General features: G+C 41.0%; 82 protein-coding genes, 3 pseudogenes, 1 riboswitch and 1 other annotated feature (1 of these 87 only partly in view). Of the genes and pseudogenes, 12 read left to right on the top strand and 73 right to left on the bottom strand.

The genetic code is table 11. The features are described from left to right. Positions 1-101: 101 nt before the first annotated feature. From HMPREF2637_RS07295 to parE, 6 genes and pseudogenes are all read right to left on the bottom strand, one after another. On the bottom strand, positions 102-332 hold the full coding sequence (locus tag HMPREF2637_RS07295; protein ID WP_002886057.1) for a DUF2969 domain-containing protein: 231 nt from the start codon (positions 330-332) through the stop codon (positions 102-104). Positions 333-450: 118 nt separating this feature from the next. Next, positions 451-1,482: pseudogene (locus HMPREF2637_RS07290) on the bottom strand (branched-chain amino acid aminotransferase); the annotation flags it as partial. 156 nt (positions 1,483-1,638) lie between these two features. Then, positions 1,639-4,095 (bottom strand): DNA topoisomerase IV subunit A, encoded by a 2,457-nt coding sequence (gene parC / locus HMPREF2637_RS07285; RefSeq protein ID WP_070839792.1) that lies wholly within the window; start codon positions 4,093-4,095, stop codon positions 1,639-1,641. Positions 4,096-4,181: 86 nt separating this feature from the next. After that, a complete protein-coding gene (locus HMPREF2637_RS07280; RefSeq protein ID WP_070839789.1) occupies positions 4,182-4,709 on the bottom strand; it encodes a hypothetical protein in 528 nt (175 codons plus the stop codon). A gap of 4 nt (positions 4,710-4,713) precedes the next feature. Beyond that, entirely contained in the window at positions 4,714-5,262 is a 549-nt protein-coding gene (locus HMPREF2637_RS07275) for a hypothetical protein (RefSeq protein ID WP_070839786.1), read from the bottom strand. Between the two features lie 155 nt (positions 5,263-5,417). Next, complete coding sequence (parE, locus tag HMPREF2637_RS07270) at positions 5,418-7,367, bottom strand: DNA topoisomerase IV subunit B (protein WP_064523192.1); 1,950 nt, start codon at positions 7,365-7,367, stop codon at positions 5,418-5,420. A 137-nt stretch (positions 7,368-7,504) separates the two neighbouring features. Between parE and plsY the strand changes: the two genes are divergently transcribed. After that, positions 7,505-8,146, top strand: a complete 642-nt coding sequence (gene plsY / locus HMPREF2637_RS07265) for a glycerol-3-phosphate 1-O-acyltransferase PlsY (protein WP_070839783.1) — start codon at positions 7,505-7,507, stop codon at positions 8,144-8,146. Positions 8,147-8,263: 117 nt separating this feature from the next. On the opposite strand, the gene HMPREF2637_RS07260 is transcribed toward plsY, so the two are convergent. From HMPREF2637_RS07260 to HMPREF2637_RS07230, 8 genes are all read right to left on the bottom strand, one after another. Further along, a complete protein-coding gene (locus tag HMPREF2637_RS07260; RefSeq protein ID WP_002885939.1) occupies positions 8,264-8,641 on the bottom strand; it encodes a helix-hairpin-helix domain-containing protein in 378 nt (125 codons plus the stop codon). Between the two features lie 74 nt (positions 8,642-8,715). Next, positions 8,716-8,970, bottom strand: a complete 255-nt coding sequence (locus HMPREF2637_RS07255; protein WP_002886199.1) for a DUF1912 family protein — start codon at positions 8,968-8,970, stop codon at positions 8,716-8,718. A 112-nt stretch (positions 8,971-9,082) separates the two neighbouring features. Beyond that, on the bottom strand, positions 9,083-10,033 hold the full coding sequence (mmuM, locus tag HMPREF2637_RS07250) for a homocysteine S-methyltransferase (RefSeq protein ID WP_070839780.1): 951 nt from the start codon (positions 10,031-10,033) through the stop codon (positions 9,083-9,085). A gap of 87 nt (positions 10,034-10,120) precedes the next feature. Continuing rightward, the gene (gene yihA, locus HMPREF2637_RS07245) at positions 10,121-10,720 is read right to left on the bottom strand and encodes a ribosome biogenesis GTP-binding protein YihA/YsxC (protein ID WP_002885996.1); all 600 of its coding nucleotides are present in this window, start codon (positions 10,718-10,720) and stop codon (positions 10,121-10,123) included. 9 nt (positions 10,721-10,729) lie between these two features. Beyond that, entirely contained in the window at positions 10,730-11,956 is a 1,227-nt protein-coding gene (gene clpX, locus HMPREF2637_RS07240; protein ID WP_002890340.1) for an ATP-dependent Clp protease ATP-binding subunit ClpX, read from the bottom strand. 17 nt (positions 11,957-11,973) lie between these two features. Next, entirely contained in the window at positions 11,974-12,144 is a 171-nt protein-coding gene (locus tag HMPREF2637_RS11170) for a hypothetical protein (RefSeq protein ID WP_002886174.1), read from the bottom strand. Positions 12,145-12,148: 4 nt separating this feature from the next. Continuing rightward, on the bottom strand, positions 12,149-12,652 hold the full coding sequence (locus HMPREF2637_RS07235; RefSeq protein ID WP_038675550.1) for a dihydrofolate reductase: 504 nt from the start codon (positions 12,650-12,652) through the stop codon (positions 12,149-12,151). A 107-nt stretch (positions 12,653-12,759) separates the two neighbouring features. Beyond that, the gene (locus HMPREF2637_RS07230; RefSeq protein ID WP_049546158.1) at positions 12,760-13,620 is read right to left on the bottom strand and encodes a thymidylate synthase; all 861 of its coding nucleotides are present in this window, start codon (positions 13,618-13,620) and stop codon (positions 12,760-12,762) included. A gap of 473 nt (positions 13,621-14,093) precedes the next feature. Here HMPREF2637_RS07230 and HMPREF2637_RS07225 point away from each other — a divergent pair, with 473 nt between their 5' ends. From HMPREF2637_RS07225 to HMPREF2637_RS07205, 5 genes are all read left to right on the top strand, one after another. After that, positions 14,094-15,260: a hydroxymethylglutaryl-CoA synthase gene (locus HMPREF2637_RS07225; protein ID WP_070839777.1), complete on the top strand. Its 1,167-nt coding sequence runs from the start codon at positions 14,094-14,096 to the stop codon at positions 15,258-15,260. A gap of 1 nt (position 15,261) precedes the next feature. Further along, entirely contained in the window at positions 15,262-16,533 is a 1,272-nt protein-coding gene (locus HMPREF2637_RS07220) for a hydroxymethylglutaryl-CoA reductase, degradative (protein ID WP_070839775.1), read from the top strand. Between the two features lie 172 nt (positions 16,534-16,705). After that, complete coding sequence (locus HMPREF2637_RS07215; RefSeq protein WP_002885964.1) at positions 16,706-17,155, top strand: DUF1836 domain-containing protein; 450 nt, start codon at positions 16,706-16,708, stop codon at positions 17,153-17,155. Next, the gene (locus tag HMPREF2637_RS07210) at positions 17,148-17,825 is read left to right on the top strand and encodes a PAQR family membrane homeostasis protein TrhA (RefSeq protein ID WP_060972438.1); all 678 of its coding nucleotides are present in this window, start codon (positions 17,148-17,150) and stop codon (positions 17,823-17,825) included. Before HMPREF2637_RS07215 ends, HMPREF2637_RS07210 begins: the two co-directional genes overlap by 8 nt. 54 nt (positions 17,826-17,879) lie before the next feature. Next, positions 17,880-18,071, top strand: a complete 192-nt coding sequence (locus HMPREF2637_RS07205) for a PspC domain-containing protein (protein ID WP_002886147.1) — start codon at positions 17,880-17,882, stop codon at positions 18,069-18,071. Positions 18,072-18,242: 171 nt separating this feature from the next. Here HMPREF2637_RS07205 and HMPREF2637_RS07200 read toward each other — a convergent pair whose 3' ends face one another. Then, positions 18,243-18,560: a winged helix-turn-helix transcriptional regulator gene (locus tag HMPREF2637_RS07200; RefSeq protein ID WP_060972439.1), complete on the bottom strand. Its 318-nt coding sequence runs from the start codon at positions 18,558-18,560 to the stop codon at positions 18,243-18,245. Positions 18,561-18,635: 75 nt separating this feature from the next. On the opposite strand from HMPREF2637_RS07200, the gene HMPREF2637_RS07195 reads away from it, so the two are divergent. Continuing rightward, positions 18,636-19,802: a dipeptidyl aminopeptidase gene (locus HMPREF2637_RS07195; protein ID WP_070839772.1), complete on the top strand. Its 1,167-nt coding sequence runs from the start codon at positions 18,636-18,638 to the stop codon at positions 19,800-19,802. Between the two features lie 75 nt (positions 19,803-19,877). On the opposite strand, the gene HMPREF2637_RS07190 is transcribed toward HMPREF2637_RS07195, so the two are convergent. From HMPREF2637_RS07190 to HMPREF2637_RS07050, 28 genes are all read right to left on the bottom strand, one after another. Beyond that, a complete protein-coding gene (locus HMPREF2637_RS07190; protein WP_070839769.1) occupies positions 19,878-20,936 on the bottom strand; it encodes a DUF3114 domain-containing protein in 1,059 nt (352 codons plus the stop codon). Between the two features lie 29 nt (positions 20,937-20,965). Beyond that, positions 20,966-21,904 carry an alpha/beta fold hydrolase gene (locus HMPREF2637_RS07185; protein ID WP_064524894.1) on the bottom strand — a complete coding sequence of 313 codons (939 nt, stop codon included), beginning with the start codon at positions 21,902-21,904 and terminating at the stop codon, positions 20,966-20,968. Between the two features lie 49 nt (positions 21,905-21,953). Beyond that, positions 21,954-23,900 (bottom strand): threonine--tRNA ligase, encoded by a 1,947-nt coding sequence (gene thrS / locus HMPREF2637_RS07180; RefSeq protein WP_064524892.1) that lies wholly within the window; start codon positions 23,898-23,900, stop codon positions 21,954-21,956. A gap of 813 nt (positions 23,901-24,713) precedes the next feature. Further along, the gene (locus HMPREF2637_RS07170; RefSeq protein ID WP_064524890.1) at positions 24,714-26,036 is read right to left on the bottom strand and encodes a glycosyltransferase family 4 protein; all 1,323 of its coding nucleotides are present in this window, start codon (positions 26,034-26,036) and stop codon (positions 24,714-24,716) included. Next, positions 26,037-27,035, bottom strand: coding sequence for an LTA glycolipid anchor biosynthesis glycosyltransferase, IagA/BgsA family (locus HMPREF2637_RS07165; RefSeq protein WP_004182965.1), 999 nt, complete (start codon positions 27,033-27,035; stop codon positions 26,037-26,039). Positions 27,036-27,165: 130 nt separating this feature from the next. Continuing rightward, complete coding sequence (locus HMPREF2637_RS07160; protein WP_064524888.1) at positions 27,166-30,177, bottom strand: Spy0128 family protein; 3,012 nt, start codon at positions 30,175-30,177, stop codon at positions 27,166-27,168. Between the two features lie 392 nt (positions 30,178-30,569). Next, positions 30,570-31,262: a 5'-methylthioadenosine/adenosylhomocysteine nucleosidase gene (locus HMPREF2637_RS07155; protein ID WP_064524886.1), complete on the bottom strand. Its 693-nt coding sequence runs from the start codon at positions 31,260-31,262 to the stop codon at positions 30,570-30,572. Between the two features lie 66 nt (positions 31,263-31,328). Next, complete coding sequence (gene macP, locus HMPREF2637_RS07150; protein ID WP_037601533.1) at positions 31,329-31,589, bottom strand: cell wall synthase accessory phosphoprotein MacP; 261 nt, start codon at positions 31,587-31,589, stop codon at positions 31,329-31,331. 3 nt (positions 31,590-31,592) lie between these two features. Further along, the gene (locus tag HMPREF2637_RS07145; protein WP_064524884.1) at positions 31,593-32,141 is read right to left on the bottom strand and encodes an NUDIX domain-containing protein; all 549 of its coding nucleotides are present in this window, start codon (positions 32,139-32,141) and stop codon (positions 31,593-31,595) included. 75 nt (positions 32,142-32,216) lie between these two features. Continuing rightward, positions 32,217-33,599 (bottom strand): bifunctional UDP-N-acetylglucosamine diphosphorylase/glucosamine-1-phosphate N-acetyltransferase GlmU, encoded by a 1,383-nt coding sequence (gene glmU / locus HMPREF2637_RS07140; protein ID WP_064524882.1) that lies wholly within the window; start codon positions 33,597-33,599, stop codon positions 32,217-32,219. A gap of 283 nt (positions 33,600-33,882) precedes the next feature. Next, positions 33,883-36,543, bottom strand: a complete 2,661-nt coding sequence (gene mgtA, locus HMPREF2637_RS07135; RefSeq protein WP_037602064.1) for a magnesium-translocating P-type ATPase — start codon at positions 36,541-36,543, stop codon at positions 33,883-33,885. A 224-nt stretch (positions 36,544-36,767) separates the two neighbouring features. Continuing rightward, positions 36,768-36,923, bottom strand: a riboswitch (M-box (ykoK) riboswitch). A gap of 466 nt (positions 36,924-37,389) precedes the next feature. Further along, positions 37,390-38,394, bottom strand: coding sequence for a type 2 isopentenyl-diphosphate Delta-isomerase (fni, locus tag HMPREF2637_RS07130; RefSeq protein ID WP_064524880.1), 1,005 nt, complete (start codon positions 38,392-38,394; stop codon positions 37,390-37,392). A gap of 49 nt (positions 38,395-38,443) precedes the next feature. Next, entirely contained in the window at positions 38,444-39,439 is a 996-nt protein-coding gene (locus HMPREF2637_RS07125) for a phosphomevalonate kinase (RefSeq protein ID WP_064524878.1), read from the bottom strand. Further along, on the bottom strand, positions 39,432-40,376 hold the full coding sequence (gene mvaD, locus HMPREF2637_RS07120) for a diphosphomevalonate decarboxylase (RefSeq protein ID WP_049554106.1): 945 nt from the start codon (positions 40,374-40,376) through the stop codon (positions 39,432-39,434). The genes HMPREF2637_RS07125 and mvaD overlap by 8 nt, the downstream gene beginning before the upstream one ends. Beyond that, positions 40,358-41,236: a mevalonate kinase gene (gene mvk, locus HMPREF2637_RS07115; RefSeq protein ID WP_049554105.1), complete on the bottom strand. Its 879-nt coding sequence runs from the start codon at positions 41,234-41,236 to the stop codon at positions 40,358-40,360. Before mvk ends, mvaD begins: the two co-directional genes overlap by 19 nt. Positions 41,237-41,478: 242 nt before the next feature. Then, positions 41,479-42,795, bottom strand: a complete 1,317-nt coding sequence (locus HMPREF2637_RS07110; protein WP_002886137.1) for an FAD-containing oxidoreductase — start codon at positions 42,793-42,795, stop codon at positions 41,479-41,481. Positions 42,796-42,924: 129 nt separating this feature from the next. Then, positions 42,925-43,737: an alpha/beta fold hydrolase gene (locus HMPREF2637_RS07105; protein WP_064524876.1), complete on the bottom strand. Its 813-nt coding sequence runs from the start codon at positions 43,735-43,737 to the stop codon at positions 42,925-42,927. Between the two features lie 35 nt (positions 43,738-43,772). Continuing rightward, entirely contained in the window at positions 43,773-44,135 is a 363-nt protein-coding gene (locus HMPREF2637_RS07100) for a hypothetical protein (protein ID WP_064524875.1), read from the bottom strand. A 234-nt stretch (positions 44,136-44,369) separates the two neighbouring features. After that, entirely contained in the window at positions 44,370-45,482 is a 1,113-nt protein-coding gene (ald, locus tag HMPREF2637_RS07095) for an alanine dehydrogenase (protein ID WP_064521258.1), read from the bottom strand. 466 nt (positions 45,483-45,948) lie between these two features. After that, positions 45,949-47,088, bottom strand: coding sequence for an amidohydrolase (locus HMPREF2637_RS07090; RefSeq protein ID WP_064524873.1), 1,140 nt, complete (start codon positions 47,086-47,088; stop codon positions 45,949-45,951). A gap of 246 nt (positions 47,089-47,334) precedes the next feature. Then, positions 47,335-48,054 (bottom strand): 16S rRNA pseudouridine(516) synthase, encoded by a 720-nt coding sequence (locus HMPREF2637_RS07085; RefSeq protein WP_064524871.1) that lies wholly within the window; start codon positions 48,052-48,054, stop codon positions 47,335-47,337. Between the two features lie 129 nt (positions 48,055-48,183). Beyond that, positions 48,184-48,867, bottom strand: a complete 684-nt coding sequence (locus HMPREF2637_RS07080; RefSeq protein ID WP_002890291.1) for a VIT1/CCC1 transporter family protein — start codon at positions 48,865-48,867, stop codon at positions 48,184-48,186. A 90-nt stretch (positions 48,868-48,957) separates the two neighbouring features. Beyond that, positions 48,958-49,728: a nucleoside phosphorylase gene (locus HMPREF2637_RS07075; RefSeq protein WP_070839766.1), complete on the bottom strand. Its 771-nt coding sequence runs from the start codon at positions 49,726-49,728 to the stop codon at positions 48,958-48,960. A 77-nt stretch (positions 49,729-49,805) separates the two neighbouring features. Then, a complete protein-coding gene (locus tag HMPREF2637_RS07070) occupies positions 49,806-50,300 on the bottom strand; it encodes a DUF6773 family protein (RefSeq protein ID WP_064524869.1) in 495 nt (164 codons plus the stop codon). A 13-nt stretch (positions 50,301-50,313) separates the two neighbouring features. Further along, the gene (locus HMPREF2637_RS07065; protein WP_045772022.1) at positions 50,314-50,511 is read right to left on the bottom strand and encodes a helix-turn-helix transcriptional regulator; all 198 of its coding nucleotides are present in this window, start codon (positions 50,509-50,511) and stop codon (positions 50,314-50,316) included. A gap of 177 nt (positions 50,512-50,688) precedes the next feature. Next, positions 50,689-51,672 carry an oxygen-dependent tRNA uridine(34) hydroxylase TrhO gene (locus HMPREF2637_RS07060; RefSeq protein WP_064524867.1) on the bottom strand — a complete coding sequence of 328 codons (984 nt, stop codon included), beginning with the start codon at positions 51,670-51,672 and terminating at the stop codon, positions 50,689-50,691. Between the two features lie 190 nt (positions 51,673-51,862). Next, positions 51,863-52,585 carry an ABC transporter permease gene (locus HMPREF2637_RS07055; protein WP_064524865.1) on the bottom strand — a complete coding sequence of 241 codons (723 nt, stop codon included), beginning with the start codon at positions 52,583-52,585 and terminating at the stop codon, positions 51,863-51,865. Position 52,586: 1 nt separating this feature from the next. Beyond that, positions 52,587-53,498: an ABC transporter ATP-binding protein gene (locus HMPREF2637_RS07050; RefSeq protein ID WP_064524864.1), complete on the bottom strand. Its 912-nt coding sequence runs from the start codon at positions 53,496-53,498 to the stop codon at positions 52,587-52,589. A gap of 154 nt (positions 53,499-53,652) precedes the next feature. Between HMPREF2637_RS07050 and HMPREF2637_RS07045 the strand changes: the two genes are divergently transcribed. Further along, complete coding sequence (locus HMPREF2637_RS07045) at positions 53,653-54,363, top strand: LytR/AlgR family response regulator transcription factor (protein ID WP_064524863.1); 711 nt, start codon at positions 53,653-53,655, stop codon at positions 54,361-54,363. Beyond that, positions 54,363-55,658, top strand: coding sequence for a sensor histidine kinase (locus tag HMPREF2637_RS07040; RefSeq protein ID WP_064524861.1), 1,296 nt, complete (start codon positions 54,363-54,365; stop codon positions 55,656-55,658). The genes HMPREF2637_RS07045 and HMPREF2637_RS07040 overlap by 1 nt, the downstream gene beginning before the upstream one ends. A gap of 148 nt (positions 55,659-55,806) precedes the next feature. On the opposite strand, the gene HMPREF2637_RS07035 is transcribed toward HMPREF2637_RS07040, so the two are convergent. Then, the gene (locus tag HMPREF2637_RS07035; protein ID WP_070839762.1) at positions 55,807-56,508 is read right to left on the bottom strand and encodes a glucosamine-6-phosphate deaminase; all 702 of its coding nucleotides are present in this window, start codon (positions 56,506-56,508) and stop codon (positions 55,807-55,809) included. Positions 56,509-56,659: 151 nt separating this feature from the next. Here HMPREF2637_RS07035 and queA point away from each other — a divergent pair, with 151 nt between their 5' ends. Beyond that, the gene (queA, locus tag HMPREF2637_RS07030) at positions 56,660-57,703 is read left to right on the top strand and encodes a tRNA preQ1(34) S-adenosylmethionine ribosyltransferase-isomerase QueA (protein WP_070839759.1); all 1,044 of its coding nucleotides are present in this window, start codon (positions 56,660-56,662) and stop codon (positions 57,701-57,703) included. A gap of 96 nt (positions 57,704-57,799) precedes the next feature. On the opposite strand, the gene HMPREF2637_RS07025 is transcribed toward queA, so the two are convergent. The 27 genes and pseudogenes from HMPREF2637_RS07025 to HMPREF2637_RS06895 form a co-directional block, all read right to left on the bottom strand. Next, complete coding sequence (locus tag HMPREF2637_RS07025) at positions 57,800-59,587, bottom strand: ABC transporter ATP-binding protein (protein WP_070839756.1); 1,788 nt, start codon at positions 59,585-59,587, stop codon at positions 57,800-57,802. A gap of 12 nt (positions 59,588-59,599) precedes the next feature. Continuing rightward, positions 59,600-61,336 (bottom strand): ABC transporter ATP-binding protein, encoded by a 1,737-nt coding sequence (locus HMPREF2637_RS07020; RefSeq protein WP_070839753.1) that lies wholly within the window; start codon positions 61,334-61,336, stop codon positions 59,600-59,602. A gap of 197 nt (positions 61,337-61,533) precedes the next feature. Continuing rightward, positions 61,534-61,689, bottom strand: a pseudogene (locus HMPREF2637_RS11570) (LysR family transcriptional regulator); the annotation flags it as partial. 9 nt (positions 61,690-61,698) lie between these two features. Then, positions 61,699-63,252 carry a BCCT family transporter gene (locus tag HMPREF2637_RS07015; RefSeq protein WP_070839751.1) on the bottom strand — a complete coding sequence of 518 codons (1,554 nt, stop codon included), beginning with the start codon at positions 63,250-63,252 and terminating at the stop codon, positions 61,699-61,701. A gap of 227 nt (positions 63,253-63,479) precedes the next feature. Then, positions 63,480-64,073, bottom strand: a complete 594-nt coding sequence (locus tag HMPREF2637_RS07010; protein WP_070839748.1) for a type IV toxin-antitoxin system AbiEi family antitoxin domain-containing protein — start codon at positions 64,071-64,073, stop codon at positions 63,480-63,482. A 57-nt stretch (positions 64,074-64,130) separates the two neighbouring features. Further along, positions 64,131-65,207 (bottom strand): annotated as a pseudogene (locus HMPREF2637_RS11565) (type IV secretory system conjugative DNA transfer family protein). Positions 65,208-65,263: 56 nt separating this feature from the next. Continuing rightward, the gene (locus tag HMPREF2637_RS11560) at positions 65,264-65,386 is read right to left on the bottom strand and encodes a hypothetical protein (RefSeq protein WP_002269975.1); all 123 of its coding nucleotides are present in this window, start codon (positions 65,384-65,386) and stop codon (positions 65,264-65,266) included. 196 nt (positions 65,387-65,582) lie between these two features. After that, entirely contained in the window at positions 65,583-65,951 is a 369-nt protein-coding gene (gene rplL, locus HMPREF2637_RS06995; RefSeq protein ID WP_002886110.1) for a 50S ribosomal protein L7/L12, read from the bottom strand. Positions 65,952-66,024: 73 nt separating this feature from the next. Further along, on the bottom strand, positions 66,025-66,528 hold the full coding sequence (gene rplJ / locus HMPREF2637_RS06990; protein ID WP_021145848.1) for a 50S ribosomal protein L10: 504 nt from the start codon (positions 66,526-66,528) through the stop codon (positions 66,025-66,027). A gap of 31 nt (positions 66,529-66,559) precedes the next feature. Continuing rightward, positions 66,560-66,696 (bottom strand) — a sequence feature (ribosomal protein L10 leader region). 122 nt (positions 66,697-66,818) lie between these two features. Further along, positions 66,819-68,027 (bottom strand): ABC transporter permease, encoded by a 1,209-nt coding sequence (locus HMPREF2637_RS06985; RefSeq protein ID WP_064524846.1) that lies wholly within the window; start codon positions 68,025-68,027, stop codon positions 66,819-66,821. Positions 68,028-68,036: 9 nt separating this feature from the next. Next, positions 68,037-68,723 (bottom strand): ABC transporter ATP-binding protein, encoded by a 687-nt coding sequence (locus HMPREF2637_RS06980; RefSeq protein WP_230315750.1) that lies wholly within the window; start codon positions 68,721-68,723, stop codon positions 68,037-68,039. 10 nt (positions 68,724-68,733) lie between these two features. Beyond that, positions 68,734-69,987, bottom strand: a complete 1,254-nt coding sequence (locus HMPREF2637_RS06975) for an efflux RND transporter periplasmic adaptor subunit (protein ID WP_070839742.1) — start codon at positions 69,985-69,987, stop codon at positions 68,734-68,736. Positions 69,988-70,051: 64 nt separating this feature from the next. Continuing rightward, positions 70,052-70,807: a class I SAM-dependent methyltransferase gene (locus tag HMPREF2637_RS06970; protein ID WP_070839739.1), complete on the bottom strand. Its 756-nt coding sequence runs from the start codon at positions 70,805-70,807 to the stop codon at positions 70,052-70,054. 399 nt (positions 70,808-71,206) lie between these two features. After that, positions 71,207-74,386, bottom strand: coding sequence for a carbamoyl-phosphate synthase large subunit (gene carB / locus HMPREF2637_RS06960; RefSeq protein WP_070839734.1), 3,180 nt, complete (start codon positions 74,384-74,386; stop codon positions 71,207-71,209). Between the two features lie 230 nt (positions 74,387-74,616). Continuing rightward, positions 74,617-75,705, bottom strand: coding sequence for a carbamoyl phosphate synthase small subunit (locus HMPREF2637_RS06955; protein ID WP_064524837.1), 1,089 nt, complete (start codon positions 75,703-75,705; stop codon positions 74,617-74,619). A 163-nt stretch (positions 75,706-75,868) separates the two neighbouring features. Then, a complete protein-coding gene (locus HMPREF2637_RS06950; protein ID WP_002885976.1) occupies positions 75,869-76,795 on the bottom strand; it encodes an aspartate carbamoyltransferase catalytic subunit in 927 nt (308 codons plus the stop codon). Between the two features lie 24 nt (positions 76,796-76,819). Next, on the bottom strand, positions 76,820-78,097 hold the full coding sequence (locus tag HMPREF2637_RS06945; RefSeq protein ID WP_064524835.1) for a uracil-xanthine permease family protein: 1,278 nt from the start codon (positions 78,095-78,097) through the stop codon (positions 76,820-76,822). Positions 78,098-78,402: 305 nt separating this feature from the next. Continuing rightward, on the bottom strand, positions 78,403-78,924 hold the full coding sequence (pyrR, locus tag HMPREF2637_RS06940; protein WP_002890254.1) for a bifunctional pyr operon transcriptional regulator/uracil phosphoribosyltransferase PyrR: 522 nt from the start codon (positions 78,922-78,924) through the stop codon (positions 78,403-78,405). A gap of 220 nt (positions 78,925-79,144) precedes the next feature. Continuing rightward, the gene (locus HMPREF2637_RS06935; RefSeq protein WP_002886027.1) at positions 79,145-80,035 is read right to left on the bottom strand and encodes an RluA family pseudouridine synthase; all 891 of its coding nucleotides are present in this window, start codon (positions 80,033-80,035) and stop codon (positions 79,145-79,147) included. Further along, a complete protein-coding gene (gene lspA / locus HMPREF2637_RS06930) occupies positions 80,019-80,480 on the bottom strand; it encodes a signal peptidase II (protein ID WP_037602007.1) in 462 nt (153 codons plus the stop codon). Before lspA ends, HMPREF2637_RS06935 begins: the two co-directional genes overlap by 17 nt. Positions 80,481-80,488: 8 nt before the next feature. Further along, on the bottom strand, positions 80,489-81,394 hold the full coding sequence (locus HMPREF2637_RS06925) for a LysR family transcriptional regulator (RefSeq protein ID WP_022496606.1): 906 nt from the start codon (positions 81,392-81,394) through the stop codon (positions 80,489-80,491). A 115-nt stretch (positions 81,395-81,509) separates the two neighbouring features. Further along, complete coding sequence (locus tag HMPREF2637_RS06920) at positions 81,510-82,748, bottom strand: CD20-like domain-containing protein (RefSeq protein WP_064524833.1); 1,239 nt, start codon at positions 82,746-82,748, stop codon at positions 81,510-81,512. Between the two features lie 223 nt (positions 82,749-82,971). Then, entirely contained in the window at positions 82,972-83,301 is a 330-nt protein-coding gene (locus tag HMPREF2637_RS06915; protein ID WP_064524831.1) for a hypothetical protein, read from the bottom strand. 86 nt (positions 83,302-83,387) lie between these two features. Continuing rightward, positions 83,388-83,855: a helix-turn-helix transcriptional regulator gene (locus HMPREF2637_RS06910; RefSeq protein WP_060972501.1), complete on the bottom strand. Its 468-nt coding sequence runs from the start codon at positions 83,853-83,855 to the stop codon at positions 83,388-83,390. Positions 83,856-83,876: 21 nt separating this feature from the next. Beyond that, positions 83,877-84,113 carry a hypothetical protein gene (locus tag HMPREF2637_RS06905; RefSeq protein WP_064524829.1) on the bottom strand — a complete coding sequence of 79 codons (237 nt, stop codon included), beginning with the start codon at positions 84,111-84,113 and terminating at the stop codon, positions 83,877-83,879. A 397-nt stretch (positions 84,114-84,510) separates the two neighbouring features. After that, positions 84,511-85,017: a hypothetical protein gene (locus HMPREF2637_RS11555; RefSeq protein WP_225791444.1), complete on the bottom strand. Its 507-nt coding sequence runs from the start codon at positions 85,015-85,017 to the stop codon at positions 84,511-84,513. A gap of 334 nt (positions 85,018-85,351) precedes the next feature. Further along, on the bottom strand, positions 85,352-86,737 hold the full coding sequence (locus tag HMPREF2637_RS06895) for a hypothetical protein (protein ID WP_064524827.1): 1,386 nt from the start codon (positions 86,735-86,737) through the stop codon (positions 85,352-85,354). A gap of 287 nt (positions 86,738-87,024) precedes the next feature. On the opposite strand from HMPREF2637_RS06895, the gene HMPREF2637_RS06890 reads away from it, so the two are divergent. After that, positions 87,025-87,783 (top strand): peptidylprolyl isomerase, encoded by a 759-nt coding sequence (locus tag HMPREF2637_RS06890; RefSeq protein ID WP_002886160.1) that lies wholly within the window; start codon positions 87,025-87,027, stop codon positions 87,781-87,783. Positions 87,784-87,819: 36 nt separating this feature from the next. Here HMPREF2637_RS06890 and HMPREF2637_RS06885 read toward each other — a convergent pair whose 3' ends face one another. Continuing rightward, positions 87,820-89,721, bottom strand: coding sequence for a beta-glucoside-specific PTS transporter subunit IIABC (locus HMPREF2637_RS06885; RefSeq protein ID WP_064524825.1), 1,902 nt, complete (start codon positions 89,719-89,721; stop codon positions 87,820-87,822). Between the two features lie 306 nt (positions 89,722-90,027). Here HMPREF2637_RS06885 and HMPREF2637_RS06880 point away from each other — a divergent pair, with 306 nt between their 5' ends. After that, positions 90,028-90,663 carry a hypothetical protein gene (locus HMPREF2637_RS06880; protein ID WP_064524823.1) on the top strand — a complete coding sequence of 212 codons (636 nt, stop codon included), beginning with the start codon at positions 90,028-90,030 and terminating at the stop codon, positions 90,661-90,663. A gap of 70 nt (positions 90,664-90,733) precedes the next feature. Here the strand turns inward: HMPREF2637_RS06880 and HMPREF2637_RS06875 are convergent, their stop codons facing one another. Beyond that, a protein-coding gene (locus HMPREF2637_RS06875; RefSeq protein ID WP_064524821.1) for an amino acid permease crosses the window boundary here: on the bottom strand, positions 90,734-91,185 show its 3' end. Its footprint extends 940 nt past the window's final position; 452 of the gene's 1,392 nt are visible here — the last part of the coding sequence; the start codon falls outside the window, past its right edge; its stop codon occupies positions 90,734-90,736.

Here is a 91,185-nt window from a genome sequence, read left to right as displayed (position 1 = left end):
GATTTACAGTCCGCCGCGTTTAGCCTCTTCGCTATCTCTCCTTAAGAACAAGAAATAGTATATCACAGTTTCTTGACCAAAGCAAGCCTTTACTTTGGATTTTAATGATTAAGATTGTACGATTCAATAATGGCAGCTACTGCATCATCCATTTTTTTGTGGAAACCTACAACATTTTCCTTGTCAACAACGGCAAACTTACCATCAATTTCTACAATTTGTCCAATCACTTTCTTGCCAACAAGAAGTTCAAAACCTTCGATGGTTGCCTTGTTGACGACTACTTTAGCATCATTAATTTGGATTTCAATTTTTTTATCTTTTTTACTCATAGATTTATACCCGATACTTGGCTCGAGCCATCCTTTCTTAATGTATCTCCTTAATTCTACCGAAAAAGAAAAAAGCTTGCAAGAGCAAGCCTTAAAATAATCATTTATCTATTAAGAATTAGTCAACTTTGACAATCCATCCTTCTGGTGCTTCAACATCACCAAATTGAATACCTGTCAACTCATCATAAAGTTTACGTGTTACAGGACCTACTTCTGTTTCTGAGTAGAAGACATGGAAGTCATCACCATGTTGTACCCCACCAATTGGTGAGATAACGGCAGCTGTACCGCAGGCACCTGCTTCAACAAATTTATCCAATTCAGAAATCTTAACATCACCTTGGATAGCTTTCATACCGAAGCGATTTTCAGCCAAGTGAAGCAATGAGAACTTGGTGATAGATGGCAAGATAGATGGGCTGAGTGGTGTAATGAATTCGTTATCAGCTGTGATACCAAAGAAGTTTGCAGAACCCACTTCTTCAATCTTAGTGTGAGTTGCTGGATCAAGGTAGATAACATCAGAGAAGTTACGGTCATGTGCAATCTTACCTGGCAACATACTTGCTGCGTAGTTACCACCAACCTTAGCAGCACCTGTACCATGTGGCGCAGCACGGTCATAATCATCTTGAATAAGGAAGTTTGTTGGAGCCAAACCACCCTTGAAGTAGTTTCCTACTGGCATTGCAAAAATAGTAAAGATATACTCATCTGCTGGATGCACACCAATAATATCACCAACCCCAATCAAAAGTGGACGGAGATAAAGTGTAGCACCTGTACCATATGGTGGAACGTATTCTTCATTGGCACGCACAACTTGTTTACATGCATCTACAAATTTGTCGACAGAAACTTGTGGCATCAAAAGACGATCAGCAGTACGTTGCAAACGTTTGGCATTTTCATCTGGACGGAACAATTGAATAGAGCCATCTTTAGTACGGTAAGCCTTGAGTCCTTCAAAAGCTTCTTGACCATAGTGAAGGGCTGGAGATGCTTCTGAAATATGCAAAGTTGCATCCTCAGTCAATTGCCCCTCGTCCCATTTGCCATCTTTGAAATATGAGATATAACGGAATGGAAGTTTACGGTAATTAAATCCTAGATTTTCCCAGTCTAAATCAACTGTCATGTGTATGTCCTCTTTTCTGTTACTATGTGCTTTCTAGTATAGTCCTTTTCATTGAAAATTTCAAGGTTGTGTTGCAAAATTCTGACAATTCTTTTTAAAATAGTTCTTTAGTCTCTTAAAGAAAAAAACTCTGCTCTCTAGTAAGAGAACAAAGCTTTCTTATCATTATTTTTCAATAATCTTAGCAGAAAAGACTTCTTTGTCTGCTAACCCTTCAATAAAACTTCCATTGCTAGTACGATCTGAAAGATTTAGAAGGGACAAATCAACCTCTGCAGTTTCACCTGTCGTGGCTGTCACAAGCAAGGTCTGAGGAGTCTCCTCTGCTGGTGTTGCTAGAAGATCTATCTCACCACCAGAATTTTCTGTAAAGACTGGACCAGCCGTAAAGACGCGATGTGGTTTCGTCTTAAGCTCACGAAGAACCTGGAGACCTCGACCAGCTCGCTTAGCCTGTGGGATATCAGCTGTAGCCACACGTTTGAGACTGGCTCTTTGTGTTAGAAGGTAGAAACTTTGAGTATTTGCCACAAAAACAGCCTGAACGCTATCATCATCCTTAAGATTGATTGCCTTAACACCTGCTGCCTTGGCCCCAACTACTGGCACTTCGTCCGCGCTAAAGCAAAGGGCATAACCTCTTTGAGTGATAATCATGATATCATCCAATTGAATTGGAGTGACTGTGACAATAAAATCACTATCATCCTTGAGTTTAGCGTATTTAACCGACTTAGACTTGTAGGTACGCCATGGCGTAAATTCCTTGCGTTCGAAACGTTTAATCTGACCCAGCTTGGTAGCTGCTAGGTAAGTACCAGCTTCAAAATCATCCAGGATTTCGGCGTAAAGCACTTCTTCATCCTTAGATAAATTAGTGATGGTTTGTGATAAATGCTCTCCCAAATCCTTCCAACGAATGTCTGGTAACTCATGGATTGGACGATAAATCACATTGGCCTGATTAGTGAAAATCAAGAGGTGTTGTGTCGTCTTAGCTTGCTGAACCAAAATCAAATCATCATCATCACGTTTTCCGACTTCGTCAATCGTTGAAGCATTGAAAGAACGTGGGCTTGTACGTTTGACATAACCACCACGAGTGATGCTGACATAGGTTTCTTCTTCAACAATCAAACTTGCAGTATCAATTTCAATGGTCTTGGTTTCTGCTTGCAACTCTGAACGACGGTCATTACCAAATTTCTTCTTAATGTCACGGAGTTCACGTTTCATGACATTAAACATGGTACGCTCATCACCAATGATAGCAGCCAAGGTCGCGATTTGTTCGCGTAAATCGGCTTCCTCATTTTGGAGAGTGACGATATCCGTATTGGTCAAACGATAAAGTTGCAAGGTCACAATAGCTTCGGCTTGTTCTTCTGAAAAATCATAGCTGACCTTAAGATTTTCCTTAGCATCAGCCTTATTTTCAGAAGCTCGGATAAGAGCGATAACCTCATCCAAAATAGAAATAACACGAATCAATCCTTCAACAATATGAAGACGTTTTTCAGCTTTTTCCTTGTCAAATTTTGAACGAGCAACGATAATATCACGACGGTGGGCAATGTAGCTAGATAAAATCTTTTGCAAGCCAACTTGACGTGGGGTGAAATTATCAATAGCCACCATGTTGAAATTGTAGTTGACCTGAAGATCCGTATATTTCAAAAGGTAGTTAAGAATAGTTTGGCTGTCAGCATCCTTCTTAAGTTCAATAGCAATACGCAACCCTGTACGGTCAGACTCATCACGAACTTCTGCAATACCTGGAACCTTGTTATTAACACGAACATCATCGATTTTTTTAACAAGAACTGCCTTATTGACATCGTAAGGAATTTCAGTAACGATGATTTGTTCCTTACCACCTTTGAGTTGTTCAATTTCAGTACGTGAACGCACAACGACGCGGCCCTTACCAGTTTCGTAGGCCTTACGAATCTCATCCTTGCCCTGAATGATAGCCCCTGTTGGGAAATCTGGACCAGGCAAGAATTCCATCAATTTATCCAGTTTAGCAGATGGGTGATCAATCATGTAGACAACGGCATCGATGACCTCTGACAGATTATGCGGTGGAATATCTGTGGCATAACCAGCAGAAATCCCTGTAGCACCATTAACCAAGAGGTTTGGAAAGGCGGCAGGTAATACGGTTGGTTCCTTCTCTGTATCATCAAAGTTCCAAGCCCAAGGAACGGTGTTTTTATCAATATCTTGAAGAAGGTAGCCAGCAATCTCTGACAAGCGCGCCTCTGTATAACGCATAGCCGCTGGTGGATCACCATCCATAGAACCGTTGTTACCGTGCATTTCAACTAAGATTTCACGATTCTTCCAGTCCTGGGACATACGCACCATGGCGTCATAAATGGAACTATCGCCATGTGGGTGAAAATTACCCATAATGTTACCCACCGACTTGGCAGATTTACGATAGCCCTTGTCATGGGTATTGCCATCCTTATTCATGGAATAAAGAATACGACGTTGAACGGGTTTCAAACCGTCACGAATGTCAGGAAGCGCACGCTCCTGAATAATGTATTTGGAGTAGCGTCCAAAACGCTCCCCCATGATGTCCTCAAGGGACATATTTTGAATATTAGACATAAGATTTCTCTTTATTTTTTAGTTTAAGTAATGATTTAAAATAATGTGAAAGACAAATAGTAACTTTCCTACCTCACTGCCACGCCTTACAATGTCTTTCCTTGATTTTGCAACTGTAGAAGAATGGTTTTAACCTTTCTAATTTCTATTTCACCAACCACAAATTGAACGACTGTACTTATCGCAATTAAAATGAAAAATACACAAGATAATGTCAATGAAGTAGAAAGTTCCCCAAAGAATAAAATAAGGTTTAAGATTGTTAGACCGGTCATTATGGAGCCATTAATCACGAGAACAGTAGCTAGCGGGATACGAAACAATCTATAATGATAGATACTTTTTAAAAGTGATGTGATACTACACGCAACACTTAAAGGAGTAAAAACATACACATTATAGAAAACAAATAACAAACCCGAGTAGGTTCTATCTGAGAATGGATTATCAATCAAAGATAGAAGGAAGGTTATCACTACTAGTATAGGAAGGAGCAAAAAGCGTGTTTTTATTGGTCGCTTTTTATAAACACTTAAATAAGCTATTGCCACTCCACAAACAGGAAGGACTACTTGAGGATAGTAAAGTAAAAAACTTAATACCTTAGATAACATAGGTCTACCTCACATTGTCTTTTCCTGACTTAGCAATATAGTCTTTATTTTTTTCATTTTCCTTTCCTCCTATTATAGTTTGAACAATACCAATTATCGCTAGGAGAAGAAAAATAAGGTACATAGATGAAGCAGGGAGAAATCCCAAAGACCCTTGTAAAAAGAGCAGATTGAGGAAAGCCAGTAATGTGGCAAAGAAACTATTAATAACTAGTAAGATTGAATATTTGGTTTGAAAGCGTATTAAATGTAGAAGACTTTTTATAAAAGCTATTAGCGAGAATGGCACATAAAACACTGAAAAGATCAACATATAGTAAAACACAAATAATAAACCTGAGTATGGACTTCCAAAATAAGAATAGAGAGGATTATCCACCACGAAGATTATGAGGGAAACTATAGATAGAAGAAAAAGGATAAAAAAGCGTGTTTTTATAGGTCGTATGCCATAAAAAATTAAGTATATGGTAGAAACAATAACCATAAGAATAATAGCAGGAAAAGCTACATCTGCATGGTAAGCTAGGTAATCGATAACATTAAAATCCATTTTTCTACCTCCATTGATTTCTAGTCAATGACACTGCAAATAGTTAATAAACGATGTAGAAAATAATCAACTTGTTTCTTTATAATCCCAAGTATCTATTGATAGTAAGCGCTCTCCCTAACTCTATCTTATTACATTCCCTTCTGGCCTGCAACTTAAAATGCGCCGCTTTCTTCCAAGGTAAATTTAACGTTATCTTCAATCCATTGACGGCGTGGTGCCGCCTTATCTCCCATAAGAACTGAGACACGACGTTCGGCACGCGCTAGGTCGTCAATAGTTACTCGGATAAGCGTTCTGGTCTCTGGATCCATAGTTGTTTCCCAAAGCTGGTCAGCATTCATCTCACCAAGCCCCTTGTAACGTTGAAGAAGAGCGCCACGACCAAATTTTTGACGAAGTTCTTCAAGTTCCCCATCCGTCCAAGCATATTCGACAACTTCCTTCTTACCTTTCCCTTTGGACATCTTGTAAAGAGGAGGCAGAGCGATATAAACGTGTCCTGCTTCCACTAGTGGACGCATATAACGATAGAAGAAAGTAAGAAGCAAGGTCTGGATGTGAGCTCCATCGGTATCGGCATCGGTCATGATGATAATCTTGTCGTAGTTAATATCGTCAAGGTTAAAGTCAGCTCCAACTCCAGCACCGATAGTATAAATCATGGTATTGATTTCTTCGTTTTTGAGAATGTCTGCCATTTTGGCTTTCTCAGTGTTGAGGACCTTCCCTCGAAGAGGAAGAATGGCCTGGAATTTACGATCACGGCCTTGTTTGGCTGAACCGCCGGCAGAATCCCCTTCGACCAGATAAAGCTCATTTTTCTTAGCATTTTTAGACTGGGCTGGCGTCAATTTTCCTGACAAGAGCCCCTTGTCTTTTTTATTTTTCTTGCCATTTCGACTGGCATCACGAGCTTTTCTGGCAGCTTCACGGGCATCACGGGCCTTGATAGCCTTACGCACCAAGTTAGAAGCCAAATCTCCATTTTCCATAAGGAAGTAGGTCAAATGCTCTGAAACGATGCTATCCACAATGGGACGAGCTAAAGGAGATCCAAGTTTGTCCTTGGTTTGGCCCTCAAACTGAAGGTGTTCCTCAGGAACTAAGAGCGAGATAACTGCTGATAAGCCTTCTCGATAATCTGACCCCTCAAGGTTCTTATCCTTCTCTTTGAGAAGACCTGTTTTACGTGCATAGTCATTAAGAGCCTTGGTAATGGCAGATTTGAAGCCCGTTTCGTGGGTACCTCCGTCCTTAGTACGGACATTATTGACAAAGGAAAGGATATTATCAGAATAACCGTCATTATACTGAAGGGCTAATTCCAAGTGGAAATCCTGCTGGTCTCCATCAATATATATGACTGGTGTCAGCGTTTCCTTGTCCTCATTCAAGTAAGATACAAAGTCTTGAACCCCATTTTCATAGTGGAATTCTTCACGAACTTCTTCTTCGTCACGCAAGTCTGTCAATGTCATAGTGACATTCTTAAGAAGGAAGGCTGACTCTTTGAGACGTTCTGAAATGGTGTTAAATTTGAAGTCAGTCGTTGAAAAGATACTAGCATCAGGCATAAAGGTAACTTTTGTACCTGTCTTAGATTTAGGTGCCTTGCCGATTTTTTCAAGTCCTGTTACAGGGTGACCCCCATTTTCAAAACGCTGACGATAAACACTACCGTCACGGGTAATTTCTACCTCAAGCCAGCTAGATAGCGCATTAACAACTGAAGAACCCACACCGTGAAGACCACCAGAAGTCTTATAACCACCCTGTCCAAATTTACCACCCGCGTGGAGAACAGTGAAAATAACTTCAACTGTTGGTTTACCCATGGCATGCATACCTGTCGGCATCCCACGTCCAGAGTCAGAAACAGAAACGGAACCATCTTTATTTAGGGTGACAGCGATGACATCACCAAAACCAGAAAGAGCTTCATCGACCGCATTGTCGACAATCTCCCAAACTAGGTGGTGAAGTCCTGTTCCATCCGTTGAGCCAATGTACATTCCTGGGCGCTTGCGAACCGCATCCAACCCTTCTAGTACCTGAATGGCATCATCATTATAATTATTTACATTTATTTCTTTTTTAGCCAAGAGTGACCTCCAAAATTTTCATCCTTATTATTTTATAAGTTTTCAGAAGAATTTGCAAAGGAAATCAAGAAAGCTCAAAGGATATCTTTATGCTGACTGACTTTGTCAATTACTAGGCTGTATGCTATAATTATCTCATGAAAATCTTATTGTTAATCCTAATCGCCTACTTGTTAGGTTCCATTCAGACCGGCCTCTGGATTGGGAAACTTTTCTTCCATACCAATCTTCGTGAGCATGGCTCTGGAAATACTGGAACAACCAATACCTTTCGTGTTCTAGGTAAGACTGCTGGTACCATCACCTTCTTAGTTGATATGTTCAAGGGGACCTTGGCTGTTCTTCTCCCTATCTGGCTTGGTGTTACAGAGGTTTCACCTCTTATCATTGGTTTCTTTGCCATTATCGGACATGTTTTTCCAATCTTTGCTGGATTTAAAGGTGGGAAGGCCGTTGCAACAAGTGCTGGAGTGCTTCTTGGTTTTGCCCCACTCTACTGTGTATTCCTACTCTTGGTCTTTGCCCTAACACTCTATCTAACCAGCTTGATTTCATTTTCAAGTGTCACTGCAGCAATTGTTGGACTTATTACCTTGGCTGTGTTTCCAGCCATCCATTTCTTGCTAGATGGCTATGACCTTATTTTCACTGGGGTACTTACCATCATGGCTTTGCTTATTATCTTCCGCCACACTGAAAATATGGGGCGCATCCGCAGACATCAAGAAAACTTGGTACCTTTTGGACTTAATTTAACCAAACAAAATCCAAATAAATAATACAGATCTATCAACCACTAGCAAAAAGCTAGTGGTTTTCTTGTTCTCCTAATCAAACAATGCTTTCCAAGTCAAAGAATAAAGATCCGAAGTCTACACCTCGGATCTTTTTTAGGCTTAAGCTTTAAAGCTAACTCCATTTTCTTTCAATTTTTTAACTGTCGCAGGTCCGACACCCTTGAGGGCAAGAACTTCTTCTTCAGTCACAGTAGCAAAAGCCTCTGCTGAAGTCAAACCTTCATTGTAAAGAGTCTCTACAAGGTTTGAACGAAGGCCTTCAACTTCTGGAAGTTCTGCAAAAGCTTCAAGACTAAGGTCTTTAGCTGCTACTTCTTCCTTAGCAACTGTCTTAGTTTCAGCAACAGGTTGTGGTGCTACTGGTGGGACTGGTGGAACAGGCGCAACTGGTGGGACAGGGGCTTTAACATTATTGAAAAGTCCTTGTTTTTTCAAACGGTGTTTAAAAGCTTTCTTTTTATTTTTTACTTTAGCCATGTTTAGTATTCTCCTATTTTAATCGACGACATCTTTCCATAAAGTACTGTCGCCATTTTCTTTTTCATCCTCTATTAATAGTGACGTTCCCCGAACAAGCCATCTGGCATATCATGGAAACCTTTGCCAGCACGATAGTTGGCAAACTTGCCAATTAGGAAATTGTAAGCATCCAATTTGGCTTCATAACGGTAACTTGCATCACGTGCACGCTCATCGCCATCTTCTTCCCAGATTTTCTTGCTAGCGGCCAAGGCCGTTTCGTTTACTTTAACTTGGGTAACAACCCAGGCTTCGAAGTCTTTTAGAAATTCTTGTTCGTAGGTCATATTTTCCTCTTCATTTTAAAAACCAGCTTAACGCTGGCTTCATTTTCTACTAATAGTGTGTAGAGCTCATAGCCTTACAGTCTCCTATTATAACAAATAATTAGAAATTTGACTAGGTTCTAAACTCTGCATATAAGGCTTTAATGTCATTTGGACGTGTGCGGCAGCAACCACCTAAAATCTTAACCCCAAACTGATCATGCCAATCCTTGCTGTGTTCCACTAAGGTCAGAGCATCCTTATCCTTAGGTTTCCAAGTCTGCGTACTACCATCATAAACCTCACCTGAGTTGGGGTAAGTAATGAGGGCTTTTCCAGTATTTTTAAGAATAGCAAGAGCCTGATTATAGAGCAGAGGCGAACTACAGTTGATTCCTAGAGCCAAGATTTGGTCTGACTGGGAAACAAGCTGGGCAATCTCATCTAGAGAAGTCCCATCACTGATAGTGCCTGGTTCTTGGACTGTAAAACTGATATAAGCTTCTGCTTCTGGAAATTCTTCAGCCAGAAGTTCAATCAAAGCTTGTGCTTCCAGACGATTAGGAATGGTTTCCAAAGCCAACAAATCGACACCCTGATTTAGGAGAATTTGAATGCGAGGGCGATGAAACTCCTTAAGTTCCTTGATAGTTATCCGACCATAATCACCAGTGTACTCAGAACCATTGGCCAAATAGGCTGCGTAAGGACCGACATCACCAGAAATCAATGGATAAGGACGCTTAGCTTTCTCACTGTCATCCAAAGTTGCCCAGACCTTATCGCGTGCATTCTTTGCCAACTGAACTGTCAAGGCAATAATCTGCTCCGCTTCTTTCTCAGTAAGTCCAGCGTCTATCAAGCCTGGTAAGGTTGCCTGATAAGACGATGTGGTAATCAAATCAGACCCAGCAGCTACATAGGTTTCATGGATTTTTTGAATAACTTCTGGCTTGTCAAGCAGGTACTTGGCTGACCAGAGTTTCCCAGAAATATCATAACCCAAGCTCTCCATCTCTGTTCCCAGAGCCCCATGAAGAATGAGGGGAGATTTATTCTCTAAATAGTCTTTAAATATTGCCATGCAAGGCCTCCTTACCATTTCTTAAAACGAAGGTAGTGATAGATCATTTACACTAAAGACAAAAACTCGGATTTCTCCGAGCTCTTCTTACAATTCTGCCAAAATCGTATCCCATGCTTCATCATAACCGTCACGTGTGACAGATGAAAAGACGATGAAATGGTCATTTTTATCAAAATTGAGTTTTTTCTTAATGATAGATTCGTGCTTGTTCCATTTTCCGCGAGGAATCTTGTCAGCCTTAGTCGCCACAACGATAACTGGAATTTCATAATACTTAAGAAATTCATACATTTGAATATCGTCTTGAGTTGGTTCATGTCGGAGGTCAACCAAGCTAACAACCACACGAAGATTGTCTCGAGTCACGAGATACTCCTCAATCATTTTCCCCCATTTGGCACGTTCTTTTTTGGACACACGGGCATAACCGTAACCCGGCACATCCACAAAGCGTAGCTTGTCGTCAATATTGTAGAAATTAAGCAACTGAGTTTTTCCTGGTTTCCCAGAAGTACGTGCGAGGTTTTTACGACCAAGAAGTGTATTGATAAAGCTTGATTTACCAACATTCGAGCGTCCTGCTAAGGCAACCTCAGGGAGGTCATCTTGGGGATAGTGACTCTTATTTGCTGCACTGAGCAAAATCTCAGCATTGTGCGTATTTAGGACTTGTTCTTCAGCCATAGGTCCTCCTTACGCTGTTTCCAAAACTGGAGCAGCTGTACCGTCAACGGCTTCTTTGGTAATACGAACCTTAGTCACATCTTCCTGGCTAGGAATTTCAAACATGACATCCATCATGACTTCTTCAATGATAGAGCGAAGCCCACGCGCACCAGTCTTACGTTCAATCGCCTTACTTGCAATAGCTTCAAGAGCATCTTGGTCAAACTCAAGTTCAACCCCATCATAAGACAAAAGGGTTTGGTACTGTTTAACCAAGGCATTTCTAGGCTCTGTCAAGATACGAACCAAGTCGTCAACCGTTAACTGTTCAAGGGCCGCAAGGACTGGCAAACGTCCGATAAACTCAGGGATAAGACCGAATTTTTGGATATCTTCAGCCACAATTTCCTGCATGTATGATGAGTCATCATCAATCGCCTTATTATTTTGACCAAAACCAATGATTTTCTCACCAAGACGTTGCTTAACGATATCTTCGATACCATCAAAAGCACCACCCACGATAAAGAGAATATTCTTCGTATCAATTTGAATCATCTCTTGGTTAGGGTGTTTACGACCACCTTGAGGTGGAACGCTGGCTACTGTTCCTTCAATAATCTTCAAGAGGGCTTGTTGAACCCCTTCACCAGAAACGTCACGAGTGATTGATACGTTTTCACCTTTTTTAGCAATCTTATCAATCTCGTCGACATAGATGATGCCACGTTCCGCACGTTCAATATTGAAGTCTGCCGCTTGGATCAGTTTGAGGAGGATATTTTCCACGTCCTCACCCACATAACCTGCCTCAGTCAATGATGTCGCATCCGCAATCGCGAAAGGAACATTCAAGCTACGAGCCAAGGTCTGAGCCAAGAAAGTCTTCCCTGAACCAGTCGGTCCAATCATGAGAATATTTGATTTTTGCAAATCAACATCATTGTCTTCACGACTTTCTGTGAAGTTGATACGTTTATAGTGGTTGTAAACAGCTACCGCCAAGGCACGTTTAGCACGGTCTTGCCCCACGACATAGTTGTTCAAAATATCCAAAAGTTCTTTTGGCTTTGGTGTTTCAGCCAAGTCAGCCAAAACTTCTTCTGCCATTTCCTCACGAATGATTTCTTGTGACAAGGCCACACATTCGTTACAGATAAAGACGCCATTCCCAGCGATAATTTTCTTTACTTCTTCTTGGTTTTTGCCACAAAATGAACAATAAACCATTTCTTCATTACGATTTCCAGCCATTTATTCCTCACTCTTTTCTAAAATAGGGTGCCATAGAAGGCGTGAATAGTATTGACAAGGTTGGTAAAAGCATTTAAAAAGAGAAAAACTGCTAACCCATAACGTTTCTTGCGAAAGGCAGGAATGGCAGAGAGCACACAAAGTACTCCCAATAATGCAGTAAATAACCCAAAAACACTACGTTGCATGAACCTAGTCTCCTTCTTTTTCATAGCGACTTATGCTAAAGTCGTAGGCATTTTTATCATCCTTGGCCACACGTTCGTGCGATACCTCTTTAAATGCCGTCATATCTAGTTGTGGAAAATACGTGTCTCCCTCTAAATCAGCCTCAATAGTTGTCTTGATGAGTGCATCATAATGCCCATCAAAAGCCTTGTAGACACCAGCACCACCAGCAATATAGAGATCCTTATCTTGCTGTTCAAACCAAGCTAGGGCTTCCTCAACACTCGTAACGGTCGTTACACCCTCACAGTCGAAGTCCTTGTCTCGTGTCAAAATCAAGGTTTCACGTCCTGGCAGACAACGACGGTTCATGCCATCAAAGGTCACACGCCCCATGAGAATTGCTGAGCCCATGGTCGTTTTCTTGAAATGTGCCAGTTCAGCAGGCAAATGCCAAGGCATGGTGTGATTCTTCCCAATAACATGGTTATGAGCTTCCGCCCAAATAGCAATGAGTTGTTTAGACACAGTATTTCCTTTTCTTTTTAAGTTTACAATCCATTCTAACAAAAAAAGAGAAAAAGAGCTTGGAAAAACTTTGCCAGCTCTTTATGGGCTTAATTCATAAGCATTTATTAAATTGCTAAGTCAAATTTGAGTTGAGGTTTAACAGGATCATAGTCAACCAATTCGAAATCTTCTGGTTTGATATCGAAGAAATTAGTCCCATCAGGAACATTGAGGACCAAACGTGGTTGGCAATCAGATGGCTGACGTTTGAGAAGTTCTTCAGCTTGCTCAAATTGATTGTCATAGATATGGAGATTGTTGATGAAATAAAAGAATTTACCAACTTTCCAACCAAAGTGCTTGGCAATCATCATCTGAAGAGCCACATACTGCATGGCATTAATATGATGAGCCACCAGCATATCGTTAGAACGTTGCGTCAAAGTGGCGTCCAAATAAATGTCCTCACCCACACGACGAACGTCAAACATGGTTTGGAAGGCACAAGGCTGAAGTCCTGCTGTCTCCTCGAAGGCCTCGTAATCCCAAAGGGAGATGACATTACGGCGATTCCACGGATTAGCCTCCAACTGAGCCAACAAACGGTTAATAATATCGTGCTTCTTAACGACCGCCCCATAACGCTGACCAATCGAACGCTTGTCCCCATTATTGGCAGGTACGCCTTCAACTTCCCAGTCATTCCAATAATGCACATTATACTTGTCTTCAAGGACATCTAGGCTATTTGACTGGTCTTGGTAAATCCAAAGCACTTCTTTGATAGCAGATTTGATAGCAATAGGACGAAGAGTGGTAATAGGAAACTCTCCCTTGCTCAAATCATATTCTGCAAAAGACCCTGTGATGTATTTGGAATTGGCTGTAGTGCCATCCTTGTATTTAGGACGTGCTTGCTCCGACCAAACACCCTCTTCCATGATTTTAGTGATATTTTCTTTAAATATAGTGTCTGCTTTTGTCATGATTTTCCTCTTTATTCAATTGAAAACAAAGTATTTTTTGAGACTTTCCTTAAATGATTACGGACGTCTGCGAACTTCTTCGAAGTTCCAAGACTAATTTTTGAGCCTATGGTCTCAAAAATTCCGAGTGTCTGTAAACAAAACACTTTATTTACAGACACTTATCTCACAGCGGAAAGTCTCACTTAACGCTCGTAATGATTTCAATATATAACAACAATTTTACTTTTCTAACATAGCTAAAAAACTAGTAGAGTGCCATTTCAATTTTACCCTATTCTGCTTGAAATGAGAAACAAAAGGGTCATGTTCCCCAAAGGAAAGTCTTGTGAAATCCTCTAGTTCCTATCGAAACAGAAGATATAACTAACTATCAAAGTTTTTTCAAGGCGAAAGCGCTCTTTTATGGTAAAATCACTATAGATTAGTATCTTCTGGATACTCTACAATGAAGAAAAAAAAGGAAACATCATATGTCTATTGGAATTGATAAGATTGGTTTTGCGACCAGTCAATATGTTCTAAACATGGCTGATCTCGCTCTTGCCCGTGGGGCGGAGCCTGAAAAATTCAGCAAGGGGCTGATGCTTGATGCAACCAGTATTACGCCGATTACAGAAGATATTGTGACGCTTGCCTCTGATGCGGCGACTGATATTTTAAATGACGATGACAAAAAAGCTATCGATATGGTCATCGTGGCTACTGAGTCTTCCATTGACCAGTCAAAGGCTGCTGCTGTCTATGTTCACAGTCTTTTGGGGATTCAACCTTTTGCCCGTTCTTTTGAAATGAAGGAAGCTTGTTATGCTGCAACTGCTGGACTTAACTATGCTAAATTGCACGTGGCAGCCCACCCAGAGAGCAAAGTTTTAGTTATCGCTAGTGACATCGCTCGCTATGGTGTCGGATCTTCAGGTGAATCTACTCAGGGAGCTGGTGCTGTAGCTATGCTAGTCAGTCAGAATCCACGTATTTTGGAGCTTACTGATGACAACGTGGCACAAACTCGTGATGTCATGGACTTCTGGCGTCCAAACTATAGTTCAACGCCTTATGTTCAAGGCATCTATTCAACCAAGCAGTACCTTGACAGCTTGAAGACAACTTGGGCAGCTTACCAAGAGCGTCATCAGGCTGACTTTGCTGATTTTGCAGCTTTTTGTCTCCACCTTCCTTATCCTAAGCTAGCTCTTAAGGGACTTAATAAGATTATTCCCAAAGATTTAAATCCCGAGAATAAAGAGCGTTTAACAAACAACTTTGATGCTTCAATTACCTATAGTCGTCAAATTGGAAATATCTATACAGGGTCACTTTATCTTGGACTTCTTTCATTGCTTGAACAGTCGCAAGACCTTAAAGCAGGAGATAAGATTGGCTTCTTCTCTTACGGTTCTGGAGCTGTCTCTGAAATTTTCTCAGGACGTCTGGTTGAGGGCTACAAAGACCTGCTTCGTTCAGACCGTCTAGATACCTTTGCCAAACGTCAACCCTTGAGCGTTGCTGATTATGAAAAACTTTTCTATGAAAAGGCGCAGTTGGATGACACTGGCTCTACTCAATTCGCTGATTACCAAACCGGAGCTTTCCGTTTAACTGAAATCTCTGAACACCAACGTATCTATAAAGGAAATTAATATGACTAAACTCTCTTGGACTGGTTTTTCCAAGAAGACACCGCAAGAACGTAAAGAGCATTTGAAAAAGAATGCTCTTTTGTCTCAGGAAAATCAAGATCTTCTGGATAAGGACCAACAACTTACCCTTGAAACAGCCAACCAAATGGCTGAAAATGTTATTGGTCGATTTACACTTCCCTTTGCCGTTTGCCCAGATGTATTGGTAGACGGTGTAACCTACCAGGTTCCTATGGTTACCGAGGAGCCTTCTGTTGTCGCCGCTGCTTCCTATGCTAGCAAGCTCATTAAGCGCTCTGGCGGTTTCACGACTACGATTCATAATCGTCAAATGATTGGCCAAGTTGCCCTTTTTGACGTTCCTGATAAAGCCACTGCTTCAAGTAAAATTCAAGCAGCTAATCAGGACCTCATAGAGATTGCCAAAGAGGCTCATCCTTCTATTGTTAAGCGTGGGGGTGGCCCTCGCAGGCTCTGGACTGAGGCTAAGGGAGACTTCCTCATTGTCTATCTAGCCGTTGATACCCAAGAAGCCATGGGAGCCAATATGGTCAACACCATGATGGAAGCACTGGTGCCAGAACTGGAAAATCTCTCAGAAGGTCAAAGTCTCATGGCCATTCTCTCAAATCTTGCCACCGAGAGTCTAGTGACAGCAACTTGTCGTCTTAGCACACGCTTCCTCAGTCGTAACAAGGAAGACGCTCATGATTTTGCTAAGAAAATGGAGATGGCTAGCCAGTTGGCTCAAGTGGACCCTTACCGAGCAGCTACCCATAACAAGGGAATTTTCAATGGTATCGATGCCCTAGTTATTGCGACTGGCAATGATTGGCGAGCAGTTGAGGCTGGTAGCCATGCCTATGCTAGCAAGGATGGTAGCTACCGTGGCCTGTCCATATGGACTTATGACCAGGAGGCTAAAGAATTGGTGGGAGAATTAACCCTCCCCATGCCAATTGCAACCCGTGGCGGTTCAATCGGACTTAACCCTAGTGTTTCTATCGCCCACGACTTACTTAACCATCCAGATGCCAAAACCCTAGCTAGTATCATCGTTTCTCTTGGTTTGGCACAAAATCTGGCTGCTCTCAAAGCTCTGACTTCAACAGGTATCCAAGCAGGACATATGAAACTTCAGGCCAAATCTCTAGCCCTACTAGCCGGTGCTAGTCCTGAAGAAATGCCTCACGTTTTGGCTGAACTTCTCAAGGCCAAACATATGAATCAAGAAACTGCACAAGCAATTTTGGAGAAACTTAGAACCCCATAAAAAAAGATACTAACGCAGTTTTAAAAAATAACTCTGCCATATCACATAAGAAATAAAGATGTTGAACATATTATCTCAACATCTTTTTCATTTCCCGTAAGTTCTGACTTGACTTAAATTTCTATAATGTTATAATCTGGTTATGAAAACTAGATAAAGAGGTTTTTATAATTTGACAACACAACAATACCCTCTCTGGGAAGAATTACCAGAGATTGAACTCTATTTGGATCAGGTTTTGCTCTATGTCAATCAGGTCACCCAAAGTACTTTGGGGCCAAACGACAAGGGGCTAACCGCCTCTATGGTCAATAATTATGTCAAACATGGCCATGTCGCAAAACCCATCAAGAAAAAATATAATGCTGCTCAGGTAGCTAGACTTATTGTCATCACAAGTCTGAAGACCGTCTTTGAGATTTCTGAGATTGCTAAAACCTTGGAAATCCTGCGTACAGATGCTGAAAGTCAAAAGAGCTACTACAATGACTTTGTAGCCTGTATGAATGGTCAGTTTCCCCAAGAGGCTCCACAAGTCATCCTTTCAGCCTGTCAGACGCTTCAATGCTACCGAGCTACCCATCAACTTTTGAACGACCTTGAAGGAGGAAACAATGTCTAATACTGCTACTTTTAATACTTCTCCCAACCTCAAACTCAGTAAAAAACTTAGCTTTGGTGAGGAAGTGGCTAACAGCGTGACTCACGCCGTCGGAGCTATGGCCATGCTAGTCTTATTGCCAATTACTGCCGTTCATGCCAACAACGGCTACGGCATGACTGCTGCCATCGGGATGTCCGTTTTTGTCATCAGTCTCTTCCTCATGTTTTTGAGTTCAGCCATCTATCATGCTATGGATTATAACTCACCCCACAAGATGGTTCTAAGAATTATTGATCACAGCATGATTTATATCGCCATTGCTGGAAGCTACACCCCTGTTGCCCTCTCACTAGTTGGCGGATGGCTAGGCTACAGCATCATCGTCCTCCAATGGGGAACAACAATTTTTGGTATTCTCTACAAAATCTTTGCTAAAAAAATCAATGAAAAATTCTCCCTCTTCCTCTATCTGATGATGGGATGGTTGGTTATCTTCATTATTCCAGCTATCGTCACTAAGACAGGACCTGCCTTTTGGGGACTCATGCTTGCTGGAGGATTGTCATACACGGTTGGTGCAGCTTTCTATGCTAAGAAAAAACCATACTTCCACATGATCTGGCACCTCTTCATCATGTTGGCTTCGGCTCTTCAATATATGGGGATTGTCTACTTTATGCTTCCTTAAAGTCAAAGACATCAAGGTGTTATGGTATAATAAGGAAGTACGGAGGTAAATCATATGAAAAAAGAACTCAGAAGAGATCCAAACAACAAAATTATTGCCGGTGTTTGTTCTGGTATCGCTAAATATCTTGACATTGACCCTGTCATTATTCGCCTTATTTGGGCTGCAGCGATCTTCTTATTTGGAACAGGTTTTCTTTTCTACATCATTTGCTGGATTATTATCCCAGAAGAAAGCAAGTGGTAAGCTATAATTGAATATACAAAAAAGGTTTGCCAATTGGTAAACCTTTTTAGATTGAAGATAAAATTTTTGAAATTTCCTTAAATAATACCGGACCTTAGATGAAATTGTTCAGTGGATGATTTCAGGAATCTAGGAAGCTCCACTATATGTTTAATATTAGCAAAAATGACCTTATTCTCGTGAAAGCAAGTCATCATGGTCTCTAATCCACTTTTTTATTTGATATAAAAGTGGTAAGAAATCTTTTCCCAAATCGGTTAACCCGTAATAAACTGGAGAACCCGTACTAGCTACACCTTCACGACTGATTATGTTAATTGACTCTAACTCACGAAGATTTTGAGCAAGAACCTTTCTAGATATTGTTTTCAACCTTCTTTCAAGTTCCGCAAAATGGAGTGTCTCATTTTCTAAAGTTAAAATAATAAATACAGCCCATTTCCCTAACAAGGGTTGAGCAAGCTTGCGTAAACAGATTTCGTTTTCCATGTTACTTTTAGGTACCTTCTTTTTCTCATTATTAAAGTCTGTTACTATTGTACTACATTTCGAAAGGAGTAAAGCATGGTATTTTTTAAAACAAAAGAATTCGAATTTGAAGCACGACGTGTCATGTGGTACTGCCCTAAAGGTGGAAGTGACTTTGCCGAGGTTGAAAATATCTGTCAACAAATTAAAGACGGCAACTACGAATCTTGGTATCATGGCTGGAAAAACGGTGCTGAAAAACTATTAAAACGTACTCAACGATATTCTTCTAAAATTAGTCAAGGACATGCTTTTTTGCGAGCCAGTCGTTATTTTCAAGCCTCTGAATTTTTTCTTTCCCCTTTGGATAAAAGAAAAATAGACGTCTACCAATTATCAGTTCAATATTTTTATGAGGGGCTCAAGATGTTAGAAATCCCTTATCGTTTGGAAATGATTCCATATGAGAATATCTCATTACGTTCTCTTTATTTCACTCATAAGACAAAAACGTGCAAAGGAACACTCTTTATCTGTGGTGGTTTCGATGCCTTGTTAGAAGAACTTTACTTTACAAATGTTGTTGCAGGAATCGAAGAAGGTTATAATGTCATCATTTTTGAGGGACCAGGTCAATCCTCTGTCCTTAGAGAACATCATCTTCCATTTATCCCTAATTGGGAAAAGGTTTGCCAAGCCATAATTAATTACTACGAAAATCAAGTTTCTAAACCTTTTATCGGAATCGGTCTATCCTTGGGCGGTTTGCTAATGGCTCGCGCACAAGGAAATAAAAATGACTTATTTGATAGTATTGTTTTATATAATTATTTTCCAAGTGTCCTAGAATCCTTTAAAAATAGTATCCCTCAAATATTCCATCGTTTCATTGATGATGAGATACCAAGTTTTTTTGAAAAGTTAGCTATGTTTTACATACAAAGAAATAAGTTTTTAAATTGGCAAGTTGAACAGGCAAAGTGGAATTTTGGAGAACCCTCACTATCTTCTTTAATAAAACGATGTAAAGAATTTAAGGAGATAACTATTTCAGGGCCTGTTCTTGTACTTTTATCCACTAATGATATGTATTACGATAAACAACTAGGATTTAAGTATTTTGAAGCCATACCGTCAAAAGAGAAAAAATTAATCATTTTTGATAAAGAAAACTACTCAAGCGACCTCCACTGTCAGAATGGTTCTGCTTTTGATAGTAATGATGAAATCTTTGAATGGTTAAGTGAAATAGAGTTGCCTTAATTTATAAACATATGTAAACAAAAAAGTGATACAAATCTAAATTCTTACCATTTAGGTCCATATCACTTTCTTTTTTTATTTTCTCAAGCGGAGAATTAAATAGCTGACGTTAACTAGGAGTAAAACACTCCAAAGAATAAGGAAAGGAATATTTCCTCGGACAGCATTGTGCCAAATACCTAGGGCGTATAAGGCCATAAATACTAGTGATCCTAGAACTGCTGTTCCTTTATTGTTTTGTGGTTGTTTAGACATATGAACCTCCTTTGTTTGCTTTTTCTGAACTGGTTTAAAGCCATAAACCATGGCGAGAAAAAGTCTGGCTTGACGTTTGACATCATTAGCCAAAGATCTATGTGACTGGGCATAGATACCATTTGGATTGTAAAAAGACTTGTCAAAATGCTCAGGCTCTTTTCGGCCCCACTTCTTTCTCAATTTGTTGGGTGATCGAAAACCCTTGGTCATCCGATTACGAAAGGCAGGATCATGTGGTTGAACCGGCTCCACATCCAGTTGCCAGTGGCGTTTGAAATTGCCATAGTTGAAACTAGCACCATTAACCACTCCACTCTCGGTCACCTGCTCCGCATCGACCTCATTGAGAAAGTTTCCCTGACTATCCAGAATAAACTCAATCCGATTATAGAGAAGAATTTTTAGATTAACACTTGGAATCCCATCAGGATAAACCGCCTTGCCATCACAGATAGAAACCTTCTGGTGCAAACGTCCCTGATCAAACATGGTGAAAGGCTTCCATCTCAGATAGACAGCCAAAGCTTCTTTATCTGTCATCCCTGGCTTTTTATAATGCGTCCGCACATACTGTGCCTGTTGACTAGAAATCAGGTATCGTAGCTGATGGATTTGTCGCTCTATAGAAACATTCTTAGACAAACTATCATCAGGAAAAGCCAGATCTACCAATTTCACGACATCCTTCCAGAAGGAATCATGCGGTGCTAAGTCAGAATCGAAATAAGATAAAAGGTGTTGGGTTTCTTCAAGCTCTCCCGATAAGTCCTCTGGCATCTCTATATAAGCTAGCAATAGCTTTAGCACTTGCAATGGTTGGTAGTCCCTTTGCCAGTTCTTCCATAAGTGTCGAAAGGCTTTTGAACCAATGAGCATCACATCTCTCCTCAATAACATACGTAAATTTAATCAGTCGTCTCTTTGATGAACTCCTCTATCTTCTCGGACACCTCTTTGGTCTGATAGTGATAAAGATAATGCGGAGAATCATAAAAAGTCACTTCGATATTTTTCTGGTCCTTTGCAAAGGTAGTCGCATAATGCCGCCAGTCCTCCTGGCTAAAACCTGTACCCTCACCATTCGAGACCATCAGTAAGGTTGGAATATGTGAATCAATGCTAGAAGTAACCTTTTTCGCATTTTCCTTAACAGACAGGCTCTCATTTAACATAGCCTTTGACAATATTTGACGATAGGCTATCCGTTGGTAGAGGCGGCGGTCACTACTACTGAGATTGGCATTAGGCACATATAAGCGACTCGGTAAATACCTTAATAAGCCCAATTGACTTCCCCAACGAGCCATACGTAATATCTGGGGATGCATTTTTAAATGAGCGTAACTTTCTGGTAGGGCCCAATCTAAACCAATGATAGCTTTCACTTCACTAGGATATTTTTCCTGCCACAGAAGTGTCTCTAAGGAGGCCATCGAATGAGAAAGGATAATATAAGGACCTGAGACATGAGCCCTGGCTAGGGCTTGACGTGTCTCTGAAAGAACCTCAGAAACATCTCGGGACTTGGATGTATCCTCACTGTAACCATAGCCAGCCCTTTCAACAACGACTATCTTATACTGCTTCGAAAGCCCATCATACAAGTCTTTAAAATCTAGAATGGGAGAGGCTGTTCCAGCACCAGAAAGAAAAACTAGAGTTTGTGGCCCCTCCCCCTTTACAAAGACACTCATGTCATGACCATTCACAGACACCATTTGCCCCATAGGATTGAGAGAAGCCTTCTCTCTTTGCAAGGCTAATCTATGGTAAGTAAAGATCGCCAGCAACAAGAACAGAACTAATCCCAGCAGAAATAAAAGTCTTTTCATAAAAACGTGCATGGTTTATCCTACTAAAAAGTCAGCTAGCTTAGCTAACCGACTTTCTGATTTATTCGGCATCTGGGCGTGATTTGCGAGCAATATCAGCAAGGATATTTTCTACAAATTCTGACACAGCTTCAGTGTGTGTTTGTTTTTGTCCATAGCGACGAACGTTAACAGTTCCGTCTTCCATTTCCTTATCACCAACAATCAATTGGTAAGGAATTTTTTGTGTTTGAGACGCACGAATCTTGTATTGCATTTTCTCGTTACGTTCATCCACTTCAACACGGATACCGCGGTCACGAAGTTGTTTAGCAACTTCCCAAGCGTAATCTGTGTGGGCTTCATTTGAAACTGGGATAACAGTCACTTGTTGAGGTGCCAACCAAGTTGGGAAGGCTCCTTTATAGTTTTCAATAAGGATAGCTGTAAAGCGTTCCATTGTTGAGATAACCCCACGGTGAATCATAACTGGACGGTGTTCTTCCCCATCAGCACCGATGTATTTAAGGTCAAAGCGTTCTGGAAGCAAGAAGTCCAATTGGATAGTAGAAAGTGTTTCTTCATTACCAAGGGCAGTCTTCACTTGGATATCAAGTTTTGGACCGTAGAAGGCAGCTTCACCTTCTGCTTCAAAGTAGTCGAGTTCCATGTCATCCATGGCTGATTTCAACATGCTTTGAGCATTTTCCCACATTTCATCATTGTCAAAGTATTTGTGAGTATCTTTAGGGTCACGGTATGACAAACGGAAACGATAGTCAGTCAAGTTGAAATCTTCGTAAACGTCGATAATCAATTGAAGCGTACGTTGGAACTCATCTTTGATTTGTTCAGGTGTTACGAAAGTATGACCGTCATTAAGTGACATTTCACGCACACGTTGAAGTCCTGTAAGGGCACCTGATTTTTCATAACGGTGCATCATACCAATTTCAGCGATACGGATAGGCAATTCGCGGTAAGAGTGCACATGGTGTTTGTAAACTTCGATGTGGTGAGGACAGTTCATTGGACGAAGGACAAAGGCTTCACCATCTCCCATATCCATTGTTGGGAACATATCTTCACGGTAGTGATCCCAGTGACCTGAAGTTTTGTATAGCTCAACTGAGGCAATTGGTGGAGTGTAGACGTGTTGGTAGCCTGCTGCTACTTCCTTGTCTACGATGTAGCGTTCCAAGACACGACGGATTGTCGCACCGTTTGGCAACCAGAATGGAAGACCTTGACCAACCTCTTGAGAAATCATGAACAAATCAAGTTCTTTACCAAGTTTACGGTGGTCACGTTCTTTAGCTTCTTCAAGACGTTTAAGGTAAGCCTTGAGATCTTTTTTATCGAACCAAGCTGTACCATAGATACGTTGCATCATAGCATTATCGCTATTTCCACGCCAGTAAGCACCTGCAACATTCAAAAGGTGGAAGACTTGGATACGACCAGTTGATGGCACGTGTGGGCCACGGCAAAGGTCAACGTACTCACCTTGACGGTAGATAGTCAAACCACCTTCGTCTTCTGAGTGTTCTTCAATCAATTCCAATTTATATGGGTCATTTTTGAAGATTTCACGCGCTTCGTCTTTAGTCACTTCTTCACGGATTGATGGGAAGTTTTCTTTAACGATTTTCTTCATTTCTTCTTCGATACGAGGAAGGTCTTCGTTAGAAATTTGACCAGCTTCATTGTCAGTATCGTAGTAGAAACCATCTTCGATAGCTGGACCAACACCCAAATGAATATCTGGGAAAAGGCGACGAGCTGCTTGGGCAAACAAGTGAGCCGCTGAGTGACGCAAGATTGGAAGAGCGTCTTCGTGATCAGGTGTCACGATTTCGATGCTTCCATCTTCAGTAATCGCACGAGTTGTGTCAATCAATTTACCGTTAAATTTACCAGCAAGTGCCTTTTTAGCCAAAGAGTTGCTGATAGATTGTGCAATTTCAAAAGTTGTAACGCCAGATTCAAATTCACAAACAGCGCCATCTGGGAAAGTAATGTTAATCATCATATTCTCCTTAAAATTAATCTAAATTAATATCAATAATTGATGTTCTAAACTCTTTCATTCTTATACGCAATAGAAGAGTTGAGGAAGTTAAAAACCCTATAAGAGATAGGACTATAAAAACATGTTTCCATAAGGGGAGTGTAGTTCCATCTACAATCGGATATAGACGTATTGGATAGGTTGTCAATGCACTATAAAGATAAACCGCTGCAGTCGAACTACACAAGTATCCTATCTGAACTTTTAGTTTTGTCTTAGTAAGCATTAGGATGCTATAAAAGGGAATGCCAAAAACTAGAAGCGGTATCCCTAAGGCATAAAGGCTAATAAGAATGGTAACCGGTCCATCCCAAAACATTAGAGAGATAAATAACAACATATATGTTACCAAATAAAATAATATGGCACCTGTCTTAGAAAATAGGATTGTATTTCGACTCAATTAGCCTCCTCCCCTCAATTTTGGTTTAGCCCTTTAAATATGCTTAAGCCAAATAAAAAGCGACATCCTCAAAAGGACGTCGCAACGTGGTTCCACCTTAGTTCGTGTACGACAAAAAATGCGTCTGTCCTACACCTCTGATTGGCTCTAACGTGGCCACCGTTTTATGTTTGCATAAAAAATTTATCGAGTAGTCCCAATCATGTCCTCTGCGTGATTCCCAGCGACACACGCTCTCTGAAAGATTTCCCATGACTGATATGTCTCTATGCGTTATTATAGCATGAAACTGTAATTTTTCAAGCTAATTATCTCTTTTATTAATCAATTCTAAGATTTTATCTGACTAGGAAAATCTGATAGCTTTCCTAATCCAATAGTTTCGTGATATTTTTGATTTTCTTGACCTGTTTAGCAGAGCCTTTGATGATACGAACAGAGCCGTTAACAGGCAAGGCAATGGCCTTGGTTGGCAAGTAAGTCACCATACGCGTCAAGCGTTTCATGGTACTATCTTCACCATTCAAATCATTGTGGAAATCCTTAGAAATCGTGAGATCCAAGTAATACTCATAGACACGTTTTCCAAAGTTTTCCGCAGAAATTTCATAAAGCTTGTCAGCCCACTTAGTCACGTCTTTTTCTGGCGTTGCAATGGCTGCTTCCAAAATGGCCCCAGCTAAATCATTATCATGATAATAAAGCGTTCCAAACATCTGGTCCGTAATCACATTATCCAAATAAGGATTTCCATGAGCAATAATCGGAGTACCGCTAGCCAAGGCTTCCAGATAGGTCAATCCCTGAGTCTCACTGGTTGATGCCGAGATGAAGAAATCAGCAGCCTTATAGTAAAGAGCTGTTTCGCCAGGTGCAATCATACCTGTGAAAACCACCTTATCCAGAATACCAAGTTTCTTGGCTTGGGACTTCAGGTCTGGTAGGTAAGGGCCATCGCCAGCAACAACTAACCGAACCTTATCGTCTTCCTCTAAAACCGAAGGTAGAGCCGCCAGAACTGCTTGGATATTTTTCTCATAAGAGACACGAGACAAGCTCAACAACATGGTTTCATCCGAAGCAATACCAAGCTTGGCTCTCAAGTCCGCTACATCTTCTTCGGTAATCTCTGGACGCTGGAATTTCTCAAGTTCAATGCCTGTTGGAATGACCCGTTTTTCAGCAGCAATCTTGTACTTGAGTAAAAGGTCATAAACAATCTCGCTCGGACAGATAACCCCATCCAGATCGCTCATAAAGCCACGAACAATGTACTTAACCATACTTGGACGGATGACCATACCTTTGGCAATATAGCGGACATAGTCTTCATACTGAGTATGATAGGTATGCACAACAGGAATCCTAAGTTCACGCGCAATGGCAATCCCTAGAAGCCCCAAGGAGAACTCTGTCTGCGTGTGAATAATATCAAGCTTGTATTGTTTTGCAATCTCTAGAGCCTTAGAAAAGCCACGATAAGCCACTCGGCGATCCTTAAAAGCAAAGAAAGGCACACTGGGAATACGGACAATCTGCCAGTCTTCATAGCGGTCAACATCTCTATCAGTCGTGGTAAAGATAAAGACTGTGTGCCCCATTTTTTCCAACTGCGTCTTCAGCGTGCGAATACTGGTCGCAACACCTGATACCTGTGGAAAATAGGTATCTGTAAACAATCCGATACGCATTTAAATCTCCAATACTTCTTTGTAGGCTTCAACAAGTTTCTGAGCCACATCATCAATCGAGCGACTTTCTGCAACCTTGTAACCTTCTTCACGTTTGTCCACTTTACCATCGATAATATCTTGTAAGGCTACTACAAATTCATCCACGTTATGCCCGAATGAAGCAGATTTGTCATCAACCCAGCCCTCATAAACAGGAATATCACGCAAAACCACATGTTGGTGACTGGCAAAGGCCTCTAGCACTACGATTCCTTCGGTTTCCTCATAGGACGGGAAAAAAAAGGCATTAGCACCACTCATAGCTCCCTGGAAGACAGCTCCCTTGAAGTAACCTGGGAAGCTGACATTATCAGGATGCTTACCATTGACAATGTCTCGAATCTTCTTAGGAATCAGCCATTTGCTGATACTACCTAACCAAATGAAACGAACATGAGGCATCTTTTCAGCAACCTTGACGAAATCTTCAATTCCCTTGCGTTGGAAATAAAGACCCGCACAAATAACCACTGGCTGTCCTTCCTCGATACCAAAGTAGTCTCGGAAAACTTCTTCCTTACGTGGATCCTTACCGTATTTTTTCAGATCAATCCCATTTGAAACAGCAATGATTGGTGTGGTAACTCCGTAAGACTGAATCAATTTTTTGGAATACTCAGATGGTGTAATCACGTAATCGGCCTTTTGATACATGTGGGCCAAATATTTCCCAAAAAGTGGGGCCAAAAGGTTAGAACCGATGAATGAATTCTCAAAGTCTTCACGTGTCGAATGACCATGCATGATGACCTTCTTGCCACGGCGTTTTGCAGCATGCAACAACATCAAGCTACGTGGACCATAAGTATTAATATGAACGACATCGTAATCACCCAAGATGTCCGTCGTATAGGGAATCCCCGCCAAGTCCAAGGCATGCATCTGATGGTGGAGAGCCCGTCCGATTCCTGATTTTTCAAGAACCGATTTTCCTTCAAGATAAAGTAGAACTTTCATACTCCTCATTATAGCTTAATTTAGTAGAAATTTCATCCTGCAGTTGGCTTTATCTTGATTTCTCATTTAATGAGATAGGCATTCCAACACTAAAAAAGATCGAGCATTCTCGATCTTTTAGGTCATCATCTTAAACGTCTTTACGGCGACGATGGCTATATGCTACACCCATGACTGCTGCCATTTCTGCTGCCACACCGAGGGCAAGCAAGGCAGTATCGTTAGCTTGACCAGTCTCTGGAAGTTGAGGTCCTGATTTCTCAGAGGATTGAACTGGCTTAGCTGGTTTTGGCGTCACTGGTGGAGTAGGCGGTGTTGGTGGTGTCGGCGGAACCACTGGTGGTTTAGGTGGGACACTTGGTGGTGTCGGTGGTGTTGGCGGTGTAGGAGGAATGTAACTATTGTTAAATTCTGTATCCAAAGGAAGGAGAACTGCTGCTACAAGCAGATTTTCCTTTTCACCCACAGTCTTGGTAACAGTCACCTGGAATTTAGCTACCATGTTATCATAAACCACATCGGCTTCATTGCCCTTGACTTCTTCAACAGTGTAGTAGTAAACACCTGGTTTGTCATAGACAATGTTTTCAAAACTAATGTTTCCTTGTGCATTATTGGTCACTGTTTGGATAACATTACCCTTGTCGTCCTTAAGAACGAAGCTAAATTCACCATCTTTGAGGTTACGGCCCGTAAGAACCTTGGTCAATTCGAATTTGGCCTTGGCTGGTTGCACTTCTTTAACAAAGTTATTAAAGACAGTGTCTTTTGGATTAGCGACCGTTGATACCAAAGCATCGCCATCTCGGGTCACTGTAATCCAGACAGTCGCTTTCATACCATCATAGACGATATCTTCGTTAGTTCCCTTAACTTCTTCAACAGTATAAGTGTAAGTTCCTGCCTTATCAAAGTGAAGTTCACTAAATGCAACACGACCATCAGCTGTATTTCCAACAGTTTCGACAATATGGCCTGCACTATCTTTGAGGACAAATTGGAACTCATTAGCAGTCAAAGTTTGGTTAACACCTGCCTTAGTCAATTCCTTACTGAACTGAATAGCAGCTTTAGCTGGAGTCACAAACTTGTTGTTAAAGATGGTGTCTTTTGGATTAACTACGGTTGAAACAAGAGCATCACCATCACGTGTTACCGTGATAGAAACAGCAGCTTTCATCGTATCATAGACAATTGCATCATCCTTACCTGCAAGTTCTTCAACAGTGTAGTTGTAGGTACCTACCTTGTTAAAGGTCAACTCACTAAAGGCAACCTGACCGTCAGCTGTATTTCCAACAGTCTCAAGGACTTTTCCAAAACGGTCTTTAAGGACAAATTGGAATTGATCTGCTTTTAGATCTTGCTTAACACCTACCTTGGTCAATTCCTTACCAAATGTAATTTTGGCCTTGGCTGGTGTTACCAATTTATTGTTAAAGATAACGTCATCTGGATAAACCACTTTGGCCACTAATTTTTCTCGGCCATCTGTGGTTTCTCTAGCTACTTGGACAGTCACATCAGCTTGGAGCTTATCATAAACGACGTCACTATCATTACCAGGAACTTCTGTCACACGATAGTGGTAAGTACCTGGTTGGTTAAGTACAAGATTTGAGAAGACAATTTTACCAGAGGCATCATTGGTTGTTTCACCAAGATCAACCATCTTATTATCTGTCATATCAACCAATTTGAAGGTAAATTCCTTATCTTTCAAGGCTCTACCTGCCAACTCTTTGGCTAATTCAAGATTGAAATGTACCTCTTGTTCACCACCTGCATTTCCACGACCTCCAACTAAACGTACTTCAGAAGTATATGTTTTTGACTCAACATCTGCATGAAGGTCAACTTTATTCGTAGGATTATTAGAATCTGATGCTGGGTTGGTCAATCGTGTCTGATACCAAACATAAACCATACGGTCCAAACGACCAAGATTTAACTCAAATTTAGTATCGTCATGAGAGAAACTCTTAATCAATTCCATAGCTGAACCCTTATCAACCCATGGCTCAGCAGAATCAATGTAACGTAACTCTAAAGAATTATCAACAAATCTTTGATTATCAGACCAAGTATCGATCAATTGAAGATTATTCAAGACACGTCTTGCGTAATTAAGACGCATTCCCCAGTTAATTAGGGTTGGATCATTCTTGTCCTGACTACCCCATTTAGCAACGACTTCGTCACCAGGAATAGGATTTGCAGAACCAACTGTCACATTAACGACATGACCATTGAAATTGAGGTGCAATTTTTCGCCACCTTTGAGAGCTTCAGAATAAAGCGTATCTAACTCTAAATTCATATATTTCCCAATAGGGTGATCTTCGAAATAATGATTAAATGTGGTTACAACACTGTTATTCTTAGGATCTACCTGAGCAATACCAACAACTTCGTTATTAGGGTTGTAAACATTAACACTATAGCTTGTCTTAAATTGCAATTCACTTGGAAGAGTGAAGATAACTTTGTCACCTGAATTAATAGCTATATCGTTAGGGAATGAAATATCATGATAAACAACCTTACTTCTTGAGTAAATACTATTTCCGTCTGGAAATTGAAGCTCAACGTTAGGATTTTGAACATTAATTTCAGTTCCTGTCTTTGTCACCTTGACATCCGCTGGAATCGGGCGACTTAGGTTGGTAACCTTAAGTCCGAAATTATCTGACGAAGCGGAACTCGTATTGTTTGCTGCAGCGAGGTCGCTAGCGCTAGCTTCTCGTGTTTCATTGACTGTAACTGGCTTCTCACTGAGCCCCTCACTAGTCTTATCTTGTGATGTACTCTTTTGTTCAGAGCTTGCAACCGTTTGCTCTTGAAGCGCAACTTCACTAGAAACAGCAGTCACTGAGATAGCACTGGTACTTTCTGCTTGAACGGTAGGTTCAGCTGTCACTTCTTGACTTGAGGCACTAGTGCTTGTCCTTTGGCCCCCACCATCAGACTCACTGGCTTCCTCAAGCACACTCGTCGCTGGTTGGCCTTTAGGCTCTTCAGCTTGATCTGCTTTGGCGGTACTTACACCAAAAACTGCAGACGAAAGTAAGACCGAAGCAACGCCCACCGTAAACTTACGGATGGAGAAACGCTGCCTCGAATCACCGAATCGGTTATTCATGATTCTATCCTCCCATTTTTACAAATCTTAACATTTTTGTAACCCTTTTCATTCTGAATTATACACTATTTTCAGAACTTTGCAAGATAATTATTTACCCCTTTAGAGGTTTTGTAAAGCTTTCTAAGATATCAATAGATAGTGAAATTTTCAAACCCTTATATTATAAGCTTTCTATCGGAGTCTCTCTTTTAATATTGTTTTTCTTTCTCATTTTATTGACATAATTTTAATTAAATTTCCGTCTGAAAAATGCTAAAATTCAGATTTTTTCTTTAAAAAATGAGAAGGTTTTCTTATCTAAAAGCAGAAAAAAACTGCCATTCTTAAATGAATAGCAGTCGTCTTTAAATTAATTAAGAAAATGAGCATAAGCACTCATTTAATGTATTTTAGGCAAGTTCTTTGAGAAACTCAACCAAGATAGCAGCTGATTGTTTTCCCGCCTGAATAATGAATTCATCAAAGGTAATGTTAGCATCATGAGCAGCTGTATCACTCATGGCACGTACAACGATGAAAGGCTTTTTGACACTGTGTGCGGCTTGAGCAATAGCTGCTCCCTCCATCTCTACAGCCAAGACTTCTGGAAAATGCCCCTTAATAGCATCAATCTTGTCTTGACCCGCAATGAAGCTATCACCCGTAGCGATAAGCCCAATCTTAGAATCAATGGAAGCCTGAGCCAAGACCTTTTCGAAAGTCTCTACGAAGGTAGAGTCACTTTCAAAGTAAAGTGGCTGCATAGACATTTGCCCATAATCATAGCCAAAGGCTGTCAAATCAACATCGTGATAGGCTAATTTTGACGCCACAACCACATCTCCAATTTTAAGTCCAGGTGCTACTGCTCCAGCAGAACCAGTGTTAATGAGGGCATCAACGCCAAAATGGTCTGCCAAGACAGCCACAGACATGGCTGACATAACCTTACCAACACCTGATTGCACCAAAACAACATCATGTTTTCCTAAGCGTCCTGTGTAGTAGGTATCGCCAAGAACAGTTTCTTCAACCTTATTTTCCAATTGCTCCACTAGAAGCACTAACTCCTGCTCCATGGCAGCGATAATTCCGATTTTCATATAGTTCCTTTTCAGCTTGTAATCTTTCCTGAATCAGTAGCTAGGGCTATCTGACTCATAGAGTTCTTAGAAATAAAAGACAGCAATGAAGAGAATAATCAAGAGGACCACAACCCAAAAGAGGATGCGATTAAGCTTGTGTTGAAATTGATTGCGTTTAGCATTCTCAATTCGACGGCTCTTGTAGGCCGAAGGCTGGTAATCAGCCTCATAATCCTCATCGTAGAACTCTTGATCATAGTCCTCATAATAAGGTTGTTCCTCTAAATCGATTTCCCCACGCTTAGCCTGCTCAATGACATCGTCAGTCAAAAGTGGCTTACTCATAACTTATTTTCCTCCAAAATGAAGTGCATAGTATTGGAGTGCGATGATAGTTTTGGCGTCCTGGATAGCCCCTGAAGCTACGAGTTCCATACACTCCTCATAAGTCAACTCATAGATTTCAAGAAACTCATCTTCGTCAAGTGGGCGTGGATTTTCAACAGGCTTGAGGTTTGTAGCCACATAGAGCTTGATTTTTTCATTACAGAAACCAATGGCTGTGTAAAACTCATGAATCAATTTAAGTTCACCCTTATACTGAGTCTCCTCTTCAAGTTCACGCGCTGCTGCAGCCATCTCTTCACCAACCTCACCAACTTCCAGTTTACCCGCAGGAATCTCGTAGGAAACCGCCTCAATAGCCTTGCGGTATTGTTTGACGATAATGATTTTTCCTTCTGGGGTAACCGCTAAAACAGCTACTGCTCCCTTGTGGAAGATGAGCTCACGACCAGCCGTCTTACCGTCTGGCAAGAGGACCTCGTCTACTGCAACTTCAAAAATATGTCCCTTAAATTTTGACTCACGTTTGAGTGTTTTTTCTTCAAACTCCATGAATTGACTCCTTTAATCTATGACCCCAATCTAAATCATCTCTCAAATAGAAGTAAGACTTAGATAGGCTTAAGCCTACTTATGTTGGCTTGGGTGATGAGGCTTTTTAGTAGCGTAGCCTTCTTTATTGACCTGACGGCCACGTCCAATGGCTACGCTGTCCGCTGGAACATTCTCTGTAATGGTTGAACCAGCTGCTGTAAGTGCATTGTCCCCGATTTCAAGCGGTGCAATCAAGGTTGAATTGCTTCCGATAAAGACGTTGTTAGCAATTTGAGTTTTGAATTTATGTTGACCATCATAGTTAACGGTAATTGTTCCAGCACCAAAGTTAACGTCAGAACCAACTTCCGCATTACCAATGTAAGTCAAGTGACCAGCCTTGGTATTTTCACCGATAGTAGACCCCTTAACCTCAACGAAGTTACCGATATGAACATCTTTTTTGAGGGTTGAATCTGGACGAACATGGGCAAATGGACCAACGGTAACACCTTCTTCAACCATTGAGTGCTCAATCATAGAGTTAGTGATAACCGTTTTGGAACCGATAGTTGAATCAACAATATAAGTACCATTAGTAAGCACTGACTCTGCACCGACTTTAGTTTGCCCTTTAAGCGTAACATTGGCTTCAATGACAACGTCTGGCTCAATTTCCACATCCACATCGATATAAGTAGCGTTTGGATTTTGGAAAGTAACACCATTAACCATGTGAGCTTGGTTGATGCGACGACGCATAACATCTTCTGCCGTAGCCAAGGCAACACGGTCGTTAACCCCGAGACTTTCTTCAAAGTCACGAAGAGTGAAGGCACCTACTTTTTCACCATTCTCACGGAAAATAGAAATAACATCAGTCAAATAGTATTCCCCTTGAGCGTTGTTAGTGTTGATATTTTTAAGTGCTTCGAAGAGACGTTTATTGTCAAAGACATAAGTCCCTGTATTGATTTCTTTGACCTGTTGTTCGAATTCGTTGGCATCTTTTTGCTCAACAATCTTAGTCACTTCGCCATTTTCGTTACGGATAATACGACCATAACCAAATGGATTGTCTGCAGTTGCAGTCAAGATAGTGGCAACATTTTTGTGATTAACATGGAAATCAATAAGGTTTTTAAGGCTTTCACCAGTAATCAAAGGCGTGTCACCGGCGATAACAAGCGTTTGCCCTTCAAGTCCAGCCAACTCTTCTTCAGCCATCATTACTGCGTGACCAGTCCCCAACTGCTCAGTTTGCATAGTGAAGGCAGATTGACCATCCAAAACCTCACGAACAAGTTCAGCCTTGTGACCAATAACAGTAACGTTTTTAGCTGGTTCGATAGCTGAAACTGCACGGAAGACGTGCTCAAGCATAGTGATGCCCGAAACCTTGTGCAATACTTTTGGAAGATCTGATTTCATGCGAGTTCCTTTACCCGCAGCAAGGATAATAGCGTAATTACTCATTTTCTTTTTCCTTCTTAATATTTTTTTGTGATGATTTCTTTCGTGACGGTCTTAGCCTTGAGCCCCAAATCTCAGGGCCTCCACCTCCCACTGGGATAGCCTACGAAAGAAAGGGGCCTTGAAAACATAGTCTCTCATTTCTTAGAAAATATGTCCTCATAACTGACGTTTTTTAGGGCCTCTGATTATCTATAATCGCCCTATTATACCATAAATGAAAAGGTTTTGGCAGAATGAAAGGTAATGAAAAAGAGCTGACGCTCTTTTTCTAAGAATAGTTATCCTATAACCATTCTTTGTATTTCTTAATATAGATATGCTTCACAAAGGTAACACTAAGCATATACAAAGTAATGATGATAAACAAGAGAATGAAATAGAGACCGTTTAGATGGCTGAGTTTTAAGAGACTAGCCAATGGACTGTATGGAAGAGAAGTCACAAAGAAAGCAGCAAATAAGGTTGTCACAACAACTGATAGTGCTGGGTGACTTTGAATAAATGGTAGTTTTGGTGAACGTAACATGTGGATAACCATGGTTTGAGACCACATAGATTCGATAAACCAACCTGTTTGGAAAATAATGATAAAGGCTGCTGCTTCTGGTGAACCATGAACATAGCCATGCCCCAAAATCATTGGCACAATGATGAAATAGAGCAAGATATATGTCAAAATATCAAATACGGACGAAATAGGTCCTATCCAAGCCATGAAACGCATGATTGATTTGGCTTCCCAGATATGTGGCTCTTTAAGAAATTCCTTGTCCACATTGTCAAATGGAAGGGCGATACAAGAGATATCATAGACAAGATTTAGGACAATCAAATGCACAGGTGCCATTGGTAGGAATGGTAAGAAAATGCTGGCAAAGAGGAGAGAAAAGATATTCCCGAAATTTGAAGAAACGGTCATCTTGATATATTTGGTCATATTAGCATAGACCTTCCGTCCTTCAACCAAACCTTTTTCCAAGACCATTAAATCCTTATCAAGCAAGATAACATCTGCAGTTTCTTTGGCGATATCAACAGCTGTATCCACAGAAATCCCCACATCTGACACCTTCATGGATGGGGCATCGTTGATACCATCACCCATATAGCCTACCTTATGCCCATTTTCCTTAAGGCTTAGGATAATTCGTGCCTTTTGGTCTGGGGATAACTTAGCAAAGACTGTTGTCGTTTCCACAGCCTTAGCCAAATCTTGATCTGACATGGTATCAAGATCACTTCCAAGTAGAATGTGCGTCACATCTAGACCAACTTTTTCACAGACAGCCTGTGTCACCTTATCATTGTCTCCAGTCAAAATTTTTGTGGTCACACCATATTCCGCCAAAGCCTTGATAGCAGGTGCTGCTGATGGTTTTGGTGGGTCAAGGAAGGCAAGATATCCCGTCAAAATCATATCACTTTCATCTTCAACACTAAAGACGTCATTTTCATTAAGTTGTGATTTGTAGCTAACACCGAGAACACGCAAACCTTGTTCATTCAACTGTGCAACTTCCGCAAGGACTTCCTCACGAACATCGTCAGTCAATGGGATAATGTCTCCCTTGTATTCCACATAGTTAGAAACAGAGAGCATTTCTTCAAGGGCACCTTTTGTCACCATGCTAACAAATCCATCAGTGTCTTGAACAATGACACTCATGCGACGACGTTCAAAATCAAAAGGTAGCTCATCAATCTTGTGGAAGGTCTGGTCAAGGTCACGAACGATGTCATGTTTCTTAGCTTCTCTTTCAGTTCGGCTAATAATGGCACGGTCCATAAGATTTTTTAAGCCAGTTTGGAAATAAGAATTAAGATAGGCTCTCCGAAGTACTGATAGGTCAAGGTCACCATGGATATCAAGAGGGTACTCAAGAACGATTTCATCCTGAGTCAGGGTTCCTGTCTTATCCGTACAAAGGATGTCGATAGCCCCTAGGTCTTGAATAGCATTAAGTTTTTTGATGACCACCTTTTCCTTGGCCATAATGATAGAACCCTTGGCAAGACTGGCTGTGATAATCATCGGCAACATTTCTGGGGTCAAACCGACTCCCACACTAAGGGCAAAGACGCCGGCTTCAAGCCAGTCCCCATCTGTTAAACCGTTAATCACAAAAACAACAGGAACCATAACCAACATGAGTCGAATCAAGAGCCAAGAAATGGAATTCATCTCACGTTCAAATGAAGTTGGTTCGTCATAAGTATTGATGGTCTGCTCAATTGCTCCCATCATGGTTTCATCACCAACAACTAAAACCAAGGCAGTTGCACGACCAGAGATAACATTAGTTCCCATGAAAGCAAGGCTCTCACTTTCAAGCAGGCTCTCTAGATTTTGACCATCTGCTTTAGCCAGACAAGCTTTTTCCACAGCATCGCTTTCACCTGTCAAGCCAGACTGTTGAACAAAGAAATCACGAGAATCTAGTAAGACCACATCAGCCGGAATCATATCTCCCGCACTTAGTTTGACCACATCTCCAACCACAATTTCATCAATTGGGATTTCTTGCTCACTGCCATCTCGAAGTATTGTTGCTGTATTGACAATCATGCGAGACAAATTACTGGCAGCCTTGTCGCTACGAAGTTCTTGAATAAAACGGATACCACCAGATATCAAAACTAGAGTGACAATGATGATAGAAGTCGTTGGGTCTTCTTCACCCGGTTTAGCAAGCCAGACATTGGTGATAAAGGAAACCAGAGCAATGACTAAGAGAATAACAGTAAAGGGATTGATGATAGATTCATAAATCTTTTTGATGATAGAATCCTCTTGTCCTTTGGTTATGACATTTTCCCCATAAAGGTCACGGTTTTCTTCTACTTGGTCTTCCTTCAAGCCATCCAAATGAGTCTTGTAGCGAGTAAGGGTTGTTTCAAGTGGCTCTTGAAGAGCAGCAATAAGTCTTTCTTTATTTGTTGACATTGGAATCTCCTTATTTAATCAGGAGCCAATCACTTATGGAGTCCCTAAGACACTAATCAGCGATTGACTGGTTAGGTGCGGTTCGGGGTGATCGTCGATTAGTCTCATAGGTTTCTCCTTTCATTTTTTTACATAGTGGGTGAACCTCAGACAAAAGAAAAGAGTCCTACCCATATACAGGTAAGACTCTATAAACTCGAGGTTGATTTTTTAATAGATTCTGTCAAAAAATGGACCGTTCAAGCTTTAGCTCCGCAAGGCGATGAAATGAGCTTAGTCTTGACCTTGGCAATCAGGACTGTTGACCAACGAGTAGTGTCTCCACTGCTTTGCGGTAGTCATCCGTATCCTTGTGGTAGCCTCACCTACCGTATTTCACTGAAAATAATACTCCTAAGGCGGTAACTTGTCAAGGGGAAAAGTTACTTTTTTGCTTGAGTGGGTAATAAAAAAAGAGCTTCCGCTCTTTTTTGTAAGATATTCTTTTGTAAAATGGATTTTTTTAGACTTTCCTTAAGTGAGTAGGGACGTCAGCGAACTTCTTCGAAGCTCCATGACTAATTTTTGAGCCCCTTCACTTTTTAATTTCTAGGCTCAGGCTAAAACAGTTCCCCAAACTGTTTTACTCTCAAAAATTCCGAGTTCTAGAAATACTTGTATTTCTAGAACTTTTCTCACAGCGGAAAGTCTCGTTAAGCGCTCGCTTTGCTCGCTAGAAGCAAGTCAAATCAAGAACGTAATTATTATTCTTTGAATGAAGTTAAGGTGATGTCTTCATAATAATCATCGCCTAGAGAAATTGTTTTACCATCTTTATAAAAGAAAAAAAGAGCACTTAGCTCTTTCCTACTTTCCTTGCTTGATATAAGTTCCTTGTAGCTTACCATGTAGAATGTAATCAACAGATTTGAGCTCATCTACAGTTCGACAATCAAGGGCACACATGATAAGACGAAGGTCATCCTTCCAGCCATTGACAATAGCCACAACCTTATCCACAGGGTAACGTTCCACCAATTCAAGGACAGTTCGTGAGAGGCCAACACCTTTTGCTCCTAGAACCAGACATTTGACCATATCGAGTGGGTTTCGCACGCCACCAGAGGCTAGGATTTCCACATCCTCGCGAAGGTCTTGGGCTTGCAAGAGGGTCTGAACGGTGCTTTGTCCCCAGTTATTGAGGTAATCTCGGTTACCGCCTCGACTATTTTCAATATAGGCGAAGCTAGTCCCACCACGACCTGAGATATCCACAGTCTTGATGCCTTGAGACATGGCGTAACGAATGGTCTCCGCATCCATACCAAAGCCGACCTCCTTGAGTACAAGGGGGCAGTCTATTTTCTGTGCATAAGCCGCCACATTTTCCTTCCAAGTGTGGAAAATACGCTCTCCCTCAGGCATGAGGAGCTCCTGCATAAGGTTAACATGGAGCTGTAAAAAGACTGGATTCATGGCTTCCACCGTCTTAGTCCCCAAGTCCACAGACTTATCCACACCGATATTAGTCGCTAGGTCTAAGTCTGGAAACTCTTGACGATAGTCAAAGGATTCTGGTGCTTCTCCTTTTAGAGCAGCACTGTAGGAACCCGTCACCATGAGAATACCTGTTCGACTGGCCACCTCAGCCAATTTACGATTAACTGCACCACCTTTGGCAGAACCACCTGTCATGGCATTGATATAAAAGGGAAAGTTCCAATCTCGTCCTGCAAAATGTGTGGACAAGTCAATCTGATCTAAATCATAAGTTGGTAGAGACTTGTGGATAAGTTCCATATCGTCAAAACTATTGTAGGGCGACTGGTACTTAAGGGCATAACGGATGTGATCGTCTTTACGATTTGTCATAGGTTATTTCTTTACTTTCTTGCGTGATTATTATCTACTAAGCTGATTCCTATACCTCATACAAGAGCTCTATTCCTACCTGCTGCCAACGCTCAACTAGAGCATCTCGGCTAGCTTGGTCAAAGGCAAAGGCGATACCACAGTCGCCACCTCCAGCTCCAGAGGACTTAGCAATGGCATCGAGTCCTTGCTCTGCTTCTTTGAGTTTTTTCAGCTTGGCCACATAAATATCTGGACTAAGTGATTCCAACTGATCACTGACAGTTTGAAGGCTGCTCTTAAGTAAATTCTTATTTCCTGTTTCCAGTGCCTTGAGGGCATCTTGGACGGCAACTTCTGTTTCACTTAAATACTTGCTTGATATGCGAGATTTGGCCATTTTAACCATGTCTTTTGAAATAGCAGCTTGCTTGGTCCACCCCACCAAAAAGTGAGCTTTGAGAACTGGCACTACAGGACTGATACGATAGCCCCAGTCTTTTTCCAAAAGCTCTGTTAGAGTTTTTTGGTCTATAAGCTCTGCTATTTTTGCACGGTCAAAGGAACGATAGGAAATTAGATCCTCGTATACGATACAAGCTAAATCTCCCATAGAACCATTATCTCCCTGCTTGAGAAGGGTGTAGCTAGCTAATTTAAAGAGAATGTCTTTGGATAAGTCTTTTTGAAGGGCTGCTGCCAAGGCCTTGAGGGTCAATACCACAACAGAACCCGAAGAACCGATACCAAATTTAACCCCATCTCGTTCCAACTTTCCAGTGATTGAAAGGTCCAGAGCGGGTAACTTCTCACCACAAAAGGCCTCAAAAGTATTCAAGGCCTCTTGAATGAGGGCGTAATTTGCGTCTGGCTCACGACTAACACTATAGTCAAACATGTCTGAGGACAACTGGGTAGTTTGTGCTTCCTTGACCTCTGCTGACATGAAAATAGGAATAAATTGGATTAGGGCTGTCTGCCTAGGTGTTAAGACTGAATATTCTCCAGCAATGTAGAGTTTCCCACCTGTTTTTACTGTGACCTGACTGACCGACTGCTTAGGCATCTGGCAACTCCTTAGTGCGTGAAACGATGACCTGATAGTCCTTACTGAAGTGGTCTGCTAGGCGGTCTAGGTCTTCTTCCAGACAGAGCACCTTAACATTTGGTCCTGCATCCATAGTAAAGTAACACTGCTCACCAGAGGCACGGAGGGCCCTAACCTTGTCCATAGCCTGATATGAGGCTTCCGTTAGATATGAAAATGGTGGGTTAGCCGTGCTTGTGGTTTGGTGCATACGAAGGGCATTGGCTTCAGTGAGCTCACCCACCGCTTGGAAATCATTAGCCTTGAGGTAGTCTAACATATCCTTGTAATCCTGCTCAGACTGTTTAATCCACTCTGGGAAGGATGTCGATGTTTCGGTACACAACTTCATGCCATCACGGCTTGATACAGGTTTCTTTTGATCTGTTAAAACCAGCATAATCATGGCCAATTTGAGGTCTGTTTCAACCGGGTAAACCTCACCACTATCCTTGTCCCAGGCTGCCAATGGTCCAAAGAAGGACCGTGATGACGAACCTGAAGCAAACTTGGCAATTTGAGCTAATTCAGACTGCGTTTTTCCGACTTGGAAGAGCTCGTTAGCTGCTTTAACTAGGGCAGAAAGTCCTGAGGAACTTGAGGATAGACCCGCTGCTGTTGGCATGTTGTTCCAAGTTTCAATCTTGACATGTTGGTTGGGATTAGTACGGAAGAGATCTAAAACCTTGCTGGCCTTGGTTGTTTCTTTTTCCCCTTGGAGCTCATCATCGATATACATGACATCACCAGTCGTATCCTCAGGCAGAAAAGATAACTTGGTTTCCGTATACATATTTTCCAAAGTCAGTGAGATACTACTGGTTGAAGGAATCATACGCTCCGCATCCGCCTTACCCCAGTATTTGACAATAGCAATATTTGCGTACGATTTGACGCTTACAGGCTTTCTATCCACGTGTTTACGGCTCCTTTTTCTTGAAGTTTTTTAGCAATCGTTCGGGCTTGGTCTTTAGTACTTGTCAGGGCAATAATACAGCCACCAAGTCCTCCGCCTGACATCTTGGCTCCCAGTGCACCATGCTCCAGAGCAGTTGCTACTAGAAGATCCGACAAATCACAAGACACCCCTAAAGATTTAAGGTGATTATGGGCTTGAGACATGAGCTGACCAAGAAGCTTTTGATCCTTGGCTTTGAGGGCGCGTTCTGCCTTCTGACTTAATTCGCCCAGTTGGTTGAGATCTGACAAGGCATCTAAACCAATGGCCTCAACCTTTTCCACAGCCTCACGGGTATTTCCATGGATACCCGTATCAGCAATGACCAGATAGGCACCTAAATTGACCTCGATTTCCTTGAAACCGATATTACGCGTAAAGCTAATAGCTTTGTCACTCAAGCAGGTCTTTGCATCTAAACCACTAGGTTTACTATGGGCAATGGTCTCCGCCTGATGGACTAGCATTTCCAAGGTCTCCTGGCTAAGCTCCTGATCAAAATAATCAAAGACCGCTCGAATTGCCGCAATGGCTACAGCCGCAGACGACCCCATGCCACGCTTTTCAGGGACACTAGACTTAATAGCATAGCTAATAGGCTGATTCTTGATTTCCAGATAATTAAGCGCTGAAAAAATCGCTGTCGTCAAGGGATCTTGAGCCTTGAGCGTCAAAGGAGTCGCAGCCGCCTGAATCTGACAGACAACCTCAATATCCTTAAGAGGGAGGGCAAGGGCAGGATGACCATAAACGACCGAGTGCTCCCCCATCAAAATAATCTTACTGTGAGCCTTGCCCACTCCTACTTTCTTAGTCATAAATTACACACACTCACAGACGAATTTGCAGGCGAGTGTCTTTCTAGATTTTTCATACAGATTCTAGTGGTGACTCAAGGTCAATCAAGCATTCAAAGGAGACAAAGAGCACCAATCTAAAGAATTTTCTTATAGCACTTCTATCTTATCATCAAAGCGCAAAAAAAGCGACATCTAACCTAGAGTGTCGCTTTGTATTAGAGATATGTTTTCAAAAAAAGAGCCTCTCGGCTCTTTTCATTTTAAATCGCAAACAAATCGTTTAGGTTCTCAGCCATAGTTGGGTGAGTGAAAATTTGTTTAGCTAAATCTGTGTATGGAATGTGATGATTCATAGCTAGGGTAATTAGATTGATAATTTCATGAGATTCTTGACCAAAGAGGGTCACACCCAAGATTTCCTTAGTTTCAGGATTTACCACAGCTTTGAAGGCACCACGCAAATCACCGTTAACATGGCCACGCGGCATGCCAGCAACTGGAAGTTCCTTGACTGCAACCGGTCCACCTGCTGCTCTGGCTTGATCTTCAGTAAGACCAACCTGTGCCAAAGGTGGGTTGAGAAACATAGCAGTTGGAACAGCTCCACGTGTTTCAAGGTTATAGCTACCATCACCAGTTAGGTAATTAAAGACAATACGGAAATCGTCTAGTGAGATATAGGTAAATTGAAGACCACCATTAACATCACCAACTGCAAAGACACCAGGAACACTTGTTTCCAAATGTTTATTGACCTGGATACCACCACGTTCAGTCAAGGCAATATCAGTATTTTCCAAGTGAAGAGGTTCGATATTAGGCTTGCGTCCTGTCGCATAGAGGAGTGCATCAAAACGGAACTCGCCTTTGTCAGTAACAACGACAACTTCATCACCGTCATTTTTCACTTCAGAAGTTTTAACACCTTGCTCAAAGACAATGCCGTCCTCTTCCATGTATTCCTTGGCCAACTTAGCAATAGATGGCTCTACACGTGGCAAGAAGCTAGTCGCTGCATCCAAAACAGTCACTTGGCTTCCCAAACGGTTATAAAGGCCAGCAAATTCAAGACCGATATTACCACCACCTAAGACACCTAAACGTTTTGGCAAGGCTTCAAGGGTTTGAATACCAGTTGAATCGTAAACATGCTTAGTTGTTGTCAAGCCAGGAATAGGCAAGACATTAGACACGGCACCTGTATTGATGACAATAGTCTCAGCTGTTAGCTCTTGGCGATCATCACCAGCCACTACTTCAATAACCTTATTTGACACAAAATGTGCCTCTGCATCAATGACATCAACGCCATTGTCTGCCAACATTTTATAATTCTTAGCATTAAGACGACCAGTCACTGCACCACGTTCCTTCATGGTATCGTCAAATGACCAGCCCTTCTCAGCCGCAACAATCATAGTCTTAGTTGGGATACAAGCAATATTAATGCAAGTACCACCATACATCGCTTTACTGCGCTCGATGACAGCAACTTTCTTACCAGCTGCATTCATCTTAGCAGCCAGAGTTTTACCGGCTTTACCGAAACCGATAACAATCAAATCATAGTTTAACATTTCTGTATCCTCCTATCTATCGCCATTCTATCATTTAATTTTTCAGACTGCACACAATTGAACCGGAAATAAAAAGAGGCTACAAGTTCCACTGTAACCCTTTTCTCATTCTATTTTAATAGGTTTCTATCAGTCCACTACCTGAGCATTCTTTCGCAGAAATTCTAATATCATTTTATTAAATTGCTTACTTTCAATAAAGGCCGCGTGCCCCAGTTTGCTAAATTCATAATAGGAAGCATTTGGAATGCTATTTGCAAGTTCCCTTGCACCATCCACTCCCAGAACCAAATCATTTTTAGCTCCCAAGACAAGAGTCGGGCAGGTAATTTTATCAAGGGACTTATGGCAATCAAACTCAAGAATAGAGTTGGCTAAACGGACAAATCGTTCTTGTTTTTCAACACTCACAGTCTTCAAGAATAGTTTATTAATCACATATAATTTCTTTAAAATAGGAGACGAAAATGTTTTACACATTGAATCCTTATTGAGCTTAGCCATCTCACCATTTTTAGCCATCTCAATCCATCCTCTGATGGTTTCTCTACTAATAGCATTATTTCGAGAGAATGTCAGAGCTAACACCAGACTAGTCACCTTTTGAGGATACTTGATAGCAAACAGCTGAGCAATCATACCACCTTGTGATATGCCTATGATAGAGGCATTAGCAATATGAAATTCTTGTAAAGAATGGTAGAGGTCATCAGCCATATTTTCAATTGAAATACCTTCTTCGATATGGTCCTTTCTATCAAAAATATAGACCTTATACTCCTTAGCGTATCGATAAAATAGCGAGTAAATGGCAAGGTTGGACATATCACCTAATCGTTGCAAACTTAATCCCGTAATGATAATAAGAGTTTTGTCTCCCTTACCAAAAGTGACATAATCTACACCTGGGTCCGACAAATGATTTCTTTGAATGCTAAACATTATCTACACACTTTCATTGTAAGATTTAAGTATTATCATGCGTCCGGGGCATTATTTGATGCTATGATGATAATACTTACCAAGACAACAAAGGTAACTTGCCAAAGAATGAAGGCCATGAAATCCCCACCTTTAAAAATAAGTAGGTCACAAACTAAAATAGCCAACAGCACAGCATTTTTTCTAAAAAGTTGGTCACAGTTTTTCCAAAAAGTCTCAAAAGAAATATTGGCTCCTATCTTACGAACAAGCTTCACATGATAAATAATCTCAACCAGGGATGCCACAACTACTGTAGTTAGCAGTTCAGTCAAAGAGACATCCATACGAAAACCAAAATAAAGAACGACAAGTTGAGAGAAAATAATTGCTGTGATCACACGAATATGGTTGGCCATGATAAAACCTCCTAATGGCAAGCATGAATAAAATATATTATAGATACTCATTACTGCCCTTATTATTTCTACTCATTATAGCATAAAATAAGACCAAAATTAGAAAACTTTCATCCTTTGCGAGAACTTGCCCATCAACTAACAAAAAAATGATTCACTTCTTATCTCAGACCACAAAAAAAGAGCCAACCAAATCATGGTGCGACTCCTCTTTGTTTATGCTAAATAATCTATTTATGCCAATTCGTCAATTGATGTATATTCTCTGTTTAGACCCTTTGCAACTGGTTTGCTGGTGATATGACCTTGGTAGGTTGTAACCCCTTGACGAAGACCTTCGTCGTCGTTAATTGCCTTTCTGAATCCTTTTCCTGCAAGGGCTTCGATATAAGGCAAAGTGACGTTGGTAAGGGCAATAGTTGATGTACGTGCCACAGCTCCTGGGATATTGGCAACGGCATAGTGAAGAACACCATGTGTTTCATAAACAGGCTCATCGTGAGTGGTCACGCGATCCGCAGTTTCAACAACCCCACCTTGGTCAACGGCAACGTCCACAATAACTGAACCTGGACGCATTTGTTTAACCATATGGTCAGTAACAAGTTTTGGTGCTTTTGCCCCTGGGATAAGAACTGCACCGATAACCACGTCAGCATCACGAACACTCGCTTCAATGTTGAGCGGATTTGACATCAGTGTTTGAATTTGGCTACCAAAGACCTCTTCAAGGACAGACAAACGTTTGGCACTGATATCAAGGATAGTCACTTGAGCTCCAAGTCCAAGGGCGATACGGGCTGCATGTGTCCCTACGACACCACCCCCGATAATAGTTACTTTACCTTTAGGAACACCAGGCACACCACCTAGGAGAACACCTGAACCACCCTCTTGTTTAGTCAAGAAATGTGCACCGATTTGAACAGCCATACGGCCTGCTACTTCACTCATTGGAACCAAAAGTGGTAGGTGACCTTCTTGGCTACGTACGGTTTCGTAGGCCACACCTGTTGTCTTGGCATTGACCATAGCATCTGCCAATTCTGGAGCTGCTGCCATGTGCAAGTAGGTAAAGAGTAAGAGATCCTCACGAAGGAAGCCATATTCTGCAGCAAGAGGTTCTTTAACCTTAACCACGAGTTCAGCTGCCCATGCTTCAGCAGCAGTTGCAACAATTTTGGCACCTTGTTTTTCGTAGTCTGCATCAGTAAAGCCAGATCCAAGACCTGCATTGGTTTCAATGAGGACTTCATGACCTTTAGCTACAAGACTTTGCACCCCAGCAGGCGTTAGAGCCACACGGTTCTCGTTATTTTTGATTTCTTTTGGAATACCAATTAACATACGTTTCTCCTTATTCGGAAGTTATAAGGTAAAACATCATAAAGATGACTTAACCACTTCCTATCTATTTTTTAAAATGATAACGCTTTCATTTTATCTAAAAAGCTCAAAAATAGCAAGTAAAAAATTCTCACCCCTTTTAGGTCCTGAAATCTTACTTCGAAAATACGACAAAAGAACCCAACCAATCGGCTGGGTTCTTAAGTGTAAACTAAATGATCAAAAGAATATTTCTACTTAGGCACTTCCTCCTTTTCAATTTCAAAAGTGGTATCAATTTAAAGTCCTAAAACCTTATTTAAAACTCTTAACAAAATAATAAAAGAGTCCTTGGTCTGCTAATTGCTTATGTCCCAACAGAAACTCAGGATGCCACTGAACACCTATAAATGGAGCGTCAGTGAAACTCTCAACTCCCTAACAGGGTTTTCATTACTGGTAATACCGATTAAGGGAATGGTTATTTTTATTGCTCCTTAAAATAGTCAAGTAGAAAGAGGGCGTTTTCCACATAGTAATTCACAGCTATTGGCAAGGCCTCGTCTTTCACAAGGAAATCATCATGGTGCCAGTCTGGTGCATTCTCTTCACCATTTGAGCCAACAAAGGCAAAGACTCCTGGTATTTCCTTTTGATAAGCCGCAAAGTCTTCGCCCCCTGTTGATGGCAAGGTTTCAATCACTTCTGCGAAGGCCTTAGAATTTTCAAAGATGAGAGGTGTGAGCGTCTGGTCATTGTAGGTCACATAAGGTGAATTACCCCAAGTAATGTCAACTTGAGCACCGAACTGGTCTGCTGTCGCCTGAACGACCTTTTCAAAACGAGCAATGACATCTTCACGAACCTTAGGCTCAAAGGTACGAATCGTTCCTTCGAAAAAGCCTGCTGCTGGAAGAACATTCCAAGTATTTCCAACTTCGATATGAGTAACCGACAATACTGCTGATTCAAAGGGCGATACCGTACGAGCTACAATCTGCTGTAAATTGTTGATGATAGTCGTAGTAACCAAGACCGTATCTACACCCAAATCAGGACGAGCCGCATGGGAAGAAACACCCTTAACATCAACCCTAAACTGCTCCACACCAGCCATGATGGCCCCCGAACGAAGACCAATCTGACCAGGTTTCAAGTGAGGATTATTGTGATAACCGATGATAGCTGACACACCCTCAATACCGCCCGCTTCAATGACCTGATAGGCCCCTTGGAAGTTTTCCTCAGCTGGTTGGAAAATCAATCGAACGGTCCCCTTAAGCTCTGCTTCTCTTTCTTTTAAAAGCTGAGCGGCTCCAAGTAGAGAGGTTTGGTGAAAGTCATGACCACAAGCATGCATAGCCCCATTATCGCTGGCATAAGGAAGTCCTGTCTTTTCCTTAATCGGTAGGGCATCAATATCAGCACGCAAAGCAATAATCGGATGACCTGACCCAATCTCAGCGATGAGTCCCGTCTTCAAGGGATAATTTAAAGGCTCAATACCTAGATTTTTCAAATAACCTTTCAAAAAGACTGTCGTCTCATGCTCCTCCTCAGAAACCTCTGGATGTTGGTGAATCTGATGACGTGTCTTTGCTAAATGATCGTAAAATGCTTCTGTCATAATGACCCTCCCTCTCTGATTAGTCTCGGATTGTCAATCCTTTTTTGAAACTCTCAATCGAATTGATTCCATCATACCACCAGAAGCGACACTTGAGAAATCAAAAATACTTATAGTATTCCATAAGTATTTCTTATACCTCTAAAAAACACTGTCATTATAGGTATTGTAGTATAAAGACTAGCGATAAGATAGGCTTATCAGGTGATTGAAAGTTCCTATCGCACCTTAAGCCACATAGGGCTACTAACCCAAATAAGTACGCAAGATTGTTTTTTCCGCTTCAGTCAACGTACGGTAGGAACCTACTGCCATCCCTTCATCAAGCTTAAACTCTCCGAAAGAGATACGCTTAAGATAGGTCACCTTGACCCCATAAGCTAAAAACATCTTTTTCACTTGATGAAACTTGCCTTCTGAAATCGTGATTTTAGCGCAACTTTTATCACTTGCAGAACGTAAAACTTCCAGCTGAGCTGATTGACAAACAGTACCATCCTCAAAGACAACACCTGACTCAAAAAATGAAGGTGCATCAGGCCCAAGAATATCATTGACCTCAACATAATAAGTCTTAGCTACATGATAGCGGGGGTGAAGCATGGCAAAGCCCAGAGGCCCATTGTTGGTAATCAGCACCAAACCCTCCGTGTCTCTATCCAATCGGCCCACAGGATAAAGACCGTCTCGCTGATCTTCAGGCTTAATCAAATCAATGACTGTCTGGTGTTCCTTGTCCTTTCGAGCTGACACTACACCTGCTGGCTTATTCATGAGATAGTAAACTTCTGGCGTATGCTCCAGTTCCTTACCAGAAACCGTGATAGTTTGAAGACTAGCATCCACATTAAGATTATCTCGATCCGCCAAGACACCATCCACATATACCTGACGACTACGAATAAGCTTCTTAACCTGATTTCGAGAACCGAAGCCTGCCTGTCCTAATAATTTGTCTAAACGCATAACCTTATTGTACCACGGATAAGCCTGGTCTAGCAGACTAAAAAAGGAGGACAGAAGAAAGGTCTCAAATGAACGCTTGATAAAACAAAAAGTCTACCTTAAAAGATAGACTTATCACATTATTAAGACTTACACATTCACGTGGAAGATATGCCCGACCAAGAAGGTCACAAGCATGGTCAAGAGTCCTACTGTCAAGTTACGCAACATCGCTTGTTTAACAGGTGCTTTTCCAAGCTTGGCACTGATATAACCAGTCAAGAGCAAGGTGAGGGCAACCACGACCACTGTTACAGGAATACGGTAAGGCTCCGGGAACAGCATGATAGCTAGTGCTGGTGGCAAGGAACCAACTGAAAAAGCCAGGAAACTAGATACAGCAGCATGCCATGGATTAGTAATTTCATCCAAATCCACCCCATATTTTTCCTCAACTAAGACCTTAATCGGATTCTTATTGAAGGCTTGATTAACCTTAACTTCAGCTGCTGTTTCGCAATCCCCCTGACTGAGGAAGGTTTGATACAAACTCTCTCTAGCTGCCTCAGGAGAGCGGTCCAAGAGGGCTTGTTCCTTAGCGATAGCAGCTTCTTCAGTATCTTTTTGCGTTGACACACTGACATATTCGCCACCTGCCATCGAAAAGGCACCGGCAAAAATCGCTGACAAGGCAGAAATCAAGATGAACCAGATGTTTGATGTCGCACTGGCCACACCGATAACCACTCCCGCAATGGAAATGATACCATCATTAGCCCCCAAAACACCAGCTCTTAAAATATTTAAACGTTCTGCAAAATTCTTATCTTCCAATTCTCTTACTCCTTATTTAGAATGATTCTAAAAAGTATTATAGCAGTTATTTAGAATGATTACAAATAAGAAGTTTGAAAAGTAGAATTTTTAAGGTTTACTCCAGTCACACGCAAACTCCAAAGCTAATAAAGCTACCTTGTCCTTTTCATCCAAGTCCATATGATTCATCAAGTTACGGGCATCCCAATTACCTTCAGAAAGGTGGTCCGCAGCATAGAAGAAATGGCAGATGTCAACACCTCTAAACTTTGCTAAAGCTGCAACTGCAGAGCACTCCATATCCACACAAATGGCCCCTGCTGCCTTTCGAGCTTTGAGTTTAGCACTCGTCTCACGGTTAATACCATCAGTTGTCCAGACCTTGCCTTCCTTATGAGGAATCTGACGCTCATTGAGATAGGAACGAAAACAATCTAAAACACCCACATTTACCGCAATCTCATTGCTAGCTTCCACATAGTGAAAACTCGTTCCTTCATCTCTAAGAGCATGACTAGGGATAATAATAGAAGTCTCTTTAATATCTTCATCAAGCACCCCACAAGTCCCAAAGAGCACCAGTTTATCAGTTCCCAAAGCAAAAATATCCTCTAAAATAGCCACACAGGCAGAGGCACCTACAGGTGCATTAAAAAGAGCCAACTCCTGCTCATCAATAACAAGCTTATATATCGGAATAGCCACATTCGCCATGGACGTTTCATAGATAAGTTCATGAGGAAACATCTCAAGCATTCGTTGAAAGGTCGAACGAGAAAAACAGGATACAGCTATTTTAGGAAACCCCTCAAGAGGCTCATTCAAGTCCTCGGGATTGATAATCGCTTGTCTATTATCATCAAATTCAGTTAGTAGCATACGTGACCTCCTTAGTTTTAGGACCCATTATAACACAAAAAAACAGACCAAAAAGAACGGTCTGATTCTCTCACTATCTATTCTTCATTTTCCAAATCGTCTAGCTGTTTTTCAAGACGTCTTCTCTCATATCTTCCCAATGCAGCAATAGCCCAATTCATAAAAAAGACAAAGGGAGCATACAACATATAAGTAACTACCCAAGCCATGAGATATCTAGGATCCAATGGATTATTATGATAGACATTGTGGTATGACTGATAGTTAACTATCATTATTTTAAGGATGATAAGCCCAGTCACCAGTAAACAACCTAGGACTGTCATACTCGAACCTCCAAAAGCACTTACAGCAAGACGTTCAGCTCTATAAATAGACCAAACCCATGCAATTAATATTGGAAAAGTTAAGTAATTAGAAGTGATGACACCATTGTTAAAGAGGGAGCCATAAAGTAAGCATACAAGCGTCCCTGCAATCATTATGTAATAGCATTCGGCAGCAACTTTATTAGTTAGAGCTTCTTCGCGTTCATCTGTAACCTCATTATTAATTAGTTTGAATTTCATCATCTTTACTTCCTTCCTAATTCTCCCAAAACAGTTGATCCAAGGTCCTGTCCAGTGTCTTGCAAATGGCAATGCATAAGGCTAGGCTGGGATTGTACTTTCCGGCTTCAATCAAACCTATGGTTTGTCTTGTTGCACCTACAGCTTCTGCCAAGTCACCCTGGGTCATATCATGCTCTACTCGAGCTGCTTTTAAACGTAAATTCTTTGCCACATGCCCCTCCTTTACATCATATCTGATATTATCGTCGACATCAATTAGATTCACCATCTGTTTTCATCTTAATTATACACTATATATTTCTAATTGCAATATATATATGTCATTATTTTAGAAATAAATTGCAAAATAAAAAACCGAGATTGCTCTCAGCTTTTTCACTCTTTAAACTTAGGCAGGTGTTACATCCAAGCTCTCACCAATAGCCGCAAGGCGTGCGACAACCTCTTCTTGGCTCAAACCATTTTCAGAGACATAGCGATTACGTGGGTGAACACGGCATTCATGTGAGCAGCCACGGAGGTATTTATCTTCATTTTCCTCTGAGGCAAGGATACGACGGTTACAAAATGGGTTACCGCAGTTGACATAGCGTTCGCAAGGCGTCCCATCGAACCAATCCTTACCGACAACGACAGGGTCTACATGGTTGATATCAACGGCAATACGCTCGTCAAAGACATACATCTTACCATCCCAAAGCTCCCCTTGAACCTCTGGATTTTTTCCGTAAGTGGCAATTCCACCGTGCAATTGACCAACATCTTTGTAGCCTTCACGGACCATCCAACCTGAGAATTTCTCACAGCGGACACCACCAGTACAGTAAACAACCACGCGCTTATCCATGAACTCTTCTTTATGGTCGCGAACCCATTGTGGCAATTCACGGAAATTGCGAATGTCTGGACGAATGGCTCCACGGAAGTGGCCAAGGTCATACTCATAGTCGTTACGTGTATCGAGGACAATAGTGTCCTCATCTAAAAGAGCGTCTTTAAACTCTTTTGGTGACAAGTAGGCACCCGTTGTTTCAAGTGGATTGATGTCGCTGTCAAAGTTATCATCCTCTAAACCAAGGTGAACGATTTCCTTCTTGTAGCGAACAAACATCTTCTTGAAGGCTTGCTCCTCTTCCTCATCAATCTTGAACCAGAGGTCCTCCATCCCTGGAAGGCTGTGAACGTAGTCCATGTATTTTTGAGTGGTTTCATAGTCACCAGAAACCGTTCCATTGATTCCCTCGTCAGCGACCAAGATACGTCCTTTCAGACCGATTGACTTACAGAAAGCCAAGTGGTCAGCCGCAAATTGCTCAGCATTTTCGATGGGAAGGTATTTATAATAAAGCAATACTCGAATAGGTTTTGCCATTGTATGTCCTCTTTCTTTATGAAATATCTATATCTGTTGTTTGATAGTCAAAGTCAACTTAACTATTATAGCGCTATCAAAGAGGGCTAAGCAATTGATTTGCTTGGAAGTGACTTTTCACAAAAGAAAAAGGCTGAGCGCCAAATGCCTCAACCTGAGTTTCGTGGGATAGTTTTTCTACAAGATAGTATTACAATTCTTTTTGTAGTGTTCCTAAGATAAGCAGTTGTGTCAGAAAAATCCAGAAAATAAGAACTCCTATATCTACAAGCGAAACGGTTCCATGTCTATAAAAGCTAGCTCTAAGAAGATTCGCAGAAGGGACAAATGGAAGTAGATAATAAAGTTGATCTAGCCAATCTGGAAGACGACTTGCCGGATACATGATAGGTGAAAACATAAGACCAATCATTAAAATAAGCTGAGACATTAGCGTTACAATATTTTGGGAAAATATATAAGCAATTGAAAATCCTAGACTAATCATTGTTAGGCAAATAAGCAACATCACAAAAACAGACAAAATTGACAAATTTAATTGTACAGAAAAGCGAAGACAGCCTAATATAAAAGAGATGAATACACCTGGTAAAATAGCAATTAACCATATACACAGGTCAGCTAAAGAAATTAGAATCCTAGGAATAGGTAAAGCTCGAATATAGTCCACATGACCTTCTGACTTGGCATTGGCTATGACAGGAGATGAAATCGTACAACCAATAGAAATAACTCCCATTAAAACTGATCCAGAGGCAAGATAGTAAGCAGTTGTTGTATCCATCTTACCAATTACCAACGGATACCCAAAAAGAAGTGAAACGGACAAAAGCACTTGAGCTAGTGTGAATAGAATGAATAGATTTTTTTGTCGAAGAAAGTTCCAACGAAGTAAGTAAAAAAATTGAGTCATATCAGTTAACAAGCTCCTCTTTATAGAGATCGGAAATAGATAATGTTTTCATCTTAACCGAAAGGTTTGAAATAATCCCTTTTTCTAGACCTTCCTTGACTTGAATGAGTATTCGGGTTAATTCACTTTCCTCAATTTCCATCTGACAAACACAACCATTGACTATCGTATAATTTTCGAATAGACTTACAAATTCTTTACTAACAAAATTGAAAGTAATTTGATAATGATTTTTATAAGACATTTGGTGCACTGGACCAGATTTTAATAATTTACCATGGTTAAAAAGAGCAAAATTATCCGCATATTTTTCGACCTCTAGTAGATTGTGGGTAACAATGATAATAGTGTGTCCTTTATAAGCCAGCTTTTGTAATAATTGCCACTGTTTCTCACGACGTACAGGATCAACATCGTTGGTTGGTTCGTCAAGAAGCATGATATCAGCAGAGCCAATTAATGCCATCGCAAAAGATGTAAGCCGTTTTAGACCTCCTGAAAGATTCTTCCCTTGTTTATCACGGTATTCTACTATTTCTAGATCTGCCAGAAGGTAATCAATTTCTTTTTGGAGTTCTGAGGTGCTTAACCCTCTCATTCTTCCAATCATCTCTAAATTTTGCTCAACAGTTAACTTGTCAAGTGGTGCATACTGTTGTGACATATAACTCATCATTGTTCGAGCTTGTTTACGGTTATGTATAAAAGAAATACCTCCATAGTGAACATCTCCCTGATCAGGCTTAATAAAGCCAATCATTTGCTTTAAAAGGGTTGATTTACCAGCACCATTATGTCCTAAAAAAGCTGTGATTTTTGCAGCTTCTATCTCTAAGAAGATATGGTTATTAGCAAAATGTTGTTTATCAAATGATTTTGTTAGATTTTCAATGGTGAGCGTCTCAAAGGTCATAATTTTATTTCTCCGTATTGAGAAAAGATATCCCAGTATACTTCATTTTTGATAGGGTTATTGTATAATAACCTTAAGAGAGTCTTATGATTATGTCATAATTGACCATTTTAACGTTATAATTAACATACACAAATGAGTGAGGAGGTTTTCAATGTTAAAAGTTGCTATTTGTGATGACTCTGATAGAGATGCTAGCCAATTAGAACATTATTTACTTTCTTATGATAAATTTCCTCTAGAAACAAAACTTTATACAAATCCACAAAAACTGTTAAATCAGCTGACACCAGACATCCACTGTGTCTTTTTGGATATTAATATGCCAGGAATCAATGGAATTGACCTAGCACAGAAGATTAGAAAATTTAATCCTTTCATTCCTATTATTTTTGTGACAAGCTATCGTGATTATATGGAGCAAGTCTTCGAAGTTCAGACTTTTGACTATATCGTAAAACCGATAGAACCTCAAAAGTTGACGAAAGTATTGGATCGTATTTTGCGTTTTTTGGATATAGGCCAAGCACTTTTCACCTTCTCATTTGGTAAACACAATTATTCTGTCCCTTCGAGCGATATTGTATTTTTTGAAAAAGATAAACGTTCAGTATTTATATACACAAAGACAGGTACCTACAAGTCTCTACTAAAAACAAAAGAGATTTTGGAAAAACTTCCTAATTATTTTATTCAAATTCATGCTTCCTATATTTTAAACCCCAAATACATCAAAGACTTTGATTCAAAAACAGTTACTATTTTACTAAATGGGGCTGAAGAACACCTACTCCCAATTAGTAGAAAGTTTCAGTTTTCTTTTAAAGAAAAGTATTACAGCTATCTCAGTGAAAGGCATTTTTAATGTTAGTAGGATTACGAATAATCAGTATCTTGTACGATTTATTTCTAGCAAGTATTTTATTTTATAGACCATTCTCTAAAATCAATATGAAAAAGAAGCCTTTAATAGCCCTTTTTTTCATATTGATTTTTCATGGGGAACTCGTGTTCCTATTTTCTGAGAGTCGTGTTTTTTTGGTCAGTAATCTCCTTCTAAACATTTTAGAATACTATCTAATCGGCCTCAATTTTGATTATCCTATTCGCCAGTCTTCCTTTTGGATTCTTTTACAAACTAGTCTAAGTTTGTTAGCAGGGGCTGTCCTAAACCAAGGAATCCAACTAATTTTACCTTTAGGGGAACTATCAAAAAATTTAGAAGCTATTAGTTTGTATCTCGGAATAAGTTTCTTTTTGTCTACAGGAATAACTCTTATTTTACGAAAGCTTCTTCTGTCCCATCAAAGGCTTCGTATTGCTACTTCTAAGGGGAACTGGCTTTATCAGTTTATCGTGCCTCTTTTATCTATTTTCTTTGCTTTTACAATATCTGCTATTCAAGGAGGGGTATTTGGAGCAGATTACCTTTCAATCATTTCTCTCTCATCTCTCATTGTATTGACTCTTTCCTCTCTTTATTTTAATCTGTACCTTGCTCGTCAACAGCAGCAATATTACCAAAATCAATTGGAAAAAGAACAGCTACAGTTTCAAGTTCGAGAAATACAACAATCTCAAGAAGAGTATCAACGTCTCCAAAGCCTTCGGCATGACTTAAAAAATAAACATTTGACTCTTTTATCGCTTTTAGAGAAAAATCCTGAAGAGGCAAAAGATTATCTTTATTCATTAACAGATAGTATAGTAGGTGAACAAACTTTCTACTCTAAAAATCAAACTATTAATTTTTTACTTAATCAAAAACTACATCATTTAAAAGATGAGATAGAAATGGAAATTGATTGCTTTGTACCACAAGAATTATCTATTCAGCCAGATATTTTAGCTGTTATATTAGGAAACTGCCTAGACAATAGTATTGCAGCTTGTCTCAGACTACCAAATAAAGAAAGAAGCTTATCAATTAATATCCGTTACTTTCAACAAAATCTTTTTATCAATATTAGAAATAATTTTGATGAGAAAGAAAAATCTACTCGTAAGTCTCGTCAAAAAGATGGCTTGGGGTTGCGAAATATCGATGCTCTTGTTAAAGAATATCAAGGTAATATCAAACGCTTTATAAAAGATGGACAATATCAAATAGAGATTTTATTACCAATAAAAATAGGGACTATTCCGACTAAAGAACTTTAGGTAATTGATGAAAAATGAGTCATAATTAGGTAACGTAAATATTTGAGGTCAAAATCTATATTATATTTATTCATTAATAAACAGGTTGAGTAGCATTAGCTCAACCTGTTTTTTTCTATACTCGCATCTTTTTGACTTATGTATTATCTTACAATTTCGCAGCGGCTGCCTCATCCAAGATAAGGGTCACGTCTGGATGATGTTGCAAGACACTGGCTGGGACTTCCTCTGTCACTGGCCCCTTGACCATCTTGAAAATGGCATCTGCCTTCTTGTCACCATAGGCAAACAAGATAATCTTCTTAGCAGCCATAATAGAAGCAATCCCCATTGAAATAGCCTTTGTAGGGACTTGGTCTCGACTGGCAAAGAAACGGCTATTGGCTTCAATGGTGCTGTCAGTCAAGTCGACCACATGGGTTTGACTATCAAAAGGCGTACCTGGCTCATTAAATCCAATATGCCCATTACTTCCGATTCCTAGGATTTGCAGGTCAATGGCATGTTGTGCCAAGACGTCATCGTATTCCTTGGCCGCCTGTTCTAAATCTTCAGCCATGCCGTCAGGTAAGAAGCTCTCTTTAAATGGCTTGGCATCAAAGAGTTGAGCTTTCATAAAGGCATGGTAGCTCTGCTCATGGTCTGGTGCTAGTCCGACGTATTCATCCAAATTGACGCTGTAAAGTTCCGAAAATTCCACGTCACTCTCAACCATCTCTTGGTAAAGGGCGATAGGTGAACTACCTGTCGCCAATCCCAATGTCTGAGCACCCGCTGCAAGGCTCTCTTTAAGAAGATCAAAAGCAACTTTGCCTCCCTCAACTTGATTTTCAACTAAAATCTTTTTCATTTTATTCACCTCAATATTGGTATATACCATTTTTATTTATTATCTCTTTTTTTAACCTTTTTGTCAAGCGCTTTCACTCGATAAGTTTAATGACGGTCGCCCTATATCGTGCTATAATAAAAAGGCTGAACATTTTTAAACGAGGAAAGAAATGAATACAAACGATTTTGATTTTGAACTGCCAGAGGAACTAATTGCTCAAACACCCTTGAAGCAACGTGATGCCTCTAAACTCTTGGTCATTGATCCTGTAACCAAGGAAATGACTGACACCCACTTCGACCACATCATCGACCAGCTTAACCCTGGAGATGCCTTAGTCATGAACAATACGCGCGTGCTTCCTGCCCGCCTCTACGGTGAAAAACCTGATACACACGGTCATGTGGAATTTCTCCTTTTGAAAAATACCCAAGGGGATCAATGGGAAGTTTTGGCTAAGCCTGCGAAACGCCTTAAAGTAGGCGCTAAGGTCAGTTTTGGTGATGGCCGTTTGACTGCCACTGTCACTGAGGAACTAGATCACGGTGGCCGTATTGTAGAATTTAGCTACGACGGTATCTTCCTTGAGGTCTTGGAAAGTTTGGGCGAGATGCCATTGCCACCTTATATCCATGAAAAATTGGAAGACCGTGATCGTTACCAAACGGTCTATGCCAAGGAAAATGGCTCCGCCGCTGCACCAACAGCTGGTCTCCATTTCACACCTGAATTGCTTCAAAAGATTGAAGCCAAAGGCGTAAAATTGGTCTACCTCACCCTCCACGTTGGGCTGGGAACCTTCCGACCTGTTTCTGTTGAGAATGTCGACGAACATGAGATGCACTCAGAGTTTTACACCCTCAGTCAAGACGCTGCCGATACCCTTAATAGCGTCAAAGCCTCGGGAGGTCGCATTGTGGCAGTAGGAACAACCTCTATCCGAACACTGGAAACAATCGGCAATAAATACGATGGTCAACTCCAAGCTGACTCAGGCTGGACCAATATCTTTATCAAACCAGGCTACCAATTTACAGTCGTAGACGCCTTTTCAACCAACTTCCACCTTCCAAAATCAACCTTGGTGATGTTGGTTTCAGCCTTTGCTGGTCGTGAATTCGTCCTCGATGCCTATAAACACGCCGTCCAAGAACGCTACCGCTTCTTCAGTTTCGGAGATGCCATGTTCGTCACACGACCTGCTGAGAAATAATATTGATTTTGAGACTTTTCCCTATAGGAGAAGTCTCTTTTATTGCTCGTCAAATTCAGAAAAAATCCATCAGTTCATAACTGGTGGATTTTCTATTTATTTCTCCGCAAACTGGCTATTATACAAGTCGTAATAGAAGCCTTTATCTGCAAGGAGGGATTCATGGTTCCCTTGTTCGATGATTTGTCCATCTTTAAGGACCAAAATCTTGTCTGCTTCTTGAATAGTTGATAAACGGTGAGCGATGACAAAGCTTGTTCGACCCTGCATGAGAGTTTTCATGGCTTTTTGAATCAAGAGTTCCAGACGGGTATCCACCGATGAGGTTGCCTCGTCCAAAATCAAGATTTTAGGGTCGGCCAAAAGCGCACGGGCTATGGTCAAAAGCTGCTTTTGTCCCAGTGAAATGTTACTTGATTCCTGGTTCATTTCCATGTTGTAACCGCCAGGTAGCGTACGGATAAAGTGATCCACATTGGCAGCCTTAGCGGCTTCAACAATTTCTTCGTCAGTCGCCTCAAGATTACCAAAGCGAAGGTTTTCCTTGATAGTTCCTTCAAAGAGCCAAGCATCCTGAAGCACCATACCAAACTGCTTACGATAATCCTGACGTGACAAGTGACGAATATCATGACCATCCACCGAGATAGAACCAGACGTCACATCATAGAAACGCATGAGAAGATTGATAATGGTTGATTTTCCGGCACCAGTTGGGCCGACAATAGCGACCATTTCGCCAGGATTGACTTCAAGATTAAAGTCACGAATCAGAGGTTTATCGGCCACATACTGGAAGTCCACATGCTTAAAGCTAACTTGACCGGTCAAATCTCCTTCAAGCACTTCAGTAGCATCATTAGCCTCGTCTGGTTCATCCATCAGTTGGAAAATACGGTCCAAAGAAGACTTAGCACTCTGCAATTGTCCAGCTAACTGAGTCAAGTTCTGAATAGGTTGATTAATCTGCCAAACGTACTGAACAAAAGCCTGCATATTACCAATCGTCAAGCGACCAGCCAAAACTTGCAAACCACCTAGAACAGCGACAATGAGATAGGTCAAGTCAGATAAACCATTAAGTACAGGCATCATCAGGCCTGAAATGAAATTGGCCTTAAAACCTACCTTCTGAAGGTCTTCCGTAATCTCTTTAAAGTCGTCTAAAGATCTATCCTCACGGCCAAAAAGTTTAAGCACATTGAAACCAGTCAGATTTTCCTGAACAAAACCGTTAAGAGTACCTAGAGCATCAGCCTGCTGCTTAAAGTAAGGTTGAGATTTACTCATGATAAAACGGGCACCAAAGAAAGTAATCGGAATAGTGATAACAACCACAGCTCCCAATTGAAGATTAAGGTAAAGCACTGTTCCAATAACTAAGACTAGAGTAAAGACGGCATTAACAATCTGCAAGAATGACTGCTGTAAGGCATTAGATACTGTCTCGACGTCACTGGTAAAGCGTCCCAAAAGGTCCCCAAATTGATGCTTGTCAAAGTATGACACTGAGGTACGATTGATTTTCTCAGTCATCTCATTACGCATATCCTGAACCGTTGCCTGCACGGCATTGGTCATAAAATAGTTGGAATAGTAGGCAGCCAACTCATAAATAAGACCACGCAAGAGATAAACAACTAGAACCAAACCAACATAGTAAACGTTAATATGAGCGCCTTCGACACCCTTCATAATGTCCAGCGTATTTTTAGTCAACTCTGTAATAGCTAAACCAATGACCACTGGCTCAAGGACACTCATGATAACACTAACAATTTTCAGGAAAATGGCTAGGTAAAGTGGGAAACGATAAGCCTGCAAGTATGACCAAAGACGGCCAAAACTTGAGGAATGATTTGTTTTCTTTTTATTATTCTTCATTTTGACCTCCTTCTAGTCTTCCGTAAGACTCTTTTGATTCAATTGTGAATTAGCAATTTCACGGTAAATGTCATTGCTTTCCATAAGCTCTTCATGACGGCCACGACCAACGATTTCACCTTCATCCAAAACAATGATTTGATCAGCATCCATGATAGTTCCCACACGTTGGGCTACAATCAGGACTGTTGCATCTTGAGTCACTTCTTTTAGACGACGGCGCAAGGTCGCATCAGTCTTGTAGTCCAAGGCAGAGAAGGAATCATCAAAGATATAAAGATCAGGACGTTTAACCACCGCACGTGCAATTGACAAACGCTGCTTCTGACCACCAGAAAGGTTGCTACCACCCTCAGCCAAGTGAGAATCATAGCGTTCTTCCTTACTTTCGATAAATTCCTTGGCTTGAGCCACATCAGTAGCTTGATTCAATTCTTCATGACTGGCATTTTCCTTACCATAACGGATATTTTCACCGATAGTCCCTGTAAAGAGTAGGGCTTTTTGTGGAATAAAGCCAATCTTACGACGAAGAGCCTTAATATTGTAGTCACGGACATCTACACCATCAACAAGAATGCGTCCAAGTGTTACATCATAAAAGCGTGGAATCAACTGTACAAGTGATGATTTTCCTGAACCCGTAGACCCAATAAAGGCAATGGTTTCACCAGGTTTTGCCTTGAAAGAAATGTTGTGTAGGACAGGACTTTCAGTTTCACCGGGATAGGCAAAGGTCACATTGTCAAATTCCAAATATCCCTTAGTCTCGGTTTCTGTCACGCCATCTTCATTTGGATTGATAGAAATCGGCATGTCCATAATTTCCTGCAGACGTTCACTAGACACCGCTGTACGAGGATACATGGTAAAGAGATTGGCTAGGAAAAGGAAAGACAATAGTGCATGGAAGCTGTACTCAATAAAGGCAACCAAGTCACCGATAGCCAAACTTCCAGAGCCTAATGGCTCAAGGGCAAACCAAACAATAGCCACAATCATAGCGATGATGATTTGCACAAAAAGTGGCTCGGTCAAACCAGTCAATTTGAAAAGTTTGTTTGAATTATCCGCATAGACAGCATTTTCAGAAGCGAACTTCTTCTCTTGAAAATCTTCTCTAGCGAAAGCACGTATGACACGAAGTCCAGTCAGATTTTCACGAGCATACTGGTTAATCTTGTCGAGAGTTGCCTGTTGCTTTTCAGAAAGCGGACGCGTTTTTACCGCCACATACCAGACAACTACGGCTAGGAAAGGTAAGGAGATTGCCACAATCCAAGCCAAAGATGGACTTGTCGTCAAAATCAAGAAGACACTGGAAACCATCATCAAAGGAGTGATAACCCCTAGCTTAAGAACCTGATCCGCAAACTGCATAAGCACAAAAGCATCTGATGTAATACGAGTCACCAAAGAGGATACCCCAATCTGCTCATACTCGTGGTGGGAATACTCCTGAAGCTTAGCATAAATGTCATTACGCATGACTTGCACCATAGTAGTGGTCAATTTACCAACCGCATAGGACAGAAGTATACGACCAACAATCCCAGTCAAAACTACACCAAACATGACCCAAGCATAAGCGTAAAGCTTATCAACATCACCACGGTTTATTCCCTCATCAATCATTCTGGCAAGAACCGTCGGCAAACCCAAGTTAGCAATAACAAATAAAATGGCTGCCGTAAAATTCATTGCTAGCCACTTAGGATAACGTCTGAGATAAGACCAAATATAAGCCATAAATTTCTCCTTTTCTTTTTAGCATTTACCATGCCTTTAAGATTTTTATAGTTATTTACAACCACTAAAGCCGTAAAAGACACAGAAAAAGGGCGTGACAAGCACGCACATCACCTACATTCTAACAAATGAAAATATTAAAAGCAATAGAAAAAACCAGAGCTTATGCCCTGGTTTTCTTTATTAAGCGACTTGATATGTTCACGGATAAAAAGAGGTTCACCAAGTTCCTGCTCCAAATCTTTTAACTGACGACTGAGTGTCGGCTAAGTAATCATCAGCTTCTCAGCTGCCTTGGAGATACTCCCCTCCTCAGCAATAGTAATAAAATAACGAAGCACTCTTAACTCCATGCCATCCTCCTAATTTTCCTCATAAGATTTAAACGGTTGATTCTTCTCAGGATATCGGTCTGGTGTAATGGCGAGTCCCATTTGCTCTTTTTCGTGATATAACTCTTTCATAAGCGACCACATCATCAACACTAGTACTATGGAAAATGGAAAAGCGACAATAATGAGCGTGTTTTGTAAAGCTGTCAATCCACCAGAAAACATGAGTGCAATAGCAATCAAGGCCAGCATGACACCCCAAATCACCTTTTTACGATTACTTGGATTTAGATTGCCATCTTCAGACAACATGGCCAAAACATAGGTGGCAGAATCCGCCGAGGTCACAAAGAAGGTTAAAACTAAAATAATTGCCAGGAGTGAAAGGACACTTCCCAGAGGATATTCATTAAAAGAGGCAAAAAGAATTTCTTCTGTGGCAAAACGTATCAAATTAACTCCCGAATCTTGTAGTGAAGTAGATAAGGTACCAAAAGCAGAAAACCAGACAAAACTAAGGACTGTTGGTGCCAAAAGCACTACTGTCAAAAATTCGCGAATAGTCCGACCTTTTGAGATACGGGCAATAAAGACGCCCACAAAAGGTGACCAGGAAATCCACCATGCCCAGTAAAAAATGGTCCATTGGTTAATCCAAGCCCGCTTAGTCTCATCAAAAGCCGCCGCCCGAAAACTCATACGGAAGAAGTTTTGAAAATAAAGGCCGATAGAGTCTGTCATGGTGTCAAATATCTTAACCGTTGGCCCCAAAACTATGACTCCAGCAAGCAAGACAATAGCTAAAATCAAGTTTGTATTAGATAGGATTTTAACACCCTTTCCTAAACCTGATAAGGCAGAAATAAGAAAAAGAATTGTCGCAATGATGATAATGATGACTTGCACAAGACTATTATTAGGAATACCAAAGACATAGGAGAGACCACCATTGATTTGTGAGGCACCAAAGCCGAGCGTTGTCGCTACCCCAATCACTGTCGCAATAATGGTGATGGTATCGATAATGGTTGCTATTGGTCCGTCCGCATATTTTCCAAAAAGAGGCTTAAAGACGACTGAGAGCTGATATTTCTCCCGTTTACGAAAGCCAAAATAAGCCAAAGACAATCCCACCAGGGCATAGACCGCCCAAGCATGAAATCCCCAGTGAAAAAAAGTAAAACGAAAAGCATCTGCGAGAGCATCCGCACTGCCTATTTCTGCATTGGGCGTCGAGATAGCAAAGTGACTCAAAGGCTCTGCTGCCCCATAAAAGACCAGACCAATCCCCATTCCAGCAGAAAACATCATGGCAATCCATGACGTCGTCGAATGCTCTGGCCGACTCGTGGGATTACCCAAGCGAATCTGCCCTATCGGACTTACAATTAAAAAGACACAAAAAATTAAAATCCCCGTAACCAATAACAAGTAAAACCAGCCAACACTAGTTGTTAAGAGATTTTTTAAGTAAAAACTAATATTTTGAAACTGCTGGGGAACAAAGAGCCCTAACAAGACTAAAATAAATATGATGACGAGTGAAAGCTGAAAAACTTTTGTTATTTTAGAATACTTCACCATTTTACCTCCTTATGTGTTCTTAGTTATAAAAAGTTTTTGAGAAAACTTAAAATTCTATATGGTTTCATTGTAACACAATTGTTTAATTTATACATATAGCAACCGAATACATCCAACATATTCGCACCGTATTCTTCAAATATTTGACCAATCTTTTGAGAAAGAGATCCCTTTTTCTTTTGCAATATTCTTGATTTTAGCTTTGAAACTATTAGCATTTGAAAATTTCACGACAAGACCTCCACATATGATTGTAGTTTTTCGGTTACTTTAAATAGTTGTGCATAGTGATACAACTTGGCATAATCAACAGCTCCTTTTTTAAAGTAAGCTTGAAAAGCTGGAGCAATAACTTGAATATCGACATGATAAGCTGTTCTCAAACACTCCACTAATGTTCGTTCCATATCATATACTGAGATAAACTGTCCAGCCTGTCGCTCCAGTCTAATAATACCGATTTCATGATACTTTCTATCGACAATTGGCTTGACACCAGCTTCTTTCATTGGCCTCGTATTTGTCCCGAAAGGAAAAGTCATCACAGGCTCAAATGGAATGGTAAGGGACAGACCATGTAACCAAAGTGCTGTTTCTAAGGAATAAATTCCTTTTGGAAAACGGTACTGTAAACTAAAATAGTCATCGATATAGGTATCTGGCAGATGATAGATACCTCTTTCAATTGATTCCACTTTCCCTTTTGAGACTAATTGATTCAGTTGTTGATAAGAAAAGTTAAGCTCTTCCATATCACGAAAAGTTATTACTCCATGATTATTTTTAATATAATTATAAACGGGTTTCTCTAACAAATCCATATCACCACCTCCAAAACAATATGCTAACAAATCAAGTCATTGTTAGCATATCCTTTTTTATTTCGTCGTATACGCAAAACTCAAGTTACTATCCACTCCAGATAATTTACGGAAGGTATAGTTTGGATTGCCATTGTAATTGGTTTCGGAGATAAGGAATGAGCCATTTGGGTAGAGTTTTTCGACGAAAGCCACATGTCCGTATTCTGCTGGTGTGCCATGTCCTCCTCCCGCAAAGGAAATAATAGCTCCTGCTTGTGGACTTGTCCCTGTCTCCCCACCGAGACTTGCGGCTGTTCGTACCGAATCTTGGCCATTGCCCATGGTACTGATAATTGGAATCTTCTCACCGTTTTTTCCTTTGAGTTTTAGACCCAGTTGGTTAATACGGGCTGCGACTCCCCAAGTACATTGGCCGTAAGCGTAACCCATACCATCACCACCTCCTGGAATAGAGTTTTCAAAAAGGTCTCCTCGTACAGCTTCAAGTGCTTTTAGATCACTTTGTGCTGTCCCGCCGTTGGGTTGACTAAAGCCTTTTTCAATTTGGTAATACCACTCACTGGCTCGTGTCTGACGTTCAAGTAGTTTATCACCACTATTTCCTTCCCAGTAAATGAGAAAGAGTTGGGCGATATTTTGCAAGATTGGTACTAGACTCATATTCCAAGAGCTAACTGTTGAGGTTTATTCGGCGAAGTCTGGGATTTCTCCGACATTAGCAAACTCATCCAGATAGCTTCTAACATGGATAGGCAGTTGCCCTTTAAAGTCCACATCAGCCTGTCTGGTCAAAGTGGAGAAAACCATAGAGAAAAATAAAGCAGATAGAAAACGAAAGGTAGTATCATTATCTGGAATAACAAGATAGACCATAGTCTTCTGAGTGCCCCACGTTTTCAAGTCCATAGAGTCTTTTTGCGTCAAATCAATCACCGATTGGATATTAAAAAGGGTAAACTTCGCTGTTGTGACCGCAATCACCAAATCCAACGTCTTATCCTTATAGTATTGAAAATCTGCCCAGTTTCTCATGGTAAAGTTCTCGTGACCGTATTTTTTAGCGTAATCTTCAAACAAGACTTTTGGGAGTTTATAATAACGCTCTGATGTCTGAAATTGATTAGCAGTAATACATTTCATGATTATCCCTCCGAGACTAAAATTCCAAAATTCCCGAATTCATCAAATCAGATTAAACCTGTTTGTTCCATTTCATTTACCAGTTGAGTTGCTTTTAGATTATCAACTCCCATGATGGTCATGATATGGCTTTTCACGATTTGACGTGATGACTGTTCTTCCTTTTGCATAATTACCTCCGAAACGCAAAAAAAGGGTAGACACTAGATTGTCTACCCCCGAAAGTTTATTAAAACAAAAATCCTGCCAAAGAATTTTTGGCAGGAAACCAAATCAATTTATCAGTTTCTCATAATCGCTTATCGTAAAAAAAACCAGAGCTTATGCCCTGGTTTTCTTTATTAAGCGACTTGAGTCGTTACCTTATTATTTAAGAGTAACTGAAGCTCCAGCTTCTTCAAGTTTAGCTTTGATTTCTTCAGCTTCAGCTGCAGCAACACCTTCTTTAAGAACTGATGGTGCACCGTCAACGATAGCTTTAGCTTCTTTAAGACCTTCGCCTGTGATTTCACGTACAACTTTGATAACGCCAACTTTTTTGTCGCCTGCAGATGTCAATTCAACGTCGAATGAATCTTTAGCAGCACCAGCGTCAGCAGCACCAGCTGCAGCAGCAGCTACAGGAGCAGCAGCTGTTACACCAAATTCTTCTTCGATAGCTTTTACAAGGTCGTTCAATTCAAGGATTGAAGCTTCTTTAATTTCAGCAATAATGTTTTCAATGTTCAATGCCATTGTGATTTCCTCCAAATGTGTTTTTTAATATAATTTTTTAAACGTAGCTTAGGCTACGAGTTGTGAAGATGGCTTACGCAGCACCGTCTTCTTTGCTTTCTGCAACCGCTTTGACAGCGTATGCAACGTTGCGCACTGGCGCTTGAAGTACAGAAAGGAGCATAGAAAGCATACCTTCTTTGTTTGGAAGTGATGCAAGAGCGTTGATTTCTTCGACTGAAGTGAACGCGCCGTCAACAACACCACCTTTGATTTCAAGAGCTTCTGCGTCTTTAGCAAATTCGCTAATAACTTTCGCTGGTGCGATAACATCTTCGTTTGAGAATGCTACTGCAGATGGACCAACGAAAAGTTCTTTAAGGTCTTCAAGACCTGCTTCTTCAGCTGCACGAGTCAAGATTGAGTTTTTGATAACTTTAAATTCAACGCCTGATTCACGAAGATTACGACGAAGAACTGTATCTTGGTCTACTGTAAGTCCACGAGAGTCAACAACAACGATAGATGCTGCAGCTTTCATTTTCTCAGCGACAATCGCAACCTGTTCAGCTTTCTTAGCAATAATAGCTTCACTCATTAGTAGTTTTACCTCCGTTTTTATTTTTGGGCTAGGCACAAAAAAATCGTACCTAAACCTAGACACGAAAGTACAATACGTTACAAAAAAATAGTTACGTTTTGTGCCTCGGTTGGATGTTTATGAGTTTAACTCCCCAACTGTCTTAGGTCAGTTTTTTCAAACCTCATTTATAATATCATGACCTAAATCAGACGTCAAGAAAAAAATGCAATTTTTTTTATTTTTTTCTCTATCTTTTTTGAAAAGCATAAAACCTCTCAAAATCCAAAGATTTCAAGAGGTCATGTTTAATCATATCTAAGTGCTTCGATAGGATCGAGTTTCGAAGCTTTATTAGCTGGTAGGAGACCAAAGATAATCCCCACTGCTGCTGAGAAAGCAATGCTTCCCATGGCTACGCCAAGAGAGACCGTCGCTTTAAGCTCCATGGCATTCCCAATTGGTCCAACGACTAGGGCCGCAAAGCCTAGCCCGATCAAACCTCCCAGGATGGTCAAAACCATGGACTCAATAAGAAACTGAGTCAAGATTTTACGACGTGTGGCACCTAAAGCCTTACGAAGACCAATCTCTCGTGTCCGCTCAGTTACCGAAACCAACATGATGTTCATAACACCGATTCCGCCAACTAAGAGTGAAATGCCAGCAATAGCTCCGACAACGGTGGTAATGGTTCCAAAAATCGTATTCACCTGATCTAGGGCCGAACTCATATCTGCTGCCTTATATTCTCCATTGTCATCTTGGGCTAACTGGGTCAAGCGTTTGGCAGCATCCTTAGCAACGCTACTACTATTTTTCACATCGGTCACATGGAAAAAAATCTGACCAATAGCATCGGTATTATTTTCAGCTGCTAACTGGGTATTGGCCACAAGAGCTGTTCCAATTTCACCATAGGCACCGATTGCTGTGTCTTTATTCTTATAAACACCAATCACACGATAATCATTTTTCCCAATAGTAACCACTTGGTTAAGGGCATCCTCATTCGTCTCAAAGAGTTTTTTAGCTACCATCTGATCAATGACAATAACTCGCGAAAAGTTTTTGTAGTCATTGTCTTGCAAGGAACGTCCTGTCAACATCTCTAACTTTTTAGCCTTAAAGTAGCCCTGACTGGCACCTGTGATATTAACGTTCTTCACAGTCTTTTTTTGGAGGGAGATAGAGGAAGTTAGGCTGTTGGTCACAAAATAACTATCAATACCAGGCGTCTGCTTTGCTACTTGCTCTAGCCAAACTTCTTTAACCGGTTTGGTAGGTTGTGACAAGTCCGCATAGGCAGGATCTAGCTCCTCACCCTTGGCTTCATAGTAGACTTGAACCGTATCCTTGTCTCCGGTCACACTATCGGTAACACTCTGACGCATCCCATTTCCTAGGCCCATAATGAGTACAACAGCAGCAACACCAATGATAATCCCCAACATGGTCAGGAAGGAACGCATCTTGTGTGAACGAATAGAACTAAGAGCAAATTTCCAATTTTCCATTCTTACCTCCTAGTCTATCCGAACGCTATCCGTTGTGTCTTGGGTGATCTCCCCATCGCGGATGACAATCTTACGTCGGGCATAGTCTGCAATCTCTGGCTCATGAGTAACCATGACAATGGTCTTTCCTTCACGGTTTAGCTGGGTTAAGAGATCCATAATCTGGGTTCCTGTCTTGGTATCAAGCGCACCTGTAGGCTCATCCGCCAAAATGATTGCCGGATCGTTAGACAGTGCACGCGCAATGGCAACCCTCTGCTTCTGTCCACCAGACAGCTCCGATGGTAGGTGATGGCTACGGTCTGACAAGCCAACTTTTTCCAAGAATTGTTGTGCCCTTTGCTTACGTTCACGTGGAGATTTCCCTGCATAAATCAAAGGAAGCTCTACGTTCTTTTGGGCGCTTAACTTTGGCAAGAGAAAAAACTGTTGAAAGATAAAGCCAATCTGGTCATTTCTTACCTTGGCTAGGCGATTTTCAGAGAGTTCAGCCACATCCTCGCCCTCGAGTTGATAGGAACCTGTAGTCGGTTGATCAAGAAGACCGATAATATTCATAAGGGTTGACTTCCCTGAACCAGAAGGGCCCATGATTGCCACAAAGTCCCCTTCTTCAACTGACAAATCAATACCCTTGAGGACCTGCAGGGACTCTTGACCATTTTTGAAAGACTTGGTGATGCTCTTTAAAACCATAAGTGCTGGCTTAGTCACTAGACCTCACCTCTTCTCCACTAGTGTCTTTTGATTGTTTGCTATCAGCATCCGTCACATCTTTTAGGGTTTCGCCATCCTTAAAGGATTTATCTGCCTTGGTGATAACTTTTTGACCTTCTTTAAGTCCTGAAGCAATTTCCTGTTGCTTGGCATCCGCATTGCCAAGTTTAACCTTGACTTGCTTGATTTTCTGAGTTTCATCATCGTAAACCCAGACATAGTTGTCAGAGCCTTTCTTGGTCACAGCAGTTACAGGAACCAACAAGGCATCATCATCTTTTGTCACTTCAAGAGATACATTAAAACCTTGCTTCAGTTTTCCGATTGGACTGGTCAATTGAACCTTGTATTCATACTGAGAACCTGACTGACCTGAGTTGCCAGATGTCCCCGTTGACTGGTTGGCATTTTGCTTAGGATAATTGGAAACATAGCTGACCTTCCCTGTCCAAGTTTGATCAGGGTATACTTTGGAAGTAATCTTGACCTTTTGCCCCACTGAAATATTTGGAATGTCATATTCTGTTAAGGTCCCTTGAATCTCAAATTGGCCTTCACTTGTCACATGAACTAGGGTTTGGCTCTCTTTTGAAGCAGGGTCCACAGAGTCCGCGACTTCTACGACTGTCCCATTAGCATCTGAAACAATCACTGTTTGGTTGAGAACATCTTGTGCCTTTTCTAGCTCTGATGCTGCATTGGCAATGGCATCATTATAATCTTGCAAAGTTTGGTAATTACTTGCCTCGGTTTGCTGACGCTGTTGAGGACTAACGGTAGTTGTCGAATCATCCTCATCCGAATCACTACTTGTTTGTGCTGAAGACGCAGGAGCCGTCCCATACTGTTGGAAATAATTACGGTCACGAACTGCCTTATTATAGGCACGACTAGCCGTATCATAAGCCGCTTGGGCTGAGGTGCTGTCGTATTGGACCAGTTGCTGACCGACGCTAACTTCCTCACCAACAGAGACTGTCACAGTGGCATTGCGTCCAATGGTATTGTCAAAATAAACATACTGTTCCGACTGTGCCTTCACCATACCAGTCAGAAGGGTCGACGAGGCCAGCTGCCCCTTAGTTACCTTACTTGCTGTAGGGGACTCAGAAGCCTTATCATTCTTGCCACCACCTGCAAAAAGGTTAAAGCCTAGGACCAAAAGGACAAGGAAGCCAATTCCTCCAATGATCCAAACTCTTTTTTTATTTTTAAATAACTTTGGACTGATTTTCTTTCGCATATGTCTCTCTTTTCTTTTTTGTATCACATGGATAAAACAATTGTAATACTTTTAACTTTCAGTGTCAATGGCCTTCGCTGACATCCATGACACCATAATGCAGCTTTTGATTGGGTCGAACCTGGCGTTCAAAACCAAGTTCTTCAAAAACGGTATCTCGAAAATGTGCCTTGATGATAATTTTTTCCCGCGCAACACGTTTAGCTTCTTTTAGCCATTCTTCTGTCAGACGGCTACCATTGGCCAGAGGCTTGATAGCCTCTAGATTTTCCGATTCCTTGATAATCTCTGAAAACATAGGATCGGCATAGATGATATCAAAGGAATTGTCAGCTTGAGCCTTCAAAAAAGACAAGCTATCGCTCTTAATAGCTTTAATAGAACGCATGGCCTTTTCAAGCTGCTTATCATCTGTCTGATAAGAGGCAAGACCACGAGAAACCACCTGAAAAATCACATCTTGACTCTCAAGGGCAGTCACCTGATTTCCCGCTGCTGCCATCACTAGGCTATCAGAAGCCAGACCCATGGTCGTGTCAAGAATAGCCTTGGGAGACTTACCTAAAAGACTGACTAAAGCGTCATGGGGAGCCTTAATCCTGAGAGCAGCCGTATCTGGATGGAAGGTCAACTCACTAGCATCCGAATTGATAAAAGACAGTCTATCTTTATATAGGAGATAGAAAGGTCCAAAGCGCTCTAAACATTTCGCCAAAGATAACTTGCGCCGAGGCTGGTAATCAGCTCCGAGGTCGAGAGCTAGTTCTTGGGCACGCGCAATCAAGGTCTCGTTTTCCCGTAAAGATGTCGTAATAATCATGTTTCTAGTATAGCAGAATTTAAGTAGTCTAAACCATGGTCTTAGCTTTCATTTTTAACTTTCTAGCTTACATTTGTGTAAGAAAACTCCTCAGTAAGGTTGAGATTTATAACAGCAATCAACTAGGTTTAAATATGACACAAAAGATAAATCTCTGTAGGGAATATGAAAGAGTTTTTTGCGTACCTAGTCAGCTTAGACCGAGACTTTTGGCAGTGATGAAAACGCCTGAAGCAATTAGTCTCAGGCGTTCGGAAGTTTTGAGACGTTCGGCTCAAAACTTAGTCATGGAACTTCGAAGAAGATCGCTGACGTCTGCCATCACCCAAGAAAAGTCTCAAAAGAAAACTGTGCCTTCAATAAAAAAAGTCCCAGCAAGGCTGAGACTCTGTTTTAAAATTAGATAGCTTCTGTTGTAAAGCTACGGCTTTCAAGCACACGCACCATGGCATCTGCTGTATCAAGCGCTGTGAAGAGTGGGATTCCTGCTTCAATAGCAGAGCTACGAATTGCTGCTCCATCTTCGTCATAAGTACGTTTGTTACCAACCGTATTGACAATAGCTTGCGCTTTACCTGTACGAACAAGGGCTGGAATGTCGTTGTCGTCATTTTCACCTAATTTGTTAACAAGCGTTGCGTGAACTCCATGTTCATTCAAGAACTTAGCTGTTCCTTCAGTGGCGTAGATACCGTAACCGATAGCATCGAAACGACGAGCCAAATCAAGGGCTTCTTCTTTCGTATCATCATGAATAGTAAAGATGACATTACCAAAGGTTGGCAAGTGGAGGTAAGAAGCTTCAAAGGCTTTATAGAGGGCTTTTTCAAGAGTCGCATCTGTACCCATAACTTCACCAGTTGATTTCATTTCAGGTCCAAGGAGACTATCTACCTTAGCCAATTTTGTGAATGAGAAGACTGGTGCTTTAACATGGACATGCTTGCTTTCTGGGTAAAGACCATCTTTGTAACCTTGTTCAGCCAATGATTTACCAAGAATCAAGTTTGTAGCAACTTGTGCCATTGGGATATCAGTCACTTTAGACAAGAATGGTACCGTACGGCTGGCACGTGGGTTAACCTCGATAACATAGACAGTTTCGTCCTTAATAACGAACTGAATGTTCATCATACCAATACAGTTAAGACCGATAGCCAAGCGTTTAGTGTAATCAGCGATAGTCTCTTGGATTTTCTTAGAGAGAGTTTGTGGAGGGTAAACTGCCATTGAGTCCCCTGAGTGAACCCCTGCACGTTCGATGTGTTCCATAATACCTGGAATCAAGACATCCTTACCATCAGAGATGGCATCCACTTCACACTCACGTCCAATGATATAGCTATCAACAAGGACTGGATGGTCCGGACTTGCCTTAACGGCTGTACGCATGTAAGAACGAAGGTCATCTTCATTTTCAACGATTTCCATGGCACGTCCACCCAAAACGTATGATGGACGAACAAGAACTGGGAAGCCAATCTTACGAGCTGCTTCAACCGCTTCTTCTTCATTTGTCGCTGTTTGTCCTGGTGGTTGTGGGATATCGAGATCTTTAAGGGCTTGTTCAAAAAGGTCACGGTCTTCGGCACGGTCAAGGTCAGCAACCTGTGTACCCAAGATTTTCACACCAGCTTTAGACAATGGCTCTGCCAAGTTGATAGCTGTTTGTCCACCAAACTGAACCACGACACCCTTAGGTTGTTCCAATTCGATAACGTTCATCACGTCTTCGAAGGTCAATGGTTCGAAGTAAAGTTTATCTGAAACTGAGAAGTCTGTTGAAACCGTCTCAGGGTTAGAGTTCATGATGATGGCTTCGTAACCTGCAGCCTGGATAGCTTTCACAGAGTGAACTGTCGCATAGTCGAACTCAACCCCTTGTCCGATACGGATAGGTCCTGAACCAAGAACGATGACAGATTCTTTATCAGATTTGATTGATTCATTTTCCCACTCGTAAGTTGAGTAGAAATATGGTGTTGATGACTCGAACTCAGCCGCACAGGTATCAACCATCTTGTAAACAGGAACAATGTTATTTTCCAAACGTGTCGCACGAACTTGGTCAGCTGTTTGATTCCAAAGATCAGCAATCTTACGATCAGAGAAACCGTTACGTTTAGCTTCATTCAAAACATCAACATCGCCTACGTGAGTAGCCAATTCTTGTTCCAATTCGAAGATATGGAGCAATTTGTCGAGGAAGAAAATATCAATCTTAGTCAACTCTGACAATTCTTCAATAGTATAACCACGACGGATGGCTTCAGAAAGGTAGAAGAGACGGTCGTCTTGAGCTTTGACAATCTTTTCAACCAAGGCGTCGTCTGTGACATCCGCAAGTTCAGGCATTTCATTGTGGTAAACACCGATTTCAAGTGAACGGCAGGCTTTAAGAAGTGACTCTTCGATGTTACGACCGATAGCCATAACTTCACCAGTTGCTTTCATTTGAGTACCAAGACGACGTTCCCCGTGTTCAAATTTATCAAATGGGAAACGCGGAATCTTAGCAACCACATAGTCAAGAGCTGGCTCAAACATAGCGTAAGTTGTACCAGTGACTGGGTTAATCATTTCATCAAGTGTCAAACCAACAGCAATTTTGGCTGCCAATTTGGCGATTGGGTAACCAGTTGCTTTTGAGGCAAGGGCTGATGAACGAGACACACGTGGGTTTACTTCGATAACATAGTACTTGAAGCTATTAGGGTCAAGAGCCAACTGTACGTTACAACCACCCTCAATTTTAAGGGCACGAATAATCTTCAAGCTGGCATCACGAAGCATTTGGTTTTCAATATCTGACAAGGTTTGCGTTGGAGCAAATACAATTGAGTCCCCTGTGTGGATACCAACTGGGTCAAAGTTTTCCATGTTACATACCACAAGAGCATTGTCTGCGGCATCACGCATAACTTCGTATTCGATTTCTTTGAAACCAGCGATAGAACGTTCAATCAAACATTGGGTTACTGGTGACAATTTCAATCCATTTTCAGCGATTTCACGAAGTTCTTCTTCGTTGGCACACATACCACCACCAGTACCGCCAAGGGTAAAGGCTGGACGAACGATAACTGGGTAGCCAATCTCTGACGCAAAGGCAACTGCTTCTTCAACCGTATTTACAATCTCTGATTCTGGAATTGGTTGTTCCAAATCTTCCATCAATTGTTTGAAGAGGTCACGGTCTTCGGCTTGATCAATGGCAGACAATTTTGTTCCCAAAAGCTCTACTCCAAGCTCATCAAGAATGCCAGCTTTTGACAATTCCATTGCCATGTTCAAACCAGTTTGTCCACCAAGTGTTGGCAAGAGGGCATCAGGACGCTCTTTACGAAGAATACGTGTGACAAACTCAAGCGTAATTGGTTCAATGTAAACCTTGTCTGCGATTTCTTTATCAGTCATGATAGTCGCAGGGTTAGAGTTGACAAGAACAACACTGTAGCCTTCTTCTTTCAAGGCCAAGCAGGCTTGCGTACCAGCGTAGTCAAACTCAGCAGCCTGACCAATGATGATAGGACCAGACCCGATAACCATAATTTTTTTAATATCAGAACGTTTAGGCATAATTTATGATACAAAGCCCGTTAAGGACCCAGTGAAAATAGGAAACGTGACGACGACACCTAAGCGTCTAGTCACCGTTTATCTTTTTCACACAGTCCTTAGGGCGTGTTCACTTCCGTGAACCTGTATCTTCTCCTTTCTATTTGACAACTCTCTGGTTGTCATTAAATAAGGTAGTAGACTGGGGCGAACAAGAGTCACACCCCACTATAGTCACTAGACAGTTGCAATTAACGACGTGCTTTTTCAGCTTGGAAAGCATCAATCAATTCCAAGAACTCATCGAAGAGATAACTAGCATCGTGTGGACCAGGTGCTGCATCTGGGTGGAATTGCACTGAGAATGCAGGGAAGTCACGGTGACGAACACCTTCAACTGACTTATCGTTTATTTCTTCGTGTGTTACCATGAGGCAATCTGGAAGTGTCTCACGGTCAATGGCATAACCATGGTTTTGGCTGGTGAAGTCAACACGACCAGTCGCAATTTCACGAACCGCATGGTTAAATCCACGGTGACCAAACTTCATCTTGTAGGCCTTGGCACCATTCGCCAAACTAAACAACTGGTGACCCATACAAATACCAAAAATTGGAATTTTGCCTTGAATGCCACGAATCATATCAAGTGCATACGGTACATCTTCAGGGTTACCTGGACCGTTTGACAACATCACACCATCTGGATTAAGATGGAGAATTTCTTCAGCAGTGATATCATGTGGCACAACAGTCACGTTACAGTCACGTTTTGAAAACTCACGCAAGATAGAGTGCTTGAGACCAAAGTCAACCAAAACGATATTTTTACCAACACCTGGTGCTGGGTAGGCTGTCTTAGTTGATACCTGCTCAATATTGTTGGTTGGCAAAACAGTCGCACGCAATTGATCTTGCAAGTGCTCGATACTGTCACCAGGGCTGGCCAAAGTGGCTTTCATGGTACCGTGTTGACGGATAATCTTAGTCAAGGCACGTGTATCAATACCAGAGATACCAGGGATGTTTTTCGCCTTCAAAAACTCATCCAAGGTCATTTGGTTACGCCAGTTGCTGGCACGACGGCTAGCCTCTGACACAACGACACCCTTAGTCGTTGGCTTAATTGACTCATAGTCGTCACGGTTAACACCATAGTTACCAACAAGTGGATAAGTAAAAGTCAAAATTTGACCATTGTAAGACTGGTCTGTGATAGATTCTTGATAACCTGTCATACCAGTATTAAAGACGATTTCACCCGTCACATCCACATCAGCACCGAAGGCCTGACCTTCAAAAATAGTGCCGTCTTCCAAAATAAGTAAACGTTTTGCCATTATAGTAAATTGTTCCTTTCACTAAGATACAAAGGGCGTTAAACATCTGAATGAATTTCAAATCTAACAAAGAAGCTCTAGCCTCTAGGAAGATTTGTCTCTTTTCAAAGATTTAGCCCATGTTCTTTTTCGTCTGATTCTCTCAGGAATCGGTTAACGTAGTTTACGCTTTGCCATTTAAAATAGCTTCAATAATTGCCATACGGACAAAGACCCCGTTTTGCATCTGAGCAACGATACGAGCCTTAGGCGCCTCAACCAGGCTATCAGCAATCTCCACATCACGATTAACCGGAGCAGGGTGCATGATAATCGCCTGATCAGCTAACTTGGCATAACGTTCTTCAGTCAAACCATAGAGAGCATGGTAGTCTTCTTTTGAAAATCCTTTATCGTCCCCATGACGTTCGTGCTGAACACGAAGCAACATGAGCACATCCAAGTCCTCAATGACGTCGTCAATAGCCACATGCTGACCATAGACATCGAACTCATTCGAGTACCACTCTGCCGGACCAGCAAAATAAAGCTGAGCACCCAAACGCTTGAGAATCTGCATATTTGACTTAGCGACACGCGAATGCGTAATGTCACCTGCAATACAAATCTTAAGATCTTCAAAGGTTCCGAACTCTTCGTAAATGGTCATCAAGTCAAGCAAACACTGACTTGGGTGTTGCCCTGAACCATCACCACCATTGACAATAGAGGTCTGAATAGTTCTACTATCAATCAACTGCTTGTAGTAATCGACTTCCGAGTGGCGGACCACACAGATGTCCACACCCAAAGCAGACATGGTTAAGATCGTATCATAGAGGGTCTCACCCTTGTTCACCGAGCTAGTTCCTGCATCGAACTCAATCACATCCAAGCCAAGCTTTTTCTCAGCCACTTCGAAGGACTTGTGCGTTCGTGTTGAATTTTCAAAAAAGAGATTGGCAGCGAAATACTGTCGATCCAGCTGGAAATCAGCTCTGCCATTTTTAAAATCTCCACCTCGACGAATCAGGCCCAAGACCTCTTCATTCGTGAGGGTTTCCATTGTCACCAAATGTTTCAGTGACACTTTTCCATCTGCAATCGCCATAGTTTTTCCTTTTAAATTGATTGACTAATCTTTGCTACCTTTTTTAGGATCTGGCAAGATTTGGTAAAGCAAGATACCAAGAATGGTTGAACTTGCCACACCTGTGATTTGAAGACCACCAAGGTCAATCATCAAACCACCGATACCAGATACCAAGATAACACTAGCAATCAAGAGATTCTTTTTATTATCAAAATCAATCTTATGTTCAACTAAAATTTTCAAACCGCTAGCAGCGATAACCCCAAAGAGGGCAATAGATAATCCCCCCAATACAGGAGTTGGAATAGAATGCAAGAGTGCTGATAGCTTACCAATAAAGCTCATCAAGACCGCAATCACTGCTGCGCCCGCAATAACGTAAACTGAGTAAACCTTACTGAGGGCCATAACCCCAATATTTTCACCATAAGAAGTTACCGGAGGAGCTCCAAAGAATCCAGCGATAATCTGTGCCAAACCATCACCAGTAAGGGTGCGGTCAAGTCCTGGATCTTTGAAGTAATCACGCTCAGTCAAACTATTTAGAACCATGACGTGACCAAAGTGTTCAGTCATCGTCACAAAGGCAATCGGAGCCATGGTCAAAATCGCACTTGGATAGAGTTTAAAGCTATAATCCACAAATGGAATGTCAAAGTTTGGAACTTGAATCCAATGTGCCGCTGCCACCTCTGAGAAATTGATAAAACTATGTCCTGTCAGCAAACCAAGAAGCGCTGAGAAAATATAGCCCACAATTAATCCAAGTAAAATTGGGATAACACCGACAATCTTCTTGCCATACATGTTAAAGAGGATAACTGCAAAGAGGGTCACCATCGAAATCAAGAGAGCATAGATACTATAGCTTTTGTTCAAAGTTGTCGCATCATTGACTGCATTGGCTGCAAGGTTCAAACCAATCACCATGATAATGGGACCAACCACAATTGGCGGAAGGACCTTATCAATCCAGTCTTTACCCGCATACTTAACAATCAGAGCCACAAGCAAGTAAACCAAACCACCAGCCATGGCACCTTGAGCGACCGCTGCAATCCCATCAGTCTTCATAAGTGTCTGCATAGCCGCAATATAGGCAAAGCTAGACCCCATGTATGCTGGAATTTTGTACTTGGTCACCGTCAAGTGAGCCAAAGTTCCCAAACCAGATGAGAAAAGAGCAATAGCGGGATCAATCCCAACCAAAATCGGCACAAGCACCGTCGCACCAAACATGGCAAACAAGTGCTGGAATGACAAACCAACCAATAAACCAGGTTTCGGCATATCATTCACATCATATTTTACGTTATTCACGATATCAAAGGACTCCTTAAAATTAAGATACAAAGGGCATATAAAGAGCAAAGTAAAATTAGGAAATCCGACGCAGAAGCTTTAGCTTCCAGGAAGATTTATCTATTTTACACAGCTCTTAGCCCGTGTTCAATTAAACAAGATACAAAGGGACGTTTTGGCTTAGCCAAACATTTCTGTAGAAAAATAGGAAGTCGACAATGCACTCACAAGAGTGCTAGGAGACTTATCTTTTTTCCTAAGAAATGAGTCCCGTGTTCAATTAACAAGATACAAAGGGCGTTTCACCCTATCTGTCAGCCAACTTAGCTTGGATCAATAATGTTGACGCTATCTTTGCCATCAACTTCTGTCACCAACACTTCAATTTCTTCTGACTCACTTGTTGGGATATTTTTACCAACATAGTCCGCACGGATTGGCAATTCACGGTGACCACGGTCAACCAAGACAGCCAAACCAACACGCGCTGGACGTCCATGGCTAACGATATTGTCAATAGCTGCACGAATCGTACGACCTGTGTAAAGCACATCATCCACAAGGATAACATCCGTTCCATCAATTTCAATAGGGAAAACAGATGTGTCTTGTTCAGCCTTAACATCATCACGGAAAGCCTTAGTATCAAGCTCAATCAATGGCACATCAAGGTTTTCCAACTGTTTCAAGCGCTCTTGGATACGCTGAGCAATATAAACACCACGTGTCTTAATACCAGCCAAGACAATCTTGTCGAGATTTTTGTTACGCTCAATAATCTCATAAGTGATACGTGTAATGGCACGTTTCATGGTTACGTCATCGACGATTTCTTTTTTCTTCATAAAAAGAACCTTTCTAAATACAAAAAAATCCCCTCGAAAACAAGGAGATACACAAAAATATGAGTACAGTTCACCCGTACACTTCTCATGGCTCCTTGCCTGCCTCTCTGGACAGTGATTAAAGGACTTATTTAATTAGGTAAATTATAGCAAATTTCAGACTCTTTTACAAGAAAAAAACGGACGTCTCTCCCAAGAAAGACTATCCGTTTAATAACTGTTAAGCTTCTCTCAGCTTCTCCAAGGTTTCCTTGAAAATAGCAGGTTCTTCCGCTGTAAATTCGACCAATTCTCCAGTCGTAGGATGCGTGAAACCAAGGGTCTTGGCATGTAGAAATTGGCCATGGCCCTTGAGGGTCTTGCGTGGCCCATAAAGAGGATCTCCCGCCACCGGGTGACCGATATAAGCCATGTGCACACGAATCTGGTGCGTGCGACCTGTTTCCAGCTGCAACTCTACCAAGGTATAGTTGCCAAAACGTTCAAGAACGGTAAATCGTGTAACTGCAGGTTTTCCTTTAGCTGTAACCGCCTGCTTCTTGCGGTCCTTGTCTGAGCGCCCAATCGGAGCCTCAATCACGCCTCGATCGTTAGGCAGATTGCCATGCACGATAGCCACATACTTACGAAGGGACTTCTTATCCTTAAGCTCCGCCGCCAAAGCATTATGGGCCTTATCATTCTTAGCAATCATTAGAAGGCCTGACGTGTCCTTATCGATACGGTGGACAATTCCTGGACGAACCACACCATTGATAGACGAAAGGTCCTTGACATGATACATCAAGGCATTGACCAAGGTACCAGACGTGTGACCAGCTGAGGGATGGACCACCATACCTTGAGGTTTGTTGACCACTGCCACATCCGCATCTTCGTAGATAATATCCAAAGGAATATCCTCGGCCTTGTACTCCAAGACCTCTTCTTCCGGTAATTCATAGGTGATGACATCACCCTCTTTAACCGCATACTTGGCCTTTGCCGACTTACCATTAACCAAGACTGTCCCAGCCTTGATTGCTTCATTGGCCTGACTACGTGACAATTCTGTCAAATCTGCCAAAGCCTTGTCCAGGCGGTTTCCCGCCTCTTTAATGATGACTTCCATTTTCCTCTTTCCATAAGATTAAAATCAAGAGCAGCACGCCCACCGTTAGATAGGAGTCTGCCACGTTAAATATCGCAAAATCAATAAAATCAAGCTGAACCATATCAACCACGTAACCCAAGTGCAGACGGTCAATAAAGTTACCAATACCACCTGAGATAATCAAAACCAAAGATAGCACCAGCCAAAGACTCTTCTGATAATTCTTAACCAGATAAACCAGAGCCGCACCAATCACTAGAACCGTCAAAATCACAAAGAAATATTTCTGATCCTGTAAAATCGAAAAGGCAGCACCACGGTTCTGTAGATAGGTCAAGCTGAAAAGTCCGGGAATAGCCTTGATAACTTGGTTAAGGGCAATATTTGCCACAACCCAATGCTTAACCCACTGATCCAAACCAATCAGAGCTAGAATAGCCAAAGGAATCGCAACCTTACGCATAAATCCTCCTATGGTTTGTATGTATCAAAGTAGTCAAACATAACATTGACAAACTTGAGAGCACAAGACGACAAGTTAATACCCTTACGACGGACATAAACCATCTTGTTATCCAAATTATCCTCAAGCGGAATCACCGTAATCCCATTCACACTTTGTGCATCCAAGAAGCCAGACCCCGTCGCATAGGCATCCGTACGTTCCAAGATACCGTTCAAAGTCGCACGGTCTGTCACGTTAAACATAAGAGACGAATCTGACGTATCCACAAAGTTCTCAGAATAGTAAAGGTACTCGTCCTTCTCCTGAGTGAAACGCACCGTAGGCAAGGCCACCAAGTCCTCCATGACCAGACTTTCTTTTTTAGCCAGAGGATGCCCCTTACGGAGATAAATATGCGTCTTAAACGGAATCAAATCAATAGCCTCAAGCCCAAGCTTGTCCATATTTTGCTGGATTCCCTTGCTATTTTGACGATTCAAATAGATAATCCCAATCTCACTGTGTCCCTTGGCTACCTCATCCAAAATCTGAATGGTCGTAGACTCAAAGATACGGAAATCCTTGTAATCAGGGTAACGCTCTGAAAAAGTCGTAATCAAAGGTGGCAAAAAGTCATAGTGCTGGCTGGCAATCGAAAACTGGTTACCCTTTTCAGAAGCATTGAGATAGCGATTTTCAAAACTATCAAAACTGCGTACCACCTCAAGCGCACGCTCATAAAAGGTCATACCCTGACTGGTCAAGACAGCCCCCGTCGTTGTACGAGTGAAAATTTGAAAATTCAGCTCCTGCTCCAAATCCTTGATAGCCACTGATAGGCTAGGCTGGCTCACAAAGAGCTTGCTGGCTGCCTCACGGAAGGTTCCGCTGTTGGCAATGGCTACGACATAACGTAGTTGTTGTATGTTCATCTGTGACACTTCTTTCTTGAAAAATCAATCAATTTTATTATACCAGATTTTATCCTCTTTTGTTGATACTAAAAAGCCCAGGCAACCCTGAGCTTGAATGACTAACAAAGTAGTCCTATTCGTCTGATTTATCTGTCAAGAAGTACTCGTTTTCACGTTTGTCATAGTCGAAGGTCAAACGAACAGTATCTACCTTACCATTTTCTGGATTATAATCTCGGTAGCTAAGACTCACTGACTGAGTGAGATCGCCCTGTTCAGTTTGTGTCATTTCATGATAAGTGAAGCTAGCCTCTGGGTGTTTTTCAACCACTTCAGAAAGTCGTGTCCCCTTAAGCAAATCAGCTTGTGTACCTACAGACAACTTTTCATAGTCATCTTTTGTCCAGTTGCTATGATAGTCATCGACTTCTTTGACCTTATCATAGTCGAAGGTTGCTGAGGCAGATTTCAAAACATAGACACCGTCTTTTATCTCAAAAGTCAAACGCACATAGTTGTTTCCATCTGTGTTTTCTTTTCTATAGGTAAGGTCTAGTAAATCTGGTTTATCTTTCTCGTAAGCATCACTATACTCGGCGTCAGTCGCCTTACCATGAGCGTCCAAGACATCGTCCAATGTCAAAGTACCAACCTTCAACTCCTTAAACTGATCCTCAGTCCAGTCAAACTTATAATTCTCATCGATGTACAGATAAGCTCTATCGTGACCGTCACTTTGGAACTGCTCAGCATGGTTCATGACATATTTCACCGCTTGATAACCTGCTCCAGCAAGCGAAGTCATAAAGAAGATGATTGACATGACTAGGGCAATAATAGATAGTGCCTTGCGTGTCGATTTCAGACTCAAAACCAAAGTCACAATAGCTAGAATGATAAGGAAGAAGGCAAGGAAGGTAAAGACAAAACCGATAGGAAGCGTCCAAGACAAAATGACAAATAGAATCCCCAAAACTAGAATAATGATTGGCAAAGCAATATTAACAAAAGCATTGTTCTTGGTTACTTTTGGCTTGTAATAAGGGTTTTCCAAAGGTATCTGACTTGTCTTTGGGGTTTCTTTTTCTTGCTCTTTCTCCAGATTCAACTCAGGCAGTTGCTTAGAAGCCTCCTCCTCTAATGTCACCTGAACTTCGTCTAGTTGCGTATCTGCTACTGAGTCAGCTGTCACCTCTTCAGTAGTTTTAGAACTATCCACTTGCTGAGCCTCAACCTGCTCAGACACTTGGGCACTTGGTTCCTCCGAAGCGATGACAAAGCCCTCTTTCTTAGCCTCCATAAACTCCTCAGGACTTGGTTTACGACCATTGACGTCCTCAAAGTGACGCACCCATTCTTCTCTAGTTGCCATAGCTGACTCCTTTATCTCTTTTTCTTTATTTTATCATACTTTAATCTAGTCTTATGAAAATAAGGTCGGATATAAGAGATAATTTTTGAGACTATCTTAGGTGCTTAAGTGACAAGATATAATATGAAAATGGATGGAAGACGAAAAAAACTGTACCCTAAAGTCCTAAAGTTTGATTTTCTCTGTCACACTTTTGGGGGCAGTTCACATTATGGTTTATTTATTACTCATCAGATAACATCAATTCATCTATCTTTTCTCTATCTTCAGCAATACCCTTATATGACTCAATTGTATTACTAAGGAATTCCATACTTACTTCGTGATTTCCTTCGTATAAATATATTTGTGCACCTAATGTTTCAAGACTTTCTAGGAGGGTCCTAATTTTTATTAATTCCTCTAAATCTAGAAAATTACATTCTAATAAAACTTCTCCCTTTTGAATCCTATTTTTTATCTCTCCAATTGGTATACTCATAAAGTTTCTTACCAATTTATAAGCTTCAAAAACATTATTTGACATTTTTACTTTTGAGTAGATTACTGACATAACTCCATCCTTTAGAAATCTTGCACATATATACAGTCTAGTATTAGTAAGAGTAGTTTTTTATATTTATATGTATATCTAGGTATCTAATCCTTTTTGATTTCCAAACTAAGCTTATAAAAACTATAAAGGCTATAAGATATTGCAATAATTCCCAAGAAACCAAAGTATACATTATCCTTTAAACTCTTCATATAAATACCAATTATTACAAAGAGAAAGGTATTAATCAAAATGACTAATCTTTTATTTTCTATCTTGCCTATTTTAACTACCAATAGCCTAATAATAAGTATCGATGGAGAGAATAAAACGGCAATTATTGTAAGTAAAATATTTTTTCTGCTAATTAAATTAGCTTTAATGCCTTTTTGAGATTCTTTTTCAATATTCATCTCTTTAAATAATAAATCCAGTGAAACATTATCAGGTTCACTTTTTCCTAATTCCCATTTAGAAATGGTCTGACGAGTAACAAATACTTTATCTGCAAGTTCTTGCTGAGTCATACCCGTTTTAGTTCTATATTCTTTAATCAACGTAGCAATGTCCATTTTAATACCCCTAGCTTATTTCTATTCTTTGATAAAAGGTTCTGCTAGCAAAATTACTATTAATATTATATAGAGAGGATGTTTATAAATAAAGTAAACAGCAACGAGTAATAGAAACAATAAAATTCTCGTAACCCACGGATATTCGTTTGATAAATTAACCAATAAATTAACTAAAGGTCTCAGTATCAGTCCCATTAATCCAAAAATAAGCACCCATATAAAATTAGCTTTATTTTTCTTAATAAATTGTAACATTAAGAATACCTCCTCAAATTTGTTACTTTAAATTTATCAAGACCCATGAGTAAAAGCACGCAACGAATAGTAAAATATGCGCAACTCCCTTAAAAACTAGGGTGCAACGCCCCATTTCATTATGCAACGAGGAGAATATTACCTCTTAAAAGTGCGAAATGGCAGTACATTAGAATCTAAAGACAGTAAAATTATATAATAATTAAGCCGTACTATTTTAAAGTCTATATTTACATAAACTTCTGTTTGTCTTCGAGACCAAAACGTTGGACTGCGACCATCATATTTTGAAGTATATACTTTTGTAGTTACACTTTCATTAACTTTGAGTATCCTTTGCTACGTTTCCATCAATCTTATAATTCACTTCAAAACCTGTTGGTCTTCTCGAAGTACCCTAACCCTGCATCCTCCTATACTCCTTCGACTTCTCTCCATACCAGTCCTTAACTGAGTAGTCAAACTGCTCTCTATATTGCTCAGAGTATTTGAAGAGGTAATAACCTCGTAGCAAATCAATGGAAAAGACATAAGTCGCAAAGACAAATATGGCAGGCATGATAGGCATCAACACCGCATCAATGCTCCCTCTAACGTCACTTCCAGTAGAGCGGTCAAAAAGCACCAGTCCAGCTGTAATCCCTGTACCACTTAAAAAGACCAAACCATCCGAAATCTTTTCAGTCACAAGAGCTACCATAGGGCTAAACTCTGTCTGATTTTGAACGGCTTCTTTCAGTTTACGGGGAACCGTTCGAATCAAGTAATAAATGGAAAGAAGAAACATAGCTCCCGATAGTATACTGACAATATTTCGTCGTGTCATCATCATTATTCCGGCACTTACTGTAAAGATAGCGAGTAAGACTACCATGTAAAAGTAGGTGCAAAATTTTAGTTTCATTGGACTTCTTCTGTACTTAATTGAAAAGAAAAGATAGACCAGATACATGACTACATAGAAAAGAATGATTGGCCACTGAATCCAAGAAAATGTTGGATTTTGATCAAGCGTCAATCCTTTTATAAACATGGGTGTGATAATAGAGAAGAAATAAATGACAATTGAAGTGATAAACAAGCCAATAAATCGTTTCCAGCTTCCTTTTTGATTGAGCTTTTCTACGGTCTACTTAGTGACAAGAGACTGACTTTGCTCGAATGTATAATTTAAGAATTTCAATAGTTTTCTCCTTTTATCAAGAAAAAACAGGAAGGTTTCCCCTCCTGTTCCTTAATTAATCCTCGCCATCTGGACCTGATTTATAAGTAAGGTAGAACGTATCGTCATCTTCTTTAGTATCAAATGACAAGTAAACACTCTTGAGTTTACCATCTCCAGCCTCATAGTCACTATAAGAAATACTCATTTCTTTTTTGAATTCACCTTGACGAGATGTTGAGATTGTGTATTCTGCACTTGAAGCTTTAGGGTGATCCTTAACGATATCTTCAAGTTTCGTACCGTTTGATGGATCAGTGTAATCACCCTTCTTGAGAGCATCAAACTGTTCTTTTGTCCAGTCAGCTTTGTAAGAGCGATCAACTTCAACCTTATCTTGAGGGAATCTACCTGAAGCATATGACAAGATAAATGTACCGTCATATTGTTTCTTAAAGTTTAGGTAAACACTTTCACCATAGTCTTTACCAGAGTAATTCAACTTCATCTCATCACCAGAGATTTGTGCATCAGAAGCCTTACCATAAGTCTTGATGATAGACTTAACAGTATCCTTACCTGCTTTCAACTTCTTGAACTTAGATTCATTCCAATCAAATTTAGCATTTTTGTCAATGTAATCGTTGACGTCAGTGCTATCACCTTTTGAATCAGATTTAGAATCAGATTTAGAGTCAGATTTTGAATCGCTGTCATCATCTTTCTTGTCAGCGTCATCATCGTCTTTATCAGCAACTTTTGATGTCTTGCTTGAGCTTGTGTTGTCACTAGCGTTTTGAGAGATTTGGAAAATCAAACCACCAATAGAAACAAAGAGCATGAGACCAGCAACACCTGTTGCGATGATTGAAAGCAATTTCTTGCTTGAGTTAAGGCTAAAGACAAGTGAAACAACTGCCACTGCAACTGCGAGAACTGTCAAGATGATGAAGAGCCAAGCAGGACTTACAAACCATGCCAAGATTGCAATGATTACTGAAAGTGCAATCGCAACGATTGGCAAGATAAGATTGAAAAGAGGTTTATCTGCTGAGCCAGCTGCTGCTGGATTAGGAACTGTTCCAAATCCTTGAGCTGAAGAGATAGGTGCCTTTTCAAACATGCTTGAATCAAATTGTGGGGTTGGTTGTTGCACAGGTGCTTCTGAGAAAGCTTCTGCACCAAATGGTGATTCACTGCTTGCTTGTTCTGCGACGGCATCCTCAGCTGTTTCAGCTACATCTGCGATGTCATCTTGTTCTGTGACTTCTTCAGTAGCAACTGGTTCTGGAGCTACTTCTTCAGCGACAGGTTCATTAGCTGGTGCTTCTACAGATGCTGCTTGAGCAGCCAAAGCACTTGTATCAAAGTCAGCTGCTTTAGCATCCAAAAATTCTTGGGGGCTAGGCTTACGCCCGTGTACCGACTCAAAGAGTTCAGCCCATTCTGCTTTAGTTGACATAAAAATCTCCTTTTTTCAAGAAATCCAAACAAGAGGCCCCTTCAGCTTAGCGAAGTTTTCTATAGTTAGAATTTAGACACCTATCTCTGATAAGAGCAAGTAGCATGCGTCCTTCCAAAAGTCAGCCCTCACTTTTTAGCCTGAGGCAACCTTTCCCTATATCTAGTCCCATGTTCATTTTCTTGTTGATAGTTCCATTCTACCATATTTAAAGACCTCTGTTAACCGTTTCCCAAAAGGTTTTTTTCTGCTACAATAGTAGGTATAATGCACCAAAGGAGTTATATATGAAAAACATTAAAAAGTACATTCCATTAATTATTGTACTTGTTATCGCAGGCCTAGGTTTTGCCTTTCGTGAGAACATCGCACGCGCCGTTCGTGGAGATGCTTATGTTGATAATAAGATATTCACTAAACAATTAGAAAAAGCCCAAAAATCTGGAAAAGATGCCTTTCCACAGTTGTCAGACAAGGTTGGTAAGGACGAAGCTGAAGTTATCCTCCACACTTCAAAGGGTGATATCACAGTCAAACTCTTCCCTACACTTGCTCCAAAGGCTTCTGAAAACTTCTTGAAACATGCAAAGGACAAATACTATGATGGTCTTACCTTCCACCGTGTCATCAAGGACTTCATGATTCAAAGTGGCGACCCTAAGGGTGACGGTACTGGCGGAGAATCTATCTGGAAGAAAGGTTTCGCTGTTGAGCCTACACCATTCCTCTACAACATCCGTGGCGCACTTGCCATGGCCAATACTGGTGCTAAGAATTCAAACGGCAGCCAATTCTACATTGTTCAAAACAAGGACGATCAAAGCAAGCAACTAGGAAATGCTGGCTATCCAAAACCTATCATTGACGCCTACAAAAAAGGTGGTTACCCAGCTGGTGATACCAAATATACTGTCTTTGGACAAGTCATCAAAGGCATGGATGTCGTTGATACCATCGCTAACCTTGAAGTCGATGACAACAGTAAACCAAAAGAGAATGTAACGGTTAATTCCGTTGAAGTCGTTAAAGACTACAAATTCAAATAAACAAAAATCCGAGAAGTTGATTCTCGGATTTCTTTTTTATTTAACAGCGGTAAGGAGATAATCACCAGTGTTAACACGAGCTTCTTTAGTCGTTAAGACATCATCAAAGTCAGCCGTATTGGTCACAATGACTGGTGTGATGACTGGTAATTTTGCCTCTCGGATAGTTGCTAGGTCAAATTCGATAAGTTTTTGTCCTGCTTCTACAACTTCACCTGCTTCCACATAGGTCTTGAATCCTTTACCAGCAAGAGAAACAGTGTCCATACCAATATGAATGAGAAGCTCTGCACCATTTTCAGTTGTCAAACCAATCGCATGACCAGTAGGGAAGACTAAATTAACCGTTGCCTTAGCTGGTGCGACCACTACCCCATCGGTAGGGTCAATAGCGATACCCTTACCCATAGCTCCTGAGGCAAAGACTTGGTCAGGAACTTGGTCAAGTGGGACAATATTCCCGATAAGTGGGCTCGCAATAATTTCTTGTTGAATTTCCTTAGGAGCAGGTGCAGCTTCTTCAGCTTTTTCCTCAACCTTAGCTGCCCCACCACCGTAAAGAGTTGGTACTGGTGCAAAGAGTTGGATAAGGAAGGATACAAGAGCACCCACAATGGCAATAATAATGGCAAAGATAACTTTAGAAAGGTTACCGTCAGGCCCAATAAGGCTTGGGAAGACAAATACACCCAGACCACCCATTGAATACATCTTAATATCTAAGGCCATCATGGCAGCCCCCATAAGTCCTGAAACACCACATGAAATGTAGAATGGCGTTTTCATTGGAAGGGTTACCCCATAGATAGCAGGTTCTGTCACCCCAAAAATAGATGAAATGAAGGCTGGCATAGAGATGGTACGGACTTTTTCTTCTTTCGTCTTAAGCATGATAGCCCCCAATACACCTGTTTGCGTGAAACATGGAAGGATAGCTGCTGAAAGAATCGTAGAACTTCCGTTTGTTGCCACATCTAAGATAGCAAGGGGAACAAGCGCCCAGTGCATTCCGAACATAACCAAGACTTGCCATAGGATACCAAGTACAAGACCAAAGACAATCGGACTAAAGTTCATGATTGCTTGGAAAAGACTTGTCAATCCATCAGAGAAAGCATTGGCAATTGGTCCCACCACCAAGAATGTTAATGGTACCGTAATGAGCAATGTAAAGAAAGGTACTACGAAGACTTTAATGACATCTGGAGTAATCTTAGTAAAGAATTTTTGAATGTAAGAAGCCACCCAGATTGCCAAGATAGAAGGCATTACTGTTGAGAGGTAACCCCCTGCAGGAAGCGTAAACGGAATAACCCCTAGAACATGACCTTGACCTGCCTTTTGAAGAGCTGTCACTAGCGTAGCAATATCAGGATAAACAAGTGCTCCTGCAACCGCAATAGCTGTAAACTCATTAACCTTGAAACGACGAGCTGATGTCAAGGCAATCAAGATTGGCAAGAACTGGAAGAAACCATCCCCCGCTGCATTCAAGATAACATACATAGGACTTGTCGCAGCTGACAGGCCACATGCCGCCATGATAGCGACTACCCCTTTGATAATCCCGGCCGCAGCCAATGGACCAAGGAAAGGTTGGAAAATACTTGATACCAAAGATACAAAGCGGTCAAAGAGATTACCCTTTGGTGCATCTCCCTCATCAAGATCAAGACTTCCACCTGCTGGAAGACCACCAACCTGGAGGACCTCCGCATAAACATCAGGCACATGGTTACCGATAACTACCTGATATTGTCCACCTGCCTTAACAACAGTAACAACGCCGTCACGGTTCTTAAGGTAGTCATCATCTGCTTTAGATTCATCTTTCAAATCAAAGCGCAAACGTGTCACACAGTGTTTCAAGTTATTGACATTTTCCTTGCCACCAACGTGTTTGATAATGTCCTCAGCTAATTCAGTATATTTAGCCATAGGGGCTCCTTTCTTGTCTAGGATCCTAGTTTTCTTTGAGGCTTTTTCAACGAAAAAAACCTAAATAAATACCAAGAACCAATTGGGATGAGCATACACTACTCCCATTAGTTTTTCGTATTTATCTAGGTTTTGCCTGCTGACCAGTAACAATCCTTTTGCTATGGTTCTATCTTATCAGAGTCCAAACATTTTTGCAAGCCCTTACATAATTGTTTTTTGTTTTTCGAGGTAAATTCTTGACCAAGAGTATAAGTCATGATAAACTATTGTTAGTTTATAAACTAACAGAAAGAGAGTTACACGATGAAAACAAGAGCAATTATTGAATTTAAAGATACATACGCTAGCATGGAATGCCACAAGCTTGGTTACCAAACCAAGGAAACTGCCTTGGCTATTATTTCCCCTACTGGACATATTCTATCAAGTACACCGCTTTTCAGAAAGGCATATGGTTCGAACACTGCTCACATCGACCAGCTTCCTTTCAATATAGATAATCTCAGTATCACAGCAAAAGGTCTCAGTAAGAAAGCCAAAGCCAACTTGGAAGATTGGATTGCCCATACTATCATTCTTCCAATGGACTATGATAAGTACTTTACTAAGCATCTAGAACTTTTGCACCTCCTAGCAGAATCACCTATCGTTGAGTCTGTCCAAGCCTTGACTTATAAGACAGTTAAAATCCATTTTTCTGAAGCACTCAATGATGAGCATATTCGTCAACTACAAGGGTTTATTCTTGCTCAGGCAGGTATTTATAGCTATATTGGGACATCTACAGTTTCAGACCGAAATGCCTACCAGGCTCTTGAATGGGCTAAACTTGATGTTAATGGTCGTTCACACAACGATCATAAGCCTGCTATTTTTCATCGTAGCAAAGGCCTCTTAGGTGGCTTCTTTCACCACGGAAACCAAGAAAGTATTGCATAACTAATAACTGGGACACCTTGTGTCCTTTTTTTGCAACAAAAAACTCACCATAAAGGTGAGCTAAATTGATTTATTTACTGTGTTTCCAGTTACTATAGATACTAAATACGACAATCCAGATGGCTGCTCCAATAGCTCCGACAACTGTTGACTTTTGCAAGAAGAGACAAACAAAGACGAAGATGAAGAAAAGGATAGTCAATGGATTGAGAATCTTGTAGGCTGGCATAAGGAAGCCATCTGCCATGAACTCTTGAGATTTACGGTACTTGAGATGAGCAAGCATGGTCAAGATATAGATAGCGATGTAGACCCCTGATGATGATGCGGTAATCAAAGCAAAGGCATCAGATACACCAGGCAAGACATTGATGAAGGCTGAAACACATACCACAATGGCTGAAACAATGATGGCACGTGAAGGAATACCATTACGTGACAAAGTATCTAGCTTCAAAGCTTTCATGACTTTACTATTTGGTGTTTCCTTAGCAATTTGGAAGAGGTGACGACCTGTAGAGT

This window comes from Streptococcus sp. HMSC065H07 (assembly GCF_001837325.1).
In the GTDB taxonomy this organism is placed as follows: Bacteria; Bacillota; Bacilli; order Lactobacillales; family Streptococcaceae; genus Streptococcus; species Streptococcus salivarius_H.
The sequence above is the reverse complement of the archived record's forward strand: the minus strand, read 5'-3'. Positions and strand labels throughout refer to the sequence as shown.

Bases quoted from the DNA above. Each gene is read 5' to 3' on its own strand.
- HMPREF2637_RS11560 (WP_002269975.1), bottom strand. From the start codon at position 65,386: ATGCAAAAGGAAGAACAGTCATCACGTCAAATCGTGAAAAGCCATATC.
- HMPREF2637_RS07020 (WP_070839753.1), bottom strand. From the start codon at position 61,336: ATGGCTTATATTTGGTCTTATCTCAGACGTTATCCTAAGTGGCTAGCA.
- HMPREF2637_RS06890 (WP_002886160.1), top strand. From the start codon at position 87,025: ATGAAAAACATTAAAAAGTACATTCCATTAATTATTGTACTTGTTATC.
- HMPREF2637_RS07085 (WP_064524871.1), bottom strand. From the start codon at position 48,054: ATGCGTTTAGACAAATTATTAGGACAGGCAGGCTTCGGTTCTCGAAAT.
- macP (WP_037601533.1), bottom strand. From the start codon at position 31,589: ATGAGTAAGCCACTTTTGACTGACGATGTCATTGAGCAGGCTAAGCGT.
- HMPREF2637_RS07260 (WP_002885939.1), bottom strand. From the start codon at position 8,641: ATGGCTAAAGTAAAAAATAAAAAGAAAGCTTTTAAACACCGTTTGAAA.
- rplJ (WP_021145848.1), bottom strand. From the start codon at position 66,528: ATGAGTGAAGCTATTATTGCTAAGAAAGCTGAACAGGTTGCGATTGTC.
- HMPREF2637_RS06925 (WP_022496606.1), bottom strand. From the start codon at position 81,394: ATGAACATACAACAACTACGTTATGTCGTAGCCATTGCCAACAGCGGA.
- glmU (WP_064524882.1), bottom strand. From the start codon at position 33,599: ATGAGTAATTACGCTATTATCCTTGCTGCGGGTAAAGGAACTCGCATG.
- HMPREF2637_RS07045 (WP_064524863.1), top strand. From the start codon at position 53,653: ATGTTAAAAGTTGCTATTTGTGATGACTCTGATAGAGATGCTAGCCAA.
- HMPREF2637_RS06895 (WP_064524827.1), bottom strand. From the start codon at position 86,737: ATGTCAACTAAAGCAGAATGGGCTGAACTCTTTGAGTCGGTACACGGG.
- HMPREF2637_RS07280 (WP_070839789.1), bottom strand. From the start codon at position 4,709: ATGTTATCTAAGGTATTAAGTTTTTTACTTTACTATCCTCAAGTAGTC.
- HMPREF2637_RS06975 (WP_070839742.1), bottom strand. From the start codon at position 69,987: ATGCGAAAGAAAATCAGTCCAAAGTTATTTAAAAATAAAAAAAGAGTT.
- HMPREF2637_RS07185 (WP_064524894.1), bottom strand. From the start codon at position 21,904: ATGCACGTTTTTATGAAAAGACTTTTATTTCTGCTGGGATTAGTTCTG.
- mmuM (WP_070839780.1), bottom strand. From the start codon at position 10,033: ATGGCAATATTTAAAGACTATTTAGAGAATAAATCTCCCCTCATTCTT.
- HMPREF2637_RS06935 (WP_002886027.1), bottom strand. From the start codon at position 80,035: ATGGAAGTCATCATTAAAGAGGCGGGAAACCGCCTGGACAAGGCTTTG.
- mvk (WP_049554105.1), bottom strand. From the start codon at position 41,236: ATGACTAAGAAAGTAGGAGTGGGCAAGGCTCACAGTAAGATTATTTTG.
- HMPREF2637_RS07100 (WP_064524875.1), bottom strand. From the start codon at position 44,135: ATGGCCAACCATATTCGTGTGATCACAGCAATTATTTTCTCTCAACTT.
- HMPREF2637_RS07195 (WP_070839772.1), top strand. From the start codon at position 18,636: ATGGTATTTTTTAAAACAAAAGAATTCGAATTTGAAGCACGACGTGTC.
- HMPREF2637_RS07275 (WP_070839786.1), bottom strand. From the start codon at position 5,262: ATGGATTTTAATGTTATCGATTACCTAGCTTACCATGCAGATGTAGCT.
- parC (WP_070839792.1), bottom strand. From the start codon at position 4,095: ATGTCTAATATTCAAAATATGTCCCTTGAGGACATCATGGGGGAGCGT.
- HMPREF2637_RS07035 (WP_070839762.1), bottom strand. From the start codon at position 56,508: ATGAAAAAGATTTTAGTTGAAAATCAAGTTGAGGGAGGCAAAGTTGCT.
- HMPREF2637_RS07050 (WP_064524864.1), bottom strand. From the start codon at position 53,498: ATGACCTTTGAGACGCTCACCATTGAAAATCTAACAAAATCATTTGAT.
- HMPREF2637_RS06910 (WP_060972501.1), bottom strand. From the start codon at position 83,855: ATGGACATTGCTACGTTGATTAAAGAATATAGAACTAAAACGGGTATG.
- HMPREF2637_RS07160 (WP_064524888.1), bottom strand. From the start codon at position 30,177: ATGAATAACCGATTCGGTGATTCGAGGCAGCGTTTCTCCATCCGTAAG.
- HMPREF2637_RS07200 (WP_060972439.1), bottom strand. From the start codon at position 18,560: ATGGAAAACGAAATCTGTTTACGCAAGCTTGCTCAACCCTTGTTAGGG.
- HMPREF2637_RS07055 (WP_064524865.1), bottom strand. From the start codon at position 52,585: ATGACTCAATTTTTTTACTTACTTCGTTGGAACTTTCTTCGACAAAAA.
- HMPREF2637_RS06950 (WP_002885976.1), bottom strand. From the start codon at position 76,795: ATGGCGATTGCAGATGGAAAAGTGTCACTGAAACATTTGGTGACAATG.
- pyrR (WP_002890254.1), bottom strand. From the start codon at position 78,924: ATGAAGAAAAAAGAAATCGTCGATGACGTAACCATGAAACGTGCCATT.
- fni (WP_064524880.1), bottom strand. From the start codon at position 38,394: ATGACAAATCGTAAAGACGATCACATCCGTTATGCCCTTAAGTACCAG.
- HMPREF2637_RS11170 (WP_002886174.1), bottom strand. From the start codon at position 12,144: ATGCAACGTAGTGTTTTTGGGTTATTTACTGCATTATTGGGAGTACTT.
- HMPREF2637_RS07230 (WP_049546158.1), bottom strand. From the start codon at position 13,620: ATGACAAAAGCAGACACTATATTTAAAGAAAATATCACTAAAATCATG.
- HMPREF2637_RS07015 (WP_070839751.1), bottom strand. From the start codon at position 63,252: ATGGTGAAGTATTCTAAAATAACAAAAGTTTTTCAGCTTTCACTCGTC.
- HMPREF2637_RS07075 (WP_070839766.1), bottom strand. From the start codon at position 49,728: ATGCTACTAACTGAATTTGATGATAATAGACAAGCGATTATCAATCCC.
- HMPREF2637_RS07010 (WP_070839748.1), bottom strand. From the start codon at position 64,073: ATGGATTTGTTAGAGAAACCCGTTTATAATTATATTAAAAATAATCAT.
- HMPREF2637_RS06880 (WP_064524823.1), top strand. From the start codon at position 90,028: ATGAAAACAAGAGCAATTATTGAATTTAAAGATACATACGCTAGCATG.
- HMPREF2637_RS06885 (WP_064524825.1), bottom strand. From the start codon at position 89,721: ATGGCTAAATATACTGAATTAGCTGAGGACATTATCAAACACGTTGGT.
- lspA (WP_037602007.1), bottom strand. From the start codon at position 80,480: ATGCGTAAGGTTGCGATTCCTTTGGCTATTCTAGCTCTGATTGGTTTG.
- thrS (WP_064524892.1), bottom strand. From the start codon at position 23,900: ATGATTAACATTACTTTCCCAGATGGCGCTGTTTGTGAATTTGAATCT.
- HMPREF2637_RS07210 (WP_060972438.1), top strand. From the start codon at position 17,148: ATGTCTAATACTGCTACTTTTAATACTTCTCCCAACCTCAAACTCAGT.
- HMPREF2637_RS07145 (WP_064524884.1), bottom strand. From the start codon at position 32,141: ATGGAGTTTGAAGAAAAAACACTCAAACGTGAGTCAAAATTTAAGGGA.
- HMPREF2637_RS06955 (WP_064524837.1), bottom strand. From the start codon at position 75,705: ATGGCAAAACGTTTACTTATTTTGGAAGACGGCACTATTTTTGAAGGT.
- HMPREF2637_RS07220 (WP_070839775.1), top strand. From the start codon at position 15,262: ATGACTAAACTCTCTTGGACTGGTTTTTCCAAGAAGACACCGCAAGAA.
- HMPREF2637_RS07060 (WP_064524867.1), bottom strand. From the start codon at position 51,672: ATGGCAAAACCTATTCGAGTATTGCTTTATTATAAATACCTTCCCATC.
- HMPREF2637_RS07255 (WP_002886199.1), bottom strand. From the start codon at position 8,970: ATGACCTACGAACAAGAATTTCTAAAAGACTTCGAAGCCTGGGTTGTT.
- HMPREF2637_RS07025 (WP_070839756.1), bottom strand. From the start codon at position 59,587: ATGAAGAATAATAAAAAGAAAACAAATCATTCCTCAAGTTTTGGCCGT.
- HMPREF2637_RS06985 (WP_064524846.1), bottom strand. From the start codon at position 68,027: ATGGAAAATTGGAAATTTGCTCTTAGTTCTATTCGTTCACACAAGATG.
- HMPREF2637_RS07170 (WP_064524890.1), bottom strand. From the start codon at position 26,036: ATGCGTATCGGATTGTTTACAGATACCTATTTTCCACAGGTATCAGGT.
- ald (WP_064521258.1), bottom strand. From the start codon at position 45,482: ATGTTAATTGGTATTCCAAAAGAAATCAAAAATAACGAGAACCGTGTG.
- HMPREF2637_RS06915 (WP_064524831.1), bottom strand. From the start codon at position 83,301: ATGTCAGTAATCTACTCAAAAGTAAAAATGTCAAATAATGTTTTTGAA.
- HMPREF2637_RS07110 (WP_002886137.1), bottom strand. From the start codon at position 42,795: ATGTTAAACTATGATTTGATTGTTATCGGTTTCGGTAAAGCCGGTAAA.
- HMPREF2637_RS07205 (WP_002886147.1), top strand. From the start codon at position 17,880: ATGAAAAAAGAACTCAGAAGAGATCCAAACAACAAAATTATTGCCGGT.
- queA (WP_070839759.1), top strand. From the start codon at position 56,660: ATGAATACAAACGATTTTGATTTTGAACTGCCAGAGGAACTAATTGCT.
- HMPREF2637_RS07225 (WP_070839777.1), top strand. From the start codon at position 14,094: ATGTCTATTGGAATTGATAAGATTGGTTTTGCGACCAGTCAATATGTT.
- HMPREF2637_RS07295 (WP_002886057.1), bottom strand. From the start codon at position 332: ATGAGTAAAAAAGATAAAAAAATTGAAATCCAAATTAATGATGCTAAA.
- HMPREF2637_RS06920 (WP_064524833.1), bottom strand. From the start codon at position 82,748: ATGGCAACTAGAGAAGAATGGGTGCGTCACTTTGAGGACGTCAATGGT.
- HMPREF2637_RS07165 (WP_004182965.1), bottom strand. From the start codon at position 27,035: ATGAAAGTTCTACTTTATCTTGAAGGAAAATCGGTTCTTGAAAAATCA.
- HMPREF2637_RS06970 (WP_070839739.1), bottom strand. From the start codon at position 70,807: ATGATTATTACGACATCTTTACGGGAAAACGAGACCTTGATTGCGCGT.
- yihA (WP_002885996.1), bottom strand. From the start codon at position 10,720: ATGGCTGAAGAACAAGTCCTAAATACGCACAATGCTGAGATTTTGCTC.
- HMPREF2637_RS11555 (WP_225791444.1), bottom strand. From the start codon at position 85,017: ATGAAACTAAAATTTTGCACCTACTTTTACATGGTAGTCTTACTCGCT.
- rplL (WP_002886110.1), bottom strand. From the start codon at position 65,951: ATGGCATTGAACATTGAAAACATTATTGCTGAAATTAAAGAAGCTTCA.
- HMPREF2637_RS07090 (WP_064524873.1), bottom strand. From the start codon at position 47,088: ATGACAGAAGCATTTTACGATCATTTAGCAAAGACACGTCATCAGATT.
- plsY (WP_070839783.1), top strand. From the start codon at position 7,505: ATGAAAATCTTATTGTTAATCCTAATCGCCTACTTGTTAGGTTCCATT.
- clpX (WP_002890340.1), bottom strand. From the start codon at position 11,956: ATGGCTGGAAATCGTAATGAAGAAATGGTTTATTGTTCATTTTGTGGC.
- HMPREF2637_RS07125 (WP_064524878.1), bottom strand. From the start codon at position 39,439: ATGCCTAAGCAGTCGGTCAGTCAGGTCACAGTAAAAACAGGTGGGAAA.
- HMPREF2637_RS07105 (WP_064524876.1), bottom strand. From the start codon at position 43,737: ATGTTTAGCATTCAAAGAAATCATTTGTCGGACCCAGGTGTAGATTAT.
- HMPREF2637_RS06980 (WP_230315750.1), bottom strand. From the start codon at position 68,723: ATGGTTTTAAAGAGCATCACCAAGTCTTTCAAAAATGGTCAAGAGTCC.
- carB (WP_070839734.1), bottom strand. From the start codon at position 74,386: ATGCCTAAACGTTCTGATATTAAAAAAATTATGGTTATCGGGTCTGGT.
- HMPREF2637_RS07040 (WP_064524861.1), top strand. From the start codon at position 54,363: ATGTTAGTAGGATTACGAATAATCAGTATCTTGTACGATTTATTTCTA.
- mgtA (WP_037602064.1), bottom strand. From the start codon at position 36,543: ATGTCAACAAATAAAGAAAGACTTATTGCTGCTCTTCAAGAGCCACTT.
- HMPREF2637_RS07070 (WP_064524869.1), bottom strand. From the start codon at position 50,300: ATGATGAAATTCAAACTAATTAATAATGAGGTTACAGATGAACGCGAA.
- HMPREF2637_RS07190 (WP_070839769.1), bottom strand. From the start codon at position 20,936: ATGCTCATTGGTTCAAAAGCCTTTCGACACTTATGGAAGAACTGGCAA.
- HMPREF2637_RS06905 (WP_064524829.1), bottom strand. From the start codon at position 84,113: ATGTTACAATTTATTAAGAAAAATAAAGCTAATTTTATATGGGTGCTT.
- HMPREF2637_RS07155 (WP_064524886.1), bottom strand. From the start codon at position 31,262: ATGAAAATCGGAATTATCGCTGCCATGGAGCAGGAGTTAGTGCTTCTA.